Source organism: Flavobacterium tructae, from assembly GCF_002217475.1.
Taxonomy (GTDB): Bacteria; Bacteroidota; Bacteroidia; order Flavobacteriales; family Flavobacteriaceae; genus Flavobacterium; species Flavobacterium tructae.
In genome coordinates this window covers 1-115343 of sequence record NZ_MUHH01000024.1, presented here as the reverse complement: position 1 = coordinate 115343, position 115343 = coordinate 1, and the positions used below count along the sequence as shown (strand labels likewise).

The following is a 115343-nucleotide window of genomic DNA, read 5'->3' as shown; positions in this document are numbered from 1 at the left end:
GAGGGTTGACCTGTAGCCTGAGCAATTAGAACATTGTTCTTTTGGGAAATAGTAATTTTTAGCGGAATCTGAGGGCTGCCGTAAGTTCCGGCATATAAATCCAGAGTTGTGGATGTGATCTCAACAGTGCTAAAAACCGGCATTGTAAAGGGTCTGTTGAAATACGAATTCAGTGCGCATAACATGATATTGTTGTTGTCGTAGTCCATTCCATTGGAAGTTAGGGTTAAAGCTAGTTTTTCATTTGGGAAATAGCCTGCCACAGATCTGAAACCGTCAATTCCTCCAGTATGTCCGTAACTTTTTCTTTCGTAATACGGAAACTCAAAAAGCCCCATTCCGAATTTGTCCTTAATAGTTTTCATTTGATTTAAATGCGCTATAGAAACTACTTTTCCGGCAAAAAGACTTTCAAAGAAAAGGTTCAAGTCAGTCGGATTAGAAACCACAGCTCCGGCTCCAAGCGGAATTGAAGCATCTGTTTCGCTTTCTTTGTTCCATTTTCCTTCAAGGGTATAAGAATTACATTCGTTGTTGTTCAGGTTGATTTTACCTCCCAAATACGTACTTTTTAGATGCAAAGGCTTTGTGATCTTCAAGTTTAAAATTTCGCCATAAGACTTCTTGTAAATGTCTTCCAATATGTATGACAATAGTATGTAGTTGGAATTGCTGTACTGGCCTTTTGTATCAGGTTCAAAAACGATGGCCCCGGCAGAAATGCGTTCAATCATTTTGGCTCTGGACTGAAACTGAGTGTTCCATTTTAAGTAATCGTCATCGTTGGTAAAATCATGTATACCGCTTCTGTGGTTTAATAAATGGCTAATGGTAATGGTTTTGGCATTTTTTACCGTTGGGAAATACTTGTCAATCGTTTGGTTTAAATTGATTTTGTTTTCTTCTACCGCTTTAAAAATTAAGGATGCTGTGAATGTTTTAGAGATCGAGCCAATTCGGTATTTGGTCTGGATACTTGATTTTTTTGCGCTGGCAATGTCATCAAAACCAATAGATTTAGTGTAAATTGTTTTTCCGTTCTCAGATATGGCGATGCTTCCCATGTATTTGCTGTTCTTTTCTAAAAGAGTAAACAGACTGTCGAGTCTTTTGGAATTGAAAGTTTGGGAAAAACCGCTCGTTGTGATAAGAGCGATGAAACAGATGCTGGTGATTTTTTTCATAAAGCTGTTTTTTGATTGATTGAATTTTTGAGTTTTAATAATAGGGTTATAATAAAATAAGACAATAGGGTTAACAATAACAGAAAAGGAATAAACCAGTGACCAAGAGCTTCATAAGCCTGGTTTTTAATTTGGTCTTCAGGACTCATTATGCCAAGTACAAAAACCGAGAAGGACTCTTTTTGCATATAAAGACCTACTTGAGTAGGATTTAGGATTTTTGCAAAAATCAGGAATACAAAACCAAACAAGAAGAGGTATAAAATCGAGAAAAAGATGTATGAAATACCATTGGTAATGTTTAATGCCAAAGCCTTGAAAACATGAACAGGGTTGAAGGTTTTAGTAGCCTGTTCCAGTTTTTTATCGGCAATAAGAGGCTTTAAAACCTCTTCAGGTGAACCTAATTTTTCGATGCTGTCTAAAAGAGCATCCAGCTCGTTTGTATCGTTTCGGTGTTGAATGGTTTCAAAAATATGGCTGTTAAATTCCATATAAATGTCGTCCTGATCTATTTTGGGTAATGAAGCGGTTGTTTTTTTGATGCGCTTCATGTAATTGTTGTAAATGCGTTGCGAAGCTTTTTGTTCGAATTTGATATCTTCTATTCTCATTGAATGATTTTTTTAATTGATTTTTCGAGATTTTCCCAGTAAATATTCATTTGGCTCAAAGTGGCGATGCCGGCTTCGGTTAAAGAATAGTATTTCCTTGGAATTCCGGTTTCCTGTTCGACCCATTTTGAATCTACGAGTTCTTCTGTTTTTAATCGGTTCATCAATGGGTATAGCGTTCCCTCTGCAATTTCTATTTCGGTATGTTTTCTTATTTGTTCGATAAGTTCATAACCATAGTACTCGTGATTTTTAAGCACATTAAGGATTATAAAGGTTAAAGTACCTTTCTTTACCTGAGACTTCCAGTTTGTTACAAATGTTTCGTTCATGTGGCTAATGTATAACAAAATACATAGTATAACAAAGTATGTAGTTAAGTTTTTTTGATGTAAATGTTTAATCTTTTGATTTTTAAATACTTATAATTGTGTTTGTTTTGGTGCTGAATTGTTACATTGCAAAGTGAGAGGACGGTGATAAAAAAAATCTATAAAATCTCAAGGTCAATGTTTAGCACATAGATACATAGTTTTGCGCTTGGAAAAGAATGTATATAGGAAACAGATTTCCTTCGCATGACTTAGGAATAGACTCAATAACTAAATGAAATCTGCCAGATCTCGTGCTAAAGTTTAATGTATAAAAGTGTAATTTTTTACGAATAGAGATGAATGTGTAAAGAAAACAAACTTCCTTTGCATAGCTAAAGCGTAGCAGCGACAGTTGCTGGTATTACTGGGGTTATTTTTGCAAATTCTTTCTATTGTGTTTTCGCTTGTAATGTGTTTGTTTAAGATTTTGTTTGTCTTTTGAAATAATGCTTATCGTGCCGTCAATTTCCAGCATGGCAAGTTTCACATCGGTTAAATGCTCAAGACCATGTTCACGAGCGGCTTCTTTTAGTTCTTCGTGTGAAATATCAAGTTTACTCAAAATTTTAAAATCCAATTCTCCATTATGAATCAGGATTTCAGGTTTGTCTAGTAGTAAATTGCTTAGACCCTTGTATTTGTGTGTTAGTTTTTTGATAATGTAGTTAATGATAAACAAAGCCAATGCAGCAACTAAGCCTCCCCAAAGACTGGTATCCGGACCAACCATGGCATTTTGAACGGAGTTACTAATTAATAAAATCAGAATAATATCGGCAGTGTTTAACTGAGAAAGTTCTTTTTTGCCGAAAATTCTCAAAGCAATAGTCATGAAAAAATAGACGGAGAGACTTCTTAAAATAATATCTAAATAAGAGGATAGTATCATTTCTTTTAGGATTTTTGGATTAAAAAAAAACTTTGTCAAAGTAAAACCTCAACAAAGTTGCTAAATTAATGCTTAGACATTAGGTCTAAATGAATATTTTTTATTGAAAAAGAAGCGATTATAATTTAAAGTTCTTTTCGATGGCTTTAATCATTTCGCCTGCAACATCTTTGTTGGTAGCGCCTTCAATTCCTTCAAGTCCCGGAGAAGAGTTTACTTCAAGTAATAATGGTCCTTTAGAAGAACGAATTATATCAACACCAGCTACTTTTAAGTCCATAGCTTTTGCGGCTTTTATAGCGATTTTTTTCTCTTCGGCAGTTACTTTTATGACAGATGCGGTTCCTCCCAAATGTATATTGGCTCTGAATTCACCCGGCATTGCTTCACGCTGAATGGCAGCTACCACCTTACCGTCGATAACAAAACAGCGAATATCTTTTCCGTTTGCTTCTTTAATGAATTCCTGAACAAGTATGTTGGCGTTTAGGCTCTTAAAGGCATTGATAACACTTTCTGCTGCTTTTTTGGTTTCAGCTAAAACAACACCTTTTCCCTGAGTTCCTTCTAGTAATTTTACGATTAAAGGAGAACCTCCAACCATCTTGATTAAATTGTCGGTATCGAGCGGAGAATTAGCAAATCCGGTCGTTGGAATATCGATTCCACTATTTAAAAGAAGCTGCAAAGAGTAAAGCTTATCACGTGATTGGGTAATAGCTGTAGCCGAGTTTAGCACAAAAACCTTCAATGCTTCAAACTGACGGGTTAAGGCGCAGCCATAAAAAGTAATGCTTGGTCGGATTCTTGGGATAATGGCATCAAACTGATTTAATATTTTTCCTCCGCGATAATGAATTTCCGGAGTTTTGGCGTCCAGTTTCATATAACATTCTTTGATGTTCAAAAAATGCATTTCATGTCCGCGCATTTCACCGGCTTCCATGATTCTTTTGTTACTGTACAATTCAGGATTACTGGCTAAAACTCCAATTCTTAGCCCTGAACTTGCTTTTTCAGAGTTTTGATAAAGTTCTTTTAGGGCTTCGGGGCTTGGTTGTCCTAAAAGATATTTTTCTTCGGGATCAACCAGTACACGTCCACTCATGGCTTCACGGCCTAAAAGCATTCGGAAACCCATAGAATCTCTGTTGGTCAGTGTCATTTCAATTGGCCATTTGATATCTCCAATTTTTAAATGCGTCTGAATGACATAACGATGTTCTCTAAATCCGCTTGAACTTTTTACAATTCTTTTGTCAACCAACGGGGCTTCACAGTGAATGATGGTTTTAATATTATTCTGAATTGGGTTAATGTCGAATTTTACCCAATTGGCATCATTTTTTATAAAAGGAGCTATGTTTATAGCGTGCATTGCCGAAGTTTTGGCACCGGAATCCACACGAGCCTTGATTGTCGGGATTCCTAGTTCTGGAAATGAGCACCATTCTTCGCTACCTAAAATGACTTTGTTTTGAAGCATACGTTGTTTTTTATTATAGAATTTAATGGCCAAAAATAGCTATTTGCTTTTATTAAAGGTAGCAAATTATTTAAAAAAAATACCCGTTATGTTATGAAAACGTAACGGGTGTGTTATTCTTGTTATAAATTTAAAGTAATCTATTGATTCGTTGGCTCTTCGGCTTTATGGATTTCTACAGAAAGTTCCTGAGAATCATCTTTAAGGTCCATTAAGATTTCATCACCTGAATGTATTTTTGAAGTGATGATCTCCTCGGCTAATACATCTTCAACATATTTTTGAATCGCTCTTTTTAGAGGTCTTGCGCCAAATTGTCTGTCGAAACCTTTTTCTGCAATAAAGGCTTTTGCTTTATCTGTAAGACTTAAGGTGTATCCTAATTCTGCAATACGAGTGTATAGTTTTTTAAGTTCAATTTCGATAATCAAATCAATGTCGGCTTTTTCTAAAGCGTTGAATACAATTACATCGTCAATTCTGTTTAAGAATTCAGGTGCAAAAGTTTTCTTCAATGCATTTTCGATAATGCTTTTTGAGTTTTCATCGGCCTGAGCCACTTTCGCAGCGGTTCCGAATCCTACACCTTGACCAAAATCTTTCAATTGACGCGCTCCAACGTTAGAAGTCATGATGATGATGGTGTTTTTAAAGTCGATTTTACGACCTAAACTATCCGTCAAATATCCGTCATCCAAAACCTGAAGCATCATATTGAATACATCCGGATGCGCTTTTTCGATTTCGTCTAAAAGAACTACACAGTATGGTTTTCTGCGAACTTTTTCAGTTAATTGACCACCTTCTTCGTATCCTACATATCCCGGAGGCGCTCCAACTAAACGGGAGATCGCAAATTTTTCCATGTATTCACTCATATCGATACGGATTAACGCATCTTCTGAATCAAATAATTCTTTTGCTAATACTTTTGCCAATTGTGTTTTACCAACTCCGGTCTGACCTAAGAAGATAAACGAACCAATTGGTTTGTTCGGATCTTTAAGTCCGGCTCTGTTACGCTGAATAGAACGTGCAATTTTTAAAACAGCTTCGTTTTGTCCGATTACTTTATTCTGAATCAATTCAGGTAATTGGGCTAATTTATTGCTTTCTGTTTGTGCAATACGGTTAACAGGAATTCCGGTCATCATTGAAACAACATCGGCTACATTGTCTTCTGTAACTTCAATTCGGTTGTTTTTAGAGTCTTCTTCCCATTGTTCCTGAGCAACAGCCAGGTCTTTCTCGATGCGTTTTTCATCGTCGCGAAGTTTGGCTGCTTCTTCGTATTTCTGTTTTTTAACCACCATGTTTTTCATTTCACGAACTTCTTCCAGTTGACGCTCCAAATCTAAGATTTGCTTCGGAACATCAATGTTGGTAATGTGTACGCGAGATCCTGCTTCGTCAAGAGCATCAATAGCTTTGTCTGGTAAGAAACGCTCAGACATATATCTGTTTGTTAATTTAACACAGGCTTCAATAGCTTCCTGGGTGTAAGTTACATTGTGGTGATCTTCGTATTTGTCTTTTACATTGTTTAAGATTGCAATTGTTTCTTCAACAGAAGTTGGTTCTACAATTACTTTTTGAAAACGTCTTTCAAGGGCGCCATCTTTTTCAATGTATTGTCTGTATTCGTCAAGAGTTGTAGCTCCAATACATTGGATTTCGCCTCTTGCTAAAGCAGGTTTGAACATGTTCGAAGCATCAAGTGAACCTGTTGCTCCACCAGCACCAACGATAGTGTGAATTTCGTCAATGAAAAGAATGATATCGTCGTTTTTCTCCAATTCGTTCATAACGGCTTTCATTCTTTCTTCAAACTGACCACGGTATTTTGTTCCGGCCACTAAGCTGGCAAGGTCAAGTGTAACGACACGCTTGTGAAAAAGAATACGGGAAACTTTTTTCTGAATAATACGCAACGCCAGACCTTCTGCAATAGCAGATTTACCAACTCCAGGCTCTCCGATAAGAAGAGGGTTGTTCTTTTTTCTACGGCTTAGAATTTGAGAAACACGTTCGATTTCTTTCTCGCGTCCTACAACCGGATCTAGTTTTCCTTCCTCTGCCATTTCTGTTAAATCTCTCCCAAAATTGTCCAGTACCGGAGTTTTGGATTTTTTGTTTGACTTATTGGCGGGATTGTTAAAACTACTTTCTTTAAGACTGTCATCTTGTCCTGAATCGTCATTATACGATTCGTTTCTTGGCAAGTTTTCTAAGAATTCTTCTTCGTTTGGAGTCATATTTAAATATTGTTCTTTAGCTATGTCATAATCTATTTTTAGTTTATTCAATAGCTTGGTTGTTGGATCGTTTTCGTTTCGTAAGATGCATAGAAGCAGGTGCGCTGTGCTAATTGACGAGCTTTGAAATACTTTAGCTTCCAGAAAAGTGGTCTTCAGGGCTCTTTCCGCCTGACGCGTAAGATGAAGGTTTTTCTTTTCGGCATTTACTTCAACGCTTTGATTGGCCGGACTCAGTATTTCTACTTTCCTGCGTAAATGATCTAAATCGACTGCAAGGTTATTAAGTATATGAATAGCTTTTCCGTTTCCATCTCTTAAAATGCCCAGCATTAGATGCTCAGTACCAATAAAGTCGTGGCCCAAACGTAAGGCTTCCTCTTTACTGTAGGTAATAACATCTTTTACTCTTGGTGAAAAATTATCATCCATAATATATAATTGGTATTGTAAATTTAGTGAATTACTGTTTGAAAAACAAAAACCGTACCCTTCAGGATCTCCTGACAGCTAAGTGACAAAAAAAATAACAATAAAAGCGTTAAAATACGCTTAATTTATTAACTAAAACGTAAAATAAAGTTGTTAATAAATCATTGAAATAAGTGTAGGTAAATAGCTGAAAAAATTTCAAAAAAACGTATCTTGGCACGCTTTGAAACTAATATAATTTTTTAATATAACAACTTATGTCTGAAGGAGAAAAGTTAATTCCTATTAACATAGAAGATGAAATGAAATCAGCTTACATCGATTATTCGATGTCAGTAATTGTATCGAGAGCGCTTCCAGATGTTAGAGATGGCTTGAAACCAGTGCATCGAAGAGTTCTTTACGGAATGTATGACTTAGGAGTAACATCAAGATCTGCCCACAAAAAATCTGCAAGAATCGTAGGAGAGGTTCTGGGTAAGTATCACCCGCACGGAGATACCTCTGTATATGATGCGATGGTACGTATGGCTCAGGAATGGAGTATGCGATATTTATTAGTGGATGGTCAGGGTAACTTTGGTTCTGTTGATGGTGACAGTCCGGCAGCAATGCGTTATACCGAGGCCAGAATGCGCAAAATCTCTGAAGATATTATGGCAGATATCGAAAAAGAAACAGTTGACTTTCAATTGAACTTTGACGATACTTTATATGAGCCTAAAGTAATGCCAACAAGAGTTCCTACTTTATTAGTAAACGGAGCTACAGGTATTGCAGTAGGTATGGCAACCAATATGCCGCCACACAATTTAACTGAAGTAATCAATGGTACATTAGCGTATCTTGATAATAATGATATTGAAGTTGACGAATTAATGACACATATTAAAGCCCCGGATTTTCCAACCGGAGGTGTAATATATGGTTATGAAGGAGTTCGTGAGGCTTTTAAAACCGGTAGAGGACGTATTGTAATGCGTGCTAAAGTTGGTTTTGAAGAAGTAGACGGAAGAGAATGTATTATCGTGACCGAGATTCCATATCAGGTAAACAAAGCTGAAATGATCAAGCGTACAGCTGATTTAGTTAACGATAAAAAAATCGAAGGTATTGCGAATATTCGTGACGAGTCGGATAGAAATGGTATGCGTATCGTTTATATCTTAAAACGTGATGCTACACCAAACGTAGTATTGAATACCTTATATAAGTATACATCACTACAATCTTCTTTCAGTGTAAATAATATTGCATTGGTAAAAGGGCGCCCACAGATGCTGAATCTAAAAGATATGATTCATTATTTTATTGAGCACCGTCATGATGTAGTAGTTCGCAGAACGCAGTTTGAATTGCGTAAAGCAGAAGAAAGAGCTCATATCTTAGAAGGATTAATTATTGCTTCAGATAATATTGACGAAGTAATTGCAATCATTAGAGGTTCTAAAAATACTGAAGAGGCCCGTGAAAAATTAATCGAAAGATTCAATTTATCAGATATTCAGGCACGTGCCATTGTAGAAATGCGTTTGCGTCAGTTAACAGGTCTGGAACAAGATAAGTTAAGAGCTGAGTTTGAGGAATTAATGAAGTTAATTGAACATTTGAAAGCCTTATTGGCCGATGTAAATTTAAGAACTAATTTAATCAAAGAAGAGCTTGAAGAAATCCGTGAAAAATACGGAGATGATCGTCGTTCTACAATAGAATATGCAGGAGGAGATGTAAGTATCGAAGATTTAATTGCCGATGAAAATGTAGTCATTACAATTTCGCACGCAGGTTACATCAAACGTACTAATCTTACCGAATATAAAACTCAGAACAGAGGAGGAGTTGGGCAAAAAAGTGCCGGAACAAGAGATCAGGATTTCCTTGAGCACATGTTTGTGGCAACTAACCACCAGTATATGATGTTCTTTACGCAAAAAGGAAAATGTTTCTGGATGCGTGTGTACGAAATTCCGGAAGGAAGTAAAACGGCAAAAGGTAGAGCAATTCAGAACCTGGTAAACATTGAAAGCGATGATAAAGTAAAAGCTTTCATTTGTACGCAAGACCTAAAAGATAAAGATTATATCAACAGCCATAATCTTGTAATGGTAACTAAACAAGGTCAGGTGAAGAAAACTTCTTTAGAAAAATACTCTAAACCAAGGGTAAATGGTGTTGCTGCCATTACGATTAAAGAAGGTGATGAGTTACTTGAAGCAAAATTAACCAACGGAGACAGCCAAATTATCCTGGCAGTTAAATCCGGTAAACTGGTTCGTTTTGAGGAAACCAAAACACGTCCTATGGGAAGAACGGCTTCAGGAGTTCGCGGAATTACTTTAAAAGACGATACCGATGAAGTAATTGGTATGGTAACCATCGATAGAGAAAATGTTAACGATTCACAAATCTTGGTTGTAACGGAGAATGGATACGGAAAACGTACCAAATTAGTAGACGATGATGGTGAAGATGTGTACAGAATTACAAATCGTGGAGGTAAAGGAGTTAAAACTCTTAACATCACCGATAAAACTGGTAAGTTGATCTCTATTAATGCTGTAACGGATGCGGATGATTTAATGATTATCAATAAGTCCGGATTAACAATTAGAATGGCTATTGAAGATTTACGTGTAATGGGTCGTGCAACGCAAGGGGTTCGATTGATTAACTTAAAAGGTAAAGATTCTATTGCTGCTGTAACAAAAGTTATGAAAGATGATGTTGCTGAAGTTGTTGTAGATGAAGACGGTAATGTTATTGAATCGGCTATTGAAAGAGTAAAACCGGATTTAGAAGTTCTTGAAGACGAAGGTGTAGTTGAAGATGAGGATGACGAGGATGAAGTTGCAGACGATGAATCTGAAGACGAAGGCGATTCTGATGACGAAGAATCTGAAGAATAATAGAAAATAAACCACTTAAAATTAAATACACAAATTGAATATTATGAAAAGTAAATATGTAATACTTGCGTCAGCATTATTGATTTCAGTAGCTACTTTTGCTCAAAAGGATCAGATAAAGAGTGCTGAGAAAGCATTAAAAGGCGGAGATGCTCATGGAGCACTTGCGATATTAAAAGATGCTGAAAACTTGATTGTAAATGCTAAAGATGTTGAACAAGCGCAATACTATTTTGTAAAAGGTAACGCTTATTTAGATTTAGCAAATAAAAAAGTAGAAGAAGGAAAGAATCTTTCTTTGGCTGCTGAGACTTATCAAAAATTAATTGATACTGAAAAAACTTCAGGAAAGGTTAAATTCTCTACTCAGGCGGCAGCTTCTATTACTGAAATTAAAGGAAAGCTGATCAATGCGGCTATTGCTGATTCTCAGGCAAGTAAACATGCTGATGGGGCGAAAAAATTGTATGATGCTTATTTGTTAGACAAAAAAGATACAATTAATTTGTACTATGCAGCTTCTACAGCAGTAAATGCTCAGGATTTTGATCTTGCTTTACCAATGTACGAAGAGTTGAAAAAATTAAATTATTCAGGAAAAGGAACAAGTTTTACAGCTGTAAATAAAATTTCTGGTAATGAAGATGGTTTTAACAATGCTAAAGATAGAGATTTAGCTGTAAAATTAGGAACTCACGAAAAGCCTAAAACAGAAGCTATCCCTTCTAAAAGAGGTGAAGTTTACAAAAACTTAGCTTTAATTTTAGTTCAAAAAGGACGTAGTGAAGATGCTAAAAAAGCGATTGCAGATGCAAGAAAAGCAAATCCGGAAGATTCTTCTTTGATCTTAACAGAAGCGAACCTTTACCTTGAGTCTAAAGACTATGAAACATACAAAAAATTAGTAGGTGAGGCTTTGCAGAAAGACCCAAACAATGCTGATTTAGTTTTCAACTTAGGAGTAATTAGTGCTAATGCAAAAAACACTGTAGATGCTGAGAAATATTACTTAAAAGCAATCGAAATCAATCCAAAATATGCAAATGCTTATCTTAACCTTGCAGCATTAAAATTAGAAGCTGAAAAACCAATCATTGATGAAATGAATAAATTGGGAACTACCGCTAAAGATATGAAGCGTTACGATGTATTGAAAGCACAAAGAGAGAATGTTTTCAGAGGAGTTATTCCTTACCTTAAAAAAGCAAATGAGTTAGATCCTAAAAATGAAGACGTTTCGAAAACTTTATTAGGGGTTTACAAAGCTTTAGAAATGACTGCTGAAGCAAAAGCATTGAAAGCTACAATGTAATTAACGAGAGTTAATACTCGATAATTTAAATTCCAAATCTTAAATTCCAAATTCCAATGATACTAAGTATTATTGGAATTTGGAATTTTTTTATTGCTATATGTGAAAAACTCAATACTTAAAAAAAAAAGAAATTCCAAATTCCAAAACTCAACGATACCAATTATTATTGGAATTTGGAATTTGAGATTTGGAATTTATTTAAGTTTTAGTCTTAAGCGATTAGTGTAACAGACAATGTAATAGTAGTGTTTAAAAGTTTAGAAATCGGGCAGATTTCTTTTGCTTTTGCTGCTGTTTTTTCAAATTCCTCTGATGAAATGGATGGCACTTTTCCTTTTAGATCTAAATGAATCAAGGTGATAGAGCCGTCTTCAAAGGTTACTGTGGCTTCTGTGGTTAGATCATCGGCTGTGTAGCCACCTTCGTTTAGTAAAAAGCTTAATTGCATCGTAAAACAGCCGGAATGAGCTGCAGCAATAAGTTCTTCGGGATTTGTTCCAACGCCATCTGCAAATCTGGTTTTAAACGATAATTGAGCATTGTCTAATGTGGTACTTTGAGTACTTATGGTTCCTTTTCCTTCCATGCCTGTTCCTTTCCAGTTGGCATGTGCTTTTCTTGTAAATTTCATTGTGTTGTGATTTGAATTAATAATTTGTTTGTATTTTGTTGATTGTCAGTAAATAATGTATTTATCAAATATAATCAATATTTTACAGAATTGTTTTATGAAGTTGAATTGGAAATGTTAAGCTTAGGGGTTAGGTTTCAAGTTTCAAGTTGAAATAAGGTAAATGTTGGAGCGGATTTTACCGCAAAGCACGCAAGGTTTTTTTACTTAGATTGTATTGATAAAACGCAAAGTTCGCAAAGCCTTTTTTAGATAAAGCTTTGCGAACTTTGCGTTTTATTAAATCCCAATATATTAAAAAAACCTTGCGTGCTTTGCGGTTTAAAAAAAAACTGCAATAAATTTCTTCACTGCAGTTTCTGTATTTAGCTGGTTTTGTTTTTACTCAACCGGATAATTATTCCTGATTCAAGTTTCGCAATTGCTTTAGTTTTTCTTTCCAAACTTCTAAGCTTTCCTTGTGAATTGCAATGTTTTTGCGAACCTCAAGAACAATTGAGTTCTCTTTTTTAGCATTTTTTGTATTGGCAAAGAACTGAATGTTATTCTCCAATTGGAAAATTTCATTTTGAACTTCTTCAATCTTACGCATTAAGAAAATCTTTTCGTTGTCTAATTTACGAGTGTCATTACTGTCAGACAGAGAATCGATTCGGTTGGAGAAACGCATCATTTCAGTTTCTTTTTTGCTCAGACTTAGTTTTTCGAAAAGGGCATCTAAGATTTTATTGAATTTCCCTTCGATATGACGTCTTGCGAAAGGTACCTTTCCATAGCCTTTCCAGATCTCGATATGTGCTTTGATGGCATCCAGATCGGTTTTGTGATCACCGGTTAGCTGGTAAGCTCTCAAGATGTCTAAATATGCTTTTTTATTATCGAAAGCAGCTACTTCATCAACATTTTCCTCTGATTTGTGCTCTTTTAATTTATCAAAATAGTGATTGCAGGCATCTTTAAATTCTTTCCAGATTTTATCAGAATATTTTTTAGGAACGTGACCAATTTGTTTCCACTCTTCCTGAATTTGTTTCATGATTGGAGTAGTGGCGGTAAAATCAGTGCTTTCCTGTAGTTCTTTGGCTTTTGCTACAAGAGCCATTTTTTTGTTTAAATTGTCGTTTTGATCCTTTTTAATGTCTTTGTAAAATGAATTTTTAAAAGCATTAAAGTTTCTAACAGCAGTTTTAAACGCAGCCCAGGTTTCTTCATTCACTTCTGAAGGCACTTTGCCGGCAGCAAAAAACTCATTTCTTAGCGCTTCTACTTTCTGAATCTGTACCAGCCATTGGGAGTGAGAGTTTACCTTCTCGGTTCCTAAAACCTCAATTTTGGCAATGATCTCTTTTTTGATCTCGAGATTGTTTTGCTCGTTTGCTCTTTGGTTTTCAAACAAAACTTCTCTTTTGTCGTGAATTTTTTTAGTCAGTTCACTAAATCTGTTCCAGATCGTATCACGGTGTTCTTTAGAAACCGGTCCGATATCTTCTTTCCAGATTCTGTGTAGATCTTGTAATTCGCGGAATGCCTTGCTGATATCGGTTTCGTCAACCAATTCTTCAACACGGGCAACTATTTTCTGTTTTTGTTCCAGATTGTGTTTGAAATCCAAATCTCTCGCCTCACGATCCAGATGCAGGTAATCATAAAAATTCTCTACATGAAAATGGTAATTGTTCCAAACGTGATTGTATTTGTCTTTCGGAATTGCACCTGCATTCTTCCATCTTTCTCTTAAATCATTAAAATGTTTAAGTGTATCCTTGATGTTCTCCTGCGGATTGATAAGCTCTTTAAGCTCTTCAACGATGGCAAGTCTGTTGTCTAAATTTGATTTAAGATTAGTTTGTAAATGTTTAAAATGAGCATTTCTTTTTTCTCTAAAAACATTATAATACTCGTCGAATTTAGATTTTAAAGGAGAGTGGTATTCGAATTCTTCATTCGGATCTTGTTTTGAAGCATTGAATTCTTCTTTTTTCTCTTCTATAAAGTGATTGTATTGTAATAAAAACGACTTCTTGATTTCTTCGATATGATCTTTTACAGACATAACTTTGTCCGTATTAATCAGTTTTTTCAGTTCGTCAACAAGTGCATCCAAAGAAAAAGTATCATAATCCTGCATAGGAATTTCATGACGCTCTTTAAGCGTCTCATCTTCACTTTCTTCGGCATTCGAATTGGTTATGGCATCTAATGCAGTCTGATGATTGGCTTCGGTAGCTTCAACAGTACTTTCTGATTCAATCTCATCATTCGAAATTGTATTTTCGGGTACTGCATCAGTATCAGCCGTTTCGATTGCATTATTCTCAGTAGAATCGTTAATGTCGATTTCTAATTTTCCGTCTGCTTCTTGCAGGTTATCATTCTTTTCTTCTAACATTTTTAATGTATAAGGTTTTTATTTTAAAGAGAGCGAAAGATAGTAAAGGTGTTTCTAACTACAAAATAAATCGTTTGTTTATACGTTATTTTACAGTGAAATTCTTAATTATTGCTTTAATTTAAAGATATGATAAAGGCTTTTTTGGAGATTTCTTGAAGTTTATTTAAATTATGAATTGCTGAAATTTTTAGAAATTTAAAAGTAAAATGACACCGGAAGGCACCTTTCTTCGTTTTATTTTGATTTGAAATGGAGAAATAGGGTGGGTATTGTATAAAAAAAGTTAACCCGACAGGTTTTGACACTTGTCGGGTTAAATATTTAAAGTAATGTTCTGTTGTGGTCTTTTTTACTTATTCCAGATTTTCCATGCCTTTTCAGCCTGAAAAATAAGCATGTCGTAACCATTTTTTATTACAGCACCTTTTTCTTTCGCTCTTTTTAAAAATTCCGTTTCTGCCGGATTGTAAATTAGGTCGTAGGCAATATGTTTGTCTGTAAAGAACTCATATGGAATATCAGGACAAGCATCAGTGTCAGGTATTGTTCCAACAGGTGTACAGTTAATGATAATCTGAAAATTATCAAAAGTAGTAGCGTTAATTAAGTTGTAATCGATGATGTTATCTTTGGCTTCTCTTGAAACAAAAGTATAGAGTATGCCTAATTCATCAAGAGCAAACGCAACTCCCTTAGAAGCGCCTCCTGTTCCCAGAATCAGTGCTTTTTTATGATGAAGTTCAAGCAGCGGTTCTAACGATTTTTTAAAGCCGTAGTAATCGGTGTTGTATCCTTTTAATTTTCCGCTTTTGGTAAATTTAATAGTGTTTACGGCACCGATTAAGGCTGCTTTTTTTGAAAGTTTATCTAAGAATGGAATGACTTGTTCTTTGTACGGGATCGTAACATTTAAACCTTTCAAATCGGGATTGTTTTTCACCAATTCGGTGAAATAGTTAATTTCAGAGATGTCAAAATTTTCGTAGCTGTTGCCGGCAAAAACTTCATCACTGAATTTTTCTGTAAAATATCCTTTTGAAAAAGAGTAACTAATATTACGGCCCAACAAGCCAAAACGTCTTCTTAAAGTATCAATCATTATTGTTTTCTGTGTTTTTCAATGTAGTTTTTAACCGTTTTCTTTGACCAGACTACCGGGAATAAATCTTCGATTAGAATGTAATTGTCAAAGTTTAAACGTAAACCATTGCTTAAGTGAAATTTAGCTTTAGTGGTGTCCTGAGTCATAAAATACAAGCCGGCCAATCGGTATTCGATTTCGTTTTCTTCCGGAAAATATTCCGTCGCCTGTAATAAAGTTTGAATCGCACTGTCAAATTCTCCTAAAAACTGAAGAATGTCAACCCAGAATAACCAGGTATCCAGCGCATAATCTCCAAATTCTACTGCTTTTCTGTATCCAAATTCAGCCTCTTCAAAAAAGTTCATTTGTTTGTTGATGGTGGCGTAACGCTTCCAGTACAAACGATTCTGATTGTCGATTGCTAATGCTTTATTAACAAAGAACAGGGCTTTTTGAAAATTTTTCTGACGCATATGAAAGTCAGTAATGGCAATCCATCCTTTGTCTAAAAGCGGATCTTCATGTACGGTCTGATTGTAATATTGCAAGGCTTTTACCAAATTCCCTAGTTTTTCGTAGCATTTTCCAATGCGCAGTAAAGCATAGGAAGTTGCATCGTCTAACTCAATAGTACGGTTGTAGCTTTCGATTGCTTCATGGTATTTTTTTAGACGCTCGTAGGCTTTTGCTTTTTCCATAAAGGCACCAAGGAACTCATCGTCGATAAGTGTGGCATAATCAAAAGCGCGAATCGCGTTTTCGTATTCTTTTACCCCATAATGCAAACGCCCAAGCTGATGCCAGGCAATTTCGCTGTATGGATTTTTGTTGATGTAATCGTTTAGATAAACAATGGCTTCCTGATTTTGATCTAAAAATTCAAAACAATACACCACGTTATAAAGGGCAGACTGATCTTCTAAATCTTCTTCAAGACATTTGATGAAACTGTCTTTTGCCATCTCGAGGTTATCCATAAAAAGATATTCCATTCCAATCAAGTTGTAAACGTCTGCGTAGTCATCTGTAAATTGCAGGGCAATTTTAAGTAATTCTACCGCTTTTTCGTGTTGATCTCTTTTAGAACAGATATTCGCTTTCTGAATGTAAATTTCCTCGTTGTTAGGTTCGATTGCATACAGCTCATTTAAGAGTTTCTCGGCGATTTCCAGTTTATCGTCGTAAACCAACATTTCTACTTGTACTAATTTTAAGCCTGTAGATTTTGGGTGTTGGTCTAATGCAAGTTTCAGGGCCTTCTTTGCTAAATTAGCCTTACCTATGTCTAAATAATGAAGAATAATTTCTTCAAATTCTTCAGAATCAAAAAAGAGTACTTTGTTTGTTTTTAACATTGACTCAAATTTGGATAGGGATAGGTTATAATCTTCTTCTTCGTTGCTTAATTGCATACTGTCTTTATTTGAAATTAGCCTGTTATAAATTTAGGCAACCATATTATTGCTGTGCGGAAAGGAAATTAATTGTTTTGAACAATTTAATTAACAATATGGACAGAATCCCAATTCTGTTTTTAGTCCTAATCTTCTGATTTATGAGAAGATTAGGGAGTTGTTATTTTATCTGATGATAGGGATTTCCTATCCCGATTTGTTTTAATTAAACTTCTTGCTCCTTTTTCAGGATTTCATCCATAACGTTTAAGATTATGGCACAGCCTTCTTTGATTTCCTCTTCAGAAATTGTTAAAGGAGGTGTTATTCGTATCGCGCATCCTTCAAACAGCAACCAGAATAAAATGAGCCCTTTGTCCTGACAGTTCAAAATAACCTGATTGGTAATTTCGGCAGTTTCGGTCATGGCGGCAAGCATTAATCCTTTTCCTCTAACTTCCTTTATCAAAGGATGTACCAAAAGCGATCGGAAGAGTTTTTCTTTCTCTAAGGTCTCTTCCATTAGATTTGTTTCAGTTAATTCCTGCAAAGTAGCCAGACATGCTGACGCAATGACAGGATGACCTCCGAAAGTAGTGATGTGCCCCAATTTAGGATTTTCGGTCAACAGATCCATTTTTTCTGCCGATGCTGTAAAAGCACCTACCGGCATTCCGCCACCCATACCTTTTCCCATAACTACAATGTCGGGAATAACGTCATAGGTTTGAAAACCAAATAGTTTTCCCGTTCTCCCAAAACCAGGTTGAATTTCGTCAACGATCATCATAGCGCCAACTTCGTCACAGCGTTTTCTGACTTTTTGCAGAAAATTATCATGAGGCTCAATAAATCCGGCACCTCCCTGAATGGTTTCTAAAAGTATAGCCGCAGTTCTGGTTGTTATTTTTTGTAAATCTTCCTCGTTATTAAAGGTAATGAAATCAACATCGGGAAGAAGAGGTCTGAAGGCTTGTTTGCGTTCTTCAAAACCCATAACACTCATAGATCCCATAGTATTGCCATGATAAGCATTATGGCACGAAATAAGCTGACTGCGTCCTGTTGCTCGCTTAGCTAACTTCAAAGCTCCTTCGATCGCCTCTGTTCCTGAGTTTACCAGGTAAGTTTTGCTTAGTGATTCAGGCAGGAGTGAAGCCATGAGTTTGCAATACTCTACTGCCGGACTTTGCGAATATTCGCCATAAACCATTACATGCGAATACTTGTCCAATTGATCTTTAATCGCCTGATTGACTCTTGGATGCTGATGCCCAAGTGTACAAGCAGAAACGCCCGCCACAAAATCTAAATATTTTTTATCGTTAGTGTCATAGATATAGGAGCCAATAGCATGAGAAACCTCCATTCCTAAAGGGTATGGTGAAGTTTGTGCCTGGTATTTTATAAAGTCTGGATTCATTTTTTTTTGAGATTCTAAGTTGCTTAGTTTTTAAGGTTCTGAGTTTAGTCTCAGTTTACAGTTGGGTAAAAAACTGCGACTGAAAACTATTTTTTAGTCTTACTCTTAGCGTTTGTAGTGGTCTTTACTGCGGGTTTCTTTTTGCCGTAATCCAGGGTTTCTTTTCTTACTTTTAGAGGTACGTTTTTATCTTTAGCCTCTTCGTCTTTTCCTTCCTGAATTAATTTATCGTTCATTTCATTGTCTTCAGCCGTAAAAATATCGTCTTTCGACTTTATTCGTTCGTCGCCACGCCAGCGCAAGCCTTTTAATTTACGGGCGTTTTCAGGTAAATCGGCTTCGGGATATACGTCACCGTCGACTTTGTTAAAAAAGGTGATGGTTTCAATATCGTTATTTTCGATAATCAGGTTGATTTTACTGCTTACATTTTTATTGATTCCAATTAGCTCATTGTCATCATTTCGCATGTAATAGATTACCTCGGTGTTTTTGATAACGTCGACATCATGTAATTTTCCTTCCCTGAATTTTCCAAACAAATTGAGTCCCTTGACCTGATTGTAACCGGTTCCGAGTGTATCCCGCGAGACTATAAAGGTGTTGTTGAGAACTTTTAAGGAATCTAGTTTTTTAGTGTTTTTATCACCAATAAGATGCATGACATCTCCTGTGATTTGGCTTTCTCCGTTCCAAAGAATCGGGTTGCCAATTAGTTTTGTCAAAGCGGTCTTGGAATTGGAATGGATAGAGTCACATTTCCCACTCATGTCTATTTTGTAAAAACGTACATTGTTGTAAGCTCTTAAAATACGTTCACCTTCTTTTCCGGTAACCATCAGTTTTTTTCCGTGAATATAAACCGAATCTTTTTCAACCAGATTAATGGCTACGGCTCTTTTGGTTACAAACATCGAATCTTTGAGTTTGTAAATTTCGGCATAATGGCCTTTTACAATACCGCGATTGATAGAGTCCGTGATTTTTACATTTCGGGTGGCAGAGGCAAATTCGATATTTCGATTATAGTATAAACTGTCTCCTTCTATGAGGCGATCATCGTATTTGATGTAAGATTTCCGTAAAAAATGTGCAAGATTTTTCTTGGTGTCATAAAAACCCCTTTCCGTATAAATATAATTGGATTTACTGGTAATGGTTGAAGGACCAAGTAAATAAGAGTGTCCTGAGTTACTGTAGTAATCTAAATGATTGGATTTAATCACATATTTTGGATTGGTAATCGTAACTGCAGTCAGGAACTGAAACTTTTTCTCGGACACAAAATACCTTCCTGATTTACTAACCAATGTATTGTCTTTGTTGATGATAGTTCCTTTGGTGTTGTAAAATACCTGCTGAATATTTCGGTCAAAGTTTATCGTATCCGTACTTAAAGTGGCATCGGGCGAACTCATGACAGCGTCACCGGTCGCAAAAGCTTTTTTTACATTACCACTGTATTCTGCATATTTACTGTTTAGAAATAAGGTGTCACCTTGTACCAATTGCACATTTCCAAAAGCTTTAAGATAATTTTCTTTTTGAAAGAAATAAGCTTTATTACAGGTGAGTACAACCCCGTCATGATTCACTTTTACATTTCCGGTAAGCAGTAAAGCACCCGGTATTTCGTTTTCGTTGATTTCTTGAAAATCAGCATTTTCAACAATTATTGTTTTAGGTTTTTGAGCAAAAAGATCTTGTGCATTTAAAAAAAGCAAACAAAAGGATATGAAAAATAGTAATTTCTTCAATGGATTAAATTTTTGTCAAATTTATGAAAAAGGTTATAACCTTTATGGATATTAAGATTAATTTATTAATACGGATTTTTTGAATGGATGGATAGGTTTTAATGAAAAATTCTAAATCAATTTGATGAAAAAATGTTCATTTGGTTTTGAGTTTAATTTATCAACAAAACGGAGTACTCTTACGTTGTAGTTGATGATTTTGTACTTCTATCCAAACAAAAAAGATTTTTAGGTTTCCGTGAATTTAAAAATTAGTCTAAATTTAGGAAATGGTTTTCAGAATCAGGAATATTATTTCCGATTTGGAGATCAATCTGATTATAGCGTAAATATGATAAATAAGAATTTTTTTGTTGCGGGACTTGCTGTGGTTCTGCTGTTTTCGGCATGTAAAACCAAAGATGTAAAAATGAATACAAGTAAAGAAAAGACTCCTAAAGAGAATAAAATTGTGGTCTATCAGGTTTTTACGCGTTTATTTGGAAATAAAAATACCACTAATAAGCCGTGGGGGACGATCGGGGAAAATGGTGTTGGAAAATTTAATGATTTTACAGACAAAGCGCTGCATGAAATTAAGGATTTAGGTGTTACCCATATTTGGTATACAGGTGTTCCGCATCATGCATTGGTGGGGGATTATAAGGCGTATGGAATTTCAGATGATGATCCGGAAGTGGTAAAAGGCCGTGCAGGATCTCCGTATGCTGTAAAAGATTATTATAATGTAAATCCAGATTTAGCGGTGAATCCGGCAAACAGATTGCAGGAGTTTGAAGCGTTAATCGGACGTACGCACAAAGCCGGACTAAAGCTGATTATTGATATTGTACCCAATCATATTGCAAGAAAATATGAAGGTAAAAGTAATCCGGCGGGAGTAAGAGATTTTGGAGCCGATGATGATGTGAGTATGGAATATAAACGAGATAACAATTTTTACTATATCCCAAACAATCATTTTGAAATACCGAGCGGAGATATTCCGTTAAATGGAGAGAAAAATGTACTTGTAGACGGGGTATTTAATGAAAATCCTGCAAAATGGACTGGAAATGGTTCTAGAAAAGCGAAGCCTGACCAAAACGACTGGTATGAAACGGTGAAAGTAAATTATGGAATTCGTCCTGACGGTTCAAAGGATTTTATGGAACTTCCTGCGGGATTTGATCAAAAAACGTATCAGGAACATTTTGCTTTTTGGCAGGATAAAGACGTTCCGGATTCCTGGAAAAAGTTTAGGTCTATTGCTTTGTATTGGATTGACAAAGGGGTAGATGGTTTCCGTTATGATATGGCGGAGATGGTACCCTACGAATTTTGGAGTTATATGAATTCGGCAATTAAGATGAAAAATCCAAATACCTTTTTATTGGCAGAAGTTTACAATCCAAAGGAATATCGCAATTATATTCGTTTGGGGAAAATGGACTATCTCTATGATAAAGTGGAAACTTATGATAAGCTGAAAGATATTATTCGCGGAAAATCACTGCCGGATGGATTATCGGATATTCAGAAAGGAATGGAAGATATTGAGCATAATATGCTGCATTTTTTAGACAATCATGACGAGCAGCGATTAGCTAGCCCTGAATTTGCTGGAACTCCCGAACGTGGAAAACCGTTAATGGTGGTTTCTGCGACAATTAGTACGGCTCCAACTATGGTTTACTTTGGACAGGAAGTAGGTGAGGCAGCAAATGAGAATGCCGGTTTTGGAACGCGTTCCAGAACATCGATATTTGATTATATTGGAGTGCCAAATCATCAACGTTGGATGAATGAAGGGAAGTTTGATGGCGGGCAGCTTTCGGATTCAGAAAAGAAGCTGCGTGATTTTTATAAGAAATTGCTAAATTTCTCCCTTAAAAGCGCTGCTTTAATGGGAAGTTTTCAGGAAATTCAAAGTGTAAATCGTCAAAATAATAGAGGTTACGACGATTTAATTTATTCGTATGTACGTTGGTCAGAGGATCAAAAACTGATCATCGTGACTAATTTTTCTTCCGAAAAAACAAGTGAGTTTGATTTGAAAGTTCCTTCGGATATTATTTCAAAATGGAACTTAAGAGATGGAGTTTATGATATTAAGGATCAATTGTACGAGAAGAGTATTGTGCAGTTAAAAGTAAATAATGCAGAAGGAGTTGTGAGGGTGAAAATAATGCCTTCGGAGTCATTTATTTTTGAATTGAAGTAGTGCGGAAACTTCTAAAAAAAGGCTGAAAGCCTTTAAAGCATCAGAATAGTGCAACGCACTATGGGGGAAATTAAAATTGATTGTTACCCTGAAAGGGTAAAAGCAAATACACACAAAGTTTGTTTTTTTTCTGCAAAGAGACAGATTGTATATTTTTAAATGAATTGTTGTAGAGTAAATTTGTTAAGAACGGTTTACTGAAGATTAATCTTTCGCCCTTACAGGGCTAAATAGTTTGTTTTCTTACTTCATAGTGCTTTGCACTATGTTGTTGCTTAAGCTCTTTCAGAGCAGATTTTAAACAAGAATATCTTCTATGTAATTTGATCTGTTTATTAGATATAAAAAAAGCTGATACTTAAAATGTAGTATCAGCTTTTTTATGATTTATACTTTTTTTACTTTTTTCAAAGCTTCGATGTAATTTTCGTTTACTTTTTCCCAGTTAATATGCTGATAAAAAGCATCAATATAACTTCCTTTTCTGTTTTGGTAATCCAGATAGTAAGCATGTTCCCAAAGATCGATTCCTAAAATTGGAGTTCCGGGAATCAGGGCGTTTTTCATTAAAGGATTGTCCTGATTGTCAGTAGTTGTTATTTGAAGTTTTCCAGCTTTGTCGACAATCAGCCAAACCCATCCGGATCCGAATTGTTTGGTTGCCTGACCTTTGAACTGGCTGGTTAGATTGCTTAAAGAACCAAACTCTTTATTGATCGAACCCGCTAAAGTGTCTTTTGGAGTTTGTTCTTTTGGCGTCAGAATATTAAAATAAAGTGTATGATTGTAGTATCCACCTGCATTTTGACGAAGCTTGGCATTGCTAAGATCCATTTTTTTAAGAATATCTTCAATAGGCAGATTTTCAAACTCCGTATTTACAATTTCTTTATTGAAATTGTTGGTATAAGTTAAATAATGTTTTGAATAATGTGTTTCCAGAGTAAGAGTTCTTATTGCAGGAGCCAAAGCATCATAAGAAAATGGCAGTTTTGTCAATTCAAAAGAACCTGGATCTGCTTTTACATCATTTGGAGATCCAATGGTGATTTTTTCTTCTTTTGTCGGCAAAGGAACCTCTACAACTTCGGTTAACTTATTGTCATTACATGAAAATAATAGAAAAAATGAAGTCAAAATGCTAAAACGAGTAATGTTTTTCTTCATAATGTTAGTTATTTTGATGTTAGTGAATTAATGATTGTGATATAGTTTTCTTTGGCCTCCTCAGCTGTAAGATGACTTATTTGCATCCAGGCATTTGTTTTGAAAGCATTTCGTAAATCAAAATTATCGGATTGATTGTACACAGCTGTTCCAAAAGTTGCTTGTTTGTAATAGGCATAAAGTCTCAACTGCACGTCTTGCGGCAGTGTAGCCTGAGTCATTTTTAAAGCGGTCTCAACGGCCTCTGAAAAACGAGTATCTAAATCTTTTTCAGTCATTAAGCTTTTGTAGCGATGATGGTTTTTCCACCAATTGCTTTTTGGTTTAATACTACATTGATTGGAGTACCTAAAGGTAAAAATAAATCTACTCTTGAACCAAATTTTATAAATCCGGCATCTGTACCCTGAACAACCTGCATTCCTTCTTTAGCGTAATTTACAATTCTACGTGCCAAAGCTCCTGCAATTTGTCTGTACAATACCTGTCCAAAAGTTTCGTTTTCGATTACAACTGTTGTTCTTTCGTTTTCTTCGCTTGCTTTTGGATGCCAGGCAACTAAAAACTTTCCAGGGTGGTATTTGCTAAATTTGATAATGCCGTCCATTGCGTAACGCGTTACGTGTACATTAATTGGTGACATGAAGATAGATACCTGAAGACGTTTGTCTTTAAAAAACTCTCCTTCGTACACTTCTTCGATAACCACAACTTTCCCGTCTACAGGAGCAAGAATATGATCGCTGTTTCTGATTGCGATTCTTTTTGGATTTCTAAAAAATTGCAGAATGATAATTAATACTAATAAACCAGCTAGCTGAACTAATATTCTTAGCCAATTGATATCAATGAATTTTTCAGCAATTAAAAGTACAGCTACTGCGAAAACAGTACCTAACAAAATGGATGGGCCTCCTTCTTTATGAAACATAATATAAAATTTGATAAAATAAAAATATAATTGGTGCTACAAATATAACACTATCTAGTCGATCTAATACGCCTCCGTGACCCGGCATAATGGAACCGCTGTCTTTTACTCCGGCAACTCTTTTGAATTTGGATTCAATTAAATCCCCAATAGTTCCGAAGATACTAACGATTAAAGCAATAATCATCCAGATAAGAATGGATTTAGTACTGAAATCTGCTTTTGGCTGTATGTATAATTTTGAGATTAAAAATCCGGCAAAGGCAGCAAAAACTACTCCGCCAAGGAAACCTTCAATTGTTTTTTTAGGTGAAATACGCTCAAACAATTTATGTTTTCCCATTGATTTTCCAACTAAATAGGCAAAGGTGTCATTGGTCCAGATTAAAACGAATAATCCGATGATGATTTTTGGATTGTAATCTTTGATACCAAATGAAATTTTAGTGATAAAAAGGAAAGGGAGTGTTACATATCCAAGTAAATAAATGTATTTGGATGTTTTACTGATGATTTGTGTGTCGTCAAATAAAAAAACAATACATTTTACGGATACAATTAAGGTAATGATGAGCAGTGCCGAAAAAAGCTTTTCGGTATCCACCGTAATTATAATATTCTCTTTAAATGTTTTGCTAATATAGTTTTCAGTTTCAGTTTTGTAAAAACTGATTAAAGCAACTGCGCTATAAAACAGGGAAACAAATAAAATGGAAAAAACTTTATTGATCCCAACTAAATTACAGAATTCATAAGTGGCTATAATCAGAAAGATGCCAAAAAGAATAATAAAGCTTTCGGTAGAAAACAGAATAGAAGTTAGTAATAAAGCGATATAAACAGCACCAGAAATGGTTCTCTTGAGTGTTTCGTTCATCTTAAAGATCTTCTAAGAGCAATAAATACAAGTTTTTGGCAACACTTCCGTATTGTGTAAAATCTTCTTCTTTTGCTTTTTCGAAATATTTTATTGTGGTAATATTAGTAGGGTAGTCTCTTTCGTACTTGCGTTTGATCGCGCTTAGACCATCGCTTTTGATGGAAAGTATCTGACTTGTTGTAGCAATAATAACAATGTTTGCAGGCAATTCGTTTGGTTTGTCCTGTCTGATTTGTTTAGATGAGAATAAAATAGAACCTTCGTCAGCAATCAGATTCTCACAAGTGGCAAGTAAAAATTTTGGGTTTCTAGGAGAAAGATAAAGCAGTTTATTTTCTTCAAGCAAACTAAAAAGAGCAGGTTCATAACACAAAACTTCGTTTTCGAACCAGTCGTTTTCTTCTAAAATGTTTTCAAATTGTTCTGCAACCTCCTGTTTGTTTTCGCAATACAAGAACTTACCTCCATTTTTTTTGAAATTAAAAATGAATCTTTCATCGATAGATAAATGACTGTCAGGAGCTTGGTTTGCCCCGTATTCACTTTCATGTTCTTCATCAGAAGCTGGCTCGCTGGAACCAAATATTTTTTTGAAAAAATTCATTTTATATGAAATACTTTACATGTTAATTGAAAACGTTCAAAGATAAAAAAATCTTAATTCAAAAGGGTGTTTTGAATTAAGATTTTAAAAAATATTACATATTTACTGAATTATCTATGAAACCACTTCTTCTAAATTTTTATCAAAAGTGCGTTTTCCGAAGATAGCTTCTAAGTCATCTTTAAAAATAACTTCTTTTTCAATTAATATGTCAGCTAGTTGATTTAGCTTGTCTTTATTTTCTTCAAGAATTTCAATGGCTCGTTGGTACTGACCTTCAATTAATTCTGAGATTTCTTTGTCAATGATTTTTGCAGTTTCGTCAGAATATGGTTTTGAAAAATTGTATTCGCTTTGACCGCTTGAATCGTAATACGTAACATTTCCAATTTTATCATTCAATCCATAGATCGTTACCATAGCACGAGCCTGACGTGTAACTTTTTCTAAATCGCTTAATGCTCCGGTTGAAATTCTGTCAAAAGTTACTTTTTCAGCAGCTCTTCCGCCCATAGTAGCACACATTTCGTCTAACATTTGATCGGTTCTGACGATTTGCCTTTCTTCCGGTAAGTACCAGGCTGCTCCTAAACTTTGTCCGCGAGGAACAATCGTTACTTTGATTAGCGGTGCAGCATGCTCTAACATCCAGCTTACGGTAGCGTGACCAGCTTCGTGAATAGCAATAGCTCTTTTTTCTTCCGGTGTAATGATTTTGTTTTTCTTTTCAAGTCCCCCAATAATTCTGTCCACAGCATCAAGGAAATCTTGTTTGTCTACTGCCGTTTTATTGTTACGGGCAGCAATAAGGGCAGCCTCGTTACAAACATTAGCAATATCGGCACCAGAGAAACCAGGAGTTTGTTTGGCTAAGAAATCAAGATCAAGACCTTCTACTTTTTTGATAGGTGCTAAGTGAACTGCAAAAATTTCAGCTCTTTCACGAATGTCCGGTAAGTCAACAAAGATTTGTCTGTCGAAACGTCCTGCACGCATTAAAGCTTTGTCAAGTACATCGGCTCTGTTGGTTGCAGCTAGAACAATTACGTTAGAGTTGGTACCAAAACCGTCCATTTCTGTTAGTAATTGGTTCAATGTGTTTTCTCTTTCGTCATTTCCGCCTGACATATTGCTTTTTCCTCTTGCTCTACCAACAGCATCAATTTCGTCGATAAAGATAATAGCGGGAGATTTTTCTTTGGCTTGTTTGAATAAATCACGTACACGTGAAGCACCAACACCTACGAACATTTCAACGAAATCAGAACCTGATAAAGAGAAGAACGGAACCTGAGCTTCACCTGCAACTGCTTTTGCCAATAATGTTTTACCTGTTCCCGGAGGTCCTACTAATAAGGCTCCTTTTGGAATTTTACCTCCAAGATTAGTGTATTTTTCAGGGTTTTTTAAGAATTCTACAATTTCTTGTATTTCTTCTTTTGCACCTTCTAAACCAGCCACATCTTTGAATGTAGTTTTAATATCGGTTTTCTCATCAAACAACTTAGCTTTCGATTTTCCAATGTTGAAAATTTGTCCGCCACCGCCACCGGCGCCACCTGACATTTTGCGCATAATGAAAATCCATACACCAATAATGATGATGATTGGTAGCAGACTGATTAAAATGTCGCTCCAGTTGTTTTTCTGTAAGAAATTAAAATCTTTCAGTTTACCTTCGCCAACTGCTTTTTCAAGCTTTGTCTGGAAGATTTGATCGTTACCAATTTCTAAAGTATAATGAGGACCTTTATTTGGTCTGTCAAAAATATCTTTAGCTACTTTTTTATTAGCCGCGTCTTTAAGAGCCGCAGCGTTTAAATATACTTCAGCTTCAGCTTTGTTATAAACGATTACTTTTTCAATTTGCCCTTTTTCTAATAAAGTATTGAATTTAGAAGAAGTTAATTGAGCAGGTTCGCTTAAGTTTGATCCACCGGTTGCAAAACTTATAAATAAAAAAACCAGAAGTATTGCAGTGTATATTAACCAGGGACTTATTTTAAATTTACTCGGATTTGGATTATTATCTTTAGCCATTAGAAGAAATTTTCTTTAGTATTTGTTTTCGATTGTAGTTATTTTGGCATCACCCCAAAGGCTTTCGATGTTGTAATATTCTCGAATGTGTTTTTGGAAAACATGCACTACAATGTGTACATAGTCCATAAGAACCCATTCCGCATTATCGGTTCCTTCTACATGCCAGGGTTTATCCTTTAAATCTTTTGATACAGTTTTTTGAATTGAATTTACAATGGCATTAACTTGGGTATTTGAACTTCCGTTGCAAATGACAAAATAGTCACAAACTGCAGTGTCTATTTCTCTTAAGTCAAGAATATCGATATCATTTCCTTTTACTTCTTCAATCCCTTTGATTATGTTCGCCAATAGAACATCATTATTAACAGTCTTTTTCGCCATGAATTATTTTATATGAATTTGTAAAGTTACCAAATTTTGTGATTATTTTTGAACCTTAACAAAATATTAAATTAAGTTATTTAAATTACTTAAATGAAACTAATCAAACTCGATGCCATAGATTCTACAAACGATTTCCTTAAATCATTGTCTAGTCAGGATGAACTGGAAAATTTTACTGTAGTGACGGCTGAAAATCAGACAAAAGGCAAGGGGCAGATGGGGGCTAAGTGGCAATCTGAGGTGGGTAAAAACTTAATTATGAGTGTTTTGGTGAAAGATTTTGTCTTTAATAATGAGCATGTTTTTAACCTTAGCCTTATAGTGTCTTTAAGTGTAATCGAGGTGCTAAAATCCTTAAATATTCCTGATTTAAGTATAAAATGGCCAAACGACATTATGTCATATAATAAGAAAATTGGTGGCATACTTATTGAAAATACCCTCAAAAGTGATGGCAGGATTGTGTCAGTTGTTGGGTTGGGCTTAAATGTCAATCAGACTAATTTTGATGAACTTCCAAATGCCTCTTCATTGGCAGTGATTTCGGGTAGTAGTTTTGAGAAAGAACTTTTACCTTATTTGATTGTCGAGAAAATGAAAGAGATGATAGGAGCATGGGAAGTTAATTCTAAACATTTATGGTCTGTTTATTTTAATTCATTGTTCCGAAAAGGTGTTCCAATGCCATTCAAAAACCTCGAGAATCAAAACTTTATGGGAATCATTCAAGGAGTGTCACCTGTAGGCAGGATTCAAATTCTGTTGGAAGATGATTCTGTTTCAGAGTTTGATATTAAGGAGATTCAGATGCTTTATTAGAAGGGTCTGGGGTTCTGAGTTGCTAAGATTCTAAGGTTTTTTTAGAGGTTCAAAGGTTTGGAGGTTTAGAGGTTTTTTGGGAAATAAAAAATAAAAAAGCCTGATCGTTAAATCAGGCTTTCATTTATAATTCACAATTAATAATTAATCATTATTAAAGTTTAGTCATATTGTTTGCTAAAGTTTCGATGAACTTGCTGATTGGGCCTTTGATCATCATAGCCATCATAGCATTGAATTCGCCTTCAAAAAACAATTGAACGGCACTTTCTGAACCAGAAACACTGTCAATATTTGAAGTTAAGGTAAATGGAAGTTTATCGCTCGCAGCTCCTAGAACAATTTTGTTTGGTGCGGTTTTATCTTTCATTTTAAGTTTTATTTCCGGCATGCCTTTCAATCCAAAAATAAAAGCGTCTTCGCCAATTACTTCAAATTTAGCAATATTATCCGGCATTAATTTTTCGAAATTCTTTACGTCAGTCAATAAGTCAAATAAATCCTGAGCTGATTTCTGAACGGTAACTTTTGGACTTTCTAAGTTCATATATTAATTTGTTTTTTTTAATTTTTATTTAACCGCAAAGGGCGCTATGGATTTTGATTTTCTTTGTGTTTACAAACGCAAAGTTCGCAAAGCTGGATTTTTTAATAAGTTCCAATTTGTAAAGTCCAAATTCCAAAAGAAGCGCAGCGACTTTTAGAAAATCTAAAATCTAAAATTACTCCTGTCCCCAGGTTGATGGACTCACGTTCCATTCTTGCAGGGTAGACTGTTGTTCTTCGCTGATGTATTGTTTTTGAACCGCCAAATCCAGTAAGTTTTCGTAATTACTTAAGGTATACAAATCGATATTGGCATTTTTAAAGTTTTCTTCGGCAACATTAAAGCCATAGGTGAAAATGGCGGCCATTCCTTTAATATTAGCTCCTTCATTGCGTAAAGCTTCCACAGCCATCAAACTACTGTTACCGGTACTGATTAAATCTTCTACTACCACAACATTTTGACCTTTTTGTAAAAAACCTTCTACCTGATTTTGTCTTCCGTGTTTTTTAGCTTCAGGACGCACATATACGAAAGGTAATCCAAGGCTTTCGGCCACAAGAATTCCAACTCCAATTGCTCCGGTAGCAACTCCGGCAATGACATCCGGTTTTCCAAATTGTTTTTCTATATTTTTCGCAAATTCATCACGAACGTAGTTTCGGATGCTTGGAAATGAAAGAATTAACCTATTATCACAATAAATAGGAGATTTCCAACCTGAAGCCCATGTAAAAGGATTTTCGGGATTCAATTTAATTGCATTTATTTGCAAAAGCAATTCGGCTGTTTTTTCGGCAGTATCTTTATTAAAAATCATAGTACAAATGTATAAAGTTTTTGTGAACGACAAACCACTTTTTTTGACAAATGAAATCTCGAGAGAGACTAATTTTCAATTATTCTTGTTAGAGAGTATTGATATCGAGCAGCTTATAGTGAAAATCTTTCAAAATAAAATTCAAAAAGCTTATTTGTATCATCCTGACGAAAAGGAGATTATGAAGACCTTAAAGGCAAAAATTCCTGTAAGTAAAGCTGGTGGAGGTTTTGTGTACAATAAAAGAGGCGAGGTTTTATTTATCTTCAGAAATGGAAAGTGGGATTTGCCTAAGGGCGGAATCGAGAAGGGGGAAGAAATTGAGGCTACGGCTATTCGTGAGGTGGAAGAAGAAACAGGTGTGAGCCAGCTTCGTATTACCAATAAACTTCAAAAAACGTATCATGTTTTTAAGCGTAACGGAAAATACAAACTCAAAATCACGCATTGGTTTGAAATGCATACAGACTTTGAAGGGATTCCTCATGGTCAGGCTGAAGAAGGTATCGAAAAAGTGGCCTGGTTAAATCCGGAACAAATAAAAGAAGCTTTGAAAAACTCTTACGAAAACATTAAGCTGTTATTTGAAGAGGAAAGTGAAATTAAAGTAGAGTAAGGGAAAAAATACTACCTCATCATTTCCTGATAATTTTTTACCCCTTTTAATTAGGCGTGCCATCATCCTGATAAGAGAGGAGGGCACTACAGCCTATATGTTCTCTTATTGAGATGCTGTAGGATTATGCGAGCCACTTCACTGGTAGAGTTCTATTCGCTACTTATAGTTGTTTTTACAGTAAAAGCTAAGAATAATCTTGGTAATGTTTTGATTTTAATTGTATTTTCGTTTGTCGATGAATCAATTAAACGAACTTTTATGTCATTTCAAGCGTATTTAAAAACAATCAAAGAAAAAACGGGCAATGGTCCGGCCGAATTTAGGGCTTTGGCAGAACAAAAAGCATTTACTCACGAAGGAAAACTCAAGCCTGAAGTAAAAGCCGGAGATATTGTAAACTGGCTTAAAGCAGATTTTGAATTAGGGCAAGGTCATGCAATGGCAATTTATGCTTTACTAAAAGGTATTAAAGACGAAAATAGCCAGTAAAAGGTTTAGCTATTACAGAAGTAAAAGTTGAAATTTGAATTTTTGCTCGTGAAGCCGTTCTTTTTTTAAGGTTTTAAACTTTGAAATAAACGTGTTCACGAGCAGAATTTTGGTAATTGTTTATTATTCAAACTGATAGAAAGCGTCGTCGATTAGGTACTCAATTTTTAAGAATTTATGAGTGAGTTCTGTAATCTCTTCCTGAAAGTTCTCGGAATTTAATGTTACCCAGCCTTCCATTAGGGTTAACGGGCCATGATTTGTAGTTACATTTGGCCAGATTTCTTCGTACTTTTTAAACGATTTTCTGAAGACTTCGGCAAATTTTCGACTCTCAATAGTATAAACTTTAAATTTTCTAAGCTTTAAAGCGTGGATGTTGTACATCATTCTTTGTTTTTCGATACCAGAGTCATTAACCCAAATTGAAAAGAAAATTCGTGATTCGGCTGTCAGTGCTTCCTGCGGATTGGTTGACCATGATCTTTTGTACAGTTTTAGGAATACGGAGTCTAAGTATAGACCAACTGCAACTTCGATTGATTTTTCGTCTAATGTTTTTTGATCGAGACGGTCGGCGGCTTTTTGAAAGCCCTCGAGATAAAAAGAGGTATTCATTATGGTTTTTGGTTTAAATTGGTTTAATGGTATGGTTATAGTTTTAACAAATATAAATGAACTGTTGGATAATCTGAATGTTTTTTGATTAATCAGGATCAACCATCAATGCTTAAAACTTCTTGTTTTAGAAGAATCTTAGCAATAATGTGGTGTAAAGGGGGATAAATGAAGTGTAAATAGTATTAAGCTCTATAGTAGCGAAAGTCCCGTCTCAACGAGAAAATATTTTCGAAGTTTTGTGTGGTGTTTTCGTTTAAGATGAGTTGTTCTCTCTAAAAAAATACTTTGTGTTTGTTTGCTTTTGCCCTTTCAGGGCGGGATTTACTTTTTATTTAATTTGCAGTGCGTTGCACTGCGCTGTTGCTTTTTGGGCTTTCAGCCCGTTTTTTTATAATCTTTCATCTGGAAGAATTTTATGTAATGGTTTTGGTGTGAAGCGTATGATTTTAAGTTTTCATGTTATTTTTGATTTTTTTTGCTCTGAAAGAGCTTTAGCAATAGCTTAGTGCGAAGCACTAAGAATGAATAATGATTTTTTGGGTTAAGCCCTGAAAGGGCGATAGACTATTCGCAAACAAAAAAATTATCATATGTTATGGATTTTTTACTAAGAAAGTCAGCTTTTTTTAGAATCTGTATAATTTTTCATTTTTAACTATTTCATGTCTCAAAAATCGTACTTTTGTTTGATATCCAAATCAATAGTAAAAGCATCTAAATTGTATCATACATAGTAAAATATGTTTTTTACATTATTGATTGTAATGATTGTTAATATTATCTTTGAATTATGAGCACATTATCAAAACCAAACCACATAGGACGAAAAATTAGCCGAATTCGTGAACTGAGAGACATGAAACAGGAAGCGTTGGCACAGGCTTTAGGAACCAACCAACAGGCAATTTCAATTTTGGAGAATAGTGAAACGATAGACGATGAGAAACTTGCTCCAATTGCAAAAGCTTTGGGAGTAACTGTTGAAGCGCTTAAAAATTTTTCAGACGAAGCAGCAATTAATTATTTTAATAATTTTTACGATAATAGTGCAAAAGGACAGATACTAAATAATTCTTGTACTAATCTCACTTTTAATCCTTTGGAAAAGTTAATTGATGCTTATGAAGAAAATAAAAAACTATACGAACGTTTGGTTCAGGCCGAAAAAGAAAAAGTTGAGTTTTTAGAAAAGATATTGAAGGATAAATAGTTTTTCTTTCCATAATTTAAAAAAGCCTAATAAAATTTCTTTTTATTAGGCTTTTATATTTCTGTTGAGTTTATTTTTCGCTAGTGCGAGTTTCCCGCTCGTGACCTCTTTGTGTTGATTTAAATTGCATTTATGAGCGGGACGCTCCCGTTACACAGGAGTGTTTATTTTCTAGATTTTATTTGTCAATTGTTGTATTAATTCATAATACAATTTTTTCAGATTATTTTGTGCAGAATCTGTTTTTCCATTTTCATTTTGAAATATTGACTGATTTGATCTAATTGTTCGGCGATACACTTGATAGTAATTATCTACCATGCTGATCTCTTCTTTTAATTCAGGAACAAATTTTAAAAGAAGTGGCTTTATGCTTTGAAATTTACTTATTAGAATGCATGCTTCTTCATAGTATTCCCATTTTAGCTTATTAACTTCATCAATATTAAGAATATTAGAAATTGGCTTTCCAGGGATAGTAAACAAAACATTATATTTATATCTTAATGATAAAAATTGAGAATGTACTGAAGAAATTTGATCGATAAGACTGAGTAATATTTCTCTGTTTTTTTGTAGTTTATTATAATAAAATGTAATGGCTCCACCAATAATACTTATTATGAACAGTTCAAGCAGGATTTTAATTATTTCGTCTTTCATAATTTTTAAGATTTTCTAAGAATGGTTTGTAATAAATATTTAATGGTTACTACTTTTAAAATTAGCTTTGCGATCTCAGCGTTTTCTCAACGTAATCAAAATCAAAAAAAACTTAACGTACTTTGCGTAAAAAAAATCAACACAATCAAAAAAACTACAAAACCCGATAAACAGGATACTGCAAATGTGCCTTTTCATAATAGGCCGAATGTTTATAAATCCAGTCTAACTGTACTTCCGGATTTTTAGCAAATTCTGGATCAGTTTGTTTTTTATTTTCCAGTTCGGCTTTTAAAGTTGTGTTTTCTTTTAGGAGTTTAGCAGCGGTATCTTCAAAAATATAATTGGAATAGTGCTCTTTTTGCTGTAAAATAGTATCAAAGAAATTCCAGTTGAAAAACGAATCAAATCCTTCTGGTTCAAAGGCTTCTAAGATGTATTTTACACCTTTTTGATTGGTTGGAATGATGTAATCTCCTTTGGCGAAAGCCATTTTAACAATTTTAGAAGTTACCGTTGTATTTCGGTGTAAATAGTGTCCTTCGTATGCAGATGGAACGGTTTTAAAATCGGCAATTTTATAACTTTCTACTTCAATAATAGTATCGTTTTTAAGTTGGGTAAACGAAATGTTATTGTTCTTTAAAAGGTCAATAATATTCCAATAACCACGTGGTATGATATAAGCAGAAGGTATAACAACCTCTTTTACTGATTTGAATTCTTTGATATAAGGAACCTCTTTTTTATATGGTTTGCTTCGATCGTAGTACAAGCGATCTCCGGTTGTAGCCTCGCTTTTTTTGTAAGCTGCTTCATAACCCAAGAAAGAAAAGGTGGTGGCTTTTGTACTGTCCAGCTCCCATTTTATAGTATAGTTTTTCTTAGCTTGATATTGTTCCAGGTTTTTTACTCGGAGTTCCTTGATTTTTTGGTAATTGGCATCAGTGTAATCTAAAGTAGATTTGGTGTATTCGTAAGTCATTTTTACACGTTCGGCATATTTTTTCAGCATGTGTGTTTCAACCACAAAACCAATGGTGTTAAATAATGAAGTATAACCCGTTGTATATCGTGGACTATCTACAAACTGACCAAAACCTTTGTCAGGGGTGTCTTTAAATGAATCTACGTATGGTGTTGTTTCAATTTTCTTTTGTTGTAGATCTTTGACCAGAGCCGGCATCATTTCGCTATTCATAAAATCACCCAACACGGTTCCCAGTTTGTTGTGCTGTGTCATGATATAGGTTAATTTGTATTGATAATCAGAGCCGTTACTCACGTGATTGTCAATAAAAACGTCGGGATTTATTTTCTGAAAAATCTCAACAAAACTTTTGGTGTTTCGCGTATCTGATTTCATTAAATCACGATTGAGGTCGTAGTTGCGGGCATTTCCTCTGAAACCATAAATTTCCGGACCATCCTGATTGGCTCTTGTGGTCGAATTTCGGTTCAAAGCGCCGCCAATATTGTAAACCGGAATCGTAACCAATATGGTATTTTTCGGGGCTTTTATTTTTCCTGTTGCCAGATCTCTGTAGAATTGCATGGTGGCATCGATTCCATCAGGTTCTCCGGCATGAATGCCATTATTGATAAAAAGCACTGCTTTGTTCTTTTGAATTTTCTCAAAATCAAATTCTTTTTCAGGATTGTAAGTGATCATGTGTAATGGCTCACCGGAATCAGTTAGCCCCATTTCTTTAATTTGGATGGTCGCAAAATCACGTGCTAAAAGTTTATAATACTGAATCGTTTCTTGATAAGAAGCGGACTGATTTCCGTTTCCTTTTTCGAAGAAAGTTTCGTATTTTTTATTGTTTTGAGCGAAAAGGGTTAGAGTGAAAAGTGAAAAGAGAAATGTAAAAAGTTTCATGGTTTTGGTTTTGTTAGCAAGAATCAAATATAGGTTTTTTGTTTCAGGTTTTGGGTTTCAAGTTTTAGGTTTTAGGTTTTGAATGAGGGTAAAAAGATTAACCGCAAGGCACGCTAAGTTTTTTACTATCCGGGATTTTATGAAAACGCTAAGTTCGCAAAGCTTTGTGACAGATTTAACGAACTTTGCGTAAACCTTTGCATCTTTGCAGTAAAGTCTGCGCAAAGTTTAATCGCATTTCTACCTGAAACTTGGAACTTGAAACAAACAAAACTCACAACAGCTTAGCAAGCTCAACGATTCCGTCTTCAATTTGTTTTTCAGTTAAGGAGGCATAACCAAGTCTGAATCCTTGCACAGGTTTATTAAAACTGAATTTCTCAGGTGTTATTATTTTGATCCCTTTTAACAGCAGTTTGTCCGCAATTTCAGAAATATTAACTGGCGAGTTGGGAATTATCCAAAATGCCAGGCCTCCTTCGGGTTTGGTAAAAGTGGTTTTGTCTTTGAGGTATTTGTTGCAAATCGTTTCAAAATAGTCGCGTTTTGCTTTGTAAATAAGGGTTGTTCGTTTAAGGTGCCTTTTAATCTCGCCTTCGTTTATGAGCTGTAAAACGGCTTCTTCCATAATGTTATCACCTTGTACATCAATTATTTTTCGGTGTTTGCCCACTTTTAAAATGGTTTTGCGATCACTTACCAAATATCCGATTCGTAAGGCTGGTGCAACAATTTTGCTCAATGTTCCAATGTAAACCGTGTTTTTGGCATTGCTGTAACTTGAAATAGGAAGAATAGGTCTTTGTCCGAAATGAAATTCATGATCGTAATCGTCTTCGATAATGGTAAAACCGTATTGATTGGACAATTCGATGAGTTTTAATCTTCGTTTGAGACTCAGGGTAACCGTAGTTGGAAATTGATGATGCGGTGTTACGTATATGGCTTTTATGTTGCTGAACTTTTTCAGATAAGCTTCGACCTCATCAATCAGCAAGCCGTCTTTGTCGACATTTATTGGCAGTAATTTAGCTCCACTGCTTTGAAATGTTTCCCAAGCGGCCTGATACCCCGGGTTTTCGACCATTACGTAATCGTCTTTTGATAATAAACAGTTGGAGGTTAGGTACATTGCCATCTGGCTTCCACGTGTGATGCAAATTTGGTCCGGAGTGACATTCATTCCTCTTTTAAAATTGAGCATCTGTACAATGGCTTTACGAAATTCCAGATTTCCGTACTCGGTACTGTATCCCATGATCTGCCAACGCGATTTTCGGTTAAAAATCTGTCGGTAAGCTCTGGCGAGTTCGTTCATTGGTGCAATTCGACTATCGGGGATTCCATCATCAAAAACAATAAGAGGCTGTTTTTCTTCCTCAGTATAATTTGGTTTTTGCTTTTGAGCGATGTTTTTGGAAGCCAATGGCAGAATATCGGCTACGAAAGTTCCTTTCCTTTCCAATGTAATGAGCCAGCCTTCGGCAATTAAAACGTCTAAAGCTTCAATAACAGTATTTCGGTTCACTTTTAGTAAGCCTGCAAGCTGCCGGCTGCCGGGCAGTGCATTACCGCTGTTGAGCATTCCGGTTTGAATGGCTTCGATGATTGCATCAGCGATTTGCAGATAAATGGCTTTTGCATCATTTGCGTTGAGTTGAATTTCTAATTGCCAAGGTCGTAACATCTGGACTATTTGTTTATGTTAAAACTGTATCAGTTGAGTAGTCCAAAGTTAAGATAATTTTGTGGAGCAATAATGCAAAACACAATAATTATTAAAGTTATGGAAACTAAAAAACAATTTTCTTCAAAAGATTTTCACGAAACTTTTGCCAGACCCACTTTTGTGATGCCTGAAAAATTAATTCATAAAAACGTAGAGCAAGCCGGAGTTCACAATCAATTTTCTACCGAGCGAAAACATCCGGTTTTCTTTGTAGATCTTCCAAGTAAGAACGTGAGTATGACCATTGGCGGTTTATTACCGGATCAATTGACAAACAGACATCGTCATACGTATGAAACCGTTATTTATGTAATTGAAGGGCATGGGTATACCGAGATTGAGGATATAAAAGTAGAGTGGAAAGCAGGCGATGCTGTTTATATTCCGAGTTGGGCGTGGCACAGGCATCAAAATTTGAGCAGCGAAGCATCGGCGAAATACATTGCCTGTGAAAATGCACCGCAGCTTCAGAATTTAGGCGTGGCATTAAGAGAAGAAGAAGGCAGGGATCTTTAATTTAAAACAATTGAAAACATGAAAAACAATCTATTCAAAGGCATTATTGCTTATCCGATTACTCCATTTGATCAAAATGAAAAAGTAGATATCACTTTGTATAAAAAATTACTGGAACGCTTAATTGTTTCCGGTTGTCACGCTGTCGCCCCGCTTGGAAGTACCGGAGTTATGCCTTATTTGTCAGATGAGGAAAAAGAAGCTATTACTATGGCAACAATCGAACAGGTCAGGGGCAGAGTTCCGGTTTTGGTTGGCGTATCAAACCTGACTACTGAGAAAACTATTTATCATGCTAAATTTGCCGAAAAAGCAGGTGCCGCTGCCGTAATGATTATCCCGATGAGTTACTGGAAGCTTACAGATGACGAGATTGTTCAGCATTTTGATGCAGTAGCAAAGCAAATTTCGATTCCGATAATGGCTTACAATAATCCTGCAACGGGGGGAGTAGATATGTCACCTGTTTTATTAAAAAGGCTTCTTGAGATTGCTAATGTAACCATGATAAAAGAAAGCACGGGAGACGTTCAGAGAATGCATTATTTAAAGCGGGAATTGGGCGATGATGTTGCTTTTTTTAACGGTTCAAATCCGTTGGCACTGGCTGCATTTTCTGCAGGAGCTACTGGTTGGTGTACGACTGCGCCCAATTTAATTCCGAAATTGAATCTGGATTTGTATCATGCGATTGAGAACAATGATTTAGAGGCTGCGCAAAAAGTATTTTACAAACAATTGAATCTTTTAAAGTTTATCGTTAACAAAGGTTTGCCACGAGCAATCAAGGCAGGTTTGGAAATTCAGGGAATAGAGGGCGGTTTTTTAAGAAGCCCGCTAAAACCATTAACCGGAGCTGAAATTGAAGAGTTTAAGTTGATTTTGAAAGAACTGGAATAGTTTTCCGGATGGAATTCAGAACTTAGGTTTCAAGTTTCAAGTTTCAGGTTTCAAGTTTCAGGTTTTAGGTTTTTAAATTTGGAATTTGGAATTTGAAACCTCTAAATTTATTTTGACTACTTTTGCAAAATGAATAAAAAACACCATTCCAACAATATACTTTCGAATTTAGGAATTGAGAGTCTAAATGAAATGCAAGAGGTAGCGCAGGATGCTATTTTGAACGATAATAATGTTTTACTGCTTTCTCCAACAGGATCGGGAAAAACACTAGCTTTTTTACTGCCTATTTTAGAGTTGTTACAGCCTGAAATTCTTTCGGTTCAATGTTTAATTTTAGTACCTTCTCGTGAATTAGGTTTGCAGATTGAGCAGGTTTGGAAGAAAATGGGGACTCCCTATAAAGTAAATATTTGCTACGGAGGTCACTCTATTGATACTGAGATTAAAAATTTAAGCAATCCTCCGGCAGTTTTGATTGGAACTCCGGGTAGAATTGCCGATCATATTGACCGGGATACTTTCCGCACCGATAAAATTCAGACTTTGGTTCTGGACGAATTTGATAAGTCTTTGCAGCTTGGTTTTCATGAGCAAATGTCATATATTATCGGAAAGTTAACGAAATTGAACAAACGTGTTTTGGTTTCAGCGACTTCTGATATTGAGATTCCAAGATATACCAGAGTAGTCAATCCAACTGTTTTGGATTTTATTCCGGAAGAGGAAGAAAAGACAAATCTTTCGATGAAAATGGTGGTTTCACCTGCTAAGGATAAACTGGACAGTTTGTTCAATTTGATCTGTTCATTGAAATCGCAGTCCGCTATTATTTTCTGTAATCATCGTGATGCAGCAGAACGCATTAGTGATACTTTAAACGAAAAAGGAATTTATGCGACGTATTATCATGGCGGAATGGATCAGGAGGAGCGTGAGCGTGCACTGATTCAGTTTAGAAACGGAAGTATGAGTTATCTGATTACTACCGATTTGGCTGCACGTGGATTGGATATTCCGGAAATGAAACATGTTATTCATTATCATTTACCTTTAAAAGAAGATGAATTCACGCACCGAAATGGTCGTACGGCACGTATGCAGGCTTCAGGAACAGCCTATATTATTGTTCACGAAAGTGAAAAACAACTGGATTATATTGATTACGGAATGGAGGTTTTAGAGGTTGCCAGCACTACAGTTTTGCCAAAACCACCTCAATTTCAAACCATTTATATTAGCGGTGGAAAGAAAACCAAATTGAATAAAATAGATATTGTTGGTTTCTTTTCTCAAAAAGGAAAACTTGAAAAAGGAGATTTGGGGCTTATTGAAGTAAAGGATTTTGTATCGTTTGCTGCTGTTAAATACAATAAGGTAAAAGATCTGCTTAAAAATATTAAAGACGAAAAAATGAAGGGCAAGAAATTCAAAATTGAAGTTGCCCGCAAAGTGGTCAAGAAAGAGGAGGAGAGGTAATCTTTCCGGCTCTATCTTTTTTGGCAGATGTTTTTTATGGGAATCTTTATAAGAGTTCAGAATTTAAATGAAGTTTTGAGTCTGAAATTACCGTAAATCAATAAGGATTTTGAATGTTTTTAATCCTGTTTTTTGAGGTGTTTTAGTTTTTAATTAGCTGTTTTTCAGTGTTTTGATTTGTGGTTTTATTGTTCTTTAAAGATGTCTTGTTAAGGGAGATTACAGGGGAATAAAAAATAAGGACGAAGGCTTTAATTTATCATATTTTCTGCGTTTCTTGTGCCCGTAAATAATAAACCCCAAATTAATTATGAAAAGAATTATTACGATTGCTATTTTGTTGTTTAGTGTTGTGTCTTTTGCACAAATTAAAGTTATTGAAACTGTACCGGTTGAAAAATTAGGAAAAGTAAATAACAATTACATTCAGAAAATTGGAGATGAGTATACGGTGTATTATACCAGTATACAAAACGATGATGAATCATCAAGTCTAAGAAAATTTACATTTAAGAATGTTAACAATGATTACGCGAGTCTTTACAACATTATCATGAATGGTTTCACAGCAAGCCCTTTGTATGATATTAAATTAGAATTACCGAATAACTATATCTGGTTGCACTACACAGGAAGTGTTGTTCCGGAAAAAGCTACGGTTCAGTTCATGGTTTCTTCAAAAGAGGCTGCTGCTGCAACAAGCAGTGTTTCTGAGCCATTTGTAAAAGATCAGATCAATAAATTATTCCAAAAATAGGTTTAATTGTAAATCACTAAAAAAGGCTATTCAGATTTTGAATAGCCTTTTTTTTGTTTCAGGTTTCAGGTTATTTTTGTTTCAAGTTTCAAGTTTCAGGTTTCAAGTTTCAGGTTATGGCTTTTAGAGTAAAAGCTAAAAAAAAACTCAGCAACTTAGCATCTTAGCAACTTAGCACCTCAAAAAAAACTATATTTTCTTCACGTATTGGGTAATAATCACGATTTGCTGACCGTCAACTTTTCCTTCTATGTATTCGGCGTTTTCATGGTCTAAACGGATGTTGCGTACAGCAGTTCCTTGTTTGGCCACCATGCTCGATCCTTTTACCTTAAGATCTTTAATTAAAACTACAGAATCTCCGTGTTCTAAAATTACACCGTTACTGTCACGGTGAACGATTTTATTTTCGTCGTCTTCGCCTTCGCCAGTTGCTTGCGCCCATGCCAGTGTATCTTCGTCTAAATACATCATATCCAGTAATTCTTGTGGCCAACCTGCAGCACGCATACGGCTTAACATTCTCCAGGCTACAACCTGTACGGCAACGTTTTCATTCCACATACTGTCATTAAGACATCTCCAGTGGTTTAAATCAACATTATCTGGATTTTCAATTTGGTCTATACAGGTATTGCAGGCAAATATAGCTTCATCAATTCCGCCTTTTTGAGTTGGTAATACCTGATATACTTTTAGGTTTTCCTCCGCTCCACAAAGCTCGCATTTAGATCCGCTGCGTTTGTTTAATTCTCTTTCGATGCTCATTATTTATTGTTTGTTTTAAAAAGGCGAAATTACTTATAATTAAGATAAGTAACAAGTTTGTGTTTTGTACGATAAAAGTTGATTCAAATGAAAAGGTCAGTAATATGCTTTTTTAAAAATCGATGATAATTGACTTGGAATATTAAGGGCGTTTTCCAAATCTATCAATCCTTTTAAAAAACCATTTCCTAACTTATTGTTTGTATTTTTGAGATCTTCATTTATTCTTTTATTCTTGTCTTTGTAGCAGTTTACTTTTTTGCAATAGTGAAAATCTGGGTGATGTAACTGCCCATAATCGATTAATTTAATGATATAATTGTCATCATTTTTATTAGATATCATTACATTATCTAAGTGTGGATCGCCATGCGCAAATTCTGATGAATGCCAATTTTTTAGTTCCAGACCGAATTGTTCAATAGCACTGTTTACTTTATTAAAATCTTTGGAATGATTTATTTTAACAAATTCAGATAAAGTACTTCCTTCAATATATTCTAAAATTATTAGCCATTTATTTTTATGTTTTATTCGCTCAATATGTTTTAGTAAAAATGGATATTGGGTGTTTTTTTTCTGAATTTCATTAAAAACTCTATGGCTTCCATCTCTTCTGCGTCCATAATGGTTGTGTTTGCTATATCCTATAAATGATACGGGTGTTTTGCTGTAAAAGTGTTTTAGAATGTATTTAATATTTTTTTCATCTTCACAAATATAAATATTGGCATTTGGTCTGTCCCCCTGGTTTTCTAATAACCTTTCTGTTACTGAATATATTTTTGAGTTTCCACGAATATTTTCACCAATCATTTGAAATGTTTTAGACTGAATACATTGTTGTTTTTTATCTTTTTTATTTCTTCACCCTAACCGCATCCGGAACCAGCATTTCATATTCTCCGCCATGACGTAATACATCACGAACAATGCTTGAACTAATAAATGAAGTACTTGCTGCTGTTAATAGAAATACGGTTTCTATTTTAGATAGTTTTCTGTTGGTGTGTGCAATGGCCTTTTCGAATTCAAAATCGGCAGGATTTCGTAAGCCTCTCAGGATGAAATTAGCTTTAAGTTTTTTGGCCAGATCAATGGTTAATCCTTCATAAGTGATCACTGAAACTTTTGGTTCATCTTTAAAAGTTTCTTCTATAAAACGTTTTCTTTCTTCGAGTGAAAACATGTATTTTTTTTCGGCGTTGACACCAATGGCAATAACGATTTCATCAAATAAAGGAATTCCTCTTTTGATGATGTCTTCGTGTCCCAGTGTAATGGGGTCAAATGATCCGGGGAATAGGGCTTTTCGCATTTTTTTGGAGGTTCTAAGGTTCTGAGATTCTAAGGTACTAAGTTTTTTTGAGGACTTCGACTTCGCTCAGTCTGACCGTAGCTGGAGTAATAAAAAGGTTCTGAGATCTTAGTACCTTAGAATCTCAGAACCTCAGTCTCTTTAGGATAGTGCTAACTCAATCGCATTAGTAAATAAATCTTCCAATGAAATTCCTGCTGCGTGGGCTTGCTGTGGAATCAAACTTTCGGTGGTTAAACCCGGAATGGTATTCATTTCGAGCATATAAGGTTCGTTGTCTACAATAATGAATTCGCTTCTGGAGAAACCTTTCATTTTTAAGACTTCGTAAGCACGTTTTGCTGTTTCGCTTACTTTTTGAGTTAATTCGTCAGAAATTCGGGCAGGAGTAATTTCTTGTGATTTTCCTTCGTATTTGGCTTCGTAATCGAAGAAGTCATTATCAGATACAATTTCGGTAATAGGTAAAACTTTAATTTCTCCCTGATAATTGATTACTCCTACTGAAACTTCGGTTCCGTCAAGGAAACTTTCGATAATGATTTCGTTGTCTTCTTTGTATGCTACTTCGATTGCAATTGGAAGTTCGGCTTCTGTTTTTACTTTTGAGATTCCGAAGCTGGAACCTGCTTTGTTTGGTTTAACAAAACATGGTAAACCAACTTTCTTAACGATTTCGGCAGTATGGATTACATCGCCTTTATTTAGGTAATATGATATAGCCGTTTTGATTCCGTATGGTTTTAAAACCGATAATAAATCACGTTTATTGAAGGTTAATGCTGCCTGATAGTAATCGCAGGAAGATTGTGGAATTCCTAATAACTCAAAATAGGCCTGCATTAAACCGTCTTCACCCGGAGTTCCGTGAATGGCATTGAAAACACAGTCGAAAGTAATTTTTTGATCGTTTACGGTTACTGAAAAATCGTTTTTATCAATGGTAAATTCGGCGTTGTTTTCGTCTACATAAACCCATTTTTCTTTGAAAATATGAATACGGAATCCGTTGTATTTTGTTTTGTCAAGATATTGATGTACCACGTTTCCGCTGATTAACGAAATTTTATATTCGCTTGAATACCCGCCCATGATAATGGCTATGTTTTTCATTTTGTGATGTTTATGTGTTTAACCGTTTATTTGTGTATTTGTTTAATCGTTTGTTTGTCGGGCTGAACTTCGACTTCGCTCAGTCTGACAGTTTGTTTTGTTCGTTTGTTTGTTGGGCTGAACTTTGACTTCGCTCAGTCTGACAGTTTGTTTTATTTGTTTGTTTGTCGGGCTGAACTTCGACTTCGCTCAGTCTGACAGTTTGTTTAATCGTTTGTTTGTCGGGCTGAACTTCGACTTTGCTCAGTTTGACAATAGTGGCAGAACCTAAATCCCTAGCCCTGATGGGAGCGGCATCCTTTTGTGCACGCGATAGCGGACGCAAAAGATACAGCGGACAGCAGGAGAGAGCTTCTGAAAATTAAAATTGCAAAGCACTTTATTTTCCATAAGAATGGCAATCAAACGACTTTCTTGTCTAAAACAAAATTATCATTTTTTTTGAAACGAAATAGCTTTATCTTTGCGACTAATAAAAATAAATTTATGAGTTTACGTAAGTATTTAACGAGCCGGGTATTTTTTGTGCAAGTATTAAGTGCGGCTGCTATAATTGCCGTTTTAGGCTATTTGTTTATGCATTGGTTGACTTTTACAACCGATCATGGTAATGAGGTTACTGTTCCGAATTTAGCTAAACTGACTGAGGAGCAAGTAGAGTCAAAACTGGATGAACTGGACCTGGATTATGTACTTTTGGACAGCGTTGATTACCGAAGTGAATTCCCAAAATACAGTGTTGTTGAGCAGGATCCTCTGCCAGGAACAAAGGTAAAAGTGGGAAGAAAAATATATATTAAAATTAATGCATCAGGATTCTCATCGGTTAAAATACCTGATTTAATTGAGAAAACTTATCGTGAGGCGGTTCCAACTCTAAAAGCTTTAGGGCTTGAAGCTGGAACTATTACTTATATTCCAAACTTAGGAAAAGATATGGTTTTGGAGATGCGTTATAAAGGAAGAAACTTAAAAGTAGGAGATCGTGTGTTGAAAGCTTCTAAAATTGATTTGGTTTTAGGAGATGGAAAAGCAACTTATGAAGATGAAGGGCAGGCTGTAGACAGTGTAGCTGCACCAACTACTGAAAAAACTAATGATGAGCAATAATACTGAAAATTTAGATCTGGAAGACGAATTGTTCGAACACTTCAGATTTGAAGTCCCTAAAGGTCAGGCGCTTTTGCGTATTGACAAATATTTAATGAATTTGATTCAGAATGCGACACGAAATAAAATTCAGAACGCCGCAACTGAAGGAAACATTTTTGTGAATGATATTCCGGTTAAATCAAATTATAAAGTAAAACCGTTTGATGTGGTGACTGTGATGTTGTCTCATCCTCCTTTTGAAAACCATGTTTTGCCGGAAGATATTCCATTGAACATTGTATATGAAGACGATGCTTTGCTGTTAATCAACAAAGAGCCGGGAATGGTGGTGCATCCGGGGCACGGGAATTATACCGGAACACTGGTGAATGCGCTGGCACATCATTTTGATAATTTGCCAATGAACAGCAGTGAACGCCCGGGCTTGGTACACCGAATTGATAAGGATACGTCCGGACTTTTGGTAGTGGCAAAAACCGAAGCGGCAATGACACATTTAGCCAAACAATTTGAAGCTAAAACCTCAGAACGCGAGTATATTGCTCTTGTTTGGGGGAATGTAGCGGAAGAATCCGGAACGATAGAAGGAAATCTTGCCAGACATTTAAAAGACCGCATGCAAATGGCTGTTTTTGCAGATCCTGAAATAGGAAAGCCTGCCATTACGCACTATAAAGTACTGGAACGTTTTGGTTATGTGACTTTGATTTCCTGTAAACTGGAAACCGGAAGAACACACCAGATTCGTGCTCACATGAAGCATATCGGGCATCCGTTGTTTAATGATGAACGTTATGGTGGTCATTTAATTTTAAAAGGAACTACATTTACCAAATACAAACAGTTTATCGAAAACTGTTTTAAAGCATTACCACGTCAGGCACTACATGCTAAAACACTTGGTTTTGTACATCCAAATACAGGTGAAATGATGCGTTTTGATACGGAACTGCCTCAGGATTTTCAGGATTGTATTGAAAAATGGCGTAATTATGTGAAATCGCACAATGTAGATGAAGAAGAAAATTAATTGGATAATTTGTCAATTAGAAAATTTATTATAAAAAGAAAGCTCCTGATGGAGCTTTTTTTATGGAATTGTTTTAATCGTTAAATCGGTTATTTTGGCTTGTCCGTTGGTTATGAAACCTAGTTGGCCTTGCTGATTTAGATTGCTTTTTTCGATGGAACATTCTAAGAACGTTTGATTGTTGACAGCAAAGTACAACTGATTGTTTTTAACTCTGATTTTTACTGTATACCATTTGTTGTTTTCCAGTTGCATTGGTTTTTTAAACAAGGATGGACCGCCGCGTTTACCATATGCATCACTGTCTTTATGGTAAACACCTTTTCCAATAATGATACTTTTTTCAATTGTGTAGAGATAAGTCCGAATGTATTTTTCCTGTTCGAGATTTAGCATTATTTCAAACAAAGATTCTTTGACGATGTTTACTTTAAAGTCGATTTCGTAGTTTTTTGGAAGTTTCTTTTTGGATTCGATCACGCCCCAATGCATTGGACCTCCGTTTCCGGTTAAGGTATCGTTTTGGAGTCTCCACTCATTGGGATTAAAATTCCAATCGGATTTTAACGCGGCAGTTTTTGTGATTTGATATTCTTTTTTCGCAGTCGAAATAGTACCTGAACAGGAAATCAGTAGCATTGTGGATGCTAGAAAAGTAAGATATTTAATTTTCATTTTTGTTTTTAATTTAACTCTGAATGGTATTTGATTTTACCGATAGATCCGGTTGGAGTTGGCAAAAGTTCAAATACTGAGGTAGGAGCGAGGCCATTTTCTATACGATGTGAAACGTACAGTATGCTAACATTTGTTTCTTGTTTGATGGTGTTGATCAATTGAATGACCAAGTCAACATTTTCGTCGTCAAGACCTTCGACAGGTTCATCGAGAATCAATAACGGAGGATGTTTTAGAACGGCTCTGACAATTAAAGCGACTCTTTGCTGTCCTATAGAAAGGTCAATGAAGCGTTTTTTTCGTAAGTGGCTCATTTCAATTACTTCGAGCCATTGTGTTACAGTTTGTTTTTGTAAAGTAGTGGGTTCAATATACAATCCGATGGAATCGAAAAAACCGGAAAGAATCATTTCTTCCAGAGTATGTCCCTTTTGAAACAGGTCAGTCATAGAAGTTGCGAAAATTCCAATTTGCTTTTTAATGTCCCAAACACTTTCGCCGCTTCCTTTTTTTCTTCCGAATAAATACAAATCCTGACCGAATCCCTTTGGATTATCACCCGTGATTAGAGATAAGAGGGTGCTCTTTCCTGAGCCGTTCGGACCAACGAGCTGCCAGAATTCCCCTTGTTTAATCGTCCATGAGATGTTATCGACAATTTTTCTTTCCTCGTAACTTACGGAGACTTTATCCATTTTGATTAACACACTTTCGTGAAAAGAGTGCGGTTCAATCGCTTTGGGAATTGCCGCTGTGTTTAAAGTTTTAAAATGTTTTTCGTTTTTTGAAATAGGATGCAGTTCAAAGGAATTGTCTTTAATCGATGCTTTATTCGGAACGAAATCAAGTACATCTGCTACGCGATTGACCAATTGAATGATTGCAATGTTATCGGTTAATCTTTCCAGAGATTTTGCTAAAGCGGCACGTGAGGCCAGATCTAAATGATCGAAGGGATTATCAAAAATGATAAAATCAGGATTTTGATTGATGCAATATTTCAGAAACTCTTTCTTACGTTCTCCCGAAGAAAAAGTTCTTAGTTGTCTGTGTGATTCAGGGGCTGCTTCAACAGTATCGTATTGGTATTCTTTTTCGATGAATTTCTCGATAGCGATGTCTGAAAACAAAATGCCTTTTTGAGTGTTAAAAAGGGCTAATTCTCCTTTAGCTTCCCCTAAAAGTAAAGTGTCTATAAAAGCTTTTTTATTGACCTGATTTGATAAAAGTATGTCCCAATGCTGCATTTCTGTATCTTAAAGTAATTATTCAATTGGTTTAGTAGCCATTTCACGATCGTTACGCGACCATTCGCTCCAGGAACCTACATATAGTTTAGGTATGGGTATTCCGGCATAATCCATAGCCAGTAAAGTATGACAGGCAGTAACTCCTGAGCCACAATGTACAATTATATTTTCCGGCTTTTTGTCGCCAATGATTCGGGAATATTTCTCTTGTAAAAATGGAGGAGATTGAAAAGAACCGTGAACGTCTAAATTTTCACTAAACGGAACATTAATCGCACCCGGAATATGTCCTGCAATCAAATCCAGAGGTTCTGTCAGACCGTCAAATCGATTTTTATCTCTTACATCAATTACAATGTTTTCGTTGTTATTTCGGGCTTTTTCGACTTCTTCAATGTCAGCAGTTTTTAACGCCCATTTTGAAATAGGATATCTTTCAGTCGTTTTATAAGTTTCGATTTCAGCATTTGCCGGATAACCTGCTTTTACAGCTTCCTGCAAACCGCCATTTAAAACCTGAACTTTTTCATGTCCTATCGCCCGAAGCATCCACCAAAAGCGAGCTGCTGCGTTTGATCCGTTTTTATCATCATAAATTACGACATGACTTTCGGGTGAAATTCCTGCTTTAGAAAGTACCTCAGAAAATTTCTCTATGGAAGGTAAGGGATGTCTTCCGCCGTTTGAAGGATCGGTCGCTACGGTTGCCAGGTCCTTGTTCAAATCGATATAACGCGCTCCTTTAAGATGTTGACCGCGATAATTTTCTTCTGCGTTTACTCCGGCTCTGGCGTCAATGAGAATAATTTCAGGTGAATTAGAGCGTTGTACTAATTCTTTAGGGCTTAGGATCGGTGAAAGTTTAGTTGCCATCTTAAAAAAGTTTATTTTTTTTGAATTCTTATACAAAATCGGGGTATTTAGTCTGCGAAGGCCTGTGTATAAAAAATTAAAAAAGTATGGTTTGTTTTATCATATCGCAAGCAATCCCAATTACTATAAACAGAACTTGTAGCAAGACAAAGGGTGTTTGACAGATTGGTTTTCGAAACGTTTTTTGCAAAGGATCCGTGGTCTAATACAAAATCGTCGTCTTTTGACAGGTCGGTAATTTTAGCTGCAACATAGGTTTCTAAATAATTATCGGGATGTTCTTTAAGAGCGTCTTCATTGTAAAATAAAAATTCATCTGCAAATTGATAATCAAGTGTTCTGAAAAAACCAGCATCAGAATTAGTGTCAGCAAAGCCATTTTGGACCTTTATATCTTTGTATAATTCAGCATATTCAGAAGTTAGGCCGTTATAGAGTAAAATCGAAATTTTTACCTTCTTTTTGTCGTAAACGATAAAAGCAAAATCATTACTGTCTTCCTGAAATAGATTTCCTTTGGCCATAGAAAGTAATTCGTAATTAGGATTTTCGCTAAAAAAAGCCTGTTGCTCTTTGTTTAGTTTTTGAATCCATTTATCATGAATAACTAAAAAGAGCTTTTTTTCTGAAAATTGCTTTAAGTCCCTTTTGTGCTCTGTTATTCGGGATGTAAATTCAGGATTGTCGTATGTTGAGATCTCATAGTTTGGAGAACCAACAGACTTATTTTCTGAAGTTTTTGTATGTGTACTTTCTTTTTTAGTAATGCGGGACGTGTTTATTTTATCTTCTGATTGTTTTGAATTGCAGGCAAATAGTAATAGTGTGAGACCCACTACGGCGATTGTATTTTTCATTAAATAGGATTCTTTGGATCGTTTTATTTTAGGATTAAAAGGTTAACCTGGAATTTTCTCGATTAGAATTTCATTTTCGTCTTTGTCAAAATAAGTACAGGTCATTTCTATAATATCGACTCTCCATTTGGCTATTCCACATTGGGCGGCGTGACGACAAAAAGTAAGGTAATCGGTCTGACCATCCTGATGCATTACTAAAAATTCGATAAAACGTTCTTTGTTCGGAACTGATTCTACTTTTATTTCGTCGTATTTTTCGTCAGCCGTTACATGATAATTGTTTACTCCGTAGTATTCCACATGTCCGTCATGCACGAAAGTATCATAGCCTTTTACGCCTAAAATGATTAAGTCCTGAATATAATTAGGGAAGTCAGCACCGGTTTGTACTTTGGCATGCGCTTCTTTGATTTGCTCTATTGTAAACATATATTTTAATTTTAAATGATGTGAATTAGAAAGAATAATTATGATGTTTTTTATTTGTTTTCTCTGAGTTGTGCAGTAAGGTACTTCTGTTTTCTCTTCCGCAAACTTGTAAAAAGGAAGTTAGCATAACTGACGTGGTTAATTTTTGTTATTGATTCAAAAATACAATTTATGATTTTAAAATGGAATTGAAAATGCAATAAATAATAAATAGGAAGGGATATAATTCTCCTATTTTTCTTAATATATTGTATTTTAACGAGAATTTTATCACTTTGTAGAGTTTCTTTTTCAGCATATCATTTTGTCAGTAATTTAGTAAAAGAATATTGCACCTAAAATTTGACATTATGAAAGCAGTACTACTTTTGTTCCTAATTGCTTCCCCCATATTTGCGCAGGAAATGAATACATTTGATTTTGCTGTGATAAATTCGACTGTGATTTCGCCAAATATTGATCTGGACAAGGGGAGAAGTGTTGTTGCGGGAAATAAAAATCAGTATTCTGCTTATTTTCAGTACGCGCTTACCATGTGTCAGGATGATATTATTTTTGGGGCGGGTATTAATAAATCTGAATTAGACCGAACCTACGTTGGTTATATTGGGAAGATGTGTGATAAGTTTCGTGCAACAATCTCTGTGGGTTATGTAGAATCCCGAAGCGGATATGACGGAACCTTTACAGGTTTTAGTGTATCCTGGCATTTTGCTGAGAATACTTTCATTGGAGGAAGTCTGTCAAATCTGCATTCCTCCAGTATTCATAATGGTAGTGATGCGGGGTTTGACTATTATAAAAAACTGGCTCCAAAAGTCTTTGCGAGTTATGAAATTGTTCCCAATCTCATTGTTTTCGGGCAATTAAACAGCAGGGTTAATGACATTGCACTGAAGTATCAGAATGCTCGTTTCTCGGCAGGAGGATTTTATTCCGGCCATGGAGAAGAGGGGATTTTCGGAACGATTAACGTGGGACGTTTTGCGGTTTCCTGCAGTACTACTTTTGATAAAGTTAATTTTGGGCTGAAGTTTCAATAAAAAAGTTCTGAACTGCAGCATGAAATAATCTGGAGAGTAAATTACTTTTTAAGTGTTATTACCTGCTGTGGATAAGGAATATCAATATTATTTTCATCAAAACGTTTTTTAATGCTTTGGAGCAAATCACAATAGAGGATAAAGCCATCTGTAGAGTTTTTTGCCCATGCCCATGCTTTTAAGGTAACACTTGAGTCTGCCAGTGCTACTACACGAGCTACAACCAAAGGTGTGTTTTGTTTTTTACTTTCGGCAGTTCGGGTATCGATAAAAAACGGATGTTTGGCAATTTCGTCTTGCATGATTTCTAAGGCCTTTTCAATATCAGACTGGTAACCAATGCCGATTTCGATGATTTTACAACATTTGCTATCATGCATGTTGGTGTTGACAATAATCTGGGCGCTGATTACTGAATTTGGAATGATAATCCGGTTGTTTTCGGCATCTTTCAGAACCACTTGTCTTAGATTGATATCTTCTACAGTACCCACAAAATTGTTGATGGTAATTTTATCGTTGATGCGAAAGGGTTTAAAAACAACAAGAAATATTCCGCTTACAATATTGCTTAAGGCTTGTTGGGAAGCCAGACCGGCAACAATTGAGATTACTCCGGCTCCTGCCAGAACGGAGTGACCTATTATTTTAAATTCGGGAATCTGAATTAACGCAAAGGCAAACCCTAAAATATAAATTACAGTAATGATCAGGTGCTTCAGGAACTTAAAGCCGGTAGCATCATATTCTTTATTGGCCTGTTTGCGATACAAAAAATAACGAAGTACCTTATCCGTAACCGCACCAAGAATTATTGTGACAATGGCAATAATAGCAATGAAAATCCCTATTCTAAAGTCTTTTAAGTAGTCGATCATAGGTTTTAAGGTTGAAAAAAAAATCCAAAAAACGACTTTTGTTAGAATGTGCTTTTTGGATTTTTATAATTTATATTAGATTGAATTTTGCTTTTAAAGTCCAACAAAATCATCACTTTTTGGGAAGATGCTTAATGCTTCGATAGCGATTTCCGGTGTTGGAGAAGCTAATTTACGAAGTTTAGTATCCATCCAGGCCCCGTCAACTGTAATAACAGCACAAAGTGTATCGTCTTCTCTTCTAAATTCATGAATGATCGACCAGCGTGAAGCATCCGCTTTCATTTTTGAGGTTTTGGTATGAATAAATATTTTGTCGGAAAGTTTTAGTTCTTTTCTGAAAATACATTCTTCTCTAAACAAAACAGGTCCAAAACCCTGCGTTTGCATTACTCTTAAAGTTAAACCCAGTTCTTCAAGGATTTCAATACGATGCTGTGCGCCAAAATCGTAATAAGCACTGTGACGAACGTGAAAGTTTGGGTCAAGATCTGACCAGCGAAAAGAGATTTCTTTAATAAATGAAGCCATTTTGTAATTGTAATTTTAATGAAAAACCGAAATTACGAATATTTATATCTCTTTTGGAAAACTGAAGAATATTTTACTTTATTTTTAACTGCTTTTTTTATGTTTTTCAAACTCCTCTTGTAATTTTTTCAGTTTTGGAACAATATTAGTCTGGCAGAACGGAGCTTCTTTTCGGGTTTCGTAATAGTGTAGAAATTGTTCTTCGTTGCTTTTAAAGGCAGTAAAAGGTAAGATTCTGGTAATGTGTTTTCGGCCTAATTTATGATCCAGTTTTTGGAGTATTTCTGAAATTTGGACAGCTTCATGGCTGTCGAAAAAGTAAATAGCTGATCGGTATTTTTCTCTCATACTGTGATTTGAAGTGCTGGAATGTGTAATCAAGTGTGCTTCAATGAGAACTTCTAACGGGATAATACGGGAATCAAAATCAACAAGAACAGCTTCCGAAAAAGTATCGTCAGGTGCTTCAGATTTTATCCAGCCCTGCCGCACATTGGTTACTCCTTTAAAAAAATCAAAAACTGCTTCGGTGCACCAATGACAGCCTCCTCCAAAACCTATTGTATTCATTTGATTACTGTCTTATTAATTCCTGTCTATTTGATCCAATACTATCTCCAATAAAGTTTTGAAATTTTCATGATCTTCTTTATTGGAGATAAAAGATGGTTTATGCTTAGAGTAAGAAACTCTCTTCAAATCTTTCAAAGTGACAGGTATAGCCATTTGGGTGTTTTTGCAGATAGTCCTGATGCTCCGGTTCAGCGGCCCAAAAAGTACTATAAGGCTCTAAAGTAGTGACTACAGTTTCTCCCCATTTTTTTGAAGTATCCACAAGATTAATGACTTCTTTGGCAATGGCCTTTTCCTCTTCGTTTTGATAAAAAATGGCAGAACGATAACTGGACCCCATATCATTACCCTGACGATCTATCGTAGTAGGATTGTGAATGCGGTAAAAATAGTCCAGAATCTCTCTAAAGTTTGTAACTTCAGGATCATAGGTCAGTTCTATTCCCTCAGCATGGCCGGGATGATTCCTGTAAGTTGGGTTTTCATTTTGTCCGCCAATATAACCTACTTCAGTATTTAAAATTCCCGGACGGGTTCTGAACAGTTCTTCCATTCCCCAGAAGCAGCCTCCTGCGATATATGCTTTTTTAGTTTCCATATTTTACAATTGTTATTGATGTGCTGAAATTTTAGTACTGCAATTTACTAAATATGGGAATAGTATTAATGCTAATTGTGTATGTTTCAGTTTGTCAATTGTTTGTGCTTTTTTTGATGCTTTGTCGGTTCTGTTATGGTTTTCTGAAACTGCAAAACAAAAAATTCTCTTCACCTAATCTTTAATTTTTGTTTAATTGATCCATCCGTTTTCTTTCAGATGCGTGAAGATAATTTTATCAACCTCTGAAATGATGTCCAGATCTTTATAATTTAACCATTTAATTTCGGCTATTTCATTGCTTTCCTTGGGTGTTCCGGTGTAATCTGCCTTGTAGCAGGTCATTTTTACGGTAATTCCATCTGCATGTCCGTCAGATTGTGCTTTGAAAGTTCCAACATATTCGATAGATTCCGGTAGAATTTCAACGCTTAGTTCTTCCTGGATTTCCCTGATTAAAGTTTGTTCATCAGTTTCGTTATCTTCTCTTTTTCCGCCCGGAATATAATATTTGTTTTTTCCTCTTGATTTAGTGCTTAGAATTTGGCCATTTTCGACTTTTATTAATGCGATTTTATCAATTTCGATCATCAGTTTGTTTTTTTATAATTTGTTAATGTTGCTTATTATTAATTTCTACTTTTAAGATGCTATCTTTAAAGCTTAAAAATCAATAAAAAAGAGAGAGTTGAATTTTGTTTGGTCAAAACGGGACTCTATTATTTTTCAAAAGTAGCATGTTTTGCTGTAAATAAGAGACTTGACGGGGCTTTTTATATTGCTGTTTTATGACTTAATGAATGATCAATTCCGTTAATAATGACATGTAAAGTACTGATATGCCACGTATGTCAGGTATTAAAAATGTCATGTTGTCAGATGATTATTGTCGTGCCAATAGTAAAACTGACAATTTACTTTGGTTTTTTATATTGGCACAAAGATTGACTTATGCCACCTGAGTTATAAAATGTATATCAAAAATTAAATATATAAAAAATGGGTAAAATAATCGGAATTGACTTAGGTACGACGAACTCTTGTGTTTCTGTAATGGAAGGTAACGAAGCAGTTGTTATCCCTAACGCAGAAGGAAAAAGAACTACACCATCTATCATCGCTTTTGTTGAAGGTGGAGAAATTAAAGTAGGTGATCCTGCAAAAAGACAAGCAGTAACGAATCCTACAAAAACGATTGCTTCTATTAAACGTTTTATGGGACACACTTTTGCTGAAACTCAAGAAGAGGCAAAAAGAGTTCCTTACAGTGTTGTAAAAGGTGACAACAATACTCCACGTGTGGATATTGACGGTCGTTTATACACTGCTCAGGAGTTGTCTGCAATGACACTTCAAAAAATGAAAAAAACTGCTGAAGACTATTTAGGTCAAACTGTAACTGAAGCGGTTATTACTGTTCCTGCTTACTTTAACGATGCACAACGTCAAGCTACTAAAGAAGCTGGAGAAATTGCTGGTCTTAAAGTTATGCGTATCATCAACGAGCCAACTGCTGCTGCACTTGCTTACGGATTAGATAAAAAAGGAACTGATCAAAAAATTGCTGTTTACGATTTAGGTGGAGGTACTTTTGATATCTCTGTTCTTGAATTAGGAGACGGTGTATTTGAAGTATTATCTACAAATGGTGATACTCACTTAGGTGGTGATGATTTTGACCAAGTTATTATTGACTGGTTAGCTGACGAATTCAAATCTGAAGAAGGAATTGATTTACGTTTAGACCCAATGTCATTACAACGTTTGAAAGAAGCTGCTGAGAAAGCTAAGATTGAATTATCATCTTCTGCTGAAACTGAAATCAACTTGCCATACGTAACGGCTACTGCTTCAGGACCAAAACACTTAGTGAAAAAATTATCAAGAGCTAAATTTGAGCAATTATCTGATACTTTAGTAAAACGTTCTATGGAGCCAGTTGCTAAAGCATTAAAAGATGCAGGTTTATCTACATCTGATATCGACGAAGTAATCCTTGTTGGAGGTTCTACTCGTATGCCAAGAATTGCTGACGAAGTAGAGAAATTCTTCGGTAAAAAAGCATCTAAAGGTGTTAACCCTGATGAGGTTGTTGCTATTGGAGCAGCTATTCAAGGTGGAGTTTTATCTGGAGATGTAAAAGATGTATTGTTACTTGACGTAACTCCTCTTTCTTTAGGTATCGAAACTATGGGTGGTGTATTGACTAAATTAATCGAGTCTAACACAACTATTCCAACTAAAAAATCTCAAGTATTCTCTACTGCTGCTGATTCTCAACCATCTGTTGAAATCCACGTATTACAAGGAGAAAGAGCTATGGCAGCTGATAACAAAACTATCGGTCGTTTCCACTTAGATGGTATTCCACCAGCACCAAGAGGAGTTCCTCAAATCGAGGTTACTTTTGATATCGATGCTAATGGTATCATCAAAGTTTCTGCAACTGATAAAGGAACTGGAAAATCTCACGATATCCGTATCGAAGCTTCTTCTGGTTTAACAGCTGAAGAAATCGAAAAAATGAAAAAAGACGCTGAAGCTAACGCTGATGCTGACAAAATTGCAAAAGAAAGAGCTGAGAAATTGAACGAAGCTGACAGTACTATCTTCCAAACTGAATCTCAATTGAAAGAGTTAGGAGATAAATTGACAGATGATCAAAAAACAGCTATCGAATATGCTTTAACTGAATTGAGAATGGCTCACCAATCTCAAGATCTTGATGCAATCCAAAAAGGATTAGACAATGTTAATGCAGCTTGGAAAACAGCTACAGAAGCAATGTACGCTCAAGGTGGTGAAGGGCAACAAGCAGCTCCACAACAAGAGCAATCTCAAGGAGATAACGTTGAAGACGTTGAATTCGAAGAAGTAAAATAATTCTTCTTTAAACAATAATGAAAACCGGGTCAGAAATGACCCGGTTTTTTTATTTAAACCCGACAGGTTTTTGAAACCTGTCGGGTTTGTTTTGTGGATTATATTAGGAAAATAGAGTTTCGAATTTCTTATATTGAATATTTAAAACGGACAGGTTTTTAAAACCTGTCCAGTTTTGCCGGAATTATTTGCTGCGAATGTGGTTTTACGTAAGTTTATTAGGGTTTTTAGTCTTTATTTTGGAAAAAAAATAATTTAAACGAACTCTCAACATGAAGAAAATTTTAAGCATTGGATTATTGACGTTATCAGTCTTGTTAACAGCTTGCAGTAGTGATGAAAATGATAAGAAGGATAATGGTAACTCTGTTTCGGCTACCATAAATGGTACAGCATGGAATGCAACCAAAATTAACAGTGTAACATTAATCAAAGTAAAAAGCGAAAAACAGCAACGTTTTGATATTAATATTCAGGATAATGCCCAAATGTTATCGCTAGCTTGTGTAAGCGAACTGACAACTGCTGATGCTATGCCAATAAAAGCTTATAACTTTGATGAAAATGCAGAAGATGAGGATAATATGAATGCTTTATTCATAAATACTTATTTAATTGATGGAAGTACTTTTACAGAACATTTTGTTCAGACTGGAAAGTTAACCATAACTTCGATGGATCCTGCTAATAAAACGGTATCCGGAACTTTTAGCTTTATGTCTAAAAAAGTAGGTTCGCTGCAGACTAAAGTTAATACTCCTGAAATTTTTGAAGTAAAAAACGGAACTTTTACAAACTTGTCTTATACTGTTATAACACAACCATAATTAGAATACTTTGTTTTGAAAAAACCGAGCCAGAAATGACTCGGTTTTTTTTATGGTTAGTGTTTAATTGTGTTGTATTGTTAATTTAAACCGAACAGATTTTTAAAACCTGTCCGGTTTGTTTATAGTATTACATTATGAATTAAGGAAATCTTCCAATGAAGTAAAATTTTCTTTTTGTTGATGCGAACTTTTTAAGTCTTCAATATCCTGAAACAATGAAATTACTTTTTCACGTTTTAGTTTTGTAGGTTTTTCAGAGATACAGGTTTGATAGGAACTCCAGGGGTATTCAATCGGGTGTTGGCAGAAGCCATGATTTACAGGGTTGTAATGGATGTATTTTATAACAGTTTGTAAGTAAGTTTCGTTATCAATTAGTTTTCGCTTAAAAGCTCGTTCAAATAATGCACCATGTCTATTGTATCCTTTATTGATTGCTTTTGTATAGGCATTAAACAAGTTTCCAAAGGATTGATGAGGGGCTATAATTCTTTTAATTTCGTAATCTTCGTGAGTATGAAGGATTTCTTCAAATGTTTTAATTCTAACCAATAAATGAAAATGATTTTTAAGCAGGCACCATGCAAAAGTTTCTGCGATTGGTTCAATATGTTTATTGTACAAATTGAGAAAATGCTCATGATTTCTATTTTCTTTAAAAATATTTTCGCTATTTATTCCTCATATTGTAAATATGATAGTATTTTCCAAATTCTAAAGGTTCTGTAATTTGCATGTTTATGTGTTATTTGCCAATCGTTTACGTTATCTAAACTAGACGGGTTTTTGAAACCTGTCGGGTTTAATTATTTAAAGTAGTAAAAATAGTACAATTTATAGTAATATAAGCTTGGCAAAATGACAATTGTCATTTCCCATTCCGAAACTTTTTTGTAATATTACTTTGTAAATCATTTTTGAATGAGAAAGATAAAATACAAGAAAGGCAGAAAGTTGCAGCATACAAGTCTGGAGTACACGGGCACACATAAAAGTCATGAAACAGAAATGCAGCTTTTTGTTTATAATGATACTGATATTGTTGAATATGAGAAATTTACGGTTTTGGCCATAAATTCATGTTTTGATTATACTAAAAATAATTGGCTGAATATTCACGGATTAAATGATATCGGTCTTATCAAAACAATCGGAGATCATTTTAAAGTAGATGATTTCTTATTGGCTGATATTTTAAATACAACCAAAAGAACCAAGTTGGAAGAACAAAAGGATATTTTATTTTTCAATATAAAATCGTTGTTGCCTTCAGAATATTCAGACGGTCTTAAGGTTGAACAGCTCAGTTTTATTTTAAAAGACGGAATACTGATTTCTTTCCAGGAAAAAAGAAGTGACTTCTTTACACACATACGTGAACGTTTGCGCACCCATGCCGGAATCGTAAGAACAAAAAAAGTCGATTATCTGCTTTATTTATTGCTGGATGCCGTAATGGAAAACTTTTATATTACAATTGAAGATGAAGAAGATAATATCGAAGAACTTATAGATTTAACCAAGAAAGGAGCAGATCCTGTTATTCTGGAAAAAATTGAAAATCATCGCGACAATTTTAATTTTTTAAAACGTTCTATCACTCCGCTTCGTGATTCACTTTATTATTTGAAGACCATTAAAGATGATGATGAAAATAATGGGCTTATTCAGAAAGAAACATTTAATTTTTTCATTAGACTGCATCAGAAAAGTTTAGAACTTCTGGAGCAGATTGAATCTGATATGAGTTCTTTAGAAAGTGCTTCCAATTTCTATTTTTCGGAGCAAAGCCGAAAAATGAATGAGATTATGAAAACCCTGACCATCATTTCAGCCATATTTATTCCGCTTACTTTTATTGTTGGGGTATACGGGATGAATTTCGAATATATGCCCGAACTGAAGGAAAGAAACGGCTATTTCATTGTCATGACAAGCATGTTTTTATTGGTGATAGCCTTAATCATTTATTTTAAAAAAAGGCGTTGGTTTTAACGTTTATTTATCGTTAAAAAATAGATTATATACGACATTTGTTGAGTTAATACATAAATTATGAGTAAAGCAATATATATAGCTACGAGCGATCAGAACAGCGGAAAATCAATTGTAACACTTGGTTTGATGAGTATTTTGATTGGTAAAACGGCTAAAGTGGGTTATTTCAGGCCTATCGTGGAAGATTTTGTGGATGGCGAGTTAGACAATCATATCGAAACAGTATTGTCACATTTTAATCTGGATATTAAATTTGAAGATGCCTTTGCGATCACCAAAAGCAAACTAATCAAGAAAAAGAATAAAGGGAAAATAGGAGAGGTTCTCGATTTGATTATCGAGAAATATAAGAAACTTGAAGAACGTTTTGACTTTGTCCTGGTAGAAGGAACAAGCTTTACCGGAGAAGGAACTTCAATCGAACTCGATTTGAATGTTTTGATTGCTAAAAACCTTGGGATTCCTACTATTATTATCGGATCAGGAGTTGGCAAAACTTTAGAAGAATTAGTAGACAGCCTGTATTTGGTTTATGATTCCTTTAAAGTGAAAGAAGTTGAGGTTTTATCGGTCATTGCCAATAAAGTACAACCGGAAAATATAGAATTGGTGACACAGGGATTGCAAAAAAGTTTGCCGACGAATGTGCTTATCAATACCATTCCGCTGATTTCAAGTTTGAACAATCCAACGATGCAGGAAATAGTCAATCAGCTTGATGCCAAAGTACTGTTTGGAGGTGCTTATCTGAACAATGAAATCGGGCATTTTAGTGTTGGAGCAATGCAATTGCACAATTATCTGGTCCATTTGCATGATAATGCGCTAGTGATTACTCCCGGAGATCGTTCGGATATTATCCTGGGAGCTTTACAAGCCAACGAATCGGCAAATTATCCAACAATATCCGGAATTATTCTAACCGGAAACATTGTTCCTGAAGAAAGTATTTTAAAACTTATCGAAGGTCTTTCATCTATCGTACCTATTATCGCAGTTGATGGCGGAACTTATGGTATCACGAACAAAATAGGATCTATCAGATCAGAAATCTACGCCAATAATACTCATAAAATAGAAACCTCAATCAGTACTTTCGAAAAGTATGTTGCCATGGATGATTTGTCTGAAAGGCTAATCACTTTTGAAGCAGAGGGAATGACACCAAAAATGTTTCAGTACAACATGGTGAAGAGAGCCAGACAGCACCGAAAGCATATTGTTTTACCCGAAGGAAACGACGAGAGAATTATCATCGCCGCTTCGAGATTGTTGTCGATGGATGTTGTCGATATTACGATCATTGGCGATAAAAAACAAATTGAAGGTAAGGTCAATGAGCTTGGAATTACATTGGATTTTTCTAAAATCAATATCATTAATCCGATAGAATCAGAACTTTATGAAGATTATGCCAACACTTATTATGAACTTCGTAAAGCCAAGAATATCAGCATTACTACCGCAAGAGATTTAATGGAAGACGTTTCTTATTTTGGAACGATGATGGTGTATAAAGGACATGCGGACGGAATGGTTTCAGGTGCTGCTCATACCACGCAGCATACTATTTTACCCGCTTTACAATTCATTAAAACCAAGCCCAATTCATCAGTAGTTTCGTCTGTGTTTTTTATGTGTTTAGAAGACAGAGTTTCTGTTTTTGGAGACTGTGCCATTAATCCAAATCCAACAGCAGAACAATTGGCAGAAATTGCCATTTCATCGGCAGAATCAAGCTCAGCTTTTGGAATTGAGCCTAAAATAGCCATGCTTTCTTATTCTTCCGGTTCTTCCGGAAAAGGAGATGAAGTTGATAAAGTAAGAACCGCAACTGAAATCGTAAAACAAAAACGTCCTGATTTAAAAATTGAAGGGCCAATTCAATACGATGCCGCTGTAGATCGTGCTGTCGGAAAAAGTAAAATGCCGGACTCTGAAGTAGCAGGGCAGGCGAGTGTGCTTATTTTTCCGGATTTAAATACAGGAAACAATACCTATAAAGCAGTTCAGCGTGAAACCGGAGCTTTGGCTATCGGCCCAATGTTACAAGGGTTAAACAAACCGGTAAACGATTTAAGCCGTGGCTGTACCGTAGATGATATCATCAATACCGTGGTAATCACTGCTATTCAGGCCCAAGGACTTTAATCAATTAAAAAACGTAAGTCAGGCTGAGCGGAGTCGAAGCCTTCTTTGTTTGCCCGGCCTTGGACTTCGCTCAGGGTGACATTAAAGCTAAAAACAGTAAAAAACTTAGAGACTCAGTCTCTTAGAATCTTAAAAAAAAATGAAAATACTTATCATAAACTCAGGAAGTTCTTCAATCAAATATCAATTAATGGTTATGCCTACAAATGAGGTAATTTGTACCGGTATGATTGACAGAATTGGATTGGAAACTTCAAATGTAATTTTCAAAACTTCGTCAAATACCATCGAAGAAACCCTACCGATTGCCAATCATAAGGTTGGTTTACAAAAAGTAGCCAATATGCTTTTAGATGCCGAAAAGGGAGTGATTAAATCGACTTCAGAAATTGCGGCGGTGGGTCATCGCGTGGTTCACGGAGGAAGTGCCTTTAGCGATACAGTGAAAATTGATGAAGCAGTAAAATTAAAAATCAAAGAACTTTTTGAACTGGCACCGCTACATAATCCTGCTAATTTGGAGGGTATTAATGTAGCAGAAGAAATCTTTAGTGATGCAGAGCAAATTGCAGTTTTTGATACTGCATTCCATCAAACTATGCCAGAAGTAGCTTATAAGTTTGCTATTCCAAATTATCTTTTAACAGAGCATAAAGTGCGTGTTTATGGTTTTCATGGAACCAGTCATAAATACGTTTCTGCAAAAGCAATTGATTATTTAGAAAAGAATTCCAAAATAATCACCATTCACTTAGGAAATGGCTGTAGTATGACTGCTGTTAAAGACGGGAAAAGTATCGATCATACCATGGGATTTTCTCCTTCAAATGGTCTTATCATGGGAACTCGTTCAGGAGATATTGATCAGTCGGTTATTTTTTATATGGTTAAGAATCTTGGGTATTCAGCTGATGAAGTAAACTCGATTTTATTGAAACAAAGTGGTATGCTTGGACTTACAGGCTACAGCGATTTGCGCGACATTGAAGCAGAAGCGGAAAAAGGAAATAAAGATTGTATATTGGCGCTGCAAATGAATGCCTACAGGATTCAAAAAACGATTGGTTCGTACGCGGCAGCTCTAAACGGTTTGGATGCAATTATTTTCACTGCGGGAATTGGAGAGAACTCCTCTTATATGCGCAAGCTGGTTTGTACTGATATGGATTATTTTGGAATTGAACTGGACGATGAAAAGAATCAGATTCGTTCTAAAGAAATCAGAGAGATTAACGTACCAAATTCAAAAGCAAAAATTTTGGTGATCCCTACAGATGAAGAATACGAAATTGCTCATCAGGTTTATCAGCTGCTTCAAAGCTAGAATAGACTTTATATTATAAGGAAAGCTTCTCTGTTGAGGAGCTTTTTTTATGCCATCAGATTCAATATTTGTCAGTATCTTTGAAGATAAAACCGAATATTTTGAAATCGATACTTCCTAAATTTATATTCTTCTTTTTCATTGCTTTTCAAATCCAGGCACAAGAATTACTTCCATTCGTAGAAAATTATAATAAATCTGATTACCAAGGTGACAATCAAATTTGGAATGTGGTTCAGGGTAATGATGATGCCATGTATTTTGCCAATAATCACTATTTATTGCGTTATGACGGTGTCATCTGGGAAAAGTATACATTACCTAATAAAACGATCATCCGTTCGATCATGATCGAAGGCGATAAGATCTATTCAGGCTCGTATAAAGAGTTTGGTTACTGGTACCGAAAAGGCGGAAAGATGCATTACGTTTCCATCACTAAAAAACTGCGTTTGTTTGACGAAAAGGACAATGAAGAGATTTGGAAAATTTTCAAGTTTAAAGGTTCCGTTTATTTCCAGTCTTTCAATGATGTTTTTATTTATGATGGAAAACACATTAAGAAAATCAAATTCCCTTTTCTAATATCCTATTGCTTTGTAGTGGATAATGATGTCTATGTTGCTTCAGTTGCAAAAGGCCTTTTCCGAATGGACGGTTCAAAAATAGCCAATCCGAAAGGTTGGAATGTTTTAAAAAAGACCGTAGTTCACGCTATTGAAAAGTACAAGAACGAGACGTTTATTTTTACACAGAAGAAAGGAATTTTTATTGTGGAAAAAGGAGGTTTAAGACCCTGGAATAATCCGTTGAATGAAGTTTTAAAATCGGCAACGATAAATGTTGCTAAGTTTATTAAAGGTAATAAACTGGTAGTAGGAACCGGGAACAGAGGTGTTTTTATCTACGACTTTCAAACGGATACCTATAAAAATATTAATCGGAATAATGTCTTGATGAATAATTCGGTATTAAGCATCGGTTTCGATAAAGAGAACGATTTATGGCTTGGTCTGGATAATGGTATTACGCATGTTGAAATCAACTCTCCGATTTCTTTCTTTTATGATAATTCAGGACTTCTGGGTTCTGTTTATTCTGTCGCAGCTATCGATAAAGGATATCTGATTGCTTCCAATCACGGAGTTTTCGAATTTGTTTCCGGTAAGTTTAATATGTTGCCTAATACACAGGGGCAGGCCTGGAATATTAGTAAAATTGGTACTAAGTATATTATAGGTCATAATGATGGAACTTTTTGTTACGAAAATGGTTCATTGGTTAAAATCAATAACAGAAGCGGAGGATGGAACTTGACAAAAAGCAGTATCAATAATACTTATTTTCAATCGACTTACAGCGGTGTTGTGGCTTATAATGATATTGCAGTACCTACTGAGAACAAAGTTATTAATGATCTTTCAAAACCTATAAAGTATGTGGCTCAGAATCAGAAAAATGAAATCTGGGCTGCAGATAATTACCGCGGATTGTATCGTGTATTGTACGATGATAACTATAAGACTAAAAAAGTTGAAAATATAACACAGCAGAGTAAAATTAAGAATGATTTTGGTGTAAAGATTTTTGAATTTAGAAATGAAATTCTTTTCCTAATCAATAATGTTTGGTATACCTATAATTCGATTAGCGGCAGTCTTGAAGAAAATGAGCTGTTTAATTCTAATTTTAAGAATATAAGTGATGTCGTTTCAATTGATGAAGATCATTTTGTAGTGCTTCAGAATGGAATATTGTACCATATATATGCAAAGGGCAATAAATTCATTTGGAACATTATTCAGGAGAAATATTATAAAGGTACCCTGATCAATGATAATTTGAGGATTTTTAAAACTCAGAACCATTATTTACTCAATCTTGATGATGGTTTTATATCGCTTCAGCTCACTTATGAAAACAAGCAAAATGCTAATGTAAAGATAGAAGCTTTTAATGATGGAAATCTTATATCAAATGAGGATAAGATCAAATACAACACTGAGATAAGAATAAATGTAATTTCCGGAATTTACGGAGCAAGTAAGCCTAATTTGTTTTATAAAATCAATAAAAACGGCGATTTCCTGCCAATTTCAGACGGACTGATCGTATTGAACAATTTAAGCAGTGGTTCACATGCTATAGTGGTTTACAAACATGATGGTGCGAGTTACGAAGAGGTAGCAGATTTTGATTTTAAAGTGGCAGAACCCTGGTATTTTTCATTCTGGATGATTTTACTGTATCTGCTTGTAGTGGGAGCGGTTTTATTTTTCTATTACAAGTGGAACAAGTTACGCTATATGCAAAAACTGAAATTACAGGCCGAAGAGTTAAAGCATCAGCGTGAAATTCTTGAAATGGAATTGAAAGCAGAGAATGAATTGAATGTTCAGGAGTATGAAAAACATATTTTGGAACTGGAACTGCAAACAAAATCCTCAGAAGTTGCCGGAAAATCATTGTCTATTGCCAAGCAAAGTGAAATGATTGATAACATTCAGAACATTTTGAATTCTGAAAAAGACTTCAATAAACTGAAGAGTGAAATTAAAAAGGCAATTAAAATCAATGAGGTGAACAAACATGAATGGGAGATTTTTGAAACCAATCTGAATCAGATTCACAATGAATTTATCATTAATCTTTCTAAAAAGTTTCCAAACTTAACTCCTAAGGATATAAAACTGTGTGTTTACCTTAAAATGAATCTTTCTTCCAAGGAAATTGCACCTATGATGAACATCTCTTTTAGGGGCGTAGAATTGCACAGATATCGTTTGAGAAAGAAATTAGGCCTTACTCAGGATGAAAACCTCTCAAAGTTTTTATTAAGTCTGTAAGATTGAGATTATTTTTTTAAATATCTTATATTTTTCTACTTCTTTTATTGTATAATTCTAATACATCATTACTACATCATAACGTTATGTTAATAAAATAAAATTAACATTTAATGTGTTGAAATTTAAACTTTTACATTCTGATTTTAACATAATGATGTAGCTATGTAGTAGTGGTATTTGATGTACTACAACGTTGTAATTGTTTAATTTGGCTCTACTAACTTAAACGATTACGAACTGTATGAAAAATTTTATTTTTAGCTTTTTAGCGCTTTTGCTATTGCCGGCTTATATGTCTGGACAAGCAATTAAAGGAAAAGTAGTAGACAGTAATGGAATGGGAGTTCCCGGAGCAATTATTGCTGCTTCAAACTCAAGAGTTTCTGCTGATGCTGATTTCGACGGAAATTTTGCCATAAATGCCAAAGTGGGGGAGATACTAAAGATCTCGATGTTGGGCTTTGAGCCTGTTTCTGTGGCAGCAACTTCCGCACCAATGACTATTACTTTAAAAGAATCAGGTGATACTGTATTAAAAGATGTGGTTGTAATTGGATACGGAACAAGAAAGAAAATTGATAATACTTCAGCGATAAGCTCTATTAAATCTGAAGAGATTACAAAAATGAAGGTACTAAATGCTTCTCAGGCCATACAAGGTAAGGCGGCAGGGGTTCAGGTATCTGCTTCAGATGCACCGGGAAGTACACCTTCTGTAATCATTAGAGGAGCTGGTAGTGCTTTGGGAGGAAAAAATCCTTTGTATGTAGTAGATGGTATGCCAACGGAGAATATCAATAACATTAATGCAAATGATATTACATCGTACGAGATTTTAAAAGACGCTTCTTCCTTAGCTATTTATGGTACAAGAGGTGCAAATGGTGTAATTATGATCACCACGAAATCCGGAAAAGGAAAACTTACGGTAGATGTAGAAAGCTTTGCCGGAATCAGAACTCCTTTGAAAAAGGTCAGAATGGCAAATAGCGACGAATATGTTCGTTATAGTAATATTGCTTACAGTGGTGCTTTTCCACAAGGAAGATTTTCTGCCAATCAGCCTTACAATACCAATTGGTTTGACGAAATTACAAGAACAGGATCTTATACGCAAAACAATATTGCCATTTCAGGGTCTTCAGATAATGTAAAGTACTTTTTTAGTGTTGGAAATTACGAAGAAAAAGGAATTCTGAACCGACCTGATTATGGTAGAACTACGATTCGAAGTAATAATGAGTTTAAAATTTCGGATAAAGTTAGAGTAACTCAGAATATGAGTGTGAGTACGATAAAAAACACTCCAATGCCTTTAAGCGCTTTTACAAATGCTTACAGACAATCCCCTCTTGTTCCTGTACGTTATCCTAATGGAAAATATGGAGTGCCGTTTGTTTCAAATGGAGTAGTTGCCGAAACAGGAGCGTCTTTCAATAATGTTGCGAATCCTGTGGCTCAGTTAGATTTTACAAACGAGAGACAAGAGACTGTTATTTTACAAGGAGGTTTGAAATTGGATTATGATATTTTCAAATCGTTAAAATTCACCTCTCAGTTTAATGGAGAGTTCTTTACCTACAAACAATATAATTATGTAGATAATTTAGGACTTTGGTTATCAGGAGATCCTACTCGTGTAGTATCTGCTTACGATACTAAAAGTTTAAATACAAATACTTTAACAAGAGGCAGAGATCAGTATTTCAACTGGAATTTATCTAATTACCTGACTTATAATAAAGTTTTTGCAGAAATTCATGATGTTGAAGTTACTGCCGGTATAGAGGCCAACGTACAAGGAACCAGAGAAAAATTAACGATTGACCGAAAAAATGTAAATCCAAATTCAAACTACTGGTCTTTAAAAGATATTAATGTTGCAAGTTCAGTAACAGGTTATAAAGATGAAGCTTTGAATCAGAGAAGATTAGCTTCTTATTTTGCTCGTTTTCAGTACAAATTAATGGACAGATATTTACTTACTGGTACTGTAAGACGTGACGGATCTTCTCAATTTGCTGAAGACAAACGTTGGGGAACATTTCCATCAGTTGGTTTAGGTTGGATTGTATCAAAAGAAAGTTTTTTAAGCAATATTGAAACACTTAATTTATTAAAATTAAGAGGATCATGGGGTAGATTAGGAAATCAGAACATACCGTTAAATACTCAGGTTTTTACTTCAGGAGTTGATGTGCCGGGTCTCGGCTCAGGAATAACGATCAATTCACAGATCGATCCTAATTTATCATGGGAAATTGTAGAAGAACTTTCAGGAGGATTTGATTTTGAATTGTTTGCTAACAGATTAAAAGGATCTTTTGATTTGTATGACAAAAAAACAACCAATACCATTTTAAATGTTAAACCTTATGCAACTTCAGGATACAATATTTCAACTTATTCACATATCGGAGAAGTATCAAACAAAGGGTATGAAATTGCTTTGCGTTGGGATGATAAAATAAGCGATAATTTAAGTTATTGGGTAGGGGGTAATTACTCTCACAATAAAAATGAACTTACAAGTCTGAAAAACGTCCAAATTGCTCCGACTATTGGTGGAGGTTTAGGAAATGGTCAAAACACTAAAATATTGGATAACACTTCAGTTGGACAACCTTTAGGAAGTTTCTATATGTATGAGTTTGCTGGTATTGATGCGTCAAATGGTAAAATGTTATACTACACAGCAGCGGGTGATAAAGTAGTTCAGTCAGCATTAAACGAAAGAACCGATAAAAAGTATGTTGGAACAGTCTTACCAACTTCAACGTATGGAATTACTCTGGGAGTAAATTATAAAAACTTTGATTTTTCTGTTGATGGTTACGGAACAGGAGGAGCAAAAGTATACAATGGAAAAAAAGCACAGCGTTTTGGTGGTGAAAATATAGAAGCTTCTATGGCTCGCAATTTCTGGACACCAACTAACACAACTGCTTCAAATCCGGCGCCTTCTAATGAGATTCCTTATGCATCTACTTTCTTTTTGGAATCAGCAGATTACTTCAGAATCAACAACATTAGTTTAGGATACAAATTGCCATTAAAAGAAGATCTGTTCTTTAACTATTGCAGAATTTATGTAAACGCAATTAATCCGTTTATTACTCAAAAGTATTCAGGTTTCTCTCCTGACGTCGTTAGTGATGGTAAATTGGTTGAAGGTACTCAGGGTGTTGAGTTAGATGCTTACCCATCATTGAGATCATTTGTTATCGGTGCTAATTTAAAATTTTAATATCATGAAAAGAATATATATATCAATGTTTGTGTTGTCCGGGTTACTTTTTGCAGGATGCGCAGATGATTTTTTAGATGTAAGCCCTACAGAATCGATTCCGTCAGCAGATGTAGAGTTGGTTAATAACGACGCAGGAGCTTCAGGTTTTGTAACCGCAATTTACAATCAGTTTTTAGGATGGGATATGTCTTCTTTTGGATGGAATGCTGTTACAAGTATCATTTCTGATGATGCAGATAAAGGTTCTGATCCTGGAGATACCGGAGCAGATAAGGACATTATTGATGCCTTAACCTATAATGCTTCGACTCCTTCATTTCAATCTACCTGGGATGCTCATTATGCGGGAATTAACAGATGTAATCAGGCTTTGGCTATTTTTCCTAAATTAGATAAGGTGACACCGGCTTTAAAAGTAAGATTAGAAGGAGAAGCTAAATTTTTCAGAGCTTTTATGTATTTCACTTTAGTAAAAGGTTACGGTGGAGTTCCAATTATTGATCATTTACCAATTCCGGGTTCAGAAGGGGATAGAATCATGCAATTAACCCGTAAAACGCCGGCTGAAGTTTACGCATTTATCGAGAAAGATTTGAATGATGCCATTACAAATTTACCGGAGAAATCAGCTTACGCGGCAGAAGACAAAAGTCGTGTTTCTAAAGGTTCTGCTTATGCTCTGTTAGCAAAAGTAAATTTATATCAAAAAAATTGGCAAAAAGTAATTGACAATTGTGATAAAGTAACAGGATATTCTTTAGTAGCTGATTATGCGCTACAATATAAAAAAGCTGGAGAATTTGGTCCAGAGTCCATTTTTGAAATTAATGGAATTGGTTCAACTTCAAGCCCTGGTTTTGGAATTGGAAACTACTCTGTTTCTCAGGCACCACGTGGTGCAGGAGGATGGGGTTGGGGCTTCAATACACCTACTCAGGGGTTAGCAAATGCTTATGAAGCAGGCGACGTAAGAAGAGCTGCAACGATTATTTTCAGAGGTTCCGTTTTATACGATGGAAGACCGGTACCGGCTACTGTAGCAAATCCCATGTACAATTACAAAGCGTATTCTTCAGATTTCTACAATCAGGAATTTACAGATACCAATCTTAGATATTTAAGATATGCTGAGGTATTGTTAATGAAGGCGGAAGCTTTGAATGAATTGGGACAGACATCAGCAGCAATTCCTTTAGTGAATATGATTCGTAAAAGAGCAGGTTTAGGAGATACTCCTTTTACTTCTCAAACAGATGTTAGAAAAGCAATCTGGAAAGAAAGAAGATTAGAAATGGCTTTCGAACATGACAGATGGTTTGATCTTGTAAGAACAGGACAAGCTCAGGCTGCTATGGCTGCCGACGGAAAAACATTCGTTGTTGGTAAACATGAATTATTTCCAATTCCTACTACATTCTTAAGAGAAGCGGGTGGACTTTCACAACAAAATCCAGGAGGTTACTAAATAAACTTTTAAAATCACTTCCTTCTCCTTTTTGAAGGAAGTGGTTTTTATTCACTGATATTAAAAAAAATATAATGGTTAAAATTTCAGTTTTACTATTAGCTTTTACTTTTTTGAGCTGTAACGGACAAGAAAGCAAACAAACAGAAAAAGAAGAATCGTCTGCTGTAAAATTAACAGATGATGAACTTTTAGCTGTAGTTCAAAAAGAGACGTTTAAATATTTTTGGGATTATGCTGAGCCAAATTCAGGATTAGCAAGAGAACGTTACCATCCGGATAGAATTTATCCTGAAAACGATGCACATATTGTAACCACAGGAGGTTCTGGTTTTGGATTGATGGCTATTGTTTCCGGAATGTCACAAGGATATGTAACGAAAGAAAAAGGAGTTGAGAGACTGAACAAAATTGCTGATTTTTTAGGCAAAGCGGATCGTTTTCATGGAGCATGGTCGCACTGGATAGATGGAAATACAGGAAAAGTAAAACCTTTTGGAACCAAGGATAATGGTGGAGATTTAGTCGAAACATCATTTTTGGTTGCAGGAATGATTACCGTTCGCGAATATCTAAAAGACGGTTCAGAGAAAGAAAAAGCGGTAGCTCAAAAATACGATGCACTTTGGAAAGGAGTAGACTGGCAATGGTACACGAATAATAAAAATGTTTTGTACTGGCACTGGTCACCAACTTACAACTGGCAAATGAATTTTGCTCTTGAAGGCTACAACGAATGTTTGATTACCTATGTCATGGCAGCATCTTCACCAACACACGCGATCGATGCAAAAGCATATCATGAAGGCTGGGCGAGAAGCGGCGGAATAGTTTCTTCTAAAACCAAATACAATATTCCTCTAATTCTAAAACACAATGGAGCCGATGAATTTGGCGGACCATTGTTCTGGGCACATTATTCGTATGTAGGACTTGATCCGAACCAGCTAACAGATAAGTATGCCAACTATTGGGATCTGAATGTCAATCAGGTAAAAATTGATTACCAATATTGTATCGAAAATCCAGGGAAATTTAAAGGATACGGAGCCGATTATTGGGGCTTAACCGCGTCTTATTCCAGAAATCCTGACGGATCTATTGGGTACGATGCTCACATGCCAAGCAACGATAAAGGAGTTATCTCTCCAACAGCAGCCATTAGTTCAATTGTTTATACACCAAAAGAATCAATCGCTGTAATTAGAAATTTATACGAAAATCATAAAAAGGAAACTTTTGGAGAGGCAGGGTTTTATGATGCGGTTAGCCTACAGAATAATTGGGTTGCAAAACGGTACCTGGCTATTGACCAGGGACCTGAAGTAGTAATGATTGAAAATTATCGTACCGGTTTGCTTTGGAAACTATTCATGAATGCTCCCGAAGTAAAACAAGGTTTGGTTAAGCTTGGTTTTAAATCCGGAAAGTACGGATTCTAGTAACAGGAGCTTATGACAGTTCAGCATTTTATGGCTGGACATTTAAACCAATAAAAAACGAACACAAACAAATAAATATAGTAGAATGAAGAACAAATTAGTCTTACTGTTTTTAGGATGTGCTGTTCTGGGATATGCTCAGAAAAAGAACACTAAAAATACAGTAAAAATAAAACCAAAATCGGAGTTTGTAGCAGAGTTATTGTCAAAGATGACACTGGATGAAAAATTAGGGCAGCTTAATTTACCAACCTCCGGAGATATTACTACAGGACAGGCAAACAGTTCTGATGTGGCGAAAAAAATTGCTGAAGGTAAAGTTGGAGGTTTGTTCAATATTAAATCTGTTCAAAAAATTAGAGAAGTACAAAGAATTGCGGTGGAAAAAAGCCGTCTGAAAATTCCATTGATTTTCGGAATGGACGTGATTCACGGTTACGAAACTACTTTCCCGATTCCGTTAGGATTATCTTGTACCTGGGACATGAATCTGATTGAAAGAAGTGCCAGAATTGCAGCTCAGGAAGCGAGTGCAGATGGTATCAACTGGACATTCTCTCCAATGGTTGATGTTTCTCGTGATCCGCGTTGGGGAAGAGTTTCTGAAGGTTCAGGAGAAGATCCGTATTTGGGAAGTCAGATTGCAAAAGCAATGGTAAACGGTTACCAGCAAAACGATCTTTCTAAAAACAATTCAATTATGGCCTGTGTAAAACACTTTGCTTTATACGGAGCACCAGAGGCAGGTCGTGATTACAACACGGTTGATATGAGTCATATTCGAATGTTCAACGATTACTTTCCTCCATACAAAGCTGCTGTTGATGCAGGTGTAGGTTCTGTAATGGCTTCTTTCAACGAGATTGACGGAATTCCTGCAACAGGAAACAAATGGCTGATGACAGATGTTTTAAGAAAACAATGGGGCTTTAAAGGTTTTGTGGTTACCGATTTTACAGGGATACCTGAAATGATCGAGCACGGAATGGGAGATTTACAAGCTGTTTCGGCACTTTCGTTAAATGCAGGTGTTGAAATGGACATGGTTGGTGAAGGTTTCTTAGGAACTTTGAAAAAATCGTTAGACGAGAAAAAAGTAACGATAGAGACCATCGACAATGCTGTTAAACTTATTCTGGAAGCAAAATACGATTTAGGTCTATTTAGTGATCCTTACAAGTATTGTGATGCTAATAGAGCAAAAACAGAAATTTTTACTGCAAACAGCAGAAAAGAAGCTCGTTCTACAGCAGCACAATCATTAGTGTTGTTAAAAAACCAAAATCAATTGTTGCCACTTAAAAAATCAGGAACAATTGCTTTAATCGGACCCTTGGCAGATGCCAAAGAAAACATGCCGGGAACCTGGAGTGTAGCAACAAGAATGGAAAATGCAATCTCACTTTTAGCAGGAATCAAAGAAGTAGCAGGAGCATCGACAAAAGTTTTATATGCAAAAGGAAGCAACTTAGATTACGATGAAGAGTTTGAAACTAAAGCAACCATGTTTGGTAAAACGTTACACCGTGACGGACGTTCGAAAGAAGAATTACTGGCAGAAGCATTAAAAGTAGCCAATCAGTCAGACGTAATTGTTGCGGCACTTGGAGAATCTGCAGAGATGAGCGGTGAATCAAGCAGCCGTACAAATTTGGAAATTCCACAAGCCCAAAAAGATTTATTAAACGCCTTGCTAAAAACAGGAAAACCGGTTGTTTTAGTATTGTTTGACGGTCGTCCGTTAGTAATTAAAGAAGAGAATGAAACCGTTCCGGCTATTTTGAATGTTTGGTTCGCAGGTACAGAAGCGGGTTATGCTATTGCTGACGTTTTGTTTGGAGATGTAAACCCTTCCGGAAAACTAACATCAACCTTCCCAAGAAGTGTTGGTCAGTTGCCAATTTACTATGCACACAAAAATACAGGAAGACCTTTGGTTAACACAGAAGGTAAGTTCGAAAAGTTCAGATCCAACTATATTGACGAAAGAAACGAGCCATTGTTTCCATTTGGTTTCGGGTTAAGTTATACCACTTTTGAGTATTCAAATCTGAAAATTTCATCTGATAAAATGAACTCAGGCGAAAAGCTAAAAGTAACGGTAGATGTGACTAATACAGGAAATTATGATGGAAAAGAAACGGTTCAATTGTACATCAGAGATGTAGTAGGATCGGTAACAAGACCTGTAAGAGAACTTAAAAATTTCCAAAAAATAACTCTTAAAAAAGGAGAAAAACAAACCGTGACATTCGAGATCACAGTTGAAGATTTAAAATTTTATAACTCTGCTTTACAATTTGTGGCAGAACCTGGACAGTTTGATGTTTTCGTTGGTGGAAATTCAAATGCCGAGAAGAAAGTTAGTTTTGTATTAACTAATTAAGTTGGTTTATTGATTAGTAATTAGCCCTTCGTAATTGGTTAGCGAAGGGCTTTTTTTTAAAAGACATTTTTTAAACCTTTATAAATTTAAAATAATGAATACTACTAAAGCACTTCGGATAGCATTACTTTTAACAATAACAATGGCTTTTCAGTCCTGCTGTGTGAAAGAAAATGCAATTGTGGCACATCGCGGGGCATGGAAAAAAAACAATCTTCCTGAAAATTCTATAGCCGCCCTAAGACATGCCATCGACTTAAAACTTCCCGGTTCAGAATTTGACGTATGGAGAACAGCCGATGATTCACTTGTCATCAATCATGATGCACATTACAACAAATTGCTTATTGAGGAAACCAATTATGCCGATCTTATAAAGTTTAAACTTTCAAACGGAGAGAAGCTTCCAACCTTGTACGAGTATATTGTTGAAGGTAAGCGAAATAATAAACACACACTTTTGGTTTGCGAAATAAAACCTTCGGAAATAAGTAAAGAAAGAGGAAAAGAAACAGCATTGAGGACTGTTGAAACTATCCATAAACTTAAAGCAGAAAGAAATACCTGCTACATTAGTTTTGATTACGAAATGCTGAAACAAATCAGAGAAGTCGATTTTCGGGCAAGTTTACAGTACCTCGAAGGAAACAAATCTCCAAAAGAAGTTAAAGCAGATCGTATCAACGGCGTTGATTATCATTATTCCGTATTTAAGAAGCATCCGGAATGGATCAAAGAAGCCAAAGAGTATAAGGTTATTTTAAATGCGTGGACGGTAAACGAAGCGGCCGATATGGACTGGATAATTGATCATAAATTCAATTATATCACTACCAATGAACCTGAGTTGTTAGAACAAAGGATAAAACAGAAAAAATAGAGCTATTGAAACTGTGTTTTCTCTTTTGGAGAAAATCTTTTATATAAAAATCATCCTATGAAAAAAACATATGTAGTAGCTGTTATGCTGATGCTTGTTAGTTTAAGCAATACAATACTCGCACAAAACACTAAAATTCCCGGTAAAACAGAATGGTTTGACCCCAATAAAAAAGCAACGACCTACTGTAATCCAATCAATATTGGGTACAATTATACCACCGAAAATCACAATGGTATTCCGGAGTCCAGACGTTCCAGTGCTGATCCGGTAATTATTACATTCAAAGGCGAATACTATTTGTTCGCGACCAATCAGGCAGGTTATTTCTGGAGTAAAGACATGTCAGACTGGAAATTTGTATACGGAAGTTTTCAACGTAAGCCCGCCGACGACGATCAATGTGCACCTGCAGCCTGGGTAGTCAATGATACCTTATTTTATGTGGGTTCGACCTGGAAAAGAGATCATCCAATCTGGAAAACTGCTGACCCAAAATCAGGACAATGGTTGCGACATGTTGATAAAGCGATGCTGCCAACCTGGGATCCTGCTATTTTTCAGGACGATGATAAAAAAGTGTACATGTATTATGGTTCAAGTGGAAAATTACCACTTGTAGGTGTAGAAGTAGATTATAATACCTGGCTTCCGAAAGGCAATCAGGCAGCTTATGAAAAACTGTACAAAGCCACCGAAGTAGAAGATATTCAGCGTGCTTATGGCGAGATAAAAGAAGTAGTAGGTTTAGATCCTGCCAATCACGGCTGGGAACGTTTTGGCCCCAATAATGATATGGAACCCGCACCTTGGGGGAATTTTATAGAAGGAGCCTGGATGACCAAACACAATGGCAAATATTATATGCAATATGGTGCTCCTGCCACAGAATTTAAAGGTTATGCCAATGGAGTTCATATTGGTAACAGCCCGTTAGGACCTTTCACCTATCAAAAACACAATCCTATGTCATACAAACCGGGAGGATTTGTAATCGGAGCGGGACATGGAAACACTTTTGCAGATAATTATGGCAATTACTGGAATACCGGAACCTGTAAGATCTCCATCAAAGACCGTTTCGAACGTCGCATTGATATGTTTCCTGCCGGATTTGATAAAGACGATGTGATGTATTCGATTACTTCTTATGGGGATTTTCCAATTGTTCTTCCCACCAAAAAACGCAATCAGGAGAAAGGAGCTTCTTCCGGCTGGATGTTGCTTTCGTATAAAAAGCCTGTCACTGTTTCCTCTTCAGAAGAATGTATGGAAGTGGAAACCCACAGAATGGACAATGGAGGTAAAAAAGTATACGAGAAGTTTTGTTACGGGGCGGTCAATTTAACCGACGAAAATATTCAAACGTATTGGTCTGCAAAAACTGCTGATCCGGGTGAATGGTTACAGCTTGATTTAGGCAGACAAATGCAGATCAATGCCTTGCAGATCAACTATGCCGATCATAAAGCAACACAGTTCAATAAGGCAATGGATATTTATTATCAGTACAAAATTTTCATGTCGGATGACGCTGTAAACTGGAAGTTGGTAGTCGATAAATCTAAAAATGCAAAAGACGTTCCGCACGATTATGTCGAGCTGACGAAAGCAATAAAAGCACGTTACATTAAAATGGTCAACGTTCATAATGCCTCCGGATTGTTTGCGATTTCAGATTTCAGAGTGTTTGGAAACGGATTGGCAGAAAAACCACAGTCGGTTCTTGGTTTTAAAGTAGACAGAAATGCAACTGATGCAAGAAATGCTATGATTTCCTGGAAAAAACAGACGAACGCAACCGGTTACAATATTTATTACGGAATTGCACCGGACAAATTGTATAACAGCATTATGGTTTACGACGAAAGTTCGTATGATTTTAGAGGCCTGGATAAAGGAACCACTTATTATTTTACCATTGAAGCCTTTAATGAAAACGGAATTGGTGTAAAAAATGAAGTAGTAGAAGTAAAATAATTCTCATTTTGACCTCTTGAGTGTAATTTATTGTAACACATAGAGTAACATAGGTTCCGTATCTGTAAAAAAGACGTTCCACTTCACTGAAATACACCTATTTCTTTTGTAGTTTTTTTTATATCGGAAGTCTATGTTTCTGTGTGTTATTTTTTTTCGAAATCGTTACATAAAAATACTGGCAGTTCTAAAGAATTTTGTTCCTTTGTTTAACAACCAAAAAATGCTATACAACCTATGAAAAAAACGATTCTGTTAACTGCATTAGTTTTAAACGGATTGACATCTTTTGCGCAGTCAAATGATGAGAAAAACATTAAATTATTTTATAAAAAGGCCCTGACCGAGTCTAAATGTTATACCTGGTTAGAATATTTGTCTAACGACATCGGAAGCCGTTTATCAGGTTCTGCAAGTGCCGAAAAAGCAGTGCAATACACGAAAAGACAATTGGAAACCCTTGGTCTTGATAAAGTTTATCTACAGGAAGTAATGGTTCCGCATTGGGTACGCGGCGAAAAAGAAACCGCTTATATTTTAGATAATAAAACGAAAACTGTAGTGCCAATTTGTGCTTTAGGAGGATCAGTTGCGACTCCCAAAACAGGACTTACAGCCGAAGTAATCGAAGTAAAGGGAATTAAAGAACTGGCAGAATTAGGCGATAAAGTAAAAGGTAAAATTGTGTTCTATAACAGACCAATGGATCCGGAAAATATCGAAACCTTTAAATCTTACGGAGCCTGTGTAGATCAAAGGTATGCCGGTGCAAAAGAAGCGGCAAAATTAGGTGCAGTTGGAACAATTGTGCGTTCGATGAATTTGCGTTTAGACGATTTTCCGCATACAGGAGCTCAAAGTTATGGCGACTTACCAAAAGATCAATACATTCCAACTGCCGCAATCAGTACAAATGGAGCAGAATTGTTAAGTAAATCTTTGAAAGTAAATCCGTCTTTGAAATTTTATTTCAAACAATCATGTGAGACCTTGCCGGATGTTTTATCGTATAATGTGATTGGAGAAATGACCGGAACAGAAAACCCTGGCAACATTATGGTTGTCGGAGGACATTTGGATTCCTGGGATTTAGCAGATGGTTCACACGACGATGGAGCAGGAGTGGTTCAAAGTATGGAAGTAGTTCGAATTTTGAAAAACTTAAACTATAAGCCTAAAAATACGATTCGTGTCGTTCTGTTTATGAATGAAGAGAATGGAGGAAAAGGTGGTGCTAAGTATGAAGAAGTTTCGAAACAAAAGAAAGAGAATCATATTTTTGCATTAGAGAGCGATTCTGGTGGATTTTCTCCAAGAGGATTTTCAATTGAAGCAGATGACGCTAATTTTAAGAAAATAGCTGGATTTAAAGATCTTTTTGAGCCTTATTTGGTGCATAGTTTTACTATTGGACATGCAGGATCAGATATCAATCATTTAACCTCTAAATCGATTGTAAAAGCAGGTTTAAAACCGGATTCACAGCGTTATTTTGATTACCACCACGCGGCAAACGATAAGTTTGATGCTATTAATAAAAGAGAATTGGAGCTTGGAGCTGCAACTATGACAACGTTGATGTATTTAATGGATCAGGGTGGAATTGTTCTTCCGGCTGCAAACTAAATTGCAAAAATCAAATTCAAATTCCAAATTCCAATAGGGCAGACCTTATTGGAATTTGGAATTTTTTTATTTAGAAATTTATGTGATTAACTTTTAAACGTGATCGTAAATTTTGCCCCTTTGTTGGGGTTACTTTCCACGTCAATATGACCGCCAAGATTCGTTACATGATTATAAACCAGATAGAGTCCGATTCCGTTACTGTCTTTGTTTGAGTTAAATGTCTGATGTAATCCAAAAATTTTGTCTTTTACTTTTTCCATATCAAAACCAATTCCGTTATCCGAAATAATTAACTGTGTGGTTCCGTTAATAGTAAGGGAATTAAAACTGATAAATGGTAAAAAACCGGGTTTTGAGTACTTAATCGAATTGGTAATCAGATTCAGGAATATACTCTTTAAGGAAGTTTTGTTGAAAAGAATTGTTTCTGCCTCCGAAAAATCAATTGAAATTTTGGCTTTCGAATTGTGAACTAAGGAATTAATAGAGTCTAAAACTTCTTTCAATACAACTTCAAAATGCAGGACTTCCAACTGATCGTCTTCTTCATTTTTTTTATCCAGAAGCGCGACATGATCAATTAATGTTTTCTTTAAACTTTGTGTCGAAATTTCAATAATGGAGATTAATTCGAGCGTTTCAGGATCTGTAATAGTAGATTTGTCCAGGAGATCAAAAACGGCCAGTATGTTATTTACAGGAGATCTTAAATCGTGTGCCGTAGTATAAGTAAGCTGTCTGAGTTCCTTATTGAGTTTGGTAAGTTCTGCCAGATGAAGATTTCTTTCCTGTTCCATCTCTTTTCTGAAAGTGATGTTTTTAGCAACAGCATAAACGAGTCTGTCTTTGGCAACCGGAAAAGAACTCCATAAAAGCCAAACGATAGCACCGCTTTTAGTCACATATCGATTTTCAAAATTATACAAACCAATATCCTGAGTAAGTTCTTTGCGGGCATTTGTAGTAGTCAGTTTATCGGCTTCAAGAATAAAATCGTTTATGGGTCTTGAGAGTATTTCTTCTTCAGTATAACCCAGTAATTTAGTCATAGCCGGGTTTATTATTTTAAAATAGCCGTCAAAACCGGCAATACACAATAAATCGGGTGAAGAGTCAAAAAAATCTTCAAACTGCGAGAAAAAATGCAGATTATTTTGGGAATATTTAGGTGCTCTATCGATCATAGTTTAAACCTAACTTAAAATTTACTCTGCTAAAATAGTATTAAAATTTTATATTTATGTTTTGATTTTAACTATTCTGTTGGATATTCGTTTAAAAACATTTTAATACGTTGAAGAGTTGTCATGGGGTTAAAAATGTAAGTTTTTAGAAACGAAGTTTTTTTGTTTTATTCGTCGATACTGATAAAAAAGGGCTTTTAGTAGGTGTCAATAATCGTTTTTAGGAGGTCAGAATCGGCCAAATCAACAGGAGCGACTACTTTTTCGTCGAGCGGAATGTTATTTCCGTATCTTTCCTTGATTATTTTTTGTACCCTTTGATCAGTTAAATTAAAATTCTTCAACTGTTTTAGTTTCGACAATTCGATGTTTGCGGCATTTTTATAAATTTTCCAGATCAGTTCAGAGCAATAAATTCTGGTATCGCTCCATTCAAAATATGCGTCATATTCTCTTCCGTCAAATTGCTGACTGTACGCTTTCATTTTTTGTAGCACTACAGGAGTTAAAACTTTATCAGAGTTTTTTAATCGTTTTACAAGATATTTGGCCTCTTTTCCGTGCTGAATCCATTCGTTAAAAGGAGTAAGTTTTACAGGCTGAACTGCTTCAAAAACAAACCATTTTCCGTTGATATCGTAAATGATGCCACAATGAGAAAATTTAGAGTTTGTGGCAATTCGTACGGCTTCACATTGTGGAGATTGAGAGGTTTGAAAAATAATATCCCCATCCTGAATTTTAGTTTGTAAAGTGTTTTCCTCCTTGGTTTTAGTATGGGAAAACGGATTGTTAGGAAAAACCTTCAGAGCAACAAACAAAGCGCAGCCAAAACTGAGTAAAAAAGTAATAACCGGAAAGAGATATTTTGATTTTTTCATTTTGTAAAGGTGAAATGTGATATGTAAAATGTAAAATGAGATCTGTAAAACTTGAAACCTGAAACTTGAAACTTGAAACTTGAAACTTGAAACCAATACCTTAAACCCTCATCTACCAATTAGCGAGACAAATAAAGGTCAAAAAAAAATAGTTACCAAAATGATAACTATTTTTAAGTATAATTTTAAGAAATATTAGATTCTGAAAATTCCTCCAACAGCAATAATTCGCTGTAAAAAGAAAAAGTCCTGTGATGCTCTGTCTTCACTGCTTTGTGTAGTTCTGATATCCTGCATGTTGATGTAACCACCTTTTAACTCACCCTGTATGTAAAAATACTTGAAGAAAGTAAGGTTGATTCCCGCTTTTGCGGAAAGACCATAACCTGAAATATGAAAATCATCATGACGTTCTTTTCCTAAAAGAGTTGTGTTGGTTTTAGGATATAAAAGTCCTACACCTACACCCTCAGTCAAATTAACCTGAATTTTATCAGTGTTAGTGATACCAAACAATTTAGAAATATCGTCATGTCTGGAAACTTCAGTATTAATATAGTTCAAACCGTCTGTATGTTCGTACATTAAAAAAGCAGTTCCGCTTCCAACTTCACCTTTTCCGAAACCACCTTCCTGAGCACCGCCCTGAGACATGTCTACAGGTCTATTGTTGTAAACACCATTGTAAATAGATCCGGTCTGATCAGCAGGTAAATTGATGTAACCATTTACATTAGCTGTTTGATTCTGAGTCATCACATATTTCATATGATCCCAACCAATCGAAACGCTGTAATGATCACTAAAGAAGTACCCCATTCTAAAGTTGGTTTGCGGAATCGTCATGTTAACCGGATTTACATAATCAATATGCCATCCTTTTGGTTTATCATGCGCTTTCATATTATCAACCGTAAAGTTGTAGTCTTTCCCTCTGAAATTCACATCAGATTTAGTGTAACTTTCTCTGTTTCCTCCCCAGGAAACGAAAAATTTTCCTTTATTGTGGGCAGTGTATCTTTGTACTGTGATTTCTTCTTGCGCAAAAGTGCTTGCTGAAAAACACAACAAAAAGAAAACTAAAATATTTGTTTTCAATGAAATGGTATTAAGTAATTAAAATGAGTTAACCGTTTTTCTGATCGCTACTAATTTGGTCATTAAACCTTCGAAATAGTCTAAATGAAGCATATTAGCACCATCACTTTTGGCATTAGCAGGATCGAAATGAGTTTCGATAAAGATACCGTCAACACCAACAGCAATACCTGCTTTGGCAACAGTTTCGATCATGTCCGGTCTTCCTCCCGTAACACCGGCAGTCTGGTTAGGCTGTTGTAACGAGTGTGTTACATCCAAAACTGTAGTAGCATATTGCTGCATAGTAGGGATTCCTCTGTAATCAACAATCATATCCTGGTAACCAAACATAGTACCGCGATCTGTAACCATAACATTTTCGTTGTTACAATCCAGTACTTTTTGTACAGCATGTTTCATACTTTCCGGACTCATGAATTGTCCTTTTTTCAAATTAACTGTCTTTCCTGTGTTTGCTGCAGCAACAACAAGGTCAGTTTGACGAACCAGGAAGGCTGGAATTTGCAAAACGTCAACGTATTGTGCGGCCATAGCAGCATCTTCATTGGTATGAATATCGGTTACGGTTGGAACGTTAAAAGTCTCTGAAACTTTTCGTAATATTTTTAATGCTTTTTCGTCACCAATTCCTGAGAAACTATCGATTCTTGAACGGTTGGCTTTTTTAAAAGATCCTTTAAATACAAAAGGAATCTGAAGGTTGTCGGTAATACCAACTAATTTTTCTGCAATTCTAAGAGCCATTTCTTCTCCTTCTATGGCGCAAGGTCCTGCTAATAAAAAGAAGTTGCCGCTTTCAGTATGCTTAATTTGTGGAATATGTTGTATGTTCATAGTATGTTTTTTTGACAGTGCAAAGGTAGTTATGATTTATGAATAGCAGATGAAGATTTATGTTTTTTTTAAGAAGCTAATCTGGTTATCCGCTGTGTAATTTATGTTGAAATCAGGATTATTCCCTCGAGACTATTACAAGACTTCATTCAAAATCTTAAATGTTTAAGATGAAGGGCAATATTAATGCGTTATAAAAAGATAATAAATGACATTTATCATGTTGCTTGTAAATTAGCAGTATCATGAAAAAATTACTTTTCGTAAGATCGTTTCATGAAGTACTGAATGATTATAACCACTATCAGGACAAACGTAAAAATAAGCGTGAACATAAAAAGTCCAACAAACTCCATTCCGCATCTAAGTGAATTTGGATTTTGCTCGATATATTTATTAGCATTATAGGTGGCAATGTAAAAGGAAATAACAGGTACTATTATTTGCGCGATGAGACTAATTATACAAACCATTCCGAATTTTAAAGATATAGTTTCGCCAATTGCTTTTCTTCCGGCTATAATTTGAAATAGCAATGGAAGAATAAGTACAATTAGAGGTACGCTTTCTAACATATTATAATCCTGAGTGTAACTTTATTTTTTAATTGCTCTTTAAACGCAATCCCATTGGAACCATTAAAATACCTTTTTCATAAACGTTCAGATAGAGTTTTACCGGCTTCTTTTGCCCGTCCCATTTAAGCTCATATACATTTAGGAATCCTGCCCCCATGTCGCTTCTTTTGGTTGGGAAAGGACAACAGGTTTCTAAGCGGGTATAGGTTATTTTTTCACCATTTGGACCTGCTAAAGCATTTAAAAAACGAGTTTCGTTTAGAGCTTCATTTCGGGTATTCTGAAAAAACAGGTTTACAGGATAATCAGGGTCGTAACCGTATTTTTTATCGTTGCTGAAAAGCGTAATCGAAAATGTATTGTCTTTCTTTAAAACAAGATCAGGAGCGTTGTCATCGACATTTTTTAAAGTCGATTTTGTGCTTATACAAGATGTTACGCTGATAATGAGAACAATAAAAAGGGCTATTTTTTTCATGGTTTATTAATGTTGGTCCTACAAATGTAAAGTGTTTTTACTACAGATGATAAGGATTTAAAGATTTACGGAAAAAATGGTTGTAAATCTGTTGCATCACTACATTCTGTGGTTAATCTGCTTTTTTAGTATTTAGTTTTAGAATACCAATTACAATCAGATATTGTGCCACAAGGTAGGTGAGCATTATAAAAAAGGAACTTTTTTCGATGGGAGCATGAAATTTATTGAAAGCCAAAATACTATCAGAAGTAACAAATGAAACTGCACCTGCTAAAACGTAAAGACTGCCTGTTTTTTTCCAAGTCAGGCTGCCATTAAAAGCAAACAGCAGCATTGTCGAAATTACGGCTGCATAAATGATAACAGGGATTTTTAATTCACCCAGATTGGGCATCAAAAATAAAACCATTCCAACTAAATAAAAAGCTATAAGCAGGCTGCCAATTGCGAAAAGGACTTTATTGATAGTAGTATTTCTTTTTGTTTGTTTGTTGAAGAGGACGCAATACATGAGGTGAGCAATTAAGAAAAAAAGAAGCCCTAAAATAAAATAGATTTCACCAATATCAGCAAAAAGCAGAATTACATCACCCAGCCAGGAAAACAATAATGCTCCCAAAAGGATGTTTTTTGAAGGGAACTTTCCGTGAAAATAAACTCCGAATCCTAATAGTGGTACCAAAACAGGTTTTAGAAACAAGTCCAGATTTTGGTATTCTAAAAACAAAATAATTAGATATAGAATACTGACAACGATAAAGGATTTAAAAAAATAGTGATTTCTCATAATCGGTTTATGAATTAACAGGTTGGTTTCGGTAGTTTTTAAAATCAATATTTACAAAGTAAATTGTAATTAAAAAGGATAAGGTCAAATAGATTAAAATAACAGGATTACTAAAGGAGATAACTTGATTTAAGCCAAACCAGTCTCCATAGTACATGAGGATGCCAATGGCAATACTAAAGCGTAAACCTTCCCAAAAAATGGCATATTTACTTTTGTCCATCAATTCGCTGTAACTGTAAATTGTAATCAGAATAAAAAATCCATAGAGGAAGATATTGGGCAATCCGATTTTGGCTACATTATCAAATAAATACGTTACAAACAATAGCGTGATTAACATTTGAGTTACGGACCAGTAAATTAGCTTTTGTGAATTTTGAGTACCATATTTATTAAAGGCAAAAACATTTTCGATTTTGGTTACAGGATATTTTTCTTCAAAATTTTCAGGTCTCCAGCCGGTGGGTTTAAACCAGATGGTGAATTTGTCCTTCCAGTTTTCGGCACGCCAGGCGTCTTTAATCAGTAAAGTTAAATGCTGAAAATTAATTCGGATAGGATTCCAGGTTTGTGCCGGTCTTGTAATACCAAAAACAGGAGGAACATCGTCTAATTCGGCCTGAAAAGTACCAAAAAGTTTGTCCCAGAAAATAAAAATCTGAGAATGGTTTTTATCTAAATATTCAGGGTTTATAGCATGATGTACGCGATGATGCGAGGGTGTAACCAGGATGTATTCCAGAAAACCCATTTTTTTGATGTGTTTCGTATGGTACCAAAACTGCAGAAACAAATGGAGGGGCAGGGTAATGGCTATTACTGAAGCCGGAACTCCTAATAATGCGGCCGGAATTAATAAAAATGTAAACAAATTAACCAGACTTGCGATAGGCTGGCGTAATGCGCAGGCAAGGTTAAATTCTTCGCTGCTGTGGTGAATGGCATGTTTGTTCCAGAAAAGATTAATCTGATGCGCCCATCGATGGCTCCAATAACCATAAAAATCAATAACAAAAAAAGCAATACAATAAGAAAGTACGTTGGCTTCCAGATGATAAAGCGCAATTTTAGAAACCAGCCATTCATATGAAATGAAGGTCAGACTCAATCCCAGGACGTCTTTGACCGAATTGGTAATTCCGGAGCTGATACTCGATACGCTGTCTATTAAAGGAGCGGTGTCGTTCTTTTTATAAATGCCGTATAATTTTTCGATTACAATTAATACTAAAAAAATCGGCGTTGCAATAATCAATATCTTTCCGTATTCTTCCATAAAAAAACGATTCTATTTTATTCAAATATAGAATAAAATAGAATCGTTTTTAAATTATTTGCAATTAAACAATTTCAGCGCTTAATCCGGCTTCCAAAAGTTGGGTACATTGCGGTTTTAATTTTTCAATAGGCCCTGTTTTTACAGTGCATTTTCCGTTGTAATGTACAATTAGGGAACATTGTTCTGCTTGCTCTGGCGTATGACTGCAAACACGCATCAAAGTGTCAATTACGTGGTCAAAAGTGTTTACATCATCGTTGTAAACAATGATTTCGTTATTGAAACCTGTGGCTTCCTTTTCGCGAACTCTTTCTCTTACTTTTTCTTTAGTACTCATTTTTTTAGGTTTTTGTACTGTTGTAATTACTAATTTTTTGGTCACAGCGTGCACAGATTGCATCGGAATTTAAAAGATCGATATCTGTGAACTATTTAATAAACAGATAATTAACTATCTAATTTACGTATTTTAATGAAACCCAGTTATTTCTTTGAAACTTTTTAACATATGTTAAACCTTTTTCGGTGCAGGAAGCATCGATAAAAGGAATGTCTTCTTCATAAAAACCGCTCAAAAGCAATATTCCTTTCGGATTTAAACAATCAACATAACTTTGCATATCGTTTAATAAGATATTTCGGTTGATGTTAGCAATGATTAAATCGTATTTTTTTCCGGCTAGTAAAGCTGCGTCGCCTTCATAAACGGAGATGTGCTGACAATTATTGCGTTCTGCATTTTCAATTGAGTTCAGGTAGCACCAGTTGTCGATATCGATAGCGTCAATTGGCTGAGCTCCTTTCATTTCGGCTAAAATGGCTAAAATGGCTGTTCCGCAACCCATGTCCAGTGTTTTCAAACCTTGAACATCGATTTCCAGTAAATGCTGAATCATCATGTGTGTAGTTTCATGATGACCTGTTCCGAAACTCATTTTTGGTTCGATTACAATATCAAATTCAGCGTTTGTTTTCTCATGAAAAGGAGCGCGAACATGGCATTTTCCGTCTACATCAATAGCCTCAAAATTTTTCTCCCATTCCTCATTCCAGTTGACCTGATCGATTTCCTCAATGGTATATTCGATTTTGAATTCTTCGGATTGTAAAATATAAATGTCGTCCAGAATATTCTCGTCCCATAAATCTTTTTTCACAAAAGCCGAAATTCCGTTCTCCGTTTCTGTAAAAGTCTCAAAGGCTTTTTCGCCTAGTTCAGCAATTAAAATTTCAGAACCCGGTTCTTTTGGTTCAATTGTAAAATGGTACCCTAAATATATATTCGACATAAAAAAATTTTTTGCAAAGGTAAGAATCCAAAGCAAAAGTTGTTCATAAATAATCAATATCCTTACCTTAATTAATGTTAATTTTGATTGGAATTTGTAAGGATTTTTAAAATATGAAGAATATCATTTTTATTTTGCTCTTTGTGGTACTTAACGGAGCAACTTGTGAGAAGGAACATGAAGTAGTTCGATCGTTTTGTTATTGGAAAACCGATTTGAATTTCGAAAACACGGAGGATTCGTTGATAAAAGACTTGAAGGTAAAACATTTGTACATTCGTTTTTTTGATGTAGACTGGAACCCGTATGCTAAAGAACCTTTGCCGGTTGCGACCCTTCACGATATCAGATTAAATGAAAGCAATCCTGAAATTACGCCCAGTATTTTTATTACCAATGAAGTGGTTTTGAAATCCGGAAAAAAGCAACTGGACAGTTTGGCTGTGAGAATTGCCAAACGTATTGAACAGATAGGATTGAAAATGAATGATTCGAAAGCCGAGAAAATAGCCAGTTCGATTGTGTATCCAAAAGATTATTACAAGCAGGAGCATCGTAAACAGTTGAATTATGATTCGGTAAAATCGAGTGAAATGGCAAAATTGAAAGTTGATTTTAAAGAAATCCTGATCGATTGTGACTGGTCGGAAAAATCAAAAGACAATTATTTTTACTTGTTAAGGCAAATCAAGAAAAGTTATCCTGCGACTGCAGTTTCGGCTACCATAAGACTCTGGCAGTATAAATATGCTTCAAAAGCCGGGATTCCACCTGTAGATAAAGGCTTGCTGATGTGTTACAATTTGAGTAAACCGGAAGACTTTACTACCAAAAATTCCATAGGAACCAGCGAAGAATTGGCACAATATATTACACACAACCAATACGGTTTAAAGCTTGATATTGCTCTGCCATTGTACAGTTGGGCAGTTGTTTTCAGAGGCAATCAGTTTAAGGGAATTTTATCCGATTATGACAGGATTCAAAATGATACCGTTAAATTAAAAAAAGTATCAGACGCTAAATATATACTTCAAGACGACATTTTAGTGGGACAGACTTATTTGAGAAACGGGGACGAAATCAGGATTGAGAAAATTTCTGAAGACGAACTTGACAAAATGATTTCGATTGTAAAAAGTAAAATTCCAATCGACAATCAGACCAAAGTGACGTTTTTCTCTTTTGATAAAAAATACATCAACGATTATGGAACCCAAAATATATCCGGTTATTATGCGTGTTTTTAGCCCTTTACTTTTTATTTTTAGTGTTCAAGTCTCTTTGGCTTGTGGATGGAGTGTTTCGCCTGAGACCAGCAGACTGGCTTTGTTTAAAGCGCAAAGAGAAGGATTCTTTAAGCTGACACCTTTTTATTATTCGGCCGATAATTACTACGATACAAACACTGTTTCGGGGGCAGATCAGGAATTGAATTGTGCGGAGTGGAAGAAAAAACTGGGCAGTCAGGTCGATCCAAAAGACGTGCACGTTATTTTGTACGAAACGGATGCTGAGAAATTCGAAACCGCTTATGAAACGAAATCGCTGAAAAAAGTTTTTGATAAGAATACTTTCATTGAAGCCTTACTACTTTCAAAAAACAAAGCGCTTCTCAATTACATTTTGTTTGCGAAAAAACTAGAATACAACAGTAATCCTGATGTAAAATGGGAGTCGTGGGGAAATATTGGTTATGACAGTAAAGATCATAAAATAGCCGATGTTAGCGATTTTGAAAAGAAAATCAGAACGGCAAAAGATTCTTTTTTGAAACAGCGTTATGCCTTTTTACTGTTGAGGTACAGTTTTTATGGCTCTGATAAGAATGAAGTGATTCGTTTGTACGATACTTATTTTGCAGCTGATAAAAACACGATCTTAGGCCCCTGGGCTTTGTACTATAAAGCTTTATGTGTTGAGGATTTAGTTTTGCAGAATTATTTGCTGAGTAAAGTATTTGTGTCCTGTGAAGAGAAATCATTAGCAGTTTTGCAGCATTACAACTGGAAATTAACAACAGAGACTTTGGCATTGGCTCAAAACGATGAAGAGCGCAGTGTGATTCTGTCCATTGAAGGTTTACGCAATCCGGCACCGGGTCTGAAAACCATTCAGGAAGTTTATGAGTTGAGTCCGAATAGCTTGTATTTGAGTTTTTTGATCGGGAGGGAAGTGAACAAACTTGAAGATTGGATTTTTACACCCCAATACACTAATGACGGAACGCCTTCGGTTGTTTTTGACAGTACAGTTTGGTATGAAAACTATGCGAAAGCAAAGGAGGAGAATTTCAGGAAAGATATTTTGTATTTAAGGGAGTTAGAATATTATTTGATTTCAATCAGAGAGCAGACTTCGGGCGAGCAAAAGGACTATATTACAGCAGCGATTGCACAGCTTTGTTTTATAGGAGACGAAATTGACCTGGGAAAGAAATACACGGATATGATTTCCGAAAAAGCAAGTTCTTCGATACAAATGCAAAAGAATATTCAGTTAGCATTGGTTTCTTTAAAGCAGGATGATTTGAAAAACAACGAAGTTCAAAATCAGCTTTTCAAATATTTTGATTCGGTTGAAAATCTGGTAGAAACCGATTTAGGTTTGTTTAAGAATTTATACAGTTTGTATCGCATCGCCAGCAAAGATTTTGCAGTAAAAGGCGATCGCGTGACAGCAGGTTTACTGGCGACGAAATCAGATATTAAAAATGAAGGAGAATACTCCGCTTATAATACGCCTTATTTTTACAGTTATATCGGTTATTTTGATCGAAATAATGCAACCGAGGCAGATATAGATCGTTTGATAGCACTTCAGGAGAAAAAAGACAAAACGCCTTTTGAAAGGTATATCTGTTCAGGAACAATAGCGCCAAATGTCAATTATTATAAAGATCTGAAAGGAACGATTGCATTCCGAGATAATAATTTGGAGTTGGCTTACCAAACTTTTGCCAGTATGCCGAAGGATTTTTGGGAGAAAAATTATGCGTATAAAGATTTTTTAAACGAGAATCCGTTTACGCCCAAAATTTTGCAAAGAGATACAGAGCGAAAGTTTGACTATCGTTTCAATAAAGCCGATTTTATTGCGCAGTTGATTCAGCTGAAAAAACAAAACACAGCCGCAAGCAATCTGAAACTGGCACATGCTTATTTTAATGTGTCGTATTTGGGTAATTCCTGGATGATGACTGCGTACGATTGGACATCGGGTGAATCGTATGTGGATTATGTGTATGGAGATAATTCAGAAAATGAAAAGAAGTATCAAAATGGTAATTACTATAGTTTAAGCATGGCCAAAATGTACTATGAGAAAGCCTTGAAAATGTCTAAAAATACAAATGAAAAAGCTCTGGCAAGTTTAATGATTTTTGAGTGCAATTATTACAACCACTACGCCAATATTGTTTCTGCAGAGGAAGAAGAAAAGAACCCGTTTAAAGCAGGGCAGGAGCTGATTAATTTCTATTCGGTTTATAGAAAAACGACTGCTTTTCAAAAATACAATTGTCCTTTGTTAGAATCGTATCTTAAGTAGCAGGGAGCAGACAGGTCATAAAAAAAGCGTTCGGGTTTTACGAACGCTTTTTTTTATGAGGTACTGAGATTCTAAGTTGCTGAGATTCTAAGTTTCTAAGATTCTGAGACTCTAATAATCTAAAGATCTAGATAGCAGTAACAATTGCTAAAAAGTCATCCGATTTTAGAGCTGCACCACCAATTAGACCACCATCTACGTCTGGTTTAGAGAAGATTTCTTTAGCATTTTCAGGTTTAACAGAACCACCGTAAAGAATAGAAACTTCATCAGCGATATCGGCTCCAAATGCTTTACGAACCACCTCTCTGATAAATTCGTGCATTTCCTGTGCTTGCTCCGGTGAAGCCGTTTCTCCTGTTCCGATTGCCCAAACCGGCTCGTAAGCCAAAACAATCTTAGACCATGATTCTTTTGCGATCTGGAATAATCCGTCACGCAATTGGTTTTCAACAATATTAAAGTGATTGTCAGACTGACGGTCTTTTAATTCCTCTCCAAAACAGAAAATTACAGTCATGTCATGTTTTAGAGCAGTGTCCACTTTATTTGCAATTAAGGCATCTGTTTCGTGAAAAATAGCTCTACGCTCAGAGTGACCCAGAATTACGGTATTTACACCCACACTGGTTAACATGTCAGCAGAAATTTCTCCTGTAAAAGCACCGCCTTCAGCCTGATGAACGTTTTGCGCTGCAACACCGATAGTGGTGTTTTTTAATTTTGCAGCAGCTGCCTGCAAGTTTACAAAAGTTGGTGCTACAATTACTTGTGCAGTAGTTTGTGCAGGTATTTTAGCGATTAATTCGTTTAATAATTCTTCAGTTTGTGCTGCGTTTTTATGCATTTTCCAGTTTCCTGCAACAATCTTTTTTCTCATTGTGGTAGTTTTTTATTTTTTGCTTTTATTTTATTCACGTTTATCATTGCAATTGCAATGCATATTGCGGTTTTATTTTAAACCTTTTAAGGTTTCATTGATTTTGTCAAAATCTTTTTCAATGGCACGATAGAGTACAATTTTCCCGGTTTTGTCTACAATGATGTATCTCGGAATCCAGTCTAAGTCAATTGCTTTTCCAAAAACACCTTTCATACCGTCGTTCATCATGAAATGATCGCCTTTTAATTCGTGTTTTTCAATTCCGGCTTTCCATTTGTCCGCAGTTTTGTCCGCAGAAAGAAACAAGTACGAAACAGTAGGGTTATTTGCTTGTAATTCTTTAAGCTGAGGCATTGCTTTTACACAGTCGCCACACCAGGAAGCCCAAACTTCGATTAACAAAGTTTTGCCTTTGTATTTTTTTAAAATGTTTTTGAAAGCAACCTGACTATCATCAGCTGCTAATAATTTTTCAGACAAAGCTTGTTTTGAAAAACTGGTTTTCTGAGCTTGTGAGCATGAAAAAGTGATAAATGCAATAAAGATTAGCGTTATTTGTTTCATAGTGGTAAATGATTTTGAACAAAGTTAAACAAACAAATGGAAAGCCAATCGGACATTAACAAAAATTGAAGACTCGTTTATTTTATCACAAATCAGCTAATTTCGGTTAAAAAAAGAGGAGTGAAATCGTAATAGTTGAGAGAATAAACTTCAAATTGGAATGAATTTTTAAAAGTAAATCTGCGAAAAAGCAAAAAAGAGAAATGTTTTTTGGGGAACGATAAGTTTTTGGCGGGAAAAAAACGTCAGATTGACTTAAAAAAGAGCTTCTTGAAATACGTATTTAAAACGTATTAAAATGGAATCTTATATCATTTTAATGAAGATATCTAAGAGGAGTAAAAAAACAAAGTCCGCAACGTTTTTATAACGTTGCGGACTTTGTTAAAATCTTGTAACCTTTCGGGTTGAATACTATTTTATAATTTTAAATCGCTGATGTCGTTGTAATGTACTTTTTGAACCACAGTTCCATTTTGCAGTACTACAATACTTGGATTAGCTCTTTCGATTGTTTTTAGCGTAGTGGCATCACAGAAATAGAAGTCAACATCTAAGCCGTATTGTTTTTTAGCTTTTGTAATTTCATAAGGACCTGAAGCGGTCATTGCAATTACTTTATAACCTTTGGTTTTCGCCTCTTTGTTCAGTGTTTCTAATTTTTTCATTCCCTCAGGATTAGACAATGTTAAATCATAGGTTACAAAAACCAATAATTTAGGCTCTTTCAATAATTCGTCTTTGTAATCAGAATCATCTTTAGTCATCGTAAAATCGTGAATTGGCGGTACATAACCTTCTGTAATTACTTTGTCTTTACGGTCTACAAACGTAGCACCTTCCGGAATATTCATCAGGTCTTTTTCTGTAAACTCTTTATCAACACCGTTTACTTTGTAGATGAAAATCATTTCAACCACAGATTTTGGGGCACCTTCCGGAATTTCCATTCCCTTCTCGATATTACTTCCTACTTTATACGGACGGAAATCTTTGATCGGATTATGGTTGAGTACCCAAACAGCCATAATAACACATAAAATAATGCTTATCAAAGTTAGAATATTGGTCACAAATTTTGAAAATAATGGTTTTACCAATTTTTTATTGATGAACAGTATCAGAATAAAGAAAAGTAGAACAATATCTTTTGTGAAAGATTGCCAAGGCGTTAAGTGAAGCGCGTCTCCGAAACATCCACAGTCTTTAACCACATCAAAATAAGCAGAGTAGAAGGTAAGGAAAGTGAAGAAAACGATTAGCAGCAACAAAGCCCAAATCGTAAGTTTTGATTTATATCCTACCAATAACATTACACCCAGAACTACTTCCAGAATTACTAAAAAGATGGCTAATCCTAAAGCCAATGGCTCCAGAAACGGCATGTTAAAAACCGGCTCACTAAAATACTCGGCTAATTTATAGGAGAAACCAACCGGATCGTTTAGTTTAATCAGTCCGGAAATAATAAAAAGTACTCCGACAAATAATCTGGAAAATTGGGTAATGATGTTTTTCATAAAAATAATGATTTTAAAATTCCAAAACTAAAATTCCAAATTCCAACTTTTCAAAAAAAATTTGGATTCGGGATTTTTAAAATTAGATTTTTATTTAGTGATAGGGTTTAGGATTAAAGCAAAAACAGAATAATTAATCATATCCTGATAATTGGCATCTATGCCTTCAGATACTATAGTTTTTCCTTTATTGTCTTCAATTTGTTTTACGCGAAGTATTTTTTGCAGAATCAGATCTGTCAGAGAACTTACACGCATGTCACGCCAGGCTTCGCCATAATCATGATTTTTGGCTTCCATTAAGTCTTTGGTTCGTTTTACTTGAGCATCGTACAGTTCAGTTGCTTTTTCAACATCTAAATCAGGCTGATCGACAACTCCAAGTTCTAACTGAATCAGTGCCATGATCGAATAATTGATGATTCCAATGAATTCGCCTTTTTCATCTTCGTCTATTTTACGGACTTCATTTTCCTGCAGACTTCTGATTCTTTGTGCTTTTATAAAAATCTGATCGGTTAAGGATGGCAATCTTAATATACGCCATGCACTGCCGTAATCTTTCATTTTATTAATAAACAAAGTACGGCAAACCGTAATTACATTATCAAATTCAAGGGAAGTATTCTTCATTTATTGCTGTATATTTGCTAAAAATTTCTTCAAAAATAGGGATAATATTAAAGAGTTTCAAGTTTCAGGTTTTCTTTGTTTCAAGTTTTTTCTAAACAAAGTGTTAATGCCCGATTTTTAAACTATAAAATATAAAGTTTCAGGTTTCAAGTTTCAGGTTGACGCAGATCGTGTAGTTTTCTTAACTTGAAACCTGGGAAGAGTTTAAAAAAGTTTCAGGTTTCAAGTTGATATAGATTGTGTAAGTTCCGGAACTTGAAACCTGAAACTTGAAACAAAGAAAACGTGAAACCTGAAACAAAAATAACAAAACAAACCATGACAATTAATTGCAAAGGCCAGCTTATAGATTTATCGATTCCTAAAGTAATGGGGATTTTAAATGTGACACCTAATTCTTTTTTTGACGGCGGAAAATATAAAAATGAGGATGAAATAATTGATCAGGTTGGCAAAATGCTTTCTGAAGGCGCTGCATTTATTGATATTGGAGCTTATTCCAGTAAGCCGAGTGCAGAATTTGTATCAGAACAAGAGGAAATTGAACGAATTGTTCCTGTAATAGAGTTGCTTTTAAAACATTTTCCAAAAGCTTTATTGTCAATTGATACCTTTAGAGCCGAAGTTGCCAAAGCAAGTATCGAAAGCGGTGCAGCCATTATAAACGACATTGCGGCAGGTGAACTTGACGATAAAATGTTTGAGGTGATTGCCAAATACAATGTGCCATACATCATGATGCACATGCGAGGCAATCCGCAAACGATGCAGAGTCTCACGCAATACGATGATATTGTAAAAGAGATGTTGTTTTATTTTTCTGAGAAAGTGAAACGTGCAAGAGCTTTAGGGATCAATGATTTGATTTTAGATCCGGGTTTCGGTTTTGCTAAAACGACCGATCAGAATTATGAAGTAATGCAAAAAATGGAGCTTTTTAATGTATTAGAATTACCGGTTTTAGCCGGGATTTCAAGAAAATCAATGATTTATAAAACGCTTGATATAACGCCACAGGAGGCTTTAAACGGAACAACGTTTTTAAATACTATTGCATTAACAAAAGGTGCAAAAATTCTTCGTGTTCATGATGTGAAGGAAGCGGTGGAATGTGTTACTTTGTTTAATAAACTGAATATTCAAAACGATAGATTTGTTATTCCTCGTTCCTCGGAATGACAACTTTGTGTGAATTCTATATATTAAAAAAAAAATTATGAAATACTTCTCTCTATTTATAATCTGTCTTTTATTCTCTTGTGGAAAAAAAGAGGACGTTTTACTTCCAAAATCGAACGTTACAATCGTAAAAGATGTGGAAGATCTTTCACCAATTTATATCTTCTTTAAAACCGAAGGAAAAGATACCATCGCCGATGTGAACCGAAAAAGCAGCATTATTTCAACCAATTGGATTTTTAATATTGACAAGCGTCTGCCTTTAAAATTGGTTATTCCGGAAGTAATGAAATTACAAGAGAAAAAGCGAGCTGACAGTGCCCATAAAAACGAAAATGCTGAAAATTATTATTCCTACGCTGATTCGATCGGAAAGAATTTAGCTTTCCTGCCTTTCACCAAGGTGTATTATAAAATGGAGATCGCCAATAACAGAAGCCAGTTGTATTTTAAAAAGAATGGAATGATACGATACAGCGGAAGAAAAACATATGATTTCCCTAAAAATGATTTGCCAAAGTTTTTAGACAGTTTAATCATAAATCCAAAGGCTGAGATTAAGTTTTCGTACGATAAAAACATGACTTTTGGAACGTATATTCAATGTAAAATATTGGTAAAAACCATAGCCGATAAAAAGATCCCTTTTGTTTTTATAAACCAGGAAGAAGAGTTTGTGTTTTAGCTTTAGGCTTACAGCTTTAAGCTTTAAGCTGTAAGCAATAAGTTGTATTAGCTAAGAAGAGCAATTAACAATTAACAATTAATAATTAACAATTGATAATTATTGATGGTGATAAGGTTCGTTCCTTAAAATAGTAAATCCTCTATACAATTGTTCAATAAAAAACAAACGTACCATCTGGTGGGAAAATGTCATTAGCGAAAGTGAGATTTTGCCTTGTGCCTTACTGTATACCGTATCTGAAAATCCATAAGGTCCACCAATTACGAAGACCAGAGTTTTGATTCCCGAATTCATTTTCTTTTGTAACTCTTCAGAAAAACCAACACTGGAGAAGTTTTTGCCGTTTTCGTCCAATAGAATCAGCTGATCCGTTGGTGAGAGTTTCGACAGTATCAATTCACCTTCCTTTTCTTTTTGCTGACTTTCGGATAAATTCTTAACATTTTTGATATCCGGAATAATCTCCAGATCAAATTTGATATAGAACGACAAACGTTTTGTATAATCGTCAATCAAAGTTTGAAGCGATTTGTTGTCTGTTTTGCCAATGGCGATAAGTTTGATATTCATGGTAATTTTTATTTTTTGCCACTGATTAAAATGATTTTTACAGATTGATACAGAGTGAATTAAAGAAATAATCCCTTGTAGTTCTTTTTAATCTGTGGCAAATAAATCTCTATTTTTTATTTTCAAAAACCGTTTCAAAATGTTCTACAATCGGAAAAGGTTCGTAGTAATGGTGTAAGATCTTTTTCCATTGCAGATAAGCCTCAGAGGTTCTAAAACCTACTGTATGATCTTCAAGAGTATTCCAATCTACCAATAAAAGATATTTGTTTTCGACTTCAAGGCATTTCTCTAAACGATGTCCTAAGTATCCGTTTATAGAGGAAATGTATTGACTTGCTTTCGTAAAATCAGCTTCAAATTGCGAGGCCAATTCCGGTTTAACAAAAAGAAATGCAGCTTCCAGAATCCTATTCATTATTATGATTTTATCCGCTTGATCCGCTAAATCTGCAAGAGTAAAATTTTCTCACGCAGATTAAGCTGATTCGGTAGATTTTTTTGTACTAGTTTTTAGAGAACTTCGCTTCGAAAGTTTTAAAACGGTTGTCCAGATCCTTAATCAATTGTTTCTTAACCGCTTCATCCTGAATAAAACTGTAGTTAATGCTGTTGTATACGTATTTTTTTATCGTTGCATAGGAAACATCAGGGTATCTTTTGGCTAGTAAAACATATTGCTCTGTCATATTAGTTCTCAAAATTCCGGCATCGTCTGTACTAATTACAATTGGCACATTGAATTCTTTGTAAAGTGTAAACGGATGTCTATTTTCCTTTACTTTTAAAATGAACTCGTTACTCGTTAAGTTAATCTCGATTGGAATATTTTTTTGTGCCATGTGACGCAATAAATCATAAGAATTTGCTTCGTACGCAATATCAACGCCATGTCCAATTCTGTTGGCTCCGGCGATGTGAATAGCGTCGTTAATGTGCCAGGTTAATTCTTCCGGCTGAACCAGTCCTAAAGTCAGTTCGCCCGCATGAAGGGTATACTTTACAGTAGGAAACTTAGAATTACAGTATTTAAACATCACCATGTGCAGCCAATAATCTTTCATCGAATTTTCGCCATGTTCAGGTGAAACAATGTTTACACCTGCAACCAATTTACTGTCGTTGGCAGAAATAAAGGCAATCGTCAGGTTTTTAAATAAATCTACAGGATCCATAAAACGAAGCACAAAATTTTGATAACGCATCGTAAAACGCTCATCGTCAATTTTTAGGTCTTTGTGCAGTTTAGCGATAAAATTAGTGTTGAAGTCTGTAGCATATTTTTTGGCTTCTTTCTTTTGAAGTGATTGGTACAATTCGTCTAAAAGCTTTAGAGCTGCTTTTTCATCTTTTTGAGTCGCGGTCTGGCGAAGTTTTGCATTGAAATCAGCAAGGTCAGAAACATTCATATCACACGGAATCGTTGATAATTGAGTTTCAATATAACTTACATTTTCAGAAAGCGCACGTTTTTTTAATTCCAGCATTCCTTCGGCAAAATGGCCTTTAATAGTAGGTTCGAATTTTTGAAAAGAATCAAAAAACAAATCATCAGAAGGTACAGAACCATTATAATCTTTTGCAGACCAAGTTTGCATAACCTGTTGTTGGTAATGATCTAGTTTGCCATCCTTTTTTAGAGAAGAGAAGGTTTGCCAGTTTCCTTTTTCTGGTTTTGTTTTAGAAACTTCCATCGTTTCTAAATTCAAATAAAAATCTTCTGCAATAGCTCTTTCTAAAAGAGGTTCTGCATAAATCGATCCGGAAAAATGATGGTGTAAATCGCCGCCTTTTGGCATTTGTTGGAAGAAAGCTGTGGAAAGCGCTTCGTTGTTTCTTATTTTTTCTAAATAACTGTCAGCCGTTTGAGAAAAGCCGATCTGTGCTATAAAAATACAGAAAAGTGTAATTATCCTTGTCATACTCTAAGTTTAAATTACATGCAAATATACGAGTTTCTGCCGAGATTTAAAAATTGATTTCGTTGTGTTGTTTTTTTACCGCAAAGAGCGCAAGGTTTTGTTATGTGCTAAATTTTATATAAACGCAAAGTTCGCAACGTTTTACCTAAAAAAACTTTGCGAACTTTGCGTAATTCTTTGCGAGCCTTGCGGTTAAAAAAAACTTAGAACCTCAGTCCCTCAGCCTCTCAGCCCCTTTAAGAAAAAAGTACGTCGTGAATTTCCTCGACCTTATCAAAAACGCTTTTTGCAAAAGGACAAAGCGGGATAATTTTCAGGTTATTAGTTCGGGCATATTCTACCGCGGCCATGACTAGTTTTTTACCGACGCCTCTTCCGTTAAATTCCTCATTTACTTCGGTGTGGTCGATGATGAATTTTGAATCACCCGCCCAGGTATAAGTCATTTTTCCGGCTTGTTTTCCGTCTTCTACAGCTTCAAAATAGCCTCTTCTTGTATCGTTTATTTGTTGAATTTCCATGATGTGTTATATTAGTGTGGTTTTTATTTCGATTGAATTTGTTAATGTTTTATGTATTGGACAGCTGTTAGCAATGGTTTCAAGACGTTGTCTTTGCTTGTCGTCGACCTCACCGATAATCTCTATTTTTCTTGTAAACAAGGAGATTTTTTGGTCGAGATCTCTTTCAAAGTCAACTTTGATATTGATTTCGGTGACTTCCCATTGTTTGCGATTGATATACATGCGAAGTGTGATCAAAGTACAGGCGGCCAGAGAAGAGGCCAGCAATTCTGACGGACTAAATCCTAAGTTTTTGCCTCCCATTTCCTGAGGTTCGTCTGCAATTACAATATTTCCGCTGGCAGATGTGATCTCCGTGCGATACAAACGGGTGTCGATTTGTGCTGATAGTGTATCCATAGTTATCTCATTTTAGGATCAGGTAAAGGAACAAATTCAGTTTCGCCCGGAACCTTAGGGAAAGTCTGTTCGGTCCAGTCTTTTTTAGCTTTTTCTATTCGGTTTTTATCAGAGGAAACAAAATTCCAAAAGATAAAATGTTCTTCCGGAAAGGGCTGTCCCCCAAAAATATAAACAGTTGTGTTTTCGGCTATTTCGAACTCGCATAAAGTACTGTCGTTGGTAATCAGAATTTGTTTCGGATCGTAAACATGTTCTCCGCTTTTAATACTTCCTTCGAGAATGTACAAACCGCTTTCGCCAAAAAGATCCTTTCCAATGTTGATTTTTCTGGCTTCGGTGCTTTTGATTTCGATAAAATAAAGCGGACTATATACAGGAACAGGTGATTTTTTGCCAAATGCTTCTCCCGCGATTAATTTATACGAAACACCATCTTCTTCCCAGCTCGGAATGTCACTGGCTTCTACATGTGTAAAGTTAGGATCCATTTCTTCCAGTTCTTTAGGTAATGCCACCCAAATTTGAAGACCGTGAAGCATCTTGTCAGAATGTCTTAAATATTCAGGAGTTCGCTCTGAATGTACGATCCCTTTTCCGGCTGTCATCCAGTTTACGGCACCGGGTTTTATTTCGAGCTCGGTACCCAGACTGTCGCGGTGCATAATGCTGCCTTCAAATAAAAAAGTCAAAGTAGAAAGTCCGATGTGCGGATGCGGAGGAACATCCATATTTTGATACTGATTTAAATGTGCCGGACCCATATGGTCGATAAATACAAACGGACCAACGGCTCTTTTTTCACGGAAAGGCAATAGACGGCCTACCATAAAATTACCAATATTGGCAGCGCGTTCTTCGATGATTAAACTGATATTTGACATGTTCTTTGTTTTAGTTGAAAGCAAAATTACAGCTGTAGTCACAATCTGTAACTTAATTTAGATTAAGAAAGTTTGTTTTTGGTATTCTTTATAAAAGTAAGGAATAGAATTAAAAAGATTTGATTTGAATTGAAAAAGAACACCAATTACACCAATTTTCACGAACTAATTTTGTGTAATGATTGAACACATAGAAACATAGAACCCTAAATTAGATGCGGAGGAAGGTTCAAGAAAATCAAGTTTTTTTTCACAAAACGATGAGTCTTATTTAAAATGAAATGACTTTATATGTACAATCAAAAACTATGTTTCTATGTGTTTAAAAATTACTCAATCAATTTATGTTAATTTGTGTAATTCGTGTTTTAACTATTCAATCAATTCAAAATCGAGGGTTTCGCTTTCTGTCCCGTTAATAATGATAGACAACTGATGTTTTCCGGTATGAAAAACACGTGTTGTAATGATTTTAAACGACTGATTTCGCTCTACTTTAATGATTTCATTTGGGGGATAAATCTTCTCACTGATTTTAAAGACTTTTTTTGCCAGATGTCCTTTCGCTTTTTTGTAATGAACGGCATATTCTAAACGAATCGTTTTCGGGTCATTATTTTTATTGTTCAGATGAAAGTGAAACTGCAGATAATCTCCAATTTTTACAATTGGTGTCTTGATTTCAAAAGAAGAAAGTTCAATATTAGCATTGTTCAGACCATAATGATGCAGAATTTCTGGATGTCCCTGTTTTAATAAAGTACGACAGCCGTGTTTGATGATTCCATCTGTTTCTTTACTATGACCTTTCCATTTACGGGCAATTTCTAAGACGATTTGCGGATTGTCTTTTACAATATCGTTCAGGTTATTGGCGACACTTCGACGCACATATTCTGAAGGATCGTTTTTTAAATTCTCTAAAATTGGCAGAATAGAGTCAGGGTCTTTTTTTAAGTACGGAATCGCCATTGCCCAAGGTAATCTAGGTCGGCTACCTTCACTGGCCAATCTGCGAACATGATGGTTTTCATGCAGAGACCATTTGGTCATTTCATCAATCATCTGTTCTTTGTATTTTAGAATAAAAGGACGTACAGCAAATTCGCAGCTTATAAATTGAGTGATAGAAACAAAGGCTTTCGCTGAAGTTTTAAAATCATCCAGGCCGTACATTTCGATATAATCAGCAAAAAATATAAATGCCAGATTACTATCGGTAAAACTGTTTTTCTTTAAGTTTTCAATGATTTTGTCCAGTAAAGAAACAGCTTCCGGGAAATTTTCAGGCATAAACTGATGTAAAACAACCGTGGTGTGTTTCATGCGGTCTTTCCACTCTTTTTGGCTAAAATCGCCTTCATAAATGGTTGCAATAAATTTTTGTTTGTCAAATGTCGGATGTACTTCCGCAACAGCCTGACCAAATTGTTCGTAGAAAGAAACGGAGTAAATGTCTTTAATTAATCCCATGATTTTGTTTGAATGAACCTCAAAGATATTTAATGTTTGTTAATTATTTGAGCTGGTAAAAGATTAAGTTTAGTTAAGAGTTTAATCTTTATTTTTCTCAATCTTCGGCTAATTTCTCAATTTTAAAATCAAAGCGAAGCTTTTAAATCCACAAAATATGTCCTACTTTAGCATCATATAAAAATTTTAGGAAAATGATTAGCGAAGAACAGTTTCAAAGCGAATTACAATTATTAATCAGCAATGCAATTCGGGAAGATGTAGGCGTGGGAGATTACAGCTCGCTGGCTTGTATTCCGGACACGGCACACGGGCAGGCTAAATTACTGGTAAAAGACCAGGGAATTATTGCCGGTGTTGCATTGGCGAAAATGATTTTTGAATACGTAGATCCGAAATTAAAAATGAAAATTTTTATAGAAGACGGAACTCATGTAGAATATGGTGATGTAGTTTTTGAAGTTTCAGGAAGTTCTCAGTCTATTTTAAAGGCAGAGAGAGTGGTTTTGAATAGTATGCAGCGTATGTCGGCCATTGCGACCAAAACAGATCAGTATGTGCAGCTATTGGACGGAACCGGAGCGAAAATATTAGATACCCGTAAAACGACTCCAAATTTCAGAGTTGCCGAAAAATGGGCTGTCAAAATTGGAGGAGGAGAAAACCATCGTTTTGCATTGTACGATATGGTCATGCTGAAAGACAATCATATTGATTTTGCAGGAGGAATTACACTTGCAATCAAGAAAACCAAAGAGTATTTAAAAGAGAATAATTTAGATTTGAAAATTATTGTCGAGGCTAGAAATTTAGATGAGATTCGCGAAATTTTATTAAGTGAAGGCGTTCACAGAATTCTAATAGATAATTTTAATTATGAAGATACTAGAACAGCAGTGCAATTAATAGGCAGTAAATGCCAGACGGAATCTTCGGGTAATATTAATGAAAAAACAATTCGTGAATACGGACTCTGCGGTGTTAATTACATTTCATCAGGAGCACTAACACACTCTGTTTATAACATGGATTTAAGTTTGAAGGCTTTTTAAATGAAATGTGAGTTGTAAAATGTGAGTTGTAAGATGTGAATTATGAGTAAAGAATATAAGGAGAACTTAGCTCATATAGATTTTATATTTTACAATTCTGAAATCTAATATCTAAGAATCCAAAAATCTAACAATCTAATAATCTAAGAATAAACATGTCAAAAGAGATAGAAGAACGGATTGAGAAAGTTCCCGTGGTACGATCTGTAGTTCGTTTTTTCAAGAGAATAAAATTGCCCTGGCTTGAAGGTTTTTCGTTATACGATTTGCTTGAAATGTATACCATCGGTATTATTGAAGGAGCATTTTCGTATCATGCGAGTGCTGTTTCGTTCAGCTTCTTTATGGCTTTATTTCCTTTTGCATTATTTATTTTAAACTTAATTCCCTTTATTCCTATTGAAGGATTTCAGCAGGACTTTTTGCAGTTTGTGCAACAGGGAGTTCCTCCGAACACCTACGAGGCGATCAGTAAGATTATAAGTGATATTTTAAACAACAGTCACTCCGGTTTATTGTCGTCGGGATTTTTGCTTTCAATATTTTTAATGGCAAATGGTATTAACGGTATTCTGAGCGGTTTCGAATCCTCGAAACATGTCTTTGATAAGCGCGGTTTTCTGAATCAGTATTTGGTGGCGCTGGCAATTTCACTCATCATGACTATTATATTGTTTGTAACAGTAGCGACAATTGTTGTTTTTGAGGTATTCATTCAAAAAACAATTATTCAGGATGTGTTAAGCGATCGTATTCCGTTGATTATTTTGGGACGATATTTATTCGTTGTTTTAATGATTCTGATAACCTCTTCACTATTATTGCGTTATGGTACGAGACAATATAACAAAGTGCCTTTTATAAGTATTGGGTCTGTTTTTACAACTATTTTAATTGTGATATCTTCATTCTTTTTTGGGATTTGGGTTATAAAATTCTCAAAATATAACGAACTTTATGGTTCGATAGGTACATTATTAATTCTAATGTTTTATATTTGGATAAACTGTATGATTCTGCTTTTGGGATTTGAACTGAATGCCACTATCAGAAAATTAAAACAAAAAAAAAATAAATAAGATGAAAAATTGGATGTTAACGATTGGTGTTTTTTTTCTAACATTAGGCACGATTCAGGGCCAGGGTGTAATTGGAAAATGGAAAACAGTTGATGATGAAACCGGTGAAGCTAAATCGATTGTAGAGATTTATGAAAAATCCGGTAAAGTGTACGGCAAAATTGTAGAAATACTTCGCGAAAACCACAAAAAGGACTTATGTACTAAATGTGACGGAGCGGATAAAAACAAACCAATTTTGGGTATGGTCATTATCAATGGACTTAAAAAAGACGGTTCTGAATACAGTGGAGGAACCATTTTAGATCCAACAAACGGAAAAAAATACAAATGTTATATTGCATTAGAATCAGCAGATAAACTAAAACTTCGTGGTTATGTTGGTATTTCTATCATGGGAAGAACACAATACTGGAGCAGAGTGAAGAATTAATTTTATAAAAAATAATAAAATGCGAAAATTAGCATTGATAGCTTTATTTCTGATACAGCTATCCCATAGTTTTGCACAATCTAAGAATTCGCCATTACAAATAAGTCATCTTACGGGTGACTTTTATGTTTATAAGACGTTTCACGATTATAAAGGTACGCTGATTTCAGCCAATGCGATGTATTTGGTTACAGATAAAGGAGTTGTCCTGTTTGACGCTCCTTGGGACAAAACACAATTTCAGCCTTTGCTGGACAGTATTAAAGCAAGACATCATAAAGAAGTTGTGATGCACTTTGCCACGCACTCACACGAAGACAGGGCAGGTGGTCTGGATTTCTACCGTAAAAAAGGAATTAAAACTTATACAATAAAAGCAACAGATCAGATTCTGGAGAAAAATAAGGAAGCAAGAGCTGAGTTTGTTATTCCGGATGACACCTTGTTTACAGTGGGTAAATATACTTTTGAAGTGTATTACCCGGGAAAAGGACACGCTTCAGATAATATTGTGGTTTGGTTCAATAAGCAAAAAGTACTTTACGGAGGTTGTTTTGTTAAAAGTGTCGAAGCAAAAGATTTGGGCTATCTTGGAGATGCAGATGTTAAAGAATGGCAGAAATCTATTCTGAAAGTACAATCGAAGTTTAAAAATCCAAAATACATTGTTACAGGTCATGATGATTTGAAAGATTTGACCTCGTTGAAGCATACATTAAAACTGGTTAAGGAATACAATGCGGCAAAGCCTTCTGGTAAGTAATACTTTTTTAAAATAGATTGCAAATTGTTGTAGTTGTAAAAAGCTTAACTTTGTCTATTGTATAAAATAATTAAACTTGAAATAAGATGACTGTTACGGATAAAAATTTACTTGAGACCTACTCAAATTTATTTGAAGGACTGAGCTTTTCTAATAAAATAGAGTTAATAGAGAGATTGACGAAGTCTATAAAAGGAACTAAATCTAAAGAAAGTAATTTTTATAAATCTTTTGGAGCATTTAAATCTGAAAAATCTGCTGAGGAAATTGTTTCTGATATTAAATCTAATAGAAGCTTTACAAATAAAGAAATTAAGTTTTAATGAGATATTTACTTGATACAAGTACATGTGTTTTCTTTCTTAGAGGAAAGCTTAATCTTGATGTAATGGTAAAAAAAGTAGGTTTGGAAAATTGTTATATTTCTGAAATAACAGTTGCTGAACTTCGTTTTGGAGCAGAAAACAGCGATGACCCGGTGAAATCTAATAAAGCCGTCGATAATTTTTTAAATGGATTAACAATAATTCCAATTTTTGGTTCTATTAAAAGATATGCTATGGAGAAAGTCAGACTCCGAAAAATTGGGAAACCAATTAATGATGAATTTGATCTTTTAATTGGGGTGACAGCAATTGAAAATCAATTAACACTTGTAACTGATAATGTTAAGGATTTTAAGATGTTGGATGGAATTCAAATTGAAAATTGGTTTGAAAGAAGTTAAATATTCCTCTTTTGTTCGTGTTTAGTTTTATTTTAAATTTTCTATAAAATATCCGCATGTTTTTTATTGAAGTCGTTTTGCCGCTTTCTCTGGCTAAAACTTTTACCTATCGTGTTTCTGAGGCTGAATTCCATTTTATTAAAAAAGGAATGCGGGTTGCGGTACCATTTGGTAAAAATAAAATTTATACGGCATTGGTTATTGAGCTGCATCAAAATGAACCAGGTTTGTATGAAGCCAAGGAAATTCATCAGATATTAGACGAAAAACCTATCGCAACCGAAGTTCAGATCAAGCACTGGCTTTGGGTGGCGAATTATTATATGTGTGCTATTGGTGATGTTTATCGAGGAGCTTTTCCAAGCGGTCTGTTGTTAGAGAGTGAAACGGTTGTTTCGTATAAAACTGATGCGGAGGTAAATCAGGATGAGCTTTCTGATGATGAATTTTTAGTCTATGAAGCCCTGCAACAGCAAAGTTCTTTAAGAATTCAGGAAATTATTTCGATGCTGAATAAGAAAAATATTCTTCCTGTTCTTCAAAAAATGATTGCCCGAAATATTATTGTTTTAGAAGAAGAAATTAAAGAAGGATACAAACCAAAATTGGTTCGATATGTGAAGCTGCATGCTAAATATGAATCAGATAATGGTTTAGGAGAATTGCTGGAAGTTCTAAAAAACGCCAACAAGCAAAAGGAATTGGTGTTGGCGTATTTTCAAATTATGGCCTCTGAAAAGAAACCAATCACTGTAAAAAAGTTGGTTGAGGTTTCAAATTCTACTTCGGCTGCCGTAAAAGCTTTGATTGATAAAGAGATTTTTGAGGAGTACCTTTTGCAGCAGGACAGAGTTTTGTTTACAGGGCGAACAACAGACGATCAATTGTTGTTAAGTGAAGCACAGACGAGAGCTTTTGTGGCTATTAAAGAGAGTCTCTCAGAGAAAGAAGTGTGTTTGCTGCATGGAGTTACCTCAAGTGGTAAAACAGAGATTTATATCAAACTTATTGAAGAATATCTGCAAACGGGAAGACAGGTTCTTTATTTGCTTCCCGAAATCGCTTTAACGACACAATTAGTTTCAAGATTAAGACTTTATTTTGGTGATAAAGTAGCAGTTTTTCATTCAAAATACAGTAATAATGAAAGAGTTGAGGTTTGGAAACAGACTCTTGAAAATTCAGAGAAAGCGCAAATTGTAATAGGAGCAAGGTCGGCTCTGTTTTTGCCTTTTGATAATTTAGGTTTGTTGATTGTAGACGAAGAGCACGAACAAACTTTTAAGCAAACAGATCCTGCGCCACGTTATCATGCCAGAGATGCGGCAATTGTTTTGGCTAATTTTCATAAAGCAAAAGTACTATTGGGGTCGGCGACACCAAGTATTGAGACCTATTTTAATGCACAGGCCGATAAGTATGGCTTGGTATCGCTTACGGAGCGTTATAATAATGTTCGAATGCCTGAAATTCTTTTAGTGGATTTAAAAGACAAACATTTCAGGAAAAGAATGACTGGGCATTTTAGTGATCTTTTAATTGAAGAAATAGGAGAGGCTTTGTCTTTGGGAGAGCAAATTATTTTGTTCCAGAACCGACGAGGATATTCACCTATAATAGAATGTATGACCTGTGGTCATGTACCGCATTGCCAGCAGTGTGATGTGAGTCTGACTTTTCATAAGCATAAAAATCAGTTGCGTTGTCACTATTGTGGTTATTCGATTGCAAAACCAACACATTGTCATAGCTGTTCCAGTATCGATTTGACGACTAAAGGATTCGGTACAGAACAAATCGAACAGGAGCTGGTTACACTTTTTCCCAAAGCTAAAACCGGCCGAATGGATCAGGATACAACTCGTGGTAAATTTGGTTTCGAAAAAATAATAGATTCCTTTAAAAATCGTGAAATTGATATTTTGGTCGGTACGCAAATGCTGGCGAAAGGACTGGATTTTGATAATGTAAGTTTGGTTGGAATTATGAATGCAGATAATATGTTGCATCATCCCGATTTTAGGGCCTTTGAACGCAGTTATCAAATGATGACACAAGTTGCAGGGAGAGCCGGGAGATCTGAAAAACAAGGGAAAGTGGTGATTCAAACCTATAATCCGAATCACAATACGATTCAGCAGGTGACCAACCATAATTATATAGGTATGTATAAGGAGCAATTGTATGATCGCCAGATTTACAGATACCCACCTTATTTCAGAATTATAAAACTGACTTTAAAGCATCGTGATTTCGATAAATTGAAGGAAGGTTCGATGTGGTTGTATCAGGTTTTGAGTCAAAATTTGAATATGCCGGTACTGGGGCCGGAAGAACCAGCGATCAGCAGGATCAGAAACGAGTATATCCGAACCATTTTGATTAAGATTCCGCAGAACCAGCATTTGGTTAATACGAAAAAAACTATTCAGAAAATGCTGAATAGTTTTGAGGCTGTTGCTCAGTACAGAGCTATAAAAGTTATTGCCAATGTTGACTTCTATTAAATTAAGAAGAAGTGGAAAGTGCTTTTACCAGATCTTCTTTTTTGTTTCGGCTAAGAGGAATTTTGGTAATGCCAATCTCAGCAAATTTACTGTTAAAGCGTTCTACTTTATCAATGTTAATGATATAGGACTTGTGCACACGAATGAATTTGTCTTTTGAGAGATCATTTTCAAAAGATTTCATAGTTGAAAGCACCAGATTACTGTCGTCTTCGGTAACCACTCTTACATAATCACCAAAAGCTTCAATCCATTTGATTTTTGCAGTGAATATTTTGAGTTTTTTCAGATTACTTTTGATAAATATATGTTCGCCTTCTTCTTCTTTGATGTCCTTTTTTAGTAAATGCATATCAATGGCTCTTTTTACAGAGGCATTAAAACGATCTACCGCAATAGGTTTCTGAAGGTAATCCGTAGCGTCGTAATCGAAAGCTTTTAAAGCATATTCTGCTTTAGAAGTAATAAATATAATTTGTGGCTTAGATTTTAGTCCGTCAAGAAAATCAAACCCATTAATAACAGGCATTTCTATATCAAGAAAAATTAAGTCAATATTATTTAGAGAGATACAGCTTTTTGCCTCTATTGCATTTGAAAAATCCCCGATTAAATGCAAACCTGGGTGATTATTAACTAATTTTGCAATAATAGTTCTTTGTATAGAACTATCATCAACAACAACACAGTTTAGCTTCATAACATAAAAATTTAGAATAAATTCAGGATAGCAATAGTAAATGTATTCTTTTTTTAAGAAAAAAACTAAAATTGACGTGTATTTTTTGCTGTACAACGAATAAAAGTAAAAAAGTGTTGTATATTTAAATTTTATGGTTACTTTTGCACCCAATTTTAACAAATAAATATATTGTTTATGAATCATTATGAAACTGTTTTCATTTTAAATCCCGTTTTATCTGAAGTTCAGGTGAAGGAAACAGTAACGAAATTTGAAGAATTTCTTACTAGTAGAGGAGCTGAAATGGTATCGAAAGAGGATTGGGGTCTTAAAAAAATGGCTTACGAAATCCAAAACAAAAAAAGTGGTTTTTATCACTTATTCGAATTCAAAGTAGCTGGAGAAGTTCTAATTGCTTTTGAAACTGAATTCAGACGTGACGAAAGAGTTATGCGTTTCTTAACTGTAAGTTTAGACAAACATGCTATTTCATGGGCGGAAAGAAGAAGAGCTAAATTAAAATCTACTAAAGCGTAATTATTATGTCTACAATCGAGCAATCTGCAAAAGGAAAAAAAGACGGAGATATCAGATATTTAACGCCTTTAAACATTGAAACTAACAAAACTAAAAAGTACTGTCGTTTCAAAAAATCAGGAATCAAATACATCGATTATAAAGATGCTGATTTCTTATTGAAATTTGTTAATGAGCAAGGAAAAATTCTTCCTCGTCGTTTAACAGGAACTTCATTAAAATACCAAAGAAAAGTGTCTGTAGCTGTAAAAAGAGCTCGTCACTTAGCTTTAATGCCATACGTGGCCGATTTATTAAAATAGTATAAAAAAAATCTAGTCGCTGGTTTCTGTTTGATCAGAACCTAACTTCTAAAAATAAGGACAACAACATGGAAATTATTTTAAAACAAGACGTACAAAACTTAGGATTTAAAGATGATGTAGTATCTGTAAAACCTGGTTACGGTCGTAACTTTTTAATTCCTCAAGGTTTTGCTACTTTAGCAACTCCTTCTGCTAAAAAAGTTTTAGCTGAAAACCTAAAACAAAGAGCACATAAAGAAGCTAAAGTGGTTGCTGATGCTAAAGCATTAGCTGAAACTTTAAAAGCTCTTGAAATTAAACTTACTGCAAAAGCTGGTGGAGAGAAACTTTTTGGTTCTATCACAAACATCGACATTGCTGAAGCTTTAGAGAAATCAGGTAACGCTATCGATAGAAAATTCATCACTAGTGGTATCGTAAAACGTACTGGAAAATATACAGCTAGCATCCGTTTACACAGAGATGTTATTGTAGAATTAGCATACGAGATTATCGCTGAAAAATAACATTTTGTTAACTTCTTGTTAATAAAATATAAAAACCACTCTTTTGAGTGGTTTTTTTTTACCTAATTTTGAGAATAACAACTCACTCAAAATCAGGAAAATGAAAAAAATCTTTGCATTATTACTAGGTGTGTTTGCCATAACCACTGCTATCGGGCAAACCACGACGTCGAGTATTAAGGGGATTATCAAGAGTTCTACTAATGAACTTTTGCCCGGTGCTACTATCTTAGCGATCCATACTCCCACAGGAAGTAAATATTCAGCTGTTTCCAACGAAGACGGAAGGTTTAATATTTTGAACATGAGAATTGGAGGCCCGTACAAAATTGTTGTGACTTTTGTGGGTTTTCGAAATCATGAATATGCAGATGTGAATCTTGATCTAGGAAAACCTTTTAATCTTGATGTGGTTCTGGAAGACGAAAGTCAGACGCTCGAAGAGGTGAAAATCGTATCAAAGGATAAAGTTTTTAAAAGTGGTAAAACGGGTGCCGAAACTACGATTGGAAAACGGGAGTTAACGGCTTTGCCAACAATTTCAAGATCGGCGGAAGATTTTACCCGCTTGGAACCAACCGCTAGCGGAGGTTCTTTTGGAGGAAGAAACGATCAATACAATAATTACTCCTTAAATGGTGCGGTATTTAATAATCCGTTTGGACTAGATGCTGCAACACCGGGAGGTCAGACTGGATCACAGCCTATTTCGCTTGATGCTATTGAGCAGATTCAGGTAGCGACGGCTCCTTATGATGTTACTTTGTCGGGTTTTACAGGAGCTTCTGTTAATGCGGTAACTAAATCGGGGACCAATGAGTTTCATGGTACAGCTTATGGTTTTTACAGAAATCAGGATTTGACGGGAAATAAGATCAAAGGTGAAAAAATATTTGTACCTACTTTAGAACAAACTCAGGCTGGTTTTAGTTTGGGGGCTCCTATTATAAAGGATAAATTGTTCATCTTCGGAAATTTTGAAATTGACAAACGAAGTGATTTAGGATCTAATTTTGTAGCCAATAATAATGATGGTGTAACCGGAATTAATGAATCGAGAGTTTTAGAATCGGATTTAATTGCGGTTTCAAAAGCCTTGGCTAATTTAGGTTATGAGACGGGACCTTATCAGGGATTTAAGCATGAATCGAATTCGAATAAAGGGATTATTAAGATCGACTGGAATATCAATGACAATCATAAACTGGCGGTTATTTATAATTTTCTGGACGCTTCAAAAGACAAACCAGCGCATCCTACAGCACTGGGTTTTAGAGGACCGAATGCTTCTATTTTGCAGTTCAGAAATGCCGGATATCAGATTAATAATAACCTGAGTTCTTTTCTGGTAGAGTTGAATTCCAAATTTAGTGAATCGGTTTCTAATAAGTTGCAGGCGGGTTATTCTCATTTTAATGATTACAGGGTGCCATTTTCAGTTCCGGCTCCTGTGATTAATATTCAGGACGGAGCAGGTGCTAATTATATTATTGCAGGGCATGAGCCTTTTTCCATCAATAACACTTTAGACCAGAAAGTCATTCAGATCACGAATAATCTGAATTATAATGTGGGTAAACATGCGTTTACTTTTGGCGCTTCTTTTGAGAAGTTTAAGTTTGAAAACTCTTTTAATCTGGCCGGATATGATAATTTTGGAAATCCAAACGGATATGCGGGAACCTTCTTTACACCCTATTTCACAACACAGGATTTTTTAAATGATGCGGCTAAGCCTTTTGCTACGAGTATTATTGCGCAGAATTTGAAATACGCCCAAGATGTTTTCGCTGCCAAAAATAATTTTAAAGTAGGAACTGATGGGGGATGGAAACTGGCGGAATTGAATGTAGGGCAGCTCGCATTTTATGCACAAGATGATATCAGTATCGATGATAATTTCAAACTGTCTTTGGGATTAAGAATTGATAAGCCTTTGTATTTTAATACTGCAGATCTGATTCAAAAATACATAGATACGAATAATGGCGGAGCCAAAAGAAATAACGATACCGATTATTTTGATCCTCAGACAGGGCAGGCGGTTAAATTGATTTCGACCAATTTGCCAAGTGATCGAATTTTATGGTCGCCAAGAATAGGTTTTAATTGGGATGTTAAAGGTAACGCTACTTCACAGCTTCGCGGGGGATCCGGAATTTTTACCGGAAGAATTCCTTTTGTGTGGTTGGGAAATCAGGTAAGTGGTGCTGATGATGGCTTTTTGCAGATTATGGATCCGGATTATAAATGGCCACAAGTCTGGAGAACCAGTTTAGGGTTTGATCATCGATTTGAAAATAATTTTATCGTAACAGCAGATTTGTCTTATAATAAGGATATTAATGCAGTACACGTTCAGAATTGGGGATTGAAATCTCCAACCGGAACATTAGCAGGTGTGGATAACCGACCTATTTATGTTGCAGCGGATAAAGGTGCAAACAATGCTTATGTAATGACGAACTCGAATAAGGGAAGTGCGTTTAATGCCACTTTAAAAGTGCAGAAAAACTTTGAAAACGGATTGTATGCGAGTGTGGCTTATAATTATTTAAAATCTAAAGATGTTAACTCTATTGAGGCTGAAATTACGGGAGATGCTTTTGCTTTTAATCCGGCTTTAGGAAATGTAAATAACGATGTGCTTTCGAATTCTAAATATGGAGATAATCATCGTTTTATAGCAGTAGCTTCCAAGAAATGGAAATATGGAAAAGATAAATGGGCGACAACAGTGTCGACTGTTCTCGAATATGCACAAGGAGGACGTTTTAATTACACGTATGGAGGAGATATTAACGGAGACGGCTCTAGTGTTAACGACTTGATTTATATCCCTACAACGGCTGAAATTGCTTTGATGAATTTTAGCGCACCAGGAGAAGGTGCTGCTTTTGATCAATTTATTTCTCAGGATAAATACATGAAGGACAGAAGAGGACAATATGCTGAGCGTTATGGAGCAATATCTCCGTGGAGAGGAAGATGTGATTTGAAAATTCTTCAGGATTATAATTTTAAGATTTCTTCCACCTCAGATAAAAAGAATACCATTCAGTTTAGTATCGATGTTTTGAATTTCGGGAATTTACTGAATTCAAATTGGGGAGTTGTTCAGGTGCCTACAAGTGTTCAGCCTATCGGAGTTACGGTTGCCGGAAATACACCAACGTATACTTTTAATGGTACTCAGACCAAAACGTTTAATTATGACGCTAGTTTATTGTCCAGATGGCAGGCGCAATTTGGTATACGATACATCTTTTAGTAAAGCAAAAAAAGTTATAAATTTGCCCTCGCATTTGCGGGGGCTTTTTTTTATAAATAATAGAGAAGTTCCGGAATTTTACACAAACTCTTTTTAGAGTGTTTAACACAAGAAAAAAAATGAAATACGCAAGATTAACAAAAGAGCAATTTGATGAGTTGCATGCAGAATTTGCAAGCTTTTTGGCAACGCAGGCTATTGATAAAGCAGAGTGGGACGCTCTTAAAATAAATAAACCGGAAGTTGCGGAGCAGGAACTGGATGTTTTTTCAGATTTAATCTGGGAAGGTGTTTTGTCGAGAGCAGAATTTTTGGAGCACTTTTCTAAAAATCATATTTTCTTATTCCAGTGTTTTGAAACTCATGTTCAGTCGATCGTATTGAAATCATTGGTTGCTGAAACTGATTTTTTGAGTAAAGAAGGATTGCAATGGCTGTCTGATAATATGTTTACCGAAAACATAGAAATGAAGGTTGGAAAAAAAGTGTTCACAGAGGAAAGAAACGCTTCTATTTTTGAATTAATTCAGCAAGGAGCATTTTTAAGTGACGGTCAATTGTTTACACAGATCAATACAATTATTGAATCATAGCTTTTTTTAAGATTAAAAATTAGTAAGTGTTTAACGTTTAGATGTTTGCTAATTTTTAATTTTTTAACTTTTGTTGAAGTTTTAATGTTTTTTTTTACCCGTATTTCTACGCATTTTTTCTGAATAATTTAAAGAATGTAGTTTTATTGTAGTAAATAT

The 115343-nt window shown here is 35.3% G+C and carries 105 protein-coding genes (1 of these 105 running past the window's edge); 43 read left to right on the top strand and 62 right to left on the bottom strand.

From position 1 onward, the window contains the following. From B0A80_RS11840 to B0A80_RS11815, 6 genes are all read right to left on the bottom strand, one after another. Positions 1–1184: the 5' portion of a serine hydrolase domain-containing protein gene (locus B0A80_RS11840; RefSeq protein ID WP_089077397.1), read on the bottom strand. Its footprint begins 133 nt before the window's first position; the window shows 1184 of its 1317 coding nt (coding positions 1–1184); the start codon lies at positions 1182–1184; its stop codon lies off the left edge, out of view. Beyond that, positions 1181–1798: an HAAS domain-containing protein gene (locus B0A80_RS11835; RefSeq protein WP_070906677.1), complete on the bottom strand. Its 618-nt coding sequence runs from the start codon at positions 1796–1798 to the stop codon at positions 1181–1183. The genes B0A80_RS11840 and B0A80_RS11835 overlap by 4 nt, the downstream gene beginning before the upstream one ends. After that, complete coding sequence (locus B0A80_RS11830; RefSeq protein WP_017496508.1) at positions 1795–2130, bottom strand: PadR family transcriptional regulator; 336 nt, start codon at positions 2128–2130, stop codon at positions 1795–1797. Before B0A80_RS11830 ends, B0A80_RS11835 begins: the two co-directional genes overlap by 4 nt. 412 nt (positions 2131–2542) lie before the next feature. Further along, complete coding sequence (locus B0A80_RS11825) at positions 2543–3061, bottom strand: DUF421 domain-containing protein (RefSeq protein ID WP_070907130.1); 519 nt, start codon at positions 3059–3061, stop codon at positions 2543–2545. A 118-nt stretch (positions 3062–3179) separates the two neighbouring features. Further along, on the bottom strand, positions 3180–4547 hold the full coding sequence (gene rimK / locus B0A80_RS11820) for a 30S ribosomal protein S6--L-glutamate ligase (RefSeq protein ID WP_017496510.1): 1368 nt from the start codon (positions 4545–4547) through the stop codon (positions 3180–3182). Positions 4548–4687: 140 nt separating this feature from the next. Further along, positions 4688–7234: an ATP-dependent Clp protease ATP-binding subunit gene (locus B0A80_RS11815; RefSeq protein ID WP_017496511.1), complete on the bottom strand. Its 2547-nt coding sequence runs from the start codon at positions 7232–7234 to the stop codon at positions 4688–4690. Positions 7235–7491: 257 nt separating this feature from the next. Here B0A80_RS11815 and gyrA point away from each other — a divergent pair, with 257 nt between their 5' ends. Together gyrA and B0A80_RS11805 are read left to right on the top strand one after the other, a co-directional pair. After that, positions 7492–10140, top strand: a complete 2649-nt coding sequence (gyrA, locus tag B0A80_RS11810) for a DNA gyrase subunit A (RefSeq protein WP_070906676.1) — start codon at positions 7492–7494, stop codon at positions 10138–10140. Positions 10141–10183: 43 nt separating this feature from the next. Further along, a complete protein-coding gene (locus B0A80_RS11805) occupies positions 10184–11452 on the top strand; it encodes a tetratricopeptide repeat protein (protein ID WP_017496513.1) in 1269 nt (422 codons plus the stop codon). Positions 11453–11666: 214 nt separating this feature from the next. Here B0A80_RS11805 and B0A80_RS11800 read toward each other — a convergent pair whose 3' ends face one another. The 6 genes from B0A80_RS11800 to B0A80_RS11775 all read right to left on the bottom strand — a co-directional run bounded on the left by B0A80_RS11800 (position 11667) and on the right by B0A80_RS11775 (position 20136). After that, entirely contained in the window at positions 11667–12086 is a 420-nt protein-coding gene (locus B0A80_RS11800; protein ID WP_089077396.1) for an OsmC family protein, read from the bottom strand. Positions 12087–12483: 397 nt separating this feature from the next. Beyond that, entirely contained in the window at positions 12484–14475 is a 1992-nt protein-coding gene (locus B0A80_RS11795; protein WP_070906673.1) for a DUF349 domain-containing protein, read from the bottom strand. A gap of 352 nt (positions 14476–14827) precedes the next feature. Next, on the bottom strand, positions 14828–15577 hold the full coding sequence (locus B0A80_RS11790; protein WP_070906672.1) for a shikimate dehydrogenase family protein: 750 nt from the start codon (positions 15575–15577) through the stop codon (positions 14828–14830). After that, positions 15577–16974: a tetratricopeptide repeat protein gene (locus tag B0A80_RS11785; protein WP_017496517.1), complete on the bottom strand. Its 1398-nt coding sequence runs from the start codon at positions 16972–16974 to the stop codon at positions 15577–15579. The genes B0A80_RS11790 and B0A80_RS11785 overlap by 1 nt, the downstream gene beginning before the upstream one ends. Positions 16975–17182: 208 nt before the next feature. Next, complete coding sequence (locus B0A80_RS11780) at positions 17183–18379, bottom strand: aspartate aminotransferase family protein (RefSeq protein WP_089077395.1); 1197 nt, start codon at positions 18377–18379, stop codon at positions 17183–17185. Between the two features lie 86 nt (positions 18380–18465). Next, positions 18466–20136 carry an OstA-like protein gene (locus tag B0A80_RS11775; RefSeq protein ID WP_394364273.1) on the bottom strand — a complete coding sequence of 557 codons (1671 nt, stop codon included), beginning with the start codon at positions 20134–20136 and terminating at the stop codon, positions 18466–18468. A 331-nt stretch (positions 20137–20467) separates the two neighbouring features. On the opposite strand from B0A80_RS11775, the gene B0A80_RS11770 reads away from it, so the two are divergent. Next, the gene (locus B0A80_RS11770) at positions 20468–22339 is read left to right on the top strand and encodes an alpha-amylase family glycosyl hydrolase (protein ID WP_089077406.1); all 1872 of its coding nucleotides are present in this window, start codon (positions 20468–20470) and stop codon (positions 22337–22339) included. A gap of 387 nt (positions 22340–22726) precedes the next feature. Here the strand turns inward: B0A80_RS11770 and B0A80_RS11765 are convergent, their stop codons facing one another. From B0A80_RS11765 to rsfS, 7 genes are all read right to left on the bottom strand, one after another. Then, positions 22727–23506: a superoxide dismutase gene (locus B0A80_RS11765; protein ID WP_089077393.1), complete on the bottom strand. Its 780-nt coding sequence runs from the start codon at positions 23504–23506 to the stop codon at positions 22727–22729. 8 nt (positions 23507–23514) lie between these two features. Then, complete coding sequence (locus B0A80_RS11760) at positions 23515–23784, bottom strand: acyl-CoA-binding protein (protein WP_089077392.1); 270 nt, start codon at positions 23782–23784, stop codon at positions 23515–23517. Continuing rightward, positions 23784–24437 carry a phosphatidylserine decarboxylase family protein gene (locus B0A80_RS11755; RefSeq protein ID WP_089077391.1) on the bottom strand — a complete coding sequence of 218 codons (654 nt, stop codon included), beginning with the start codon at positions 24435–24437 and terminating at the stop codon, positions 23784–23786. The genes B0A80_RS11760 and B0A80_RS11755 overlap by 1 nt, the downstream gene beginning before the upstream one ends. Next, positions 24427–25314 (bottom strand): phosphatidate cytidylyltransferase, encoded by an 888-nt coding sequence (locus tag B0A80_RS11750; protein ID WP_070906667.1) that lies wholly within the window; start codon positions 25312–25314, stop codon positions 24427–24429. Before B0A80_RS11750 ends, B0A80_RS11755 begins: the two co-directional genes overlap by 11 nt. 1 nt (position 25315) lies before the next feature. Next, a complete protein-coding gene (locus tag B0A80_RS11745) occupies positions 25316–25921 on the bottom strand; it encodes a lactate utilization protein B/C (protein WP_017496525.1) in 606 nt (201 codons plus the stop codon). Positions 25922–26035: 114 nt separating this feature from the next. Beyond that, entirely contained in the window at positions 26036–27961 is a 1926-nt protein-coding gene (ftsH, locus tag B0A80_RS11740) for an ATP-dependent zinc metalloprotease FtsH (RefSeq protein ID WP_017496526.1), read from the bottom strand. Between the two features lie 15 nt (positions 27962–27976). After that, positions 27977–28348 carry a ribosome silencing factor gene (gene rsfS, locus B0A80_RS11735; protein ID WP_017496527.1) on the bottom strand — a complete coding sequence of 124 codons (372 nt, stop codon included), beginning with the start codon at positions 28346–28348 and terminating at the stop codon, positions 27977–27979. A 93-nt stretch (positions 28349–28441) separates the two neighbouring features. Between rsfS and B0A80_RS11730 the strand changes: the two genes are divergently transcribed. Beyond that, positions 28442–29170 carry a biotin--[acetyl-CoA-carboxylase] ligase gene (locus B0A80_RS11730; protein ID WP_089077390.1) on the top strand — a complete coding sequence of 243 codons (729 nt, stop codon included), beginning with the start codon at positions 28442–28444 and terminating at the stop codon, positions 29168–29170. Between the two features lie 154 nt (positions 29171–29324). On the opposite strand, the gene B0A80_RS11725 is transcribed toward B0A80_RS11730, so the two are convergent. Together B0A80_RS11725 and pyrE are read right to left on the bottom strand one after the other, a co-directional pair. Then, entirely contained in the window at positions 29325–29717 is a 393-nt protein-coding gene (locus B0A80_RS11725) for an orotate phosphoribosyltransferase (protein ID WP_070906664.1), read from the bottom strand. A 175-nt stretch (positions 29718–29892) separates the two neighbouring features. Continuing rightward, positions 29893–30537, bottom strand: coding sequence for an orotate phosphoribosyltransferase (pyrE, locus tag B0A80_RS11720; RefSeq protein ID WP_089077389.1), 645 nt, complete (start codon positions 30535–30537; stop codon positions 29893–29895). 7 nt (positions 30538–30544) lie between these two features. Between pyrE and B0A80_RS11715 the strand changes: the two genes are divergently transcribed. Next, entirely contained in the window at positions 30545–31153 is a 609-nt protein-coding gene (locus tag B0A80_RS11715; protein WP_017496531.1) for an NUDIX hydrolase, read from the top strand. A 261-nt stretch (positions 31154–31414) separates the two neighbouring features. Continuing rightward, positions 31415–31645: a DUF4287 domain-containing protein gene (locus B0A80_RS11710; RefSeq protein ID WP_070907128.1), complete on the top strand. Its 231-nt coding sequence runs from the start codon at positions 31415–31417 to the stop codon at positions 31643–31645. A 123-nt stretch (positions 31646–31768) separates the two neighbouring features. Here B0A80_RS11710 and B0A80_RS11705 read toward each other — a convergent pair whose 3' ends face one another. Continuing rightward, the gene (locus tag B0A80_RS11705) at positions 31769–32263 is read right to left on the bottom strand and encodes a hypothetical protein (RefSeq protein ID WP_017496533.1); all 495 of its coding nucleotides are present in this window, start codon (positions 32261–32263) and stop codon (positions 31769–31771) included. A gap of 793 nt (positions 32264–33056) precedes the next feature. Between B0A80_RS11705 and B0A80_RS11700 the strand changes: the two genes are divergently transcribed. After that, entirely contained in the window at positions 33057–33476 is a 420-nt protein-coding gene (locus tag B0A80_RS11700; protein WP_089077388.1) for a helix-turn-helix domain-containing protein, read from the top strand. Positions 33477–33647: 171 nt separating this feature from the next. Here the strand turns inward: B0A80_RS11700 and B0A80_RS11695 are convergent, their stop codons facing one another. The 3 genes from B0A80_RS11695 to pdxR all read right to left on the bottom strand — a co-directional run bounded on the left by B0A80_RS11695 (position 33648) and on the right by pdxR (position 37708). Beyond that, complete coding sequence (locus tag B0A80_RS11695) at positions 33648–34139, bottom strand: hypothetical protein (protein ID WP_089077387.1); 492 nt, start codon at positions 34137–34139, stop codon at positions 33648–33650. Between the two features lie 154 nt (positions 34140–34293). After that, positions 34294–36021: a M14 family metallopeptidase gene (locus tag B0A80_RS11690; protein WP_089077405.1), complete on the bottom strand. Its 1728-nt coding sequence runs from the start codon at positions 36019–36021 to the stop codon at positions 34294–34296. Positions 36022–36295: 274 nt separating this feature from the next. Further along, positions 36296–37708: a MocR-like pyridoxine biosynthesis transcription factor PdxR gene (gene pdxR / locus B0A80_RS11685; RefSeq protein WP_089077386.1), complete on the bottom strand. Its 1413-nt coding sequence runs from the start codon at positions 37706–37708 to the stop codon at positions 36296–36298. Between the two features lie 99 nt (positions 37709–37807). On the opposite strand from pdxR, the gene B0A80_RS11680 reads away from it, so the two are divergent. From B0A80_RS11680 to B0A80_RS11665, 4 genes are all read left to right on the top strand, one after another. Further along, positions 37808–38266, top strand: a complete 459-nt coding sequence (locus B0A80_RS11680; RefSeq protein ID WP_230000545.1) for a cupin domain-containing protein — start codon at positions 37808–37810, stop codon at positions 38264–38266. A gap of 18 nt (positions 38267–38284) precedes the next feature. Then, entirely contained in the window at positions 38285–39166 is an 882-nt protein-coding gene (locus B0A80_RS11675) for a dihydrodipicolinate synthase family protein (protein ID WP_089077385.1), read from the top strand. A gap of 129 nt (positions 39167–39295) precedes the next feature. After that, on the top strand, positions 39296–40645 hold the full coding sequence (locus B0A80_RS11670; protein ID WP_070906657.1) for a DEAD/DEAH box helicase: 1350 nt from the start codon (positions 39296–39298) through the stop codon (positions 40643–40645). 310 nt (positions 40646–40955) lie between these two features. Next, a complete protein-coding gene (locus tag B0A80_RS11665) occupies positions 40956–41402 on the top strand; it encodes a hypothetical protein (RefSeq protein ID WP_017496539.1) in 447 nt (148 codons plus the stop codon). 189 nt (positions 41403–41591) lie between these two features. Here B0A80_RS11665 and B0A80_RS11660 read toward each other — a convergent pair whose 3' ends face one another. The 4 genes from B0A80_RS11660 to B0A80_RS11645 form a co-directional block, all read right to left on the bottom strand. Beyond that, on the bottom strand, positions 41592–42170 hold the full coding sequence (locus B0A80_RS11660; RefSeq protein WP_070906655.1) for a PhnA domain-containing protein: 579 nt from the start codon (positions 42168–42170) through the stop codon (positions 41592–41594). A 96-nt stretch (positions 42171–42266) separates the two neighbouring features. Then, entirely contained in the window at positions 42267–42986 is a 720-nt protein-coding gene (locus B0A80_RS11655; protein ID WP_089077384.1) for a lipopolysaccharide core heptose(II) kinase RfaY, read from the bottom strand. Between the two features lie 43 nt (positions 42987–43029). Beyond that, on the bottom strand, positions 43030–43488 hold the full coding sequence (gene coaD, locus B0A80_RS11650) for a pantetheine-phosphate adenylyltransferase (protein ID WP_017496542.1): 459 nt from the start codon (positions 43486–43488) through the stop codon (positions 43030–43032). Positions 43489–43629: 141 nt separating this feature from the next. Continuing rightward, complete coding sequence (locus B0A80_RS11645) at positions 43630–44601, bottom strand: D-alanine--D-alanine ligase (RefSeq protein ID WP_070906652.1); 972 nt, start codon at positions 44599–44601, stop codon at positions 43630–43632. 486 nt (positions 44602–45087) lie between these two features. Here B0A80_RS11645 and B0A80_RS11635 point away from each other — a divergent pair, with 486 nt between their 5' ends. Together B0A80_RS11635 and B0A80_RS11630 are read left to right on the top strand one after the other, a co-directional pair. Further along, on the top strand, positions 45088–45711 hold the full coding sequence (locus B0A80_RS11635; RefSeq protein WP_017496544.1) for a PASTA domain-containing protein: 624 nt from the start codon (positions 45088–45090) through the stop codon (positions 45709–45711). Then, a complete protein-coding gene (locus B0A80_RS11630; protein ID WP_070906650.1) occupies positions 45701–46744 on the top strand; it encodes an RluA family pseudouridine synthase in 1044 nt (347 codons plus the stop codon). The genes B0A80_RS11635 and B0A80_RS11630 overlap by 11 nt, the downstream gene beginning before the upstream one ends. Positions 46745–46804: 60 nt before the next feature. On the opposite strand, the gene B0A80_RS11625 is transcribed toward B0A80_RS11630, so the two are convergent. Genes B0A80_RS11625 through B0A80_RS11605 form a run of 5 tightly spaced genes read right to left on the bottom strand, consistent with a single transcriptional unit; the run spans position 46805 to position 50834 of the window. Further along, positions 46805–47419, bottom strand: coding sequence for a hypothetical protein (locus B0A80_RS11625; RefSeq protein WP_089077382.1), 615 nt, complete (start codon positions 47417–47419; stop codon positions 46805–46807). An 8-nt stretch (positions 47420–47427) separates the two neighbouring features. Then, positions 47428–48669, bottom strand: a complete 1242-nt coding sequence (locus tag B0A80_RS11620) for an ATP-binding cassette domain-containing protein (protein ID WP_089077381.1) — start codon at positions 48667–48669, stop codon at positions 47428–47430. An 18-nt stretch (positions 48670–48687) separates the two neighbouring features. Next, on the bottom strand, positions 48688–49545 hold the full coding sequence (locus tag B0A80_RS11615; protein WP_089077380.1) for a sulfurtransferase: 858 nt from the start codon (positions 49543–49545) through the stop codon (positions 48688–48690). Between the two features lie 47 nt (positions 49546–49592). Next, complete coding sequence (locus tag B0A80_RS11610; protein ID WP_089077379.1) at positions 49593–50402, bottom strand: hypothetical protein; 810 nt, start codon at positions 50400–50402, stop codon at positions 49593–49595. A gap of 42 nt (positions 50403–50444) precedes the next feature. Beyond that, complete coding sequence (locus B0A80_RS11605) at positions 50445–50834, bottom strand: DUF1398 domain-containing protein (RefSeq protein ID WP_017496550.1); 390 nt, start codon at positions 50832–50834, stop codon at positions 50445–50447. Between the two features lie 350 nt (positions 50835–51184). Between B0A80_RS11605 and B0A80_RS11600 the strand changes: the two genes are divergently transcribed. Further along, positions 51185–51877: a hypothetical protein gene (locus B0A80_RS11600; RefSeq protein WP_070906645.1), complete on the top strand. Its 693-nt coding sequence runs from the start codon at positions 51185–51187 to the stop codon at positions 51875–51877. Positions 51878–51918: 41 nt separating this feature from the next. Here B0A80_RS11600 and B0A80_RS11595 read toward each other — a convergent pair whose 3' ends face one another. The 5 genes from B0A80_RS11595 to B0A80_RS11575 all read right to left on the bottom strand — a co-directional run bounded on the left by B0A80_RS11595 (position 51919) and on the right by B0A80_RS11575 (position 55048). Continuing rightward, positions 51919–52755 carry a mechanosensitive ion channel family protein gene (locus tag B0A80_RS11595; RefSeq protein ID WP_017496552.1) on the bottom strand — a complete coding sequence of 279 codons (837 nt, stop codon included), beginning with the start codon at positions 52753–52755 and terminating at the stop codon, positions 51919–51921. Between the two features lie 93 nt (positions 52756–52848). Further along, a complete protein-coding gene (locus B0A80_RS11590) occupies positions 52849–53286 on the bottom strand; it encodes an acyl-CoA thioesterase (RefSeq protein ID WP_017496553.1) in 438 nt (145 codons plus the stop codon). A gap of 84 nt (positions 53287–53370) precedes the next feature. Further along, entirely contained in the window at positions 53371–53856 is a 486-nt protein-coding gene (locus B0A80_RS11585; protein WP_089077378.1) for a peptide-methionine (S)-S-oxide reductase, read from the bottom strand. A gap of 106 nt (positions 53857–53962) precedes the next feature. After that, positions 53963–54457, bottom strand: a complete 495-nt coding sequence (gene msrA / locus B0A80_RS11580) for a peptide-methionine (S)-S-oxide reductase MsrA (RefSeq protein WP_070906643.1) — start codon at positions 54455–54457, stop codon at positions 53963–53965. Positions 54458–54649: 192 nt separating this feature from the next. Then, entirely contained in the window at positions 54650–55048 is a 399-nt protein-coding gene (locus B0A80_RS11575; protein WP_070906642.1) for an NUDIX hydrolase, read from the bottom strand. A 408-nt stretch (positions 55049–55456) separates the two neighbouring features. On the opposite strand from B0A80_RS11575, the gene dnaK reads away from it, so the two are divergent. Next, positions 55457–57340 carry a molecular chaperone DnaK gene (dnaK, locus tag B0A80_RS11570; protein WP_017496558.1) on the top strand — a complete coding sequence of 628 codons (1884 nt, stop codon included), beginning with the start codon at positions 55457–55459 and terminating at the stop codon, positions 57338–57340. A 272-nt stretch (positions 57341–57612) separates the two neighbouring features. Then, positions 57613–58167, top strand: a complete 555-nt coding sequence (locus B0A80_RS11565; protein WP_089077377.1) for a DUF6252 family protein — start codon at positions 57613–57615, stop codon at positions 58165–58167. A gap of 135 nt (positions 58168–58302) precedes the next feature. Here the strand turns inward: B0A80_RS11565 and B0A80_RS11560 are convergent, their stop codons facing one another. Continuing rightward, a complete protein-coding gene (locus B0A80_RS11560) occupies positions 58303–58722 on the bottom strand; it encodes a hypothetical protein (RefSeq protein ID WP_233430740.1) in 420 nt (139 codons plus the stop codon). Between the two features lie 369 nt (positions 58723–59091). Here B0A80_RS11560 and corA point away from each other — a divergent pair, with 369 nt between their 5' ends. From corA to B0A80_RS11505, 11 genes are all read left to right on the top strand, one after another. After that, positions 59092–60165, top strand: a complete 1074-nt coding sequence (gene corA, locus B0A80_RS11555; RefSeq protein ID WP_089077376.1) for a magnesium/cobalt transporter CorA — start codon at positions 59092–59094, stop codon at positions 60163–60165. Between the two features lie 60 nt (positions 60166–60225). Further along, positions 60226–62319 (top strand): phosphate acetyltransferase, encoded by a 2094-nt coding sequence (pta, locus tag B0A80_RS11550; RefSeq protein WP_017496562.1) that lies wholly within the window; start codon positions 60226–60228, stop codon positions 62317–62319. A gap of 139 nt (positions 62320–62458) precedes the next feature. Continuing rightward, positions 62459–63643 carry an acetate/propionate family kinase gene (locus B0A80_RS11545; protein ID WP_089077375.1) on the top strand — a complete coding sequence of 395 codons (1185 nt, stop codon included), beginning with the start codon at positions 62459–62461 and terminating at the stop codon, positions 63641–63643. 101 nt (positions 63644–63744) lie between these two features. Continuing rightward, on the top strand, positions 63745–66489 hold the full coding sequence (locus B0A80_RS11540) for a helix-turn-helix and ligand-binding sensor domain-containing protein (RefSeq protein ID WP_089077404.1): 2745 nt from the start codon (positions 63745–63747) through the stop codon (positions 66487–66489). A gap of 244 nt (positions 66490–66733) precedes the next feature. Further along, positions 66734–69739 (top strand): SusC/RagA family TonB-linked outer membrane protein, encoded by a 3006-nt coding sequence (locus tag B0A80_RS11535; RefSeq protein WP_089077374.1) that lies wholly within the window; start codon positions 66734–66736, stop codon positions 69737–69739. A 4-nt stretch (positions 69740–69743) separates the two neighbouring features. Continuing rightward, positions 69744–71207: a RagB/SusD family nutrient uptake outer membrane protein gene (locus B0A80_RS11530; protein WP_026109996.1), complete on the top strand. Its 1464-nt coding sequence runs from the start codon at positions 69744–69746 to the stop codon at positions 71205–71207. A gap of 74 nt (positions 71208–71281) precedes the next feature. Next, positions 71282–72649 (top strand): glucoamylase family protein, encoded by a 1368-nt coding sequence (locus B0A80_RS11525; protein ID WP_089077373.1) that lies wholly within the window; start codon positions 71282–71284, stop codon positions 72647–72649. Positions 72650–72734: 85 nt separating this feature from the next. Next, entirely contained in the window at positions 72735–75035 is a 2301-nt protein-coding gene (gene bglX / locus B0A80_RS11520; RefSeq protein WP_089077372.1) for a beta-glucosidase BglX, read from the top strand. Positions 75036–75129: 94 nt separating this feature from the next. Beyond that, the gene (locus tag B0A80_RS11515; RefSeq protein ID WP_233430739.1) at positions 75130–75915 is read left to right on the top strand and encodes a glycerophosphodiester phosphodiesterase family protein; all 786 of its coding nucleotides are present in this window, start codon (positions 75130–75132) and stop codon (positions 75913–75915) included. Positions 75916–75972: 57 nt separating this feature from the next. Then, positions 75973–77895, top strand: a complete 1923-nt coding sequence (locus B0A80_RS11510; protein ID WP_089077371.1) for a family 43 glycosylhydrolase — start codon at positions 75973–75975, stop codon at positions 77893–77895. Between the two features lie 237 nt (positions 77896–78132). After that, positions 78133–79521 carry a M20/M25/M40 family metallo-hydrolase gene (locus B0A80_RS11505; RefSeq protein ID WP_070908577.1) on the top strand — a complete coding sequence of 463 codons (1389 nt, stop codon included), beginning with the start codon at positions 78133–78135 and terminating at the stop codon, positions 79519–79521. Positions 79522–79607: 86 nt separating this feature from the next. On the opposite strand, the gene B0A80_RS11500 is transcribed toward B0A80_RS11505, so the two are convergent. From B0A80_RS11500 to prmA, 10 genes are all read right to left on the bottom strand, one after another. Further along, positions 79608–80708: a PAS domain-containing sensor histidine kinase gene (locus tag B0A80_RS11500; protein ID WP_089077370.1), complete on the bottom strand. Its 1101-nt coding sequence runs from the start codon at positions 80706–80708 to the stop codon at positions 79608–79610. A 197-nt stretch (positions 80709–80905) separates the two neighbouring features. Next, the gene (locus B0A80_RS11495; RefSeq protein ID WP_089077369.1) at positions 80906–81589 is read right to left on the bottom strand and encodes a YiiX family permuted papain-like enzyme; all 684 of its coding nucleotides are present in this window, start codon (positions 81587–81589) and stop codon (positions 80906–80908) included. A gap of 195 nt (positions 81590–81784) precedes the next feature. Continuing rightward, positions 81785–82687, bottom strand: a complete 903-nt coding sequence (locus B0A80_RS11490; RefSeq protein ID WP_089077368.1) for a hypothetical protein — start codon at positions 82685–82687, stop codon at positions 81785–81787. 18 nt (positions 82688–82705) lie between these two features. Next, positions 82706–83524, bottom strand: a complete 819-nt coding sequence (gene kdsA, locus B0A80_RS11485; RefSeq protein ID WP_017496575.1) for a 3-deoxy-8-phosphooctulonate synthase — start codon at positions 83522–83524, stop codon at positions 82706–82708. A 254-nt stretch (positions 83525–83778) separates the two neighbouring features. Then, positions 83779–84099 carry a hypothetical protein gene (locus B0A80_RS11480; RefSeq protein ID WP_089077367.1) on the bottom strand — a complete coding sequence of 107 codons (321 nt, stop codon included), beginning with the start codon at positions 84097–84099 and terminating at the stop codon, positions 83779–83781. 28 nt (positions 84100–84127) lie between these two features. Continuing rightward, the gene (locus tag B0A80_RS11475; protein WP_017496577.1) at positions 84128–84580 is read right to left on the bottom strand and encodes a hypothetical protein; all 453 of its coding nucleotides are present in this window, start codon (positions 84578–84580) and stop codon (positions 84128–84130) included. 112 nt (positions 84581–84692) lie between these two features. Next, the gene (locus B0A80_RS11470) at positions 84693–85370 is read right to left on the bottom strand and encodes a lysoplasmalogenase (RefSeq protein WP_026109998.1); all 678 of its coding nucleotides are present in this window, start codon (positions 85368–85370) and stop codon (positions 84693–84695) included. 7 nt (positions 85371–85377) lie between these two features. Continuing rightward, positions 85378–86649 carry a sterol desaturase family protein gene (locus B0A80_RS11465; protein WP_089077366.1) on the bottom strand — a complete coding sequence of 424 codons (1272 nt, stop codon included), beginning with the start codon at positions 86647–86649 and terminating at the stop codon, positions 85378–85380. Positions 86650–86713: 64 nt separating this feature from the next. Continuing rightward, positions 86714–86989: an ATP-dependent Clp protease adaptor ClpS gene (locus B0A80_RS11460; RefSeq protein WP_026109999.1), complete on the bottom strand. Its 276-nt coding sequence runs from the start codon at positions 86987–86989 to the stop codon at positions 86714–86716. 118 nt (positions 86990–87107) lie between these two features. Next, a complete protein-coding gene (gene prmA / locus B0A80_RS11455) occupies positions 87108–87941 on the bottom strand; it encodes a 50S ribosomal protein L11 methyltransferase (RefSeq protein WP_017496581.1) in 834 nt (277 codons plus the stop codon). A gap of 113 nt (positions 87942–88054) precedes the next feature. Between prmA and B0A80_RS11450 the strand changes: the two genes are divergently transcribed. Continuing rightward, the gene (locus B0A80_RS11450; protein WP_089077365.1) at positions 88055–89191 is read left to right on the top strand and encodes a hypothetical protein; all 1137 of its coding nucleotides are present in this window, start codon (positions 88055–88057) and stop codon (positions 89189–89191) included. After that, positions 89151–91490, top strand: coding sequence for a hypothetical protein (locus B0A80_RS11445; protein WP_089077364.1), 2340 nt, complete (start codon positions 89151–89153; stop codon positions 91488–91490). The genes B0A80_RS11450 and B0A80_RS11445 overlap by 41 nt, the downstream gene beginning before the upstream one ends. Positions 91491–91617: 127 nt before the next feature. Here B0A80_RS11445 and tpiA read toward each other — a convergent pair whose 3' ends face one another. The 4 genes from tpiA to B0A80_RS11425 all read right to left on the bottom strand — a co-directional run bounded on the left by tpiA (position 91618) and on the right by B0A80_RS11425 (position 95090). After that, positions 91618–92370 (bottom strand): triose-phosphate isomerase, encoded by a 753-nt coding sequence (tpiA, locus tag B0A80_RS11440; protein ID WP_089077363.1) that lies wholly within the window; start codon positions 92368–92370, stop codon positions 91618–91620. A 72-nt stretch (positions 92371–92442) separates the two neighbouring features. Further along, positions 92443–92937, bottom strand: a complete 495-nt coding sequence (locus B0A80_RS11435) for a TlpA family protein disulfide reductase (RefSeq protein WP_089077362.1) — start codon at positions 92935–92937, stop codon at positions 92443–92445. A 419-nt stretch (positions 92938–93356) separates the two neighbouring features. Next, the gene (locus B0A80_RS11430) at positions 93357–94457 is read right to left on the bottom strand and encodes a BT_3928 family protein (RefSeq protein ID WP_089077361.1); all 1101 of its coding nucleotides are present in this window, start codon (positions 94455–94457) and stop codon (positions 93357–93359) included. Positions 94458–94547: 90 nt separating this feature from the next. Further along, positions 94548–95090: a DUF1599 domain-containing protein gene (locus tag B0A80_RS11425; RefSeq protein WP_017496588.1), complete on the bottom strand. Its 543-nt coding sequence runs from the start codon at positions 95088–95090 to the stop codon at positions 94548–94550. Positions 95091–95408: 318 nt separating this feature from the next. Here B0A80_RS11425 and folP point away from each other — a divergent pair, with 318 nt between their 5' ends. Together folP and B0A80_RS11415 are read left to right on the top strand one after the other, a co-directional pair. Beyond that, positions 95409–96269, top strand: coding sequence for a dihydropteroate synthase (folP, locus tag B0A80_RS11420; protein WP_089077402.1), 861 nt, complete (start codon positions 95409–95411; stop codon positions 96267–96269). Between the two features lie 37 nt (positions 96270–96306). Beyond that, the gene (locus tag B0A80_RS11415; RefSeq protein WP_089077360.1) at positions 96307–96954 is read left to right on the top strand and encodes a hypothetical protein; all 648 of its coding nucleotides are present in this window, start codon (positions 96307–96309) and stop codon (positions 96952–96954) included. A 99-nt stretch (positions 96955–97053) separates the two neighbouring features. Here B0A80_RS11415 and rlmH read toward each other — a convergent pair whose 3' ends face one another. The 7 genes from rlmH to B0A80_RS11380 form a co-directional block, all read right to left on the bottom strand. Then, complete coding sequence (gene rlmH, locus B0A80_RS11410) at positions 97054–97527, bottom strand: 23S rRNA (pseudouridine(1915)-N(3))-methyltransferase RlmH (RefSeq protein ID WP_026982293.1); 474 nt, start codon at positions 97525–97527, stop codon at positions 97054–97056. A 109-nt stretch (positions 97528–97636) separates the two neighbouring features. Continuing rightward, positions 97637–97945: an antibiotic biosynthesis monooxygenase family protein gene (locus tag B0A80_RS11405; RefSeq protein ID WP_070908563.1), complete on the bottom strand. Its 309-nt coding sequence runs from the start codon at positions 97943–97945 to the stop codon at positions 97637–97639. 88 nt (positions 97946–98033) lie between these two features. Further along, complete coding sequence (locus B0A80_RS11400) at positions 98034–99449, bottom strand: amidohydrolase family protein (protein ID WP_089077359.1); 1416 nt, start codon at positions 99447–99449, stop codon at positions 98034–98036. 236 nt (positions 99450–99685) lie between these two features. Further along, entirely contained in the window at positions 99686–99970 is a 285-nt protein-coding gene (locus tag B0A80_RS11395; RefSeq protein WP_070908561.1) for a GNAT family N-acetyltransferase, read from the bottom strand. 6 nt (positions 99971–99976) lie between these two features. Further along, positions 99977–100372, bottom strand: a complete 396-nt coding sequence (locus B0A80_RS11390) for an OsmC family protein (RefSeq protein WP_089077358.1) — start codon at positions 100370–100372, stop codon at positions 99977–99979. Between the two features lie 2 nt (positions 100373–100374). Further along, entirely contained in the window at positions 100375–101256 is an 882-nt protein-coding gene (locus B0A80_RS11385) for a pirin family protein (RefSeq protein WP_089077357.1), read from the bottom strand. 372 nt (positions 101257–101628) lie between these two features. Beyond that, entirely contained in the window at positions 101629–102729 is a 1101-nt protein-coding gene (locus B0A80_RS11380; protein WP_089077356.1) for a DNA alkylation repair protein, read from the bottom strand. Between the two features lie 194 nt (positions 102730–102923). On the opposite strand from B0A80_RS11380, the gene nadC reads away from it, so the two are divergent. From nadC to priA, 7 genes are all read left to right on the top strand, one after another. Further along, a complete protein-coding gene (nadC, locus tag B0A80_RS11375; protein WP_089077355.1) occupies positions 102924–103781 on the top strand; it encodes a carboxylating nicotinate-nucleotide diphosphorylase in 858 nt (285 codons plus the stop codon). A gap of 155 nt (positions 103782–103936) precedes the next feature. Beyond that, positions 103937–104860 carry a YihY/virulence factor BrkB family protein gene (locus tag B0A80_RS11370; protein ID WP_070908557.1) on the top strand — a complete coding sequence of 308 codons (924 nt, stop codon included), beginning with the start codon at positions 103937–103939 and terminating at the stop codon, positions 104858–104860. A 1-nt stretch (position 104861) separates the two neighbouring features. Continuing rightward, positions 104862–105293: a DUF2147 domain-containing protein gene (locus B0A80_RS11365; protein ID WP_070908556.1), complete on the top strand. Its 432-nt coding sequence runs from the start codon at positions 104862–104864 to the stop codon at positions 105291–105293. 19 nt (positions 105294–105312) lie between these two features. Further along, a complete protein-coding gene (gene bla-B1-FLAV / locus B0A80_RS11360; protein WP_089077354.1) occupies positions 105313–106056 on the top strand; it encodes a subclass B1 metallo-beta-lactamase in 744 nt (247 codons plus the stop codon). An 86-nt stretch (positions 106057–106142) separates the two neighbouring features. Further along, positions 106143–106379 carry a hypothetical protein gene (locus B0A80_RS11355; protein ID WP_089077353.1) on the top strand — a complete coding sequence of 79 codons (237 nt, stop codon included), beginning with the start codon at positions 106143–106145 and terminating at the stop codon, positions 106377–106379. Continuing rightward, entirely contained in the window at positions 106379–106783 is a 405-nt protein-coding gene (locus tag B0A80_RS11350; RefSeq protein WP_089077352.1) for a type II toxin-antitoxin system VapC family toxin, read from the top strand. The genes B0A80_RS11355 and B0A80_RS11350 overlap by 1 nt, the downstream gene beginning before the upstream one ends. Before the next feature lie 56 nt (positions 106784–106839). Further along, positions 106840–109290 carry a replication restart helicase PriA gene (gene priA / locus B0A80_RS11345; protein ID WP_089077351.1) on the top strand — a complete coding sequence of 817 codons (2451 nt, stop codon included), beginning with the start codon at positions 106840–106842 and terminating at the stop codon, positions 109288–109290. A 1-nt stretch (position 109291) separates the two neighbouring features. On the opposite strand, the gene B0A80_RS11340 is transcribed toward priA, so the two are convergent. Further along, entirely contained in the window at positions 109292–109990 is a 699-nt protein-coding gene (locus B0A80_RS11340) for a LytR/AlgR family response regulator transcription factor (protein ID WP_026110001.1), read from the bottom strand. Positions 109991–110167: 177 nt separating this feature from the next. On the opposite strand from B0A80_RS11340, the gene rpsF reads away from it, so the two are divergent. From rpsF to B0A80_RS11315, 5 genes are all read left to right on the top strand, one after another. Further along, entirely contained in the window at positions 110168–110509 is a 342-nt protein-coding gene (rpsF, locus tag B0A80_RS11335) for a 30S ribosomal protein S6 (protein ID WP_007810575.1), read from the top strand. A 5-nt stretch (positions 110510–110514) separates the two neighbouring features. Further along, positions 110515–110811, top strand: coding sequence for a 30S ribosomal protein S18 (rpsR, locus tag B0A80_RS11330; RefSeq protein ID WP_002987043.1), 297 nt, complete (start codon positions 110515–110517; stop codon positions 110809–110811). A 68-nt stretch (positions 110812–110879) separates the two neighbouring features. Further along, positions 110880–111320, top strand: a complete 441-nt coding sequence (gene rplI / locus B0A80_RS11325) for a 50S ribosomal protein L9 (RefSeq protein ID WP_070908551.1) — start codon at positions 110880–110882, stop codon at positions 111318–111320. 100 nt (positions 111321–111420) lie between these two features. After that, on the top strand, positions 111421–114591 hold the full coding sequence (locus B0A80_RS11320) for a TonB-dependent receptor (RefSeq protein WP_089077350.1): 3171 nt from the start codon (positions 111421–111423) through the stop codon (positions 114589–114591). Between the two features lie 119 nt (positions 114592–114710). Continuing rightward, positions 114711–115184 carry a DUF6495 family protein gene (locus B0A80_RS11315; protein ID WP_089077349.1) on the top strand — a complete coding sequence of 158 codons (474 nt, stop codon included), beginning with the start codon at positions 114711–114713 and terminating at the stop codon, positions 115182–115184. Positions 115185–115343 lie beyond the last annotated feature (159 nt).

Bases quoted from the DNA above. Each gene is read 5' to 3' on its own strand.
- rimK (WP_017496510.1), bottom strand. From the start codon at position 4,547: ATGCTTCAAAACAAAGTCATTTTAGGTAGCGAAGAATGGTGCTCATTT.
- B0A80_RS11445 (WP_089077364.1), top strand. From the start codon at position 89,151: ATGGAACCCAAAATATATCCGGTTATTATGCGTGTTTTTAGCCCTTTA.
- B0A80_RS11425 (WP_017496588.1), bottom strand. From the start codon at position 95,090: ATGAAGAATACTTCCCTTGAATTTGATAATGTAATTACGGTTTGCCGT.
- B0A80_RS11630 (WP_070906650.1), top strand. From the start codon at position 45,701: ATGAGCAATAATACTGAAAATTTAGATCTGGAAGACGAATTGTTCGAA.
- B0A80_RS11535 (WP_089077374.1), top strand. From the start codon at position 66,734: ATGAAAAATTTTATTTTTAGCTTTTTAGCGCTTTTGCTATTGCCGGCT.
- B0A80_RS11755 (WP_089077391.1), bottom strand. From the start codon at position 24,437: ATGTTTCATAAAGAAGGAGGCCCATCCATTTTGTTAGGTACTGTTTTC.
- B0A80_RS11585 (WP_089077378.1), bottom strand. From the start codon at position 53,856: ATGAATACAATAGGTTTTGGAGGAGGCTGTCATTGGTGCACCGAAGCA.
- B0A80_RS11615 (WP_089077380.1), bottom strand. From the start codon at position 49,545: ATGGCAACTAAACTTTCACCGATCCTAAGCCCTAAAGAATTAGTACAA.
- B0A80_RS11725 (WP_070906664.1), bottom strand. From the start codon at position 29,717: ATGAACTTAGAAAGTCCAAAAGTTACCGTTCAGAAATCAGCTCAGGAT.
- B0A80_RS11365 (WP_070908556.1), top strand. From the start codon at position 104,862: ATGAAAAATTGGATGTTAACGATTGGTGTTTTTTTTCTAACATTAGGC.
- B0A80_RS11460 (WP_026109999.1), bottom strand. From the start codon at position 86,989: ATGAGTACTAAAGAAAAAGTAAGAGAAAGAGTTCGCGAAAAGGAAGCC.
- dnaK (WP_017496558.1), top strand. From the start codon at position 55,457: ATGGGTAAAATAATCGGAATTGACTTAGGTACGACGAACTCTTGTGTT.
- B0A80_RS11790 (WP_070906672.1), bottom strand. From the start codon at position 15,577: ATGATTGATACTTTAAGAAGACGTTTTGGCTTGTTGGGCCGTAATATT.
- B0A80_RS11670 (WP_070906657.1), top strand. From the start codon at position 39,296: ATGAATAAAAAACACCATTCCAACAATATACTTTCGAATTTAGGAATT.
- B0A80_RS11610 (WP_089077379.1), bottom strand. From the start codon at position 50,402: ATGAAAAATACAATCGCCGTAGTGGGTCTCACACTATTACTATTTGCC.
- B0A80_RS11390 (WP_089077358.1), bottom strand. From the start codon at position 100,372: ATGGATACACTATCAGCACAAATCGACACCCGTTTGTATCGCACGGAG.
- B0A80_RS11495 (WP_089077369.1), bottom strand. From the start codon at position 81,589: ATGAAAAAATCAAAATATCTCTTTCCGGTTATTACTTTTTTACTCAGT.
- B0A80_RS11525 (WP_089077373.1), top strand. From the start codon at position 71,282: ATGGTTAAAATTTCAGTTTTACTATTAGCTTTTACTTTTTTGAGCTGT.
- nadC (WP_089077355.1), top strand. From the start codon at position 102,924: ATGATTAGCGAAGAACAGTTTCAAAGCGAATTACAATTATTAATCAGC.
- B0A80_RS11315 (WP_089077349.1), top strand. From the start codon at position 114,711: ATGAAATACGCAAGATTAACAAAAGAGCAATTTGATGAGTTGCATGCA.
- B0A80_RS11340 (WP_026110001.1), bottom strand. From the start codon at position 109,990: ATGAAGCTAAACTGTGTTGTTGTTGATGATAGTTCTATACAAAGAACT.
- B0A80_RS11815 (WP_017496511.1), bottom strand. From the start codon at position 7,234: ATGGATGATAATTTTTCACCAAGAGTAAAAGATGTTATTACCTACAGT.
- B0A80_RS11465 (WP_089077366.1), bottom strand. From the start codon at position 86,649: ATGGAAGAATACGGAAAGATATTGATTATTGCAACGCCGATTTTTTTA.
- coaD (WP_017496542.1), bottom strand. From the start codon at position 43,488: ATGCGAAAAGCCCTATTCCCCGGATCATTTGACCCCATTACACTGGGA.
- folP (WP_089077402.1), top strand. From the start codon at position 95,409: ATGACAATTAATTGCAAAGGCCAGCTTATAGATTTATCGATTCCTAAA.
- B0A80_RS11825 (WP_070907130.1), bottom strand. From the start codon at position 3,061: ATGATACTATCCTCTTATTTAGATATTATTTTAAGAAGTCTCTCCGTC.
- B0A80_RS11595 (WP_017496552.1), bottom strand. From the start codon at position 52,755: ATGATCGACTACTTAAAAGACTTTAGAATAGGGATTTTCATTGCTATT.
- B0A80_RS11355 (WP_089077353.1), top strand. From the start codon at position 106,143: ATGACTGTTACGGATAAAAATTTACTTGAGACCTACTCAAATTTATTT.
- B0A80_RS11635 (WP_017496544.1), top strand. From the start codon at position 45,088: ATGAGTTTACGTAAGTATTTAACGAGCCGGGTATTTTTTGTGCAAGTA.
- bglX (WP_089077372.1), top strand. From the start codon at position 72,735: ATGAAGAACAAATTAGTCTTACTGTTTTTAGGATGTGCTGTTCTGGGA.
- B0A80_RS11515 (WP_233430739.1), top strand. From the start codon at position 75,130: ATGAATACTACTAAAGCACTTCGGATAGCATTACTTTTAACAATAACA.
- B0A80_RS11770 (WP_089077406.1), top strand. From the start codon at position 20,468: ATGATAAATAAGAATTTTTTTGTTGCGGGACTTGCTGTGGTTCTGCTG.
- B0A80_RS11715 (WP_017496531.1), top strand. From the start codon at position 30,545: ATGTATAAAGTTTTTGTGAACGACAAACCACTTTTTTTGACAAATGAA.
- msrA (WP_070906643.1), bottom strand. From the start codon at position 54,457: ATGGAAACTAAAAAAGCATATATCGCAGGAGGCTGCTTCTGGGGAATG.
- B0A80_RS11430 (WP_089077361.1), bottom strand. From the start codon at position 94,457: ATGAAAAACATCATTACCCAATTTTCCAGATTATTTGTCGGAGTACTT.
- B0A80_RS11780 (WP_089077395.1), bottom strand. From the start codon at position 18,379: ATGAATCCAGACTTTATAAAATACCAGGCACAAACTTCACCATACCCT.
- B0A80_RS11835 (WP_070906677.1), bottom strand. From the start codon at position 1,798: ATGAGAATAGAAGATATCAAATTCGAACAAAAAGCTTCGCAACGCATT.
- pdxR (WP_089077386.1), bottom strand. From the start codon at position 37,708: ATGTTACGACCTTGGCAATTAGAAATTCAACTCAACGCAAATGATGCA.
- B0A80_RS11705 (WP_017496533.1), bottom strand. From the start codon at position 32,263: ATGAATACCTCTTTTTATCTCGAGGGCTTTCAAAAAGCCGCCGACCGT.
- B0A80_RS11395 (WP_070908561.1), bottom strand. From the start codon at position 99,970: ATGGAAATTCAACAAATAAACGATACAAGAAGAGGCTATTTTGAAGCT.
- B0A80_RS11750 (WP_070906667.1), bottom strand. From the start codon at position 25,314: ATGAACGAAACACTCAAGAGAACCATTTCTGGTGCTGTTTATATCGCT.
- B0A80_RS11380 (WP_089077356.1), bottom strand. From the start codon at position 102,729: ATGGGATTAATTAAAGACATTTACTCCGTTTCTTTCTACGAACAATTT.
- B0A80_RS11470 (WP_026109998.1), bottom strand. From the start codon at position 85,370: ATGAGAAATCACTATTTTTTTAAATCCTTTATCGTTGTCAGTATTCTA.
- B0A80_RS11510 (WP_089077371.1), top strand. From the start codon at position 75,973: ATGAAAAAAACATATGTAGTAGCTGTTATGCTGATGCTTGTTAGTTTA.
- B0A80_RS11350 (WP_089077352.1), top strand. From the start codon at position 106,379: ATGAGATATTTACTTGATACAAGTACATGTGTTTTCTTTCTTAGAGGA.
- B0A80_RS11645 (WP_070906652.1), bottom strand. From the start codon at position 44,601: ATGAAAAACATAGCCATTATCATGGGCGGGTATTCAAGCGAATATAAA.
- rpsF (WP_007810575.1), top strand. From the start codon at position 110,168: ATGAATCATTATGAAACTGTTTTCATTTTAAATCCCGTTTTATCTGAA.
- B0A80_RS11700 (WP_089077388.1), top strand. From the start codon at position 33,057: ATGAGCACATTATCAAAACCAAACCACATAGGACGAAAAATTAGCCGA.
- B0A80_RS11500 (WP_089077370.1), bottom strand. From the start codon at position 80,708: ATGATCGATAGAGCACCTAAATATTCCCAAAATAATCTGCATTTTTTC.
- B0A80_RS11605 (WP_017496550.1), bottom strand. From the start codon at position 50,834: ATGTTTACAATAGAGCAAATCAAAGAAGCGCATGCCAAAGTACAAACC.
- tpiA (WP_089077363.1), bottom strand. From the start codon at position 92,370: ATGAGAAAAAAGATTGTTGCAGGAAACTGGAAAATGCATAAAAACGCA.
- B0A80_RS11690 (WP_089077405.1), bottom strand. From the start codon at position 36,021: ATGAAACTTTTTACATTTCTCTTTTCACTTTTCACTCTAACCCTTTTC.
- rplI (WP_070908551.1), top strand. From the start codon at position 110,880: ATGGAAATTATTTTAAAACAAGACGTACAAAACTTAGGATTTAAAGAT.
- B0A80_RS11625 (WP_089077382.1), bottom strand. From the start codon at position 47,419: ATGAAAATTAAATATCTTACTTTTCTAGCATCCACAATGCTACTGATT.
- B0A80_RS11545 (WP_089077375.1), top strand. From the start codon at position 62,459: ATGAAAATACTTATCATAAACTCAGGAAGTTCTTCAATCAAATATCAA.
- B0A80_RS11385 (WP_089077357.1), bottom strand. From the start codon at position 101,256: ATGTCAAATATCAGTTTAATCATCGAAGAACGCGCTGCCAATATTGGT.
- B0A80_RS11675 (WP_089077385.1), top strand. From the start codon at position 38,285: ATGAAAAACAATCTATTCAAAGGCATTATTGCTTATCCGATTACTCCA.
- B0A80_RS11665 (WP_017496539.1), top strand. From the start codon at position 40,956: ATGAAAAGAATTATTACGATTGCTATTTTGTTGTTTAGTGTTGTGTCT.
- B0A80_RS11565 (WP_089077377.1), top strand. From the start codon at position 57,613: ATGAAGAAAATTTTAAGCATTGGATTATTGACGTTATCAGTCTTGTTA.
- B0A80_RS11785 (WP_017496517.1), bottom strand. From the start codon at position 16,974: ATGCAATTAAGCAACGAAGAAGAAGATTATAACCTATCCCTATCCAAA.
- B0A80_RS11400 (WP_089077359.1), bottom strand. From the start codon at position 99,449: ATGACAAGGATAATTACACTTTTCTGTATTTTTATAGCACAGATCGGC.
- pyrE (WP_089077389.1), bottom strand. From the start codon at position 30,537: ATGATTTTTAATAAAGATACTGCCGAAAAAACAGCCGAATTGCTTTTG.
- B0A80_RS11600 (WP_070906645.1), top strand. From the start codon at position 51,185: ATGAAAGCAGTACTACTTTTGTTCCTAATTGCTTCCCCCATATTTGCG.
- corA (WP_089077376.1), top strand. From the start codon at position 59,092: ATGAGAAAGATAAAATACAAGAAAGGCAGAAAGTTGCAGCATACAAGT.
- B0A80_RS11575 (WP_070906642.1), bottom strand. From the start codon at position 55,048: ATGATCGAAATTGATAAAATCGCATTAATAAAAGTCGAAAATGGCCAA.
- B0A80_RS11530 (WP_026109996.1), top strand. From the start codon at position 69,744: ATGAAAAGAATATATATATCAATGTTTGTGTTGTCCGGGTTACTTTTT.
- priA (WP_089077351.1), top strand. From the start codon at position 106,840: ATGTTTTTTATTGAAGTCGTTTTGCCGCTTTCTCTGGCTAAAACTTTT.
- B0A80_RS11710 (WP_070907128.1), top strand. From the start codon at position 31,415: ATGTCATTTCAAGCGTATTTAAAAACAATCAAAGAAAAAACGGGCAAT.
- rpsR (WP_002987043.1), top strand. From the start codon at position 110,515: ATGTCTACAATCGAGCAATCTGCAAAAGGAAAAAAAGACGGAGATATC.
- B0A80_RS11695 (WP_089077387.1), bottom strand. From the start codon at position 34,139: ATGAAAGACGAAATAATTAAAATCCTGCTTGAACTGTTCATAATAAGT.
- B0A80_RS11660 (WP_070906655.1), bottom strand. From the start codon at position 42,170: ATGAGCATCGAAAGAGAATTAAACAAACGCAGCGGATCTAAATGCGAG.
- B0A80_RS11415 (WP_089077360.1), top strand. From the start codon at position 96,307: ATGAAATACTTCTCTCTATTTATAATCTGTCTTTTATTCTCTTGTGGA.
- gyrA (WP_070906676.1), top strand. From the start codon at position 7,492: ATGTCTGAAGGAGAAAAGTTAATTCCTATTAACATAGAAGATGAAATG.
- B0A80_RS11680 (WP_230000545.1), top strand. From the start codon at position 37,808: ATGGAAACTAAAAAACAATTTTCTTCAAAAGATTTTCACGAAACTTTT.
- B0A80_RS11480 (WP_089077367.1), bottom strand. From the start codon at position 84,099: ATGTTAGAAAGCGTACCTCTAATTGTACTTATTCTTCCATTGCTATTT.
- B0A80_RS11620 (WP_089077381.1), bottom strand. From the start codon at position 48,669: ATGCAGCATTGGGACATACTTTTATCAAATCAGGTCAATAAAAAAGCT.
- B0A80_RS11795 (WP_070906673.1), bottom strand. From the start codon at position 14,475: ATGTTAGAAGAAAAGAATGATAACCTGCAAGAAGCAGACGGAAAATTA.
- B0A80_RS11370 (WP_070908557.1), top strand. From the start codon at position 103,937: ATGTCAAAAGAGATAGAAGAACGGATTGAGAAAGTTCCCGTGGTACGA.
- bla-B1-FLAV (WP_089077354.1), top strand. From the start codon at position 105,313: ATGCGAAAATTAGCATTGATAGCTTTATTTCTGATACAGCTATCCCAT.
- B0A80_RS11405 (WP_070908563.1), bottom strand. From the start codon at position 97,945: ATGAATAGGATTCTGGAAGCTGCATTTCTTTTTGTTAAACCGGAATTG.
- B0A80_RS11745 (WP_017496525.1), bottom strand. From the start codon at position 25,921: ATGAATTTTTTCAAAAAAATATTTGGTTCCAGCGAGCCAGCTTCTGAT.
- B0A80_RS11800 (WP_089077396.1), bottom strand. From the start codon at position 12,086: ATGAAATTTACAAGAAAAGCACATGCCAACTGGAAAGGAACAGGCATG.
- B0A80_RS11830 (WP_017496508.1), bottom strand. From the start codon at position 2,130: ATGAACGAAACATTTGTAACAAACTGGAAGTCTCAGGTAAAGAAAGGT.
- kdsA (WP_017496575.1), bottom strand. From the start codon at position 83,524: ATGAACATACAACATATTCCACAAATTAAGCATACTGAAAGCGGCAAC.
- B0A80_RS11505 (WP_070908577.1), top strand. From the start codon at position 78,133: ATGAAAAAAACGATTCTGTTAACTGCATTAGTTTTAAACGGATTGACA.
- B0A80_RS11805 (WP_017496513.1), top strand. From the start codon at position 10,184: ATGAAAAGTAAATATGTAATACTTGCGTCAGCATTATTGATTTCAGTA.
- B0A80_RS11655 (WP_089077384.1), bottom strand. From the start codon at position 42,986: ATGATTGGTGAAAATATTCGTGGAAACTCAAAAATATATTCAGTAACA.
- B0A80_RS11320 (WP_089077350.1), top strand. From the start codon at position 111,421: ATGAAAAAAATCTTTGCATTATTACTAGGTGTGTTTGCCATAACCACT.
- pta (WP_017496562.1), top strand. From the start codon at position 60,226: ATGAGTAAAGCAATATATATAGCTACGAGCGATCAGAACAGCGGAAAA.
- B0A80_RS11450 (WP_089077365.1), top strand. From the start codon at position 88,055: ATGAAGAATATCATTTTTATTTTGCTCTTTGTGGTACTTAACGGAGCA.
- ftsH (WP_017496526.1), bottom strand. From the start codon at position 27,961: ATGGCTAAAGATAATAATCCAAATCCGAGTAAATTTAAAATAAGTCCC.
- B0A80_RS11730 (WP_089077390.1), top strand. From the start codon at position 28,442: ATGAAACTAATCAAACTCGATGCCATAGATTCTACAAACGATTTCCTT.
- rlmH (WP_026982293.1), bottom strand. From the start codon at position 97,527: ATGAATATCAAACTTATCGCCATTGGCAAAACAGACAACAAATCGCTT.
- B0A80_RS11765 (WP_089077393.1), bottom strand. From the start codon at position 23,506: ATGAAGAAAAACATTACTCGTTTTAGCATTTTGACTTCATTTTTTCTA.
- B0A80_RS11475 (WP_017496577.1), bottom strand. From the start codon at position 84,580: ATGAAAAAAATAGCCCTTTTTATTGTTCTCATTATCAGCGTAACATCT.
- B0A80_RS11435 (WP_089077362.1), bottom strand. From the start codon at position 92,937: ATGAAACAAATAACGCTAATCTTTATTGCATTTATCACTTTTTCATGC.
- B0A80_RS11760 (WP_089077392.1), bottom strand. From the start codon at position 23,784: ATGACTGAAAAAGATTTAGATACTCGTTTTTCAGAGGCCGTTGAGACC.
- B0A80_RS11590 (WP_017496553.1), bottom strand. From the start codon at position 53,286: ATGGCTTCATTTATTAAAGAAATCTCTTTTCGCTGGTCAGATCTTGAC.
- prmA (WP_017496581.1), bottom strand. From the start codon at position 87,941: ATGTCGAATATATATTTAGGGTACCATTTTACAATTGAACCAAAAGAA.
- rsfS (WP_017496527.1), bottom strand. From the start codon at position 28,348: ATGGCGAAAAAGACTGTTAATAATGATGTTCTATTGGCGAACATAATC.